The organism is Streptomyces sp. NPDC052023, from assembly GCF_044548465.1.
Taxonomy (GTDB): Bacteria; Actinomycetota; Actinomycetes; order Streptomycetales; family Streptomycetaceae; genus Streptomyces.
The window spans coordinates 1-89,880 of the sequence record NZ_JBIUBW010000027.1 but is presented as its reverse complement, the minus strand read 5'-3'; the positions used below and the strand labels follow the sequence as shown (position 1 = coordinate 89,880).

Genomic DNA, 89,880 nt, shown 5'->3' with positions numbered 1-89,880 from the left:
GGCGTAGACGGCCACGCTCGCGATCCCGGCATCCCGGCAGGCCCGGGCAACGCGGACAGCGATTTCGCCACGGTTGGCGATGAGCACCTTGCGCATGTCAGGACGCCCGTGCCGGTGCCGGCGGCTCGCCCGCCCGGCTGAACCGGCCGGCTCCGGCCTCCAGCGGACCCAGCGACCCGTCGAAGAAGATCAGCGGTTCCTGGCCGTGCTGCGGGACGCCCAGTTCCACCACTTCGCCGATGACGATGTCGTGGTCGCCGGCCGCGTGCACGTCGACGGTCGTACAGGCGAGGTAGGCGAGGGCCTCGCTGAGCGCCGGCAGCCCGTCGCCGGTGAAGTGGTGCGGGACTCCCGCGAACGCGTCGGGGCGCTTCTCGGCGAACCAGCGGGCCAGCGGCTGCTGCTGTCCGGACAGGAAGTTGACGGTGAAGCCGCCGCTCTCCTGGAGCAGGTCGTGCAGCCGGGACTGCTTGTGCAGGCAGAACAGTACGAGCGGCGGGTCCAGCGAGACCGAGGTGAAGGAGTTCACGGTGGTCCCCTCGGCCCGGCCGTTCGGGCCGGTGGAGACCACCGTGACGCCGGTCGTGAACAAGCCGCACACGCGGCGCAGGCTCAGCGGCTCGATGGGCTGTCGCTCAGGGGTGCGGGTCAGCGACCGCGCTGCTGCGGACATGCTCATCCCTTTCATGGGGGTGTCGTGGGTGTGCCGCGCGGGTCAGAGGAGCTTGCGGACCTTGGAGCCGGCCTTGACGATGCCGAGCAGGAACTCCCGGCCGACGGCGTTCATCTCCGAGGGCGCCTGCACCGACGCCCAGAACAGGAAGCGGGCCATCGTCGGCACCGACGGGTAGATGAAGCGCTGCTTCTCGTCCTTCCAGCCGAAGACCGGGTTGACGACCGGTGAGTCACGCAGGGTCCTGAAGATGATGTCGGCGGCCTCGTCGCCGGTGATCGCGCCCGCTTCGTACTTCTCGCAGGCCTCGGCGGTGGTGTCGAGGATCTGCTTGAAGGAGTCGGACTGCGGCCACCACAGACCCGGGTACCGGACCTGCTCCAGCTCCTCGAAGTGCTCCTTGCGGCCGTCGCGGGCGTGGTTCAGCCGGGCCCGGGTGAGCCGCATGGTGCCGGGGGTGATGAAGGAGCCCCACACCCGGAACACGGCGTTCCACAGGCGGAAGTGGGAGAAGGCGATGAAGGAGCTGTTGACCAGTTCGTCGTTGTACTGGAGCAGGCCCTGCTCCAGCCGCTCGACGTACTCGAAGCGCTCGGCGGAGAAGTCCCCGTCCTCGAGCGCGACCAGAAGCCGGGAGGTCAGCGCGTCGACGACCTCGAAGGTGTTGGACAGACCGCGGGAGTACAGCGCGTCGATGAAGCCGGCCGCGTGCGACATCAGGCACCAGCGGTCGCCGATGGTCTGCTTCGATGAGTACTGGAGCCGGTCCGTGGACACCCACTCGCGCACCCGGGTCGCGCCGTCGAACTGCCGCTTGACGGCCGGGTACTTGTCGAGCCAGAGCTGGAACTCCTGCTCCGGGGTGAGGTCCTTGGGCTTGGGGTAGGTGCGCTCGTCGACGGTCAGGCCGACGCTGCACAGCGGATTGCGGGACTTGTCGTGGTTGTCGAACGGGATGATCCAGAACCAGCCGCGCTCGATCATGTGGTGCAGGGTGCCGGTGTGCCAGTCGGCCGGCGGGCGGAGGTCCTTGGGGTGGCCGCTGACGTCGTCGAACCGCTTGATGCCGACGTAGTGCGTGAACATCGAGCGGCTGTGATGTTTGAAGCGGGCCGGCTTCTCCCGCAGGTCGAACTTGTCGGCGAGCGGCGAGCGGAAACCGGAGGCGTCCACCAGGTACTTGGCCCGGTACTGCTCGGGCTGGGCGCCCGGCGCGGCGCTCCTCCCGGTGACGGTCACACCGTCGTCGTCGAAGTCGACCTCGCTCGCCCGCCAGTTCTGCCGGGGCGTGCACCCGTACTTGATCGCCACGTGGAACATGAAGGAGTCGCTGTCCTGGCGGTGCATGTGGCTGTTCTGGTGGAAGATCTTGGGCAGCGCCAGCTGGGTGGCCGCACGCGGGTCGGGTTCCTGGCCCACCTCGTGCTTGATGAAGCCGAAGTGCGCCTTGGTGCCGAAGGTCGGTCCGATGTCGCGGGTGGACGCCTGGACGCTGGACAGGCTCTTCAGCTCGGGAATGTCGTGCCGCTCGGAGAGAATGTGGATCCACTCCACGAGCTGCGGGGTCATGGACTCGCCGACGGCGAAGCGCGGGTGGGCGGTCGCGTCGACCAGCAGGACCCGCGCACCGTGCTTGGCCAGGATCGCGCCGGTCACGGAGCCGGCCAGGCCCGATCCCAGGATGACGACGTCGAAGGTCATCTCCTTGGGTATGTGTGCCGATTCCGTCGCGCCTTCGGTCATCTTCGTGACCATGAACTGTCTCCTTCTCCAGGGTTCTTCGGGGCGGAACACAGCATGAAAAAAGGCCCTTCATTCGAGTGAATGAAGAGCCGTGGAAAAAGGCGTGAGGTAACCGCTGAATTAAGCGTGACAGGTTTTGGCCAGAGGGTCAACCCCTGGCCGGAACGGTGGACTTGGTGTTTTCGGAAAGATCGCTTCCGGAATTCCCACCGGAATGCCCGTCGGCCGGCTCGCCGGAACGCGAGCCGGTATTGTCCGCCGGTTCGAGCAGTTTCAGCAGCAGCGCCCGCAGTTCGTCCTCGCCGCCGGGCCCGAGCATGGCGGCCACGTCGTGCGCCAGCTCGTGGACGGCCGCGGTGACGACGGCGAGTTTCTCGCGGCCCTCCTCGGTCACTTCGAGGGCGTACCGGCGGCGGTCGTGCGGGTCGCGGCCCCGGCGGACGAGCCCCGGTTCGACGAGCTCGTCGACGAGTTGCGAGGCGGCCGGCCCGGTGATGGCGAGGAACTCCGCGAGCTGCTGCTGGGAACACGGGCCGGAGGCCACGAGCGCGGACAGGGGCCCGTAGTGGCGGACGCGCAGCCCGGTGCCCGTGAGCTTGTCGTCGCCGTGCCGGCGCAGCCGGAAGTGGGCCTGCGCGACCAGGTACTCGGTGCCCTGCACCAGCGGCTGCGCCGACTCGGGCAGCAGCCGGGCGAGCAGCTCGTCGAGCCGGGCGGTCTCCTCACGGGAGAGCGCGGCGGTCAGGTGGGCGTCCCGCTCGGCGACGGCGCGACGCATGGAACCCAGGGCGGTGCGGCCCCGGTCGGTCAGGGACAGCACGTACTGGCGCCGGTTGTCGGGGTTGCGGGTGCGCTGGACCTCGCCGCGGGCCTCCAGGCGGTCGATGACCTGCACCATGATGGTGCGGTTGATGCCGAGCCGCTCGGCGAGGTCGAGCTGGGACGCCCAGTCCTGGCCGGTGAGGGCGTCGAGGACGAGGAAGTCCCGGGAGTCGGTGCCGGTGCCGTCGGGGGTGGCGGAGAACTGGGCGTGGACCCGGCGCAGCAGGTAGCTGACATAGCCCGCGAGGGATTCCGGGAGCACTCCGGGGACCTCGGCGCTCTCCTCGGTCCTGGTGAGGGGAGTCGACGGGTTCACCGGGCTCACCGGCTCCTGGACCTTGTCGCGTGCACGCCGCAAAACAGCACCTCCTGCCCGAGTATAAGTGCGGTGCACCCACCGTCCCCTCCGGTGCGCCGCGGTCCGGAAATCCCGTAGGTGACGTCAGCTCGGCGGAGGTGTGCAGGGGGCCGGCGGCCCCGCCGCGGGGGAAGGGGCGGGGCCGCCGGGGTGTGTCACAGCGCGACGGAGGGCTGGGCCCCGTCCCGCTGCGGCTGAGGTGCCGCCTTCGGCGCGGTGAGCAGCGCCGTCAGCAGGGCCAGCAGGTAGAGACCGCCACCGAGCAGGAAGCCGTACGAGTAGCCGGTGGTCAGCGCGTCGGACGTGGTGGGCTCGGACTCGTTCTGCGTGATCACGGTCGCCGCCGCGGCCAGCGCGGCGAGGCCGATCGCGCCACCGATCTGCTGCGCGGTGTTGACCAGGCCGGACGCGGCCCCGGTCTCCTGCGGCGCCACCCCGCGGACGCTGATGATGGTGACGGCCACGAAGACCATGCCGAGGCCGAGTCCGGAGACCAGCTGCGCCGGCAGCAGCGCGACCCACGGGTTCTGGCCCGGCGCCAGCAGGCTGAACCAGACCATGCCGAGGATGCCCACCGTCAGACCGACGGAGATCACCGCGCGCTCGGACAGCCGGGCCAGCAGCTGTGGTCCGAGGGCACCGGCCGCCAGCAGCATGCCCACCGCGTACGGCAGGTAGGCGACGCCGGTGATCATCGGGTCGTAGCCCTTGACGAGCTGCATGTAGAGGGTCAGGAAGTAGAAGGTGGCGAGCATGCCCGCGCCGACCAGGAACATCACCAGGTTGGCGCCGAGGCGGCTCTTGTCGGCCAGGATGCCGCCGGGGATCATCGGCGCCCGGGCGGTGCGCTGGACGGCGACGAAGGCGATCAGCAGGACCAGCGCGACACCGAGGGAGACCAGCGTGGTGGTGTCGTCGAGGCCTTCCTCGCCGGCGCGGGTGATGCCGTAGACCAGGGCGCCGAAGCCGAAGGTGGCGGTGAAGGCACCCGGCACGTCGACCTTGCCGCGCTCACGGCCGCCCTCGACGAGGACACCGGTGCCGACCAGGACGGCCAGGGCGATCGGGATGTTGACGAACATCACCCAGCGCCAGTTCAGGTACTCGGTCAGCGCGCCGCCGAGCAGCAGGCCGACGACCGAGCCGAGGCCGCCCATCGCGCCGTACACACCGAGCGCCTTGTTGCGGGCCGGGCCCGCCGGGAACGTGGTGGCCAGCAGGGACAGCGCGGTGGGCGCGGCGATGGCGGCGCCCAGCCCCTGCAGCAGCCGGGCGGTGATCAGCAGTTCGCCGGTGGTGGCCAGACCGCCCAGCAGGGAGGCGGCGGTGAAGATGACCAGGCCGATCCGGAAGACCAGCCGGCGGCCGAACAGGTCACCGGCGCGGCCACCGGCCAGCAGCAGTCCGCCGAAGGCGAGGGCGTAAGCGGTGACGACCCAGCCGAGTCCGGCCTCGCTGAGGCCGAGGGCGCTCTGCATGCTCGGCAGGGCCACCGCCACGATCGTGTTGTCCAGGACGAGCATCAGCTGTGCTGCGGCGATGACCAGCAGCGCGAGGCCGAGCTTGCCGTCCTGCTGCGGCGGTGCCGCGGCCCTGGGGACGGCCTGGGTGCGGTCTTGCAGCGACATGAGCTCTCTCCGATGTCTCTGGGATGCGGGGGGTGTTGCGGCGGGAGCCCGGGGGCGGGAAGCGGAGGCGCCCCCGGGCGTGGGGGCCGGTGTCAGCGGGCGGCGGAGCCGGCCTTGGTGCCCCAGATGTCCAGCGCCTCGTAGGCGGCGCGCCACTCGGTCTCGTAGGCGTTCTTCAGCGGGTCGGGCATCTTGCCGAGGATTCCGGCGAGTTTGGCGGCGGACATGTCGTCGAGCAGCCAGGGCAGGTAGAACCGGGAGTCGTCGCCGACGCGGGTGCGCTGCTCGGCGCTGAACGCGGCCCACTGCTCCTGGGTCATGGTGATGTCCATGAGCTTCAGGGCCTCGCTCTCCTCGTGGTCGAGGTGGCCGCCGAGCTGGGTGTGGAGGGTGTCCGTCAGCCCGCCGAGGCGCTCCAGGCCCGAGTCGCGGTCGGCGAGGGCCGCGTCGATGCCGGCGAGCAGCGGGTCGATGACCGCGTGTTCGGCCTCCATCGCGTCCAGCAGTGCCAGCTCGTCGGGCCGGCCGGCAAGCGCCTGCTGCATCACCGGCCAGACGGTGACGTCCTCGGACGTGTGGTGGATCGTCAGGAACTTCTTGAACAGCTCCCAGCCGACCGCGGTGCTGAGCACATGACGGGGGTCCTCGTCGACCCGGGCGGTGATCCGCGCGATCCGCTCCAGCTCGCGCCGGAGGGCGTCGTGGATGGCGAACATCATCGTCATGTCGAGGTTCTTGAACTCCTGGCTCATCACTGTCTCCCTCAGTGCCTGACTGCTGGGTTGCCGTACCGCGAGACTATCGTCAACTTACTTATCTATCAATGCACCCAACTAGCAACCGTCCAACCATCCACTGCCCAAGCGATGACCGGAAGGGCAGGTGGAAGGCGGTTTCAGCGGGTGCCGGCGGACTCCAGGACCGGCTCTTCTTGGCCGGTTCCGGTGGGGTCCTCGGCCGGATCCGGATCCTTGGCGCCACGGCGGATCCAGCTCAGCGCCGGGGAGGTCGCGGCCGTGGTGACCAGGGCCATCAGCACGAGGATCGTGAACAGGTCCGGGCCGATGACGCCCAGGCCGAGGCCGATGTTCAGCACGACCAGCTCGGTCAGGCCACGGCAGTTCATCAGTGCGCCGATGGACATCGCGTCCCGCCAGCCCCGGCCCGCGAGCCGGGCCGCGACCGAGCCGCCGCCCCACTTGCCGAGCACGGCGACGGCGAGCACGGCGCCCGCCCACAGCCACAGCACGGGGTCGCCGCCCAGCAGCGACACATCGGTCCTCAGTCCGGTGACCACGAAGAACAGCGGCAGCAGGACCGGCACGGCGAACGCCCGCAGCCGGGCCGCCGCGGCCTCGATCTTCCGCCGGCCACGCGGGGTGACCACGCCGAACAGGAACGCGCCGAACAGCGCGTGCACACCGATCTCCTCGGTGGCGTAGGCGCTCAGGCACAACCCGCTGAACAGCACGACCAGCACCACACCCTCGGCGTACTTGCGCTCGGCCCGCCCCGCCCACCGGCGCAGCACCGGCCGGACGAGACAGAACATGGCCAGCGTGAAGGCCGAGGCGTACGCGGCGGTGGTGAGCGCCTCCAGCGGCGAGCCGCTCTTCGTCACCGCGACCACGGCCGCCAGCAGGCACCAGGCGGTCACGTCGTCCACCGCGGCGCACGCCATGGCCAGCGCGCCCACCCGGGTCCGGTACAGACCCCGGTCGGTGAGGATGCGGGCCAGGACGGGGAAGGCGGTGATGCTCATCGACACCGCGATGAACATCACGAACGCCGTCCTGTCGGTGCCGGCAGGGGCGAAGGTGCCGTACATGCCGAAGGCCAGCACGGTGCCCAGCAGCAACGGCAGCGCGATGCCCGCCTGCGACACGGCCACCGCGGTACGGCTGTGGCCGCGCAGCGCCTTGAGGTCCAGTTCCAGCCCGACGAGGAACATGAAGGCGAGCAGCCCGATGTTGCCCAGGACGCCGAGGTACGGCAGCACGGACTGCGGGAAGAGCCAGGCCTGCGCGCCGGGCCACAGCCAGCCCAGCAGCGAGGGACCGAACAGGATCCCCACGACGATCTCGCCCACCACGGGCGGCTGCCCGAGCCGCCGCACGAGCTGGGCGCCGGCCCGGCAGGCCAGGATCACCGCGGGCACGGCTGTCAGCAGATCGGGAAGGGGATCGGGAACAGCGGCCATCACACGTCTCCTGTGGAGGGTTCGGGAAGGAAAAGCGCGCGGTCGTCCGGTGTCACCGACGGAGCGTCAGGAGGCGTACGGGCGTGCCGCCTTCGCCTCGCGCAGGGCGCGGGCCCACCACAGCAGCTGGTCGAGCATGAGCTTGACCGCGGATTCCGCACCCTCGGGGTCGGCGGGGAAGCGGCCCTCGGCGTCGTAGTGTTCGAGGATCCTGGGGAAGGTGACGATGTCCTTCATCCCCACGCAGTGGAACTCGGCGAAGATCTGCCGCAGATGCTCGATCGCGCGCACCCCGCCGGCCGTGCCGAGCCCGTAGCCGACGAAGCCGACCGGCTTGGCCTGCCACTCGGACTGGAAGCTGTCGATCAGGGTCTTCAGCGGGCCCGGCACGCTGCGGTTGTACTCCGGTACGACCACGACGTACGCCTCCGCCCCGGTCAGCCGGGGCCGCAGGGCCGCCGCCGTCGGGTCGTCCGCGTCCAGGCTCGCGGGCAGCAGGTGCTCGGCCACGTCGAGGACGTCCAGCACCAGGTCGTCGCGGCGGGAGGCCACCCGCGCGAACCAGCCCGCCACGTCCGGCGCGAGCCGTCCGTCCCGTGCCGAGCCGACGAGCAGCGCGACCCGCAGTGGGCGCGTCACCAGGCCGGACGCGCTCATCGCCGTACCGCCGATCCCGGCACGGTCACCGGCGTCAGCGCCAGGAACTCCTTGGCGTCGACCCGGGAGAGGATGCGGCGGGTCAGGGCCGGCATCTTCGTGGTGCCGTCGTCGGCGAAGACCACCGGGTTCGTGACCTGCACGCGCCGGCCCCGGGTGGTGATCTCGCAACCTCCGGCCGCCAGCACGTTCTTGACCCAGTCGGATCCCGGCCCGTACGGCAGGGTGATGACGATGTCCTCGCCGCGCCGGAACAGCTTCACCGGCGTGGCGAACTCGCGCCCCGACCTGCGGCCGCGGTGGTGCACCTTGCCGAAGCCGGGCAGCCGGCTGAACAGCGGGCCCACCAGATGGTTGGCGAACCTCCGGTTGAAGCGGGCCACTTTCCTGTCGATCGGCACGGATCTTCCCTCCCTCTGAGCTGTCGGTTGCCCTGGAACGCCGGACGGGCGCCGCTGTCGTGCACCGACGGCGGGCGCCCGTCCGGACCGGGGCGTGGGTCAGGCGGCCGGCTTGCCCGCGCCGGGTCCGCCGTTCGCGCCGGCCGGGGTCAGCGGGCCGACCGGCTTGCCGCCGGACTTCAGGAAGCGCTCCAGGGCGAAGTTGTCGACGATGCCCCAGCGCTCGGCGATCCGGTCGCCCTCGAAGCGGAACCAGATGATCGCCTGGTGCTGCACCTGCAGCCCGGTCGCCGGGATGCCGATGAAGGGGCCGGTGTGCCTGCCGTGCATCACCCAGCGGATCGCGGCCTTGTCACCCATCGAGATGAAGTCGAGGATCTCGTAGCGGATGTCGCTGAACGCGGACTGCTGGATCTTGATGGTGTGCTTGAACGCCTCCGGGCCGCGCATGGAGTCGTCGTGGCTGCCGTTGTTGCGGAAGTCCGCGGTCAGATAACGGTCGGCGGCCGAGAGGTCACCGAGGTCCAGGCCCTCGTGGAAGACCTTCTCGATGACCTCGCGCTGCTGCTCGGCGGTGAGGGTGGTGGGCATGCGTCAGTTCTCCTTCGTCGCTGCTGTTGCTGATGCCGCTGATGCGGCCGCGGTGGCGTTCCCGCGGGTGTCGAGGGTCTTGACGTCGACCTGGGTCACGCCCTTGGGCACGGCTCCCGTGGTCCACGAGATGCGCAGCCGCAGCCGGCCGAAGCGCCAGCCGTCCGGCGTCCGCCGTGCCGTGCCGGTGAACCGCCCGCCGAGCTGGAAGTACTCGGAAGGGTCCGGCGGCAGGGGCGAGCCGTGGTGCACATGGGACGCGATCAGGCTCCAGCTGAGCTCGGCCCGATCGCCGTCGAGGTCCGCGGAGCTCTCGGATCCGTGGTGATGCGTACGGCCCCAGCGCGCCATGATCTCGGTGGTGAAACCGCCGACACCGGTGATGCCACGGTGGCTGCCCACCGGGAAGGTCATCTCGATGTCCTCGGTGAACAGGGACTTGGCCCAGGCCTCGTCGAAGCGGCCCTCGTCGAGGCTGGCCAGATAGCGGCCGGCGAGCCGCTGGAGCTCGGCGAGGTCGGCAAGCCGGGCGACCTCGGCGGCCAGTGCGGCGGGATCCGCCGCCTGCGGCCGGGTCATGACACCCGGCGCGCTTCGGTGGTGGCGTCCGTCCCGTAGATCACGGCGCCGTCCGGACCGTGCACGACGGCCTTGCCCTCGCCGGTGAGCGAGTCACCGTCACGGCGGGCGCTGATGTCGATCTGTATGTAGGCGGCGTGGTGGCCGTTGGGGCTGATCTGGGTGACGTCGAGGTTGAAGTCCTCGCGCAGGGAGAACTCCAGTCCGGTGTCACCGGTCACGGTCCATGAGCCGGTGCCGGTGCTCTTCTTGGTCGTGACCGAGAGCGAACCGTCCGGCTCGAAGGTGACCGTGTAGTCGTCCACCTCGCCGTCGTGCGTGACCGTACCCGTCCAGCGACCGACGGGCGTCCAGGGAGAAACAGGCATCGACCACACTTCCTCTAGTCGGGGAAACCCGGGAGGACCCGGGGAAACCCGGGGAAACCCGGGAAACAAAAAATCCGCGTCCAGGCCGGAGGACCGGCGTGGACACGGATTTCGAGTCAGGGCATGAAGGTGCCGGAAAAAGTGTGACACCTTGGCCCGAGCTTCGTCAACTCCGGTTTTCCGGCGGCCACTTGATGAAGGACCGGTAAACGGAAAAGAAGCAGCCCCCGCGGCCTGGGGGCCGGCCGCAGGGGCTGCTCAACGGGATCCCCGCACGGATCCGCGTTTTTCTTCGGAGTGGTTCTGACGATCCCGCTCATGACGGTGGGATGGATAATTGCAGGGCTTATTCCCCGGCGCCGTTGCCGAAGATCGGGAATTACCGGGAATCGTCCCGGCGGGTCAGCCGGAACAGTTCGTCCAGGTCGTACTCCGCGCGCTGCGGACCGCCGTACCGGGTGATCTTCCGGCGGCTCGCCCACTTGCGGATGGTGGCCTCCGAGACCCCCATCGCGAGGGCGGCCAGCTCCGTGGAGACCCTCCGCCGTCGCCGGTACTCCTCCTCGGTCACGCGGCCTCACCCTTCAGCCGGTCGGCCAGGCGCATCCACTGGTGCGGCGGCAGGGCGTGCCCGGCGTCGCACGTGACATGGCTGGGCACCTGGCCGCCGCCGGTGGAGGTGACCCCGTGCAGCGTCCCGTCGCACCCCGGCTCCAGACACGGGCCGAGCGGGAACCTGTGCACCTGGCCGGGACCGAACAGCTTGCCCAGACCGGCGAGCAGTTCGGCGACCTCCTCGTCGAAGTCGACGGCCGCGGGGTGAAGGGCCAGCCACGGCAACTGCTGCTGCAGAAAACGCACCAGGCTGTCCATCCGCGGCCCCCGTGGCCGCGGCGCGCGGTCCCGCCGCTCGTCCACCACGAGCCGTGCCCACTGCGCGAGGACGTCGGTGACCTGGGTCCGCAGGGCCACCGCGTCGTCGTCCAGCACGATGCCCACGGTGCTCCGGCTGCCGCTGACGCGCTCACGCAGCCGGGGTGTGGCCCGGGTGAGGGCCTGGTCGCTCTCTTCGTAGAGTTCGAGCAGCGCGCGTAACTCCCGGTGCAGCCGGCCCACGCACCTGGCGCAGATCCGACCGCACAGGGGCACACAGTCTCTGCTCCTGTGGTCGTCGGCGAGTTGCCGAACCTCGTGCATGCCAATCCCCCCGGATCTCTGGGTTCTCCTGAGACTTCCTCCATGCTCGCGCCCGCCCTGACGCGCTTCAACGCAGGCCCGTTCAGGGTTTGGGCAAGCATCTGCAGTTGTGTGAACGGACCGTCAGGGCAGTGTGAGACGGCCTGAATTCGCCGTGCAGGGGCCGGGGTACGGCGGCCGGCCCGGCCGCGTCCCCGGAGGAACTGGTTCCGCCGCCGGGCCGGTCCGATGACTCCCGGGCAAGGCTTGAAGACTGGCCGATCCGTTTGATAAACATAGCAGAAGATACCGTTCGACCAGTTTTTTTCGACCACCCTTCAGACCTGCGGCGGGGCTTCGGCGCAGGCGGGCCACGGCGCTGGGAGACACCGATGAGGACCGTTCTGATCGTCGATGACGATGACGGCGTGGCCGAATCGCTCGCGCAGGCCCTGACCGTCCACGGGTTCGCGGCGCTGCGCGCCGCGACCGGGGCCGACGCGCTGGACCTGCTGGACGACGTGTCGCTCGTCCTGCTCGAACTCAGCCTGCCGGACCTGGCGGGGCACGAGGTGTGCCGGCGCATCCGGGAGCGGTCCTGCGTGCCGATCCTCGCGATGAGCGACCGGGCCGAGGAGCTGGACCGGGTGATGGCGTTCCACATGGGCGCCGACGCGTTCGCGTACAAGCCGGTCGGCTCCTACGAGTTGAGCGCCCGCATCCAGGCCCTTTTCCGGCGCACCGGACACTGCCCCGGACACGAGAACCACGGCCGGCAGCCGCAGCCCGCGGACCGGCCCGCATCCACCGTGCCCTCGCCCCGGGACATGCTGAGCGCCGGCCCGCTGGAACTCGACCTGCGCACCCGCACGGTCGCCCTGCACGGCGAGGAGATCCCGGTCACCCGGCGGGAGTTCGACCTGCTGGCCCTGCTCATGGAGGAGCCGGGCACGGTACACCGGCGCCAGGACATCATGGCCCAGGTCTGGGACGAGAACTGGTTCGGCTCCACCCGTACCCTCGACGTCCATGTCGGCTCCCTGCGCGGCAAGCTGGGCAACCGCGAGTGGATCGAGACGGTCCGCGGGATCGGCTACCGCCTGGTGATACCGCCCAAGGCCCTCACCCCGGTACGGCAGACGGCGGAGCAGCAGGGCGGCTGAACGGCTCGACACTCATGCGTACGGGGGCGCGCCCACCTCAGGGCCCCCTCGCGTACGCGAAACGCAGGCTTTCCGTACGCCGGCGGACCACGCCCCGGTACGCGCCCTGTACGCCCCGCGTCGCCGCGCCCCGCCCCGCTCGCCCCCTTCAGGTACGACCGAGCCCCCTCCCCGCACGCACGCGGGAAGGGGGCACCCCCCATGACGTTCAGGCGTGTCGGGCCCTCAGGCGTGTGCGGCCGCGGTGTCCAGGATGGTGACCCTGCACACGCCGGCCACCGAGCCCCCCTGGTGGAAGTCCACTCTCAGGCTCCGCCGTCCGAGCTCGTCGACCGTCGGTACGGATGCCGTCACCACGCAGGGCGTGTCGAGCTCGACGTAGCGGTGGAACGAGGCCTCGCACCCGACCAGCAGGCCGTGCGGCAGCCCCAGGCGGGCCAGGGCCGCCTGCCGGGCGGCCTCCATGACGAGCATGCCCGGCACATGGTCCACCGGGTGGTCGAACAGGACCGGGTGGGTGTGGTCGACGCGCAGCAGGTGCACCGCACCCTGGTCGTTGCCGGCCTCCCCGCCCGGCACGCCCAGCACGACGTCGAACTCCCTTGACCGTCCCACGAGTTCCGGCTCCACCGCCGGGATGAGCGTGCACGCCGGACGGACCTCCGCCCGCTCGCCGCGCAGCCTGCGGTACACCGCCGGGGCCACGCAGTCGCTCGCGGCGTACCCGTGCCCGATGAGGGTGCCGTCCCGGTGCGCGAGCACGTCGCAGGAGAACGACACGACGTGTTCCCGGCGGCAGCGGATGTCCTTGAGCGTCACTTCCAGCACCACGTTCGCCGGCGCCCCGGCCAGGCGGGCCCCCTCCTCGGTGATCTCGAACGAGGTGCCCTTGGTCAGGAACCGGTGCCCCTGCGGGATGCCGAGCGCCTGGTGCGCGAGGAGCAGCCCGGCCTGGCGTATCGATTCTCCCAGCACCATGGGGTCGTGCCAGCGCCCCGCGACCGGGCCGTAGTAGCTGTGTCCGCGGGCCCACTGCGCACCCACGCGGTACACGTCGCGTCTGTGCGGCCGGACGCCCGTGATGAGGACTTCCGAGACCGCCGCGCGGTGCACGAGCCAGCGTGGCACCGTGCGCTCAAAGAGGTCGACCTCCCCGTTTTCGAGGGTTAAAAATTCCAGTCGGTCGGCTTGCACAAGTGCACTCATCGTGTGCCTCCTGAGGCGCGGAAGGAATGCGGCCTTCCGCGAGCGGAACAGGACAGGGCTTACATGGGCCGCCGTCGTGCATGGCAACGCCGCTGCCGTAAGCGTACTAGCTGACTGGTTTTTTTTCTCTCGGACATGGCAGTCTTTTACCAAGGGACAATCGACGGGAACGGCGGGGTTGGGCGACCCTCACCGGACCGTCGGCGGACAGGAGGCAGGCACGTGGCCAGGGCCAGGCAGGAACGGGCCGAGATCACCCGGCAGGCGATCCTCGACGGAGCCGCGACGGCCTTCGACGCGACCGGCTTCGGCGGCACGAGCCTGAGTGACGTCGCACAGGAGGCGGGTGTCACCAAGGGCGCGCTCTACTTCCACTTCGCCTCCAAGGAGGCCCTCGCCCGCGCGCTGGTCGACGAGCAATTCCAGTCCACCGACCTGATCGCCGGGGAGCTGATGCCGGGCGTGCAGACGGTGATCGACATGGGGCACCGACTGGCGCACGGACTGCGCACCGACGTCCGGCTGCGCGCGGGGATAAGGCTGGTGGTGGAGTTCGGTTCGTTCGTCGACCCCGACCCCACGCCGTACAACTCGTGGATCAGCATCGTGCGGGACTGCCTGGCGCCCGCTCAGGGCCGCGGCGACCTCTTCCCGGGGATCAACGTCACCGACCTGGCGACGTTCGTGTGCGGCTCGTTCACCGGCCTTCAGCTCGCGTCGTACGTCCGCACCGGCCGCGACGACCTGCACGAGCGGGTCGCGGACATGTTCCGCTACCTGCTGCCGGGCATCGTCCCCGCGGACCGGCTCGCCGCCTTCCAGCCGCCCGGCTCCCCCAAGTGCCGTGCCGAGCTGGGGCTTCCGCCGCTCGACGACGACCGGCCGGCGGAGCGGGAGCCGGAGCGGGGACAGGAACAGGGGCAGGGTCAGGGGCAGGGTCAGGGGCAGACCGACTGACCGGTAGGCGGGGGCGAGGGGCGTGCTCGTCGCCGCACGCCGCTGCCGGCGGCCCGGCCGAGGCCCCCTGGCGCGTCACGACATGGACGGCGCCGTGGTCCGTACCCCCCGCAGCCCGTCCTCCGACGCCAGCGCGGGCAGCGTCAGTTCCCACAGGTCGGCCAGCCAGGTCTCGCACTCGTCCGCCGGTACGCCCAGCCACGTCAGCGTCTCCAGCCCGGAGACGGCCGCCGCCACCGGTGTCCGCGCGGACGACTCCGGTACGGACTGCCCGAGTTCACCGGCCCGGCGGGCCTCGTCCAGCAGACCGCCCAGCCTCCCCAGCCACTGCCCGTAGAAGTCCCGGGTGCTCTCGCCGGCGGGCAGAGCACGGCCGACAACGATGCCGCCGGCGTCCCCCGGCTCCCGCTCACGCGCGATCCGCACCGACGCGCGCACGAACACGTCCTCGCGCAGCAACCGCCCCAGCACATACGTCAGATCGACCACGAGCTGGAGATACGTCCCACCGCTCGCCTCCAGCTGGAGCACCGCGCACTCCATGACCTCCCGGCCGCGGTCCTGCACGGCCAGGGCGACCTCGTCCTTGGTGGAGAAGTGGAAGAACAGCGCTCCCTTGGTCACCCCGGCATGGTGGCTGATGTCGGCCAGCGTGGCCCGCACGTAGCCGTTCCGCGCGAACTGCTCGGCGGCGGCGACCACCAGCCGTTCGACGGTCCGCTCGGAGCGTTTCTGTTTGCCTGCCATCCGACGGCTCCTCGAAGCAACCCGTTACACCTCCTGCATGGGTCCTTCATACGCCTCGGCACCGCAACGGAACGCAAGCCCAGTGTCAGATAAACAAAAAGATTCCAAATCCTCACACTTTCCCGCGCCGATCCGCACGGCGGGCCGGCCCGCCGGGGACGGGCCGGCCACGCCCGGGTGCGTCAGTTCTTCACGGCGACGGCGGCGAAACCGGCCGTGTCCTCACGGTTGGTCCGGTAGTCCGCGTCGGAGGCCCGCTCGTCCGCCGTCTCCCACTCGTTGACGGACACCACACCGGGTTCGAGCACGGTCCAGCCCTCGGTGGCCACGAACCGGGTGATCTCCGCGCGGGTGCGGGAGGCGAGGTCCACCCGGAGGTTCGTGTACAACTCGTCGACCGCGGCCCGCACCGGCGCGGAGACGTAGTCGGGGCTGGAGTGGGTGAGGATGACGAGACTGCCGGGGGCCAGCGCCTCCTTGTAGCGCTCGACGGTGCCGTACGGGTCCTCGGAGTCGACGACGAAGTGCAGCAGGGCGCCGAACAGCACGGCCACCGGCTGGGAGAGGTCCAGCAGTTCCTTGGTCGCGGGGGCGGACAGGACCGCCTCCGGGTCGCGGAAGTCCGCGTCGAGGTACGAGGTGCGGCCGCCGGACCGCTCGCCAAGGATCCGGCGGGCGATGTCCCCGACGACCGGGTCGTTGTCGACGTAGAGGACCTTGGCCTCGGGGGCGACCTCGTGCGTGGCGGCCGCGGCCGGAATGCCGCAGCCGATGTCCAGGAACTGGCTGATGCCACGCCGGGTGGCGGTGCGCACCGCCCGGTTGAGGAAGCGCCGGTTGGCGCGCGCCCCCAGCGGGCCGCCGGGCAGCAGCTTCACGATGCCGTCCGCCGCGGCGCGGTCCACCGGGAGGTTCTCGGAACCTCCCAGGAAGTAGTCCATGATGCGCGCGGCGTGCGGTATCTGGTCGGGGGTCATGGTCTCGGGCATGTCCACACATCCTTGGTGAGGGGCTGAAGCGCATGCGGGGAGCCCGCGCACGGCCGACCGGCCCGGCGAGGGGCCAACAGAAAAGGCGACATCCAGAACCGGTCGCTACCGGTGGATGTCGCCTGAGTCATGCCGTTTCAGGGCAAACGGGCTCCGCGAGGAAGCGTGACATGTGCACGCGTCCGGTGTCAACGGAGGCTGGGCGTCCGCTCGGCCGCACCCGTTGCCGCCTCCCTCCGGCGCGGGCGGCTGAGGTGCTTCATCGCCGGACGCTCGACCAGCGCGTACAGCAGATACGCCAGGACGGTGGTGACGGCCCAGGCGAGCAGGCAGAGCCCGACAGCCTCCGCGAAGCTGTAAGGAGTGTGCCCGGCAAGGTACTTGCTGCCGCCGATCAGCACGGCGGCCTGGAGCAGATAGAAGGCGAAGGACACCTCGCCGAGCCACGTCGTCACCCGCCCCCGGAACGGCGAGCGCCGCCCCCGCAGATCGGCGACCGCGGCGGCCGGGACGAGCAGCCCGAGCGGGATCACCCAGACCGCGGAAAGGGCGTACAGGTACGGCACTTCGAGCGCGACCGCGTACGCCGCGACACACAGCGCCACCGCCTGCCACAGCCGCACGCCCACCCAGCGGTCGGTCAGCACCAGCCGGGCGAGCAGCATGCCGAGCACGAACTCCAGCATCCGGACCGGCGGCAGCTGGTACACGAACCAGTTCTGCACCTCGCTGACCTGCCAGCCCGGGAGGCGGGCCTCGCCCGGCAGCACGGCGTAGGCGAAGGCCGGTACGGCGACGACGGCGGCCACGAGGCCGGCCGTCCACGCCCACAGCCGGGCCGGGGAGATCGCCTTCACCGCGCGGTGCAGCAGCGGGAAGCACAGGTAGAACAGCAGCTCGCAACCCAGCGACCAGCTCGGGGCGTTGACGCTGAAGGACACCGCCGGGTCCCAGGACCAGGTCTGCACCAGCAGCAGGCTGGGCAGCCAGTGCTGCCAGGCGGTGGTGGTCGCGCCGGCGAAGACCACCAGGGAGACCGCGAAGGTGACGAGGTGGTTGGGGTACAGCTTGACCAGGCGGCGGCGCATGAACCGGCCCGGGGTGTCCGTGGGGCGGGCGGACCAGGTCAGGATGAATCCGCTGAGGATGAAGAAGAACGACACCCCGAGCCCGCCCGCGATCCCGAACAGCCGGGCCGCGTCCTGTCCGGCCGGCCCGCTGAAGGGGCTGAGCTGTGGGCTGGTGACGTGGTACAGGAACACGGCCGTCGCCGCGTAGAAGCGGAGCCCCGTCAGTGACGGCAGCCCGGCGAGCGACGGTGCCCGCCCGGTCCGGGCGGGCACACTCTCCTGGGGTCGGTGGGTCGGGATGGTCACGGATCTCTCCTTCGCGCGGCATGAAAAACACCGCGCGGCAGGCCGGAGAGCCTGCCGCGCGGTGTCGACAGCATGAGGCGGAGCACAAGGAAAAGAGAACGGTCAGCCGGCGGGAAACCCCGGTCCGCACCAGGGGACGCTCGGGGGCACACATCAACCGCCGCCAAGAGCGTGACAGCCCCCCTTCGCGGAAGTCAACCCGCTCCGGGTGCCGTCACGCCCCTGGCGGCCGGGCCGCGCGAGGACGCGGGTCAGACGTGGATCGGGTGCGACGTGCGCCCCGACGCCGAGTCGATCTCGTCGTGCGCCTTGGTCAGCAGGCGCATGGCGAGTTCGTTCAGCGCCCGTGCTCCCGCGATCTCCTCGCCCACCCGTGGCTGATTGGGGTCGGTGTGGTGCCGGCTCGCCTGTCCGTGGGCCCGTACCTCGGTCCCGTCGGGCAGGCGTACCAGCGCCGCCGCCCTTGTGTGGGTGTCGTCCTCCTGGAATTCCAGCTCGACATGCCATCCCACAGTGGTGTGCATCATGACGATCACCTCCGGACCACCTGTCTCCAGGATCACCCGTTGCGCGGCGTCGCTTCCAGGGTGCTCACCCGTCGCCGGCGTTGCTCCCAGGTGCTCACCCGTTGCCGCCGTTGCTTCCAGGGTGCTCCCCAAGTGCCCGGCTTGTCGCGTTCCCGTCGCTCCTGTCGTGTTCCGGACCCGAGTACGCCGCCCCGGCCACGGCCGCCGTTCACTGCCACCGGGCACGAAGGCGGCATGCGCTGCTGCCTGACCGCTTCCCAAGCCGCCCGCTCAGCCTTCGGGGCCCTCTGCGCCCTCCCCGCTCCCCACCACGTCCTGCGCTCGGCGGCCCTGCTGGCCCCCGTCGTCCTGCACGGACTGCGCACCCGGCACTCGGGCCCCCTCGCCGCGGTCCAGCTGGAACTGGTCACCCTCGCCGAGGACCACGCCGTGATCACCTGGTTCACGGGTGTGCCCGGCACGGACGACGGGCTCGGCCAGATGATCCCGGCGCTCACCGAGGGCGAGGTGGTGTACGGCACCCATCCGGCCCGCCTGAACCGGGTCGCGGGGGAGGACCGTCCGGCCGCTCACCACCGGGTGGAGCTGACGGGTCTCGAACCCGGCCGGACGTACTACTACCAGGCCCGTTCCCGGGGCGTTGCCGCCGCGCCCACCCCGCTGCACCTGGCCGGCGGCAACGCGGTGGGCACCTCGCCGCACGGCCTGGACACACCGGCGGGCCCGTACGCCTTCACCACGCCGCAGCCCCCGCCGGGCCGCCACCTGCTGTCGATCGCCCTCTGCAACGATCTGCACCTGGGCGAGACGACGGCGGGCCTGGTGGCCGGGCTCCCGTTGCTGCGCGGTGTGTCCCAGACGCCGGGCCGTGCCCCGTACCCGGAGATCATGAGCCGGGCGGTGGTCGCGGAGGCCCGGCGGCGCGGGGCGGACCTGCTGCTGGCCGCCGGGGACATCTCCGCGGGCGGCGCGCCGCGCGACCTCGCGACGGCGCGGCGCATCCTGGACGGTTTCGGTGTCCACGGACGGGACTACTTCGTCGTACGGGGCAACCACGACCGGGCGGGCCCCGGCGGCGACCCGTTCCACCGGGCGTTCGGCTCCGGCACGGGAGAACCCACGTACTTCGCCCGCGAGGTCGGCGGCCTGCGGATCATCGGCCTGGACACCTACGAGAAGACCGGCACCGGCGGCGACGCCGGCGGGATGGGGGCGGAGCAACTGGCCTGGCTGCGGGCGCGGTTGCGGGAGGCGAGGGAGCAGCCGACGCTCGTCTTCGGCCACCATCCGCTGACGGTACGGCAGTCCCTGTTCCCGGTGAGCGCGGGTCAGCGCCTGGCCCGCGCCCAGGCGCGCGCGCTCCTCGCGGCCTACGCCGCCGCGCGGGGCGTCTTCCTGCACCACGCCGGCCACACCCACCGCAACAAGCGCACGGTCCTGAACGAGGCGCCGCACGTCACGTTCCAGGAGGTCAGCGCGGTGAAGGACTATCCGGGCGGGTTCAGCCTGCTGCGCCTGCACACGGCCGGTTACGCCCTGAACCACTACACGCCCCGGGACGCCGCGGCCCGTGCCTGGGTGGAGCGCAGCCGCCGGGTCGCGGGCGGCCTGTGGGCGCACCACGCGCTCGGCCACTCGGTGACGGACCGCAACAGCGTCGCGGCCCACGACCTGTCCGGCATCACCCGTCCGTCGCCGCGGGATCCGCTGCCGGGCCGGCTCACGGCGGCGTAGCCCGGCGCGGCGGACCGGCGCCGGAGATCACGCCAGCATCAGCCCCATCCCCACCACCAGCAGACCGGCGGCGGCGATCCGGGCCGCCCCGAACCGTTCCTTGAAGACCACGGCCCCGATGGCGGCGCCCACGATGACCGACGACTCACGCAGGGCGGCGATGGGCGCGAGCTCGGCGCGGGTCTGCGCCCACAGGATCAGGGCGTAGGCACCCACGGACAGCCCGGCGCCCAGCAGCCCCGGTCCGAGGAACGGCCGCAGGGTCGCGAGGGTCCGCGTGCGCCAGACCCACAGCGCGTACGCCGGGATGACCACCCCCTGCACGGCCATCAGCCACGCCACGTATCCGAACGCCGACCCGGAGGCCCGTACGCCCAGCCCGTCCACCACGGTGTAGACGGCGATCGACAGCCCCGTCGCCAGTGCCGCGCCGATCGCCGGCCAGTCGGGCGTCCGCCCGCGCAGCCCCCACAGCGCGGCGCCGGTCAGCCCGGCGCAGCTCAGCGCGACACCCGCCACTACCCAGCCGTCGGGCACCTCGTGCGCGAAGATCGCGGCCAGCACGGTGACGGCGAGGGGCGCGCTGCCGCGCGCGATCGGATAGGCCTGCCCGAAGTCGCCGAGCCGGAAGGACCTCATCAGCAGCGCGTAGTACGCGATGTGCAGCGCGGCCGACAGCAGCAGATACGGCCATGCCCCCGCCGCCGGAACCGCGACCAGGGGCAGCAGCGCGAGCCCGATGACCAGCCCGCCCCCCGAGATCAGCGTGAACCCGACGAGCTTGTCGGTGATGCGGTGGGCGATGGCGTTCCAGCCGGCGTGCGCGACGGCCGCGAGCAGGACGGCCGCGGTGACCAGCGGGGTCACGCAGCGCGCTCGCGGACGTCCACCAGGGTGCCGCCGGCGTGGGCGATCAGGGCCTTGGGTGCCATCGGGAAGACGGTGTACGGCGTCCCGGCCGCCGCCCACACCACGCCATGCCCGAGCAGCGACCGGTCGGCGAGCACCCGCGTCCTGGTCAGATGCCCGAACGGCGGGACTCCGCCGATGGCGTACCCGGTCGTCTCCCGTACGACGCCGGCGGCGGCCCTCGTGACCTTCGCGGCTCCGAGTTCCCGCCGCACCAGTTCCACGTCGACGCGGGAGGACCCGTCCATCAGCACGAGCACCGGCACGCCGTCGGCAGCGAAGACGAGCGACTTGCAGATCTGGCTGAGTTCACATCCCACAGCGGCGGCTGCCTCGGCAGCGGTCCGTGTCGCCTCGGGAAACCTCCGGACCCGCCCCCGCACATCCGCGAGCCCCAACTCGTCGAGCGCGGCACCGAACCGCGGGTGAACTCCTGATTCCGAAGTGGTCATGCCGGGCACGCTAGCGGCCCGCGCAGCGCACAGGCGAACGGGTTACGCCCGGGTGACGCGTCACGGCGTCCGGACTCCGGGCAGGAGAAGGACCGGTGAGGGCGGGCGCCGTCCGCACGGTGCCCTCACCGGTCCGCTCTCCGGGAGCCGTCAGACGTGGACCAGCTCGCGGTCCTCGTCGTGGTCCGTCTTCGTGCGCAGGCCCTCGCCCTCGACGTCGACGTCGGGCAGCACGCGGTCCAGCCACTTCGGCAGCCACCAGGCCTTCTTGCCGAGCAGCGCCAGGACCGCCGGGACGATCGCCATGCGGACGACGAAGGCGTCGAAGAAGACCGCGATCGCCAGGCCGAAGCCGATCATCTTGACCATGGACTCGCTGGAGCCGATGAAGCCCGCGAACACCGCCATCATGATCACCGCCGCCGCCGTGACCACCCGTGCGCCGTGCCGGAACCCGGTCACCACCGCCTGGCTGGGCTTCTCCCCGTGGACGTATGCCTCCCGCATCCGTGTCACGAGGAAGACCTCGTAGTCCATGGCCAGGCCGAAGACCACGCCGACCATGAAGATCGGCATCATCGACATGACCGGACCGGTCTCCTCGACGCCCATCAGACCGGCGAACCAGCCCCACTGGAAGACCGCCACCACGGCACCCAGCGCCGCCATCACGCTCAGCAGGAAGCCGAGCGCCGCCTTCAGCGGGACCAGGATCGAGCGGAAGACCACGATGAGGAGCAGGAAGGCCAGGCCCACGACCAGGATCAGGTACGGGACCAGCGCGTCGTTCAGCTTCTGGGACACGTCGATGTTCATCGCCGTCGCGCCGGTGACCAGCAGTTCCGCGTCGGTGTCGGCCTTGACCTGCGCGCCGGTGTCACGGATGGAGTGCACCAGCTCCTCGGTCGTCACCGACGACGGCTTGGAGTCGGGGATCACGGTGATGGTCGCCGTGTCGCCCGCCTTGTTGGGCGCCGGCGGGGTCACCGTCACCACGTTCTCCAGGCCCTTGATCTCGTCGGCCACGTCACCGAAGGCGGCCTTGGCGTCAGCGCTCGACTTCGCGTCGACCACGACCATCAGCGGGCCGTTGAAACCGGGGCCGAAGCCTTCCGAGAGCAGGTCGTAGGCCCGGCGCTGTGTCGTCGACGTCGGCTGGGAGCCGTCGTCGGGCAGACCGAGTTCGAGCGAGGTCGCCGGGACGGCGGCGGCGCCGAGTCCGAGCACGCCCAGCAGCAGGACGGCGACCGGACGACGTACGACGAAGCTCGCCCAGCGCGTGCCCATGTTGGGACGCCCCTGCTTCCGCGCGGCCGAGGCGCGCCCGCCGCCCAGCAGCTTGCTCTTCTCGCCCGCCGGACGCACCTTGCGGCCCGCGTAACCGAGCAGCGCCGGAATCATCGTCAGCGCGATCAGGACGGCGACGGCCACGGTGCCCGCCGCCGCGAGGCCCATCTTCGTCAGCATCGGGATGTTGACGACCGCCAGGCCGACCAGCGCGATCACGACCGTGAGGCCGGCGAAGACGACCGCCGAGCCCGCCGTGCCGACCGCCCGGCCGACCGCCTCCTCGCGCTCCCGGCCCTCGGCCAGTTCCGCCCGGTAGCGGGAGACGATGAACAGCGCGTAGTCGATGCCGACCGCGAGGCCGATCATGGTGGCCAGCGTCGAGGTCGTCGAGCCCAGGTCCAGCGTGCTCGCCAGCGCGGTGATCGTCGCGACGCCGATACCGACGCCGATGATCGCCGTCAGCAGCGGCAGCCCGGCCGCCAGCAGCGAGCCGAAGGTGATGACGAGGACGACCGCCGCGACCGCGATGCCGATGATCTCCGTGGACCCGGTCTCGGGCGTGGTCTGGAGCGCGTCACCGCCGACCTCCACGGTCAGCCCGGCGTCCCGCGCGTTCTGCGCGGCCTCCTCCAGGGCGTGGCGGGAGGAGTCCGCCAGTTCCATGCCGGAGACCTTGTAGGTGACCTGCGCGTAGGCGATCGTGCCGTCCCGGCTGACCGCCTTCGCGGCGTACGGGTCGGCGACGGCGGCGACCTCGGAGCCGTCGGACAGGTCCCGGAGGGTCTCCTTGACGGTCGCCTTGTTGCCGGCGGCGGTCATCTTCTCGCCGGGCGGCGCCTTGAAGACGACTCGTGCGGTCGCCCCGTCCGCGCTCATCCCGGGGAAGCGTTCCTCCAGCAGGTCGAAGGCCTTCTGGGCCTCGGTGCCGGGAATCGAGAAGGACGTGGTGCCGGGGGCGGGCGCGCTGGCCGCGCCGACTCCGGCGAGGGTCAGCAGCGCCACCCACATCAGGGCGACGAAGTGCCGTCGCCGGAAGGCGAGTCGGCCGAGTTTGTAGAGGAACGTGGCCACGAGGGCGAACTCCCGGTCAGGTCGTGGTGTTTCAGGGCAGGGGTGATCACCGGCGGGGAGGGGGTGATCGTCCCGACGACGTGAGCGGTCGCGTCAGGTACCGGTGCGGGGTCCGGCGGGGAGGTCAGGTGGTGGGAACGCCGAGGGCGGGGAGGACCACGGCGTCGATGTACGAGACGAGGAAGGCCTTCGTCGGCGGCCGGTCGTCGATCAGCGCACGGGTGGCGAAGGCGCCGAGCATCATGTGCAGGACGTAGTCCAGCGCGGGGTTGTCCGCCCGGACCTCGCCCCGGTCGATGGCCCGCTGGATCAGCTTGCGGAACTCCCGCGCCTCGGGCTCCACCAGCAGTTCCTTGAAGGCCTTCAGCAGATCCGGGTTGGTGTGCGCCGCCATGGCCAGACCCCGCATCAGCGCGGCGTTCTGCTCCATGGTGCAGTCGTCCTCACGGTCCATCAGTGCGTGGAAGTCGCCCCGCAGGCTCCCGGTGTCGGTGGCCGCGGTGATGCCCGGCTTGTTGTGCCGGATCGCCCTGGCCACCAGCTCGGCCTTGCCGCCCCACTGGCGGTAGAGCGTCGCCTTGCTGGACTTGGTGCGGGCGGCCACGGCGTCCATGGTGAGCGCGTCGTAGCCGACTTCCCGGAGCAGGTCGAGCACGGCCTCGTACAGCTCGGCCTCACGCTCGGGTGTGATCCGGCTGCGACGCGTCGTTGCGACATCGGCCATGCGACTCACCCTTCCTGCTCGCGGCAATCGTTCGTACGACACGGTCTCGGACATGACGAATGTAGCGCAGCTCTTTCAGAAACGAAACCGTTTCGTACGTGTCGCCGGTCACGTCCGGAGCGACACCCATCCGGCCGGTGGATTTTTCATGACTTGCTCTGGTCCGTCCCCCGGGCGAAGCATGGGGAGGTGACCTATCTGCGCCTGCCCCACCTCAGCGGTGACCTGCTGTGCTTCGTCGCCGAGGACGACCTCTGGCTCGCCCCGCTCGACGGACCCTGCCGTGCCTGGCGGCTCACCGTCGACCGCACCAAGGTCGGCCACCCCCGCCTCTCCCCCGACGGCCGGCTGATCGCGTACACGAGCTGGCGCAGCCTCGCCCCGGAGCTGTACCTGGTGCCGGCGGAGGGCGGCAGCGGCCGGCGGCTCAGCTACTGGGGCAGCCCGGACACCCAGGTGTGCGGCTGGACCCCGGACGGCGACATCCTGGCCGTCGCCTCGCACGGAGAGCCGTTCTCGCACTTCACCTGGGCCTACAAGGTCTCCACGGACGGCTGCCCGGGCCGCAAGCTGCCGTGGGGCCCGGTCTCCGACATCCAGGTCGCGGACATCGACGGCGAACGCCGCACCCTCCTGCTCACCGGCACCCCACCCCATGAACCGGCCTCCTGGAAGCGCTACCGCGGCGGCGCCATGGGCCGCCTCTGGCTGCACGGCACGCGTCTGCTGGCCGGCCTCGACGGTCATCTGCACTCCCCGATGTTCGTCGGCGGCCGGGTCGCCTTCCTCTCCGACCACGAGGGCGTCGGCAACCTCTACTCCTGTGCCTACGACGGCTCCGACCTGCGCCGGCACACCGACCACGACGCCTTCTACGCCCGGCACGCCTCCAGCGACGGCACACGCGTGGTGTACCAGTGCGCCGGGGACCTGTGGCTCGTCGACGACCTCGCCGCGGACTCGGCACCGCGCCGCCTCGACGTGCGCCTGAGCGGTCCGCGCGCCGGGCGCCGTACCTACCAGGTGCCGGCCGCGCACCACGTGGACGGCATCTCGGTCGACGAGACCGGGCGCGCGAGCGCGGTGGTCGTGCGCGGCAGCCTGTACTGGCTCACGCATCGCGACGGCCCCGCCCGCACCATCACCGACACCCCCGGCGTACGGGTACGGCTTCCGGAGATGCTCGGTCCGGGCGGCCAGGTCGCCTATGTGACGGACGCGGAGGGCGAGGACGCGGTCGAGATCGCCTATCTGCCCCGCGCCACCGGCGACCGCGAGCCCCGGCGACTGGCCCGGGGTCAGCTGGGCCGGGTGCTGGAGATGGTCTGCGACCCCGAGGGCGAGCGGCTCGCCGTCGCCGCCCACGACGGGCGGCTGCTGCTGCTCGACGCCACGGAGGAGTCGAACGGCGAGGTGACCGAGCTGATCCGGTCGATCAACGGGCCGGTGCGCGATCTCGCCTTCTCACCGGACGGTTCCTGGCTCACCTGGTCGCATCCGGGGATCGGCCGGTCGCTGCGCCAGATCAAGCTGGCCCGGATCAAGGACCGTCTCGTCGTCGACGTCACCAACGGCCGGTTCGAGGACGAGAACCCGGTCTTCACCCGGGACGGGCGCTATCTCGCCTTCCTCTCCTGGCGCGGCTTCGACCCGGTGTACGACGTCCACACCGGCGACCTCTCCTTCCCGCTGGGCTGCCGCCCGTATCTGGTCCCGCTCACCTCGGCCACCCCCTCCCCCTTCGCGCTCAGCCCGGACGGGCGCCCGGCCGCCGGGGGCATGGACCCGGTCGAGGACGAGGCCGGCGCCGAGGGCGGTGAGGGCGGCGCGGTGATGGTCGAGGTCGAGGGCCTGGAGAGCCGGGTGACGCCCTTCCCGGTGGCGGCGTCCAAGTACTCGGGGCTGTACCCGGTCGCGGGCGGCGGGCTGGTCTGGCTGCGCTGGCCGATCTCGGGCGCGCTCGGCGAGACGTTCGTCAACCCGGACGACACCAGCGGCCGTCCCACCCTGGAGTACTTCAACATCACCAAGGCGAAGAAGTCCGAACTCGTCGAGCATCTCGACTGGTTCACCGTCAGCGGCGACGGCACCCGGCTCGTCGTCGTCGACGAGGGCGACCTGCGCGCGGTGCCGTCCACCGAGTCCGGCGACAGCGACACGACGACATGGATCGACGTGCGCCGCATCATGCACGAGGTCGATCCCGGCGCCGAGTGGCGGCAGTCGTACGAGGAGGCGGGCCGGCTGATCCGCGCCTACTTCTGGGAGCCGGGGATGTGCGGGATCGACTGGGACGCGGTGCTGGACCAGTACCGGCCCCTGGTGGACCGGGTCGCCTCGCCGGACGAGTTCGCCGACCTGCTCCGCGAGGTGCTGGGCGAGCTGGGCACCTCCCACGCCTACGTCTCCGCCGCCCGCCGCAACGAGGGCCCGCCCCACTACCAGCGCCGGCAAGGCCTGCTCGGCGCCAACCTCGTGCAACGCGACGGCGGGTGGACCGTCGCCCGCATCCTGCCCGGTGACTCCTCCGACTCCAAGGCCCGCTCTCCGCTCGCCGGTTCGGGAATCCGCGAGGGCGCGATCCTGACCCACGTCGACGGCCGCCCGGTCGATCCGGTCACCGGCCCTTCCCCGTTGCTCGCGGGCGCGGGCGGTACGACGGTGGAGCTGACCTTCACCCCGGCCGAGGGCGAGGGACGCTCCCGGCGGGTCGCCGTCGTCCCGCTGCTCGACGAGCGTCCGCTGCGCTATCAGGACTGGGTGGCCAAACGCCGGGCGGTGGTACGGGAGTTGAGCGGAGGCCGCTGCGGCTATCTGCACATCCCCGACATGGGCGGTTCGGGCTGGGCCCAGTTCAACCGCGACCTGCGCATGGAGGTGTCGCGGCCCGCGCTGATCGTGGACGTGCGCGGCAACGCGGGCGGGCACATCAGCGAACTGGTCATCGAGAAGCTGGCCCGCACGATCCTGGGCTGGGACCTCACACGCGACGCCCAGCCGGTGTCGTACACCTCGAACGCGCCACGGGGGCCGGTGGTGGCGCTGGCGGACGAAGCGACGTCCTCCGACGGCGACATGATCACGGCCGCCTTCAAACTCCTCGACCTGGGGCCCGTGGTGGGCCAGCGCACCTGGGGCGGCGTGGTCGGGATGACCGGCCGTCATCGCCTGGGCGACGGCACGGTCATCACCGTCCCGATGAACGCGGCCTGGTTCGACGCCTACGGCTGGTCCGTCGAGAACCACGGCGTCGCCCCCGACGTGGAGGCCCTGCGCACCCCTCTCGACTGGGCGGAGGGCCGCTACGCCCAGCTCGACGACGCGGTACGACTCGCCCTGAACCTCCTGACGACCCGGCCCGCTGCGACGCCGCCCGACTACAGCCACGTCCCGGACCGGTCGAGGCCCAAGCTGCCGCCACGACCCTGACCTTGCCGGGGAACGCCCCGGCGACGCACGAACACAGGGTGCCCTCCGGAAGGAAGGGCACCCTGCGTCACTGGGCGAAGCCGACTACCCGCCTACTTAGGCGTCGTAGTCCTGCGCGAACCGGTCCTCGGCCTCCTGCCGCTCCCGGTCCCGCTCGGGCTCCTGGTCGCGGCGGCCACGCTCGCGCGTGGGGTCGGAGGGGCGCTCGCGCCGCTCACCCTTCTCCTGGCCCATGCGCTCAGCCTTCTGGCGCAGCTGCTCGGCCTTGTCCTGGAACTGGTCCTTCATGCCCATGAGATTCACTCCCGTAGTGGGTGGGGGATGGGGCCTCGACCAGATTTGCACGGCCGGACTACGCACGCATTTCGATCAACTACGCTGCGTAGCGCGGGCCTGTTCGTCGGCGGCGCCGCCCGCGCCCACAAGCCCCGTGCTCATCCCCTGTAACCGCGGAGCGAACCGCCGCATCTCGCGCTGCCCCACGGCCCCGATGAGCGCCGGCAGGTACCCGCGCACGCCCTGCATCCCGCGCAGCCACCACTGCCCGTACACATGGGCGGACCGCCGCTCGATCCCGGCCACGATCCGGTCCACGGCCGGCCCCAGCGGATAGGTCTTGCTGGACGGCCACGGCAGCCGCTGCCTCAACTCCCGCATGACGTCGTCCTGATCGGCCCCGCGCACCATGTCGGTGTCGGTCCAGGACAGATACGCGACGCCGACCTTCACGCCCTGGTGCCCGACCTCGGCGCGCAGACTGTGCGCGTACGCCTCCACACCCGACTTGGACGCGCAGTACGCGGTCATCATGGGCGCCGGGGTGATGGCGGCGAGGGAGGCGACCTGGAGCAGATAGCCCCGGCTCTCGGTGAGCACCGGCAGGAAGGCGCGGGCGGTCACCGCGGAACCGATCAGATTGACCTCGATGACCCGCCGCCAGGACTGCGGGTCGGATTCGGCGAAGGGTCCGCCGGTCGCGACGCCCGCGTTGGCGACGACGATGTCGACCTTGCCGAAACGCTCCTTGACCTCCTGGGCCACCCTCGCCATGGCCTCGTGGTCGGTGACATCGGCGTACCAGTGCTCGCTTTCGCTGTGCAGCCGCGCGGAGACCTGCTTCAGCTCGTCCGGCTCCAGGCCGACCAGCGCGACCTTGGCACCGCGCGCCGAGAGCTTGCGGGCGAGCAGTTCCCCGACGCCCCGCGCGGCCCCGGTGACGACCGCGACCTGACCCTCCAGGCTGACCCTGCTCATGCGCCCTCCTTGACCGGCTTCGCCGGCGCGTACGTGGTGACGAGTTCGCGTATCTTCCCGGTGACCAGCTCGGGAGCCTCCACCGGTGTCATGTGGCCGAGCCCGGGCAGCTCGGTGAGCCCGACGCACCGCGGCAGCGCCGCGACCAGCGCACGGGCGTGCACCGGGGGCGTGAGCCGGTCACGCGCGCCGACGACGACCTCGGTGGGCGCCTGCAACTGCCGTACGCCGTGGTCGAGATCGAGCAGGTGCAGCACCTGCGACCAGCTGTGCCGCACGGCGCGCGGACAGGCGTGCACGATCCGCGCGCACGCCTCCACCATGTCCGGAGCGGAACCGGCGCCCATGGTGGCGTACTTGAGGATCCTGCGCGCCAGGGGCGTGACCGGCCCGAGGGGGGCGCGGGAGCCGAGGACGTGGCCCGTCAGCCACGTCCGCAGCCGCCCCGCCCGCATCGGCAGGACGGTCGACTCGGCGACCAGCCGCGAACTGCCCGTGCTGCACAGCAGGACGGCGGCCGCGTGTGCCCGGAAGCGTTCCCGCCCGGCCGCCGCCAGCACCGTCATGCCGCCCATGGAGTGCCCGGCGATCACCGCCCGCTCCCCGGACGCGAGCGTCGCGGCGAGCACGGCTTCCAGATCGTCGGCGAGGGCCTCGGTGCTGCACAGGCGGCTCGCCGGGCTGCGTCCGTGCCCGCGCTGGTCGTAGGCGATGACGCGGTGGCCGGCGGCGAGGGCGCGGATCTGCGCGGCCCAGAACGCGGTGGAGCAGGTCCAGCCGTGCACGAGGACGACGGCGGGCGCGCCGTCGGGACCGTGCACCTCGACGTGCAGGGGTGCGCCGTCGGCGGAGGTGACGGTCAGTTCACGGGTGGGGACGGGCGGGGCGTAGGGGCCGGAGGCGACATGCAGCAGGCGGCTCACGCGACGGCCTCCCGCACGGCCTCGCCGCCGGCCCGCTCCGCGGAGGGACGCAGCACCTCGTACTCCCCGAGGTCCACCCGCCGCGTCGCGCGCCGGAACTCGCCCGTCGTGCCGGGCCAGATGGTGGTGTTGCGGCCGCCCGCATCCAGATACCAGCTGTTGCAGCCACCGGTGTTCCACACCGTGCGCTTCATCCGCTCCTGCACCCTGTGGTTCCAGGCGCTCACGGCGGCGGGGCGGGCGTCGAGGGCCACGCGCCCGCCGAGCACCTCCAACTGCCGTACGAAGTCGGCCATGTAGTTCAGCTGGGACTCGATCATCAGGATCATCGACGAGTTGCCGAGGCCGGTGTTGGGTCCGATGATCGTCATCCAGTTCGGGAACCCTGCGGCCGAGGCTCCGCGCAGCGCCTCCATGCCGCCCTTCCAGGCCTCGGCGAGCGTCCGGCCGTCCGCCCCGATGACCCGTTCGGCGATGGGCATGTCGGTGACGTGGAAGCCGGTGCCGAAGATGATCGCGTCCACCTCGGCCTCGGTGCCGTCGGAGGCGACGACCGTCGAGCCGCGGACCTCGCTGAGCCCGCTCGCGACGACGTCCACATTCGGCCGGGCGAGCGCCGGGTAGTACTCGCTCGACAGCAGGATCCGCTTGCAGCCGATGCGGTAGCCGGGGGTCAGCTTGGCGCGCAGGGCGGGGTCCTTGACGGCACGGGCCATGTTGCGCTTGGCCAGCCGCTCGATGATGCCGAGTTCGTCGGGGTGCTTGGTGAAGGCCTGGACCTGCAACTCCCGGATGCCCCACAGCAGTCCGCGGCGGAGCCGGGCCGTCAGCGGAAGGGCGCGGTGCAGCCGCCGCTCGGCGCCGCTGATCGCGCGGTCGACGCGGGGCATCACCCAGGGCGGGGTGCGCTGGAAGAGGGTCAGCCTGCCGACCTGGGGCTGGATGGCCGGCACGATCTGGATCGCGGAGGCGCCCGTGCCGACCATCGCGACCCGCTTGCCGCGCAGATCGAAGTCGTGGTCCCAGCGGGCGGAGTGGAACACCTTGCCCGGGAAGGTGTCGAGGCCCGCGATGCCGGGGACCTTCGGGTCGGACAGCGGTCCGGTCGCGGACACGACGAGGTCGGCGGTGAGGGTGCCGGTGGCGGTCTCGATCACCCAGTGCAGTTCGTCGCCGTCCCAGGCCATCCGCTTCACCTCCGAGTCGAGGCGGAGGTGCGGGCGCAGCCCGAAGACGTCGGTCACGCGCTCCAGATAGGCGCGGATGTGCTCCTGGCCGGAGAAGGTGCGCGGCCACTCGGGGTTGGGCGCGAAGGAGAAGGAGTAGAGATGGGACGGTACGTCACACGCGCACCCGGGGTAGCTGTTGTCCCGCCACGTGCCGCCGACGCTGCCGGCCCGTTCCAGGACGACGAAGTCGGTGATGCCCTCGCGGCGCAGCCGCACGGCGGCCCCGAGCCCGCCGAATCCCGACCCGACCACCGCCACCCGTACATGTTCGTGCTCGGCCATACCGACGCCCCTCCATGCCGTTCCGCGACTCCACGACCTTGCCAGTGAATACTGGCGCAATCGGAGACTAGAGGAGCGGCGTACTGATGGGTAGGGGTCGGCGCAAGGAAAGTTACCGGCGGTACGCCGTAGGGTGCGGAGGTGACCGAGAAGCGTGAGTACCGCATGGAGGAGCTGGCCCGGCTGGCCGGCATCACGGTGCGCACCCTGCGTTTCTACCGGGAACGCAAGCTGATCCCACCGCCCCGCCGCGAGGGCAGGATCGCCTGGTACGACGATCACCACCTGGCCCGGCTGCGCACGATCGGCGCGCTGCTGGACCGCGGCCACACCCTGAACGGCATCGCGGAACTGGCCGAGGCCTTCGACCACGGCCGCGATGTCGCCGACCTGCTCGGCGTCGGCGCCGGCGCCCCCACCGAGGAGGAGCCGGTCCACCTCACCCCCGAGGAGCTCGCCGCCCGCTTCGAGGGCGAGGTCACGCCGGAGAACCTGGCCGCCGCGATGGACCTCGGCTACCTCGCCACCGACGGCGACGAGATCGTCCACATCAGCCGCCGCCTGCTGGACGTCTCCTCGGCCCTGGTCCGCGAGGGCATCCCGCTCGCGGAGGTGCTCCGGGCCGGCAAGGAGGTCCGCACCCACGCCGACGCCCTGGCCGAACTCTTCGCCGGCCTGGTCCTCCGCCACGCCTCGGCCGAGGACCTGCCCCGCCTGCGCCCCCTGGCCCGCAGCGTGGTGGAGGCGGAACTGTCCCTGGCGCTGGACCGCAGGATGCGCAAGGAGCCGTAAGGGCCCCTAGCGCTGGACCCTAGCGGCCGTACACCACGGTCACCGGCGCGTGGTCCGACCACCGCTCACCATGGGTGGCGGCCCGCTCCACGTACGCCTTGAGCGCGCGATCCGCGAGCCCGGGGGTGGCCACCTGGTAGTCGATCCGCCATCCCGAGTCGTTGTCGAACGCCCGCCCCCGGTACGACCACCAGGTGTAGGGACCCTCGACGTCCGGATGCAGGGCGCGCACGACGTCGACGTAGCCGCCGGCCCGGGGGTCGAACACCGTGGTGAGCCACTCGCGTTCCTCCGGCAGGAAGCCCGAGTTCTTCGTGTTGCCGCGCCAGTTCCTCAGGTCGGCCTGCTGGTGGGCGATGTTCCAGTCGCCGCAGACCACCACCTCGCGCCCGTCCGCGGCGGCCCGCTCCCGCAGGCCCTTGAGGTAGGCGAGGAACTCGCCCATGAAACGGACCTTCTCGTCCTGCCGTCCGGTGCCCACCTCGCCGGACGGGAGATAGAGGGAGGCGACCGTCACACCGGGCAGGTCGGCCTCGACGTATCGCCCACTGCCGTCGAACTCCGTGGACCCGAAACCGACCCGCACGGCGTCCGGCTCACGCCGGGTGTACAGGGAGACGCCCGCGCGCCCCTTGGCGGCGGCGGGCGCGTGCACCACATGCCAGCCCTCGGGCGAGCGCACCTGCTCGGGCAGCTGCTGCGGCTCGGCGCGCACCTCCTGCAGGCAGAGCACATCGGCTTGCGTCCCGGCGAGCCATTCCACAAAGCCCTTCTTCGCGGCGGCCCGCAGCCCGTTCACATTCACAGAGGTCACAGTGAGCACCGGGGCACCCTACCGGCACACTGGACAAAGTCCAGATTCCGACTCTGTATAGGTGTACGATCCGCAGCATGGATATACGTCGCGTCCCCTTCGACCACCCCGACGCCGTGAAGCTCAACGACGAGGTCCAGGCCGAGTACCACGAGCGCTACGGCGACGGCGGCGACGCCACCGTCCTCGACCCCTCGGACTTCCAGCCGCCGGGCGGCGTGTATCTCATCGCCTACGACGAGACCGACCGCCCCGTCGCCACCGGCGGCTGGCGCCGGCAGGACAAGAACGCCGAGGGCAACGAGGACGGCGACGCCGAGCTGAAGCGGATGTATGTGATCAAGGACGTCCGCGGCCGTGGTCTCGCCCGGCGCATGCTCGCCGCCCTGGAGGAGGACGCCCGCGCCGCCGGCCGCGTCCGGATGGTCCTGGAGACCGGCACCGAGCAGCCGGAGGCCATCGCCCTGTACACCTCCAGCGGCTACGAGCCGTGCGCCAAGTTCGGCTACTACCGCTTCTACGAGTCGAGCCGCTGCTTCGCGAAGGCCCTGTGACACGCGCCACTTGAGGGCCCGTCACCGGGCCCTCAAGGACAACAGGGAACGTGACAGAGCCCCGTCGGAATCCCGACGGGGCTCTACACTGCGTGGACCTGTGGGGATTTGAACCCCAGACCCCCTCGATGCGAACGAGGTGCGCTACCAGACTGCGCCACAGGCCCTTGCAACGAGTGAAACTTTAGCACCCCGGTCGGGGTGCTTGGAAATCCGTTCCCGCTGGACCCGGGGCCGGAGCGGTGCGGGCTACTCGTTGGCCGCCCGCGGCCGCTCCCCGTCCTCGTACTGGTCGAACAGCGGCGTACGCCCACGCTCCCGTGCCCGCCGCGCCGAGGCCGCCCGGCGCCGCGCGTCCCCGCTCCCCTCGCCGTCCGCCTTGTCCGCCGCGCCGTCCGCCGTCCGCGCGTCCCCCGGGCCGCCCGCACCCGCGTCGGAGGGGTCGGCGGCGGGCGAGGGAGAGACAGCCGGCGAAGGGGAGGCGGCCGGCGTGCCGGAGGCGTGCTCGCGCGCGCCGTCCTCCGCCTCCTGATGCCGCGCCGCCGGGCTCGACCGTGCCGAGCTCCACGCGTCCAGCGCCCCGAGGTCCACCTCAGGAGTCGCGCGCGGCGCGACGGGCGCCGTCACGTACGTCGGCAACGGCACCGGCACGGGCTCCCAGCTCTCCCCGTGCCCGGGCCGCCGCTGCCGCTCCCGCTGCTGATCGACCCACTCGGCGTGATCGGTCTGCTCCACCAGCGCCCGCCGGTCCGCGGCCAGCGCGGACAGCCCGGGGTCGGCCTCCGGTTCGTGCCCCTCCTCGGGCTCGTCGGCCTCGGTCTCGGCCACCGCGTGCCGGCGCGGCTGCCGCGCCCGCTCACGGAGGCGCTGCGCCGCGGCCTCCGCCTGACGCCGGTCCATCTGGTAGGCGAAACGGCGGCGCTCCTGCGTCCGCAGGTACACGATGTACCCGCTGAGCAGGACGGCGGGAACGCCGGGTGCCCAGAGGAACGCGAGGCCACCGACGGCCGCGACGACCGCGCCGAGCGTGAAGGCCAGGAAGAGCACGATGGTGGTGCGTCTGCGGCGCGCGAGCACTTTGGTACGCCGGGCGCGCGCCGCGGCCGCCTCCGCGCCGGGCGCGCGGCGGGCCGGGGGAACCGGCTTGCGTGGGGGCGGGGGCGTGGGCGCCTCTTCCCGCACCGGTGCGGGACCTGCCGCGCGGGCGCCGGACGCCGGTCCGGTTTCCGCTCCGGCCTCCTTGACGGTGCCGGTCCGGGGGCGCGTCGGAGGCATGGCGAAGGCCCGGACGTCCACCGAGTCGGTGACCACGTCCGGGTCGTCGGAGCCGGGCTCCCCCTCGTCGGTGGAGCGCGCCCGCAGGTCCTTGGCGTACCGGCGCTCCATCCCTGCCCGTCCGGACAGCAACCGGATGGCTGTGCTGAAGCGTTCCGTCGGACGGGCCTCGTTCAGCTCGTCCTGCCTACGGAGCCACATCGGCACCAAGTAGGCGGCCCAGGCCCCGACAATGACTGCGTAGATGAGGCCGCTGCTGCTCACGCCTCACACGGTAGAGGGGTTTGCGTGAGGCCATCTGCCAATTGAGCCGGTGTGTCGCACGATCTGGCTGATATTTCGAGCTTTTTTTGTGACCGATGCGATCAGCAGGCTGGCGCACCCGCGAATTCAATGCCCTCGGACCGGTCACCAACCGATCATTTTCGAACACATATTCAATTTCGGCGTCAGGCGGGATTCCCCGGGGCGTTCTGCGGATTCCAGGGCAGGTCCCGCGCCTTCCGAGGGGGGTTCCCGGGCCGGGCGCGGCGCCAGCGCGGCAGCAGTCCCTCGGGGACTTCCTCCGCCGTCAGCGCGAAGACGAGATGGTCGCGCCAGCCCCCGTCGATGTGGAGATATCGGGGTCTGAGGCCCTCCTCGCGGAATCCGAGTTTCTCCACCACACGGCGGCTGGGCCCGTTCTCGGGGCGAATGCAGACCTCGATGCGGTGGAGGCCGACGGTCCGGAAACAGTGGTCGACGGCGAGCGCCACGGCCGTCGGCATCACGCCGCGCCCGGCCACCGCCTCGTCCACCCAGTAACCGACGTGGCCGGAGCACATGGAGCCCCAGGTGATCCCGGCGACCGTCAACTGCCCGACGAGCCGCCCCTGGTACTCGATGACGAACGGCAGCATCCGGCCCGCGTTCGCCTCCGACCGCAGGTGACGGACCATCTGGCGGTAGGTCGGCCGGTGCGTGATCGGCCCGCCCGGTGTCGGCGGCGGGATGGTGGCCTCCCAGGGCCGCAGCCAGTCGCGGTTGCGCCGGTTGACCTCACGCCAGGCCCGCTGGTCGCGCAGCTTTATCGGGCGGAGGACGACATCGCCCTCCACCAGTTCGACGGGCCAGGACGGGCTGTTCAGCTCGCACCCCCACCGGAAGGTCCGGGGTGGTCACCGCCGCGGATCTGGTCGACGGCGTGCATCAGCAGCGGTTCCAGCACGGCCAGTCCGTCGCGCACGCCGCCGGACGAACCTGGCAGGTTGACCACCAGTGTCCCGCCCGCCACCCCCGCCAGCCCACGGGAGAGCGCGGCGGTGGGCACCTTGTCCCGGCCGTACGCGCGGATGGCCTCCGCGATGCCCGGCACCTCACGGTCCAGCACGGCGCGGGTGGCCTCCGGGGTGCGGTCGGTGGGCGAGATGCCGGTGCCGCCCGTGGTGACGATCACGTCGTACCCGGCGTCCACGCCCGCCCGCAGCGCGGCCTGCACCGGGTCCCCGTCGGGGACGACCTGCGGACCGTCGACGGCGAACCCGAAGCCCCGGAGGCCGTCGGCGATCAGCGGGCCGCCCTTGTCCTCGTAGATCCCGGCGGCGGCCCGGTTCGAGGCCGTGATCACCAGCGCGCTGTACGGCGCGGCCAGCGCGCCGCCGAGCGCCGCGTCGTGCGTCATGCCCGGCTCCAGTCGCCCGACTTGCCGCCCGTCTTCTCCTCCACCCGTACGTCCGTGATGACCGCTCCCTTGTCGACCGCCTTGACCATGTCGATCACGGTGAGCGCGGCGACGGAGACCGCGGTCAGGGCCTCCATCTCGACGCCCGTACGGTCCGTCGTGCGCACCGTGGCGGTGATCTCCACGGCGTCGTCCGCGACCGACAGGTCCAGTGTCACACCCGACACCGACAACGGGTGGCACAGCGGGATCAGGTCCGGCGTCCGCTTGGCGCCCATGATCCCCGCGATCCGCGCGGTGGCGAGGGCATCACCCTTGGGAACCCCCTCGCCGCGCAGCAGCTCGATCACGCGCGGCGAGACGAGGACCCGTCCGCTCGCGCGCGCGGTGCGCGCGGTGACGTCCTTGTCCGAGACGTCGACCATGCGGGCGGCGCCCGCGTCGTCGATGTGCGTCAGGCGGTCCTGCGCAGGGGCTCCGGGGGTCTCCCCCCGGGAAGGCACGGTCATGGTGTGGCGCTCCCGGTCCGGGCCCGTCGCGGTGCGGCGCACGGACCTGTTGTGCGCGACACGGTACCGCCAAGCCGGGGCGGTCAGCCGAGCAGGACCACCTCGACCTCGGCACCCGGCTCGACGGACTCCGTCTCCTCCGGTACGACGATCAGCGCGTCGGCGTGCGCGAGGGCCGCGACCAGGTGGGATCCGGCACCGCCGACCGGTGTCACCCGGCCGTCGGCGTAGCCGCCGCGCAGGAACTGCCGGCGTCCCCGCGGGGAGGTCAGCGCCTTGTCGGCGGCCAGGGTCGCCCGGGCCCGCGGGCGGTGCACGTCGGGGAGTCCCATGAGGGTGCGGATCGCGGGGCGGACGAACAGCTCGAAGGAGACGTACGACGACACCGGGTTGCCGGGCAGGGCCAGCAGCGGGGTGTGGTCGGGGCCGATGGAGCCGAAGCCCTGGGGCTTGCCGGGCTGCATGGCGATCTTGCGGAACTCGATGCCGCTGCCGGGTTCGTCCTCGTCACCGACGTGCGACAGGGCCTCCTTGACGACGTCGTACGCCCCGACGCTCACGCCGCCCGTGGTGACCATCAGGTCGGCGCGGACGAGTTGGTCCTCGATGGTGATGCGCAGGGTCTCGGCGTCGTCGGCGACCGCGCCCACCCGGTAGGCGATGGCGCCGGCGTCGCGGGCGGCCGCGGTGAGGGCGAAGCTGTTGGAGTCGAAGATCTGGCCGCTGCCCAGTTCCTCGCCGGGCTGGACGAGTTCGCTGCCGGTGGAGAGCACCACCACGCGCGGGCGCGGGCGCACACGTACGGTGCCGCGGCCGATCGCGGCGAGCAGCGCGATCTGCGGCGGGCCGAGGACGGTGCCCGCCTCCAGGGCGCGGTCACCGGCCCTGACGTCGCTGCCCTTGGGGCGCACGTGCGCGCGCGGCTCGGCGGGCCGGTGCACGCGCACCTGCCCGGAGGCGCCCTCGGGGCCGAGGCTGCGCGCCCGCATCCCGGTGACGGGGCCCTCGCCGAGGCCGCCGTCGGTCCACTCCACGGGCACCACCGTCTCCGCGCCGGGCGGCAGCGGGGCGCCGGTCATGATGCGGGCGGCCTGGCCCGGTCCCACGGTCAGGAGCTCCGCCTGGCCCGCGGCGACGTCCCCGACGACCTCCAGGACCGCCGGGAACTCCTCGCCGGCGCCCGCGACATCCGCGACCCGTACCGCGTACCCGTCCATGGAGCTGTTGTCGAACGGCGGCAGGGAGACCGGCACCGTGACGTCGTCGACCAGGACACAGCCCTGGGCGTCGAGCAGTTGCAGCTCGATGGGTTCGAGAGGGCGGACGGTCTCGAGGATGTCCTCCAGGTGTTCGTCCACCGACCACAGATGGTCCTGTCCGGTGGCGCGGGGCGCGGCGGTGCTCAAGTGGCTACATCTCCTCGGTGACGTAACTGCGAAGCCAGGTCCGGAAGTCCGGGCCCAGGTCTTCACGTTCGCACGCGAGTCGGACAATGGCACGCAGGTAGTCGCCGCGGTCGCCGGTGTCATAGCGGCGGCCCTGGAAGACGACGCCGTGCACCGGGCCGCCCAGCTTCTCGTCGGCCGCGAGCTGCTGGAGGGCGTCCGTGATCTGGATCTCACCGCCGCGGCCGGGCTCGGTCTTGCGCAGGACGTCGAAGATGCGCGGGTCGAGGACGTAGCGGCCGATGATGGCGTAGTTCGAGGGGGCGTCGGCGGCGTCCGGCTTCTCGACCAGGTCGCTCACCTTGACCACGTCGCCGTCCTCGGTGGCCTCTACGGCCGCGCAGCCGTAGAGGTGGATCTGCTCGGGGGCCACCTCCATGAGCGCGATCACGCTGCCGCCGTGCCGTTCCTGGACCTCGATCATCCGCCTCAGCAGGGGATCGCGCGGGTCGATGAGGTCGTCGCCGAGGAGCACCGCGAAGGGCTCGTCGCCGACATGGGGGGCCGCGCACAGCACGGCGTGACCGAGGCCCCGGGGGTCGCCCTGGCGCACGTAGTGCATGGTCGCGAGGTCGCTCGACTCCTGGACCTTGGCGAGCCGCTCGGCGTCGCCCTTCTTCTCCAGGGCCGACTCGAGCTCGTAGTTGCGGTCGAAGTGGTCCTCAAGAGGGCGCTTGTTGCGGCCGGTGATCATGAGGACATCGTCGAGACCGGCCGAGACGGCCTCCTCGACCACGTACTGGATCGCCGGCTTGTCGACCACCGGCAGCATCTCCTTGGGAGTGGCCTTGGTGGCCGGCAGGAACCGGGTGCCGAGGCCTGCTGCGGGAATGACAGCCTTGCTGATCCGTGGTTGCGCCTGAGTCATGCTCGCAACCATATCCGGTGACATTGTGGGGAATCCGCGGCTCCGGTCAGTACGCACTCATATGAGCACTTTGATCACGGTACGGGAGCGACGCATGAGTCACCTCGGACACATGGGCGAGCCTGACAAGCGCACATTGCGGCGAGAGCTCCTCGCGGTGAGGAACAGGTTGCCCGCAGGTGACGTGCGGGAGGCCGCGGCCGCGCTGGCGGCGCACGCACTCGAACTGGATGAGCTGGCGCACGCGCGCACGGTGGCGGCGTACGTTTCTGTGGGCGCCGAGCCCGGCACCCTCGCGCTGCTCGACGCGCTGCACGCGCGGGGCGTGCGCGTCCTGCTTCCGGTGCTGCTGCCCGACAACGACCTCGACTGGGGTGTCTACGCCGGGGAGGGCTCCCTCGCGCGCGTGCGCCACGGTGGCCGGATGGCGCTCCTGGAGCCCGCCGGCGAGCGGCTCGGGCCGGACGCGGTGACCGGCGCCGACGCGGTGCTGCTGCCGGGGCTCGCGGTGGACGCGCGCGGGATGCGGCTGGGGCGCGGCGGAGGTTCCTACGACCGCGTCCTGGCGCGGCTGGAGCGCGCGGGCGGCCAACCGGCGCTGGTGGTGCTGCTGTACGACACCGAGGTCCGCGCGCGTGTGCCCGCCGAGCCGCACGACCGGCCGGTGCACGCGGTGGTGACGCCCTCGGGAGTGCGCCGCTTCCGGCCCGCCGCACGCTGAGGCCCCGGAAGGCGAAAGGGCCCTCCACGCGCGTGTGGAGGGCCCTTTCGGTCGCCGTCAGCGGGTCACGGCTTGAGCACGAGGGTGTCGTTCGTCCTCTTGTCGACCGCCTGCTTGGTGAAGGACCAGTCCAGCAGCTCGCCCTTGGCCCACTTTTCCGTCTGGTCGGTGTAGTGGTCGCTGTAGGCGTGCCCGGAGGCGCCGCTGAGGTTGATCCACTTCGACTTGTCGAGGTCGTCGAGGTTGACCACCATCCGCATCGAGGGCACCCAGACGACGCCGTAGCCGCCGGCGGCGTTCCAGCCGGTCGCGTTGACCGTCGCCTCGCCGCCGCCGAGCTCCCAGGGGCCGCGGTTGAGCACGTACTGAAGGAAGCCGGGGCCGCTCGTGCCGAGGGTCTGGTTCTTCAGGAACAGCCGGTGCAGCCGGCCCCAGCTCCAGGAGTCGATGTCCTTGCCGAGCTTGGCGGTCAGCTCCCAGCGGGCGTCGATCATGGCGCGCTCGAACAGCTCGTCACGGTTGTCGGCGCCGGGGCGGGTGCCCGACTGGGGCGTCGTCCACCAGTCGCTGTCCTCGTCGTCCATGAGGGTGCGCACGACCTCGAACCAGCGGTCGCCGCCGTCCGGCTGGGCCTGGTCCGCGTCGCGCTGCCCGCACTCGCGCACCCGCCGGTCGTCGTCCACCGGGCCGGTGGTGTCGACCGGCTCGACCCACAGGCACTGGCCCTTGACGCGCAGCTCCTTGGGCAGCTTGTTGCCGAACGCGAGCTTGAGGACGTTGCGCCAGACCGAGTTGAAGTAGGCGGCGGCCGCCGAGTCCGCGTCCTGGGTGTAGTCCCAGCCCTCCAGGAGCTTCTGCGCGTCGCGTACGTCCTTGCCGCCGACGTCGATCTTCAGCAGCTGCGGGACGAGCAGCTTGGCGATCTCGCTGCTGCCGTCCATCTGCATCTGCCGCATGTCCTCGGTGGAGACCTTGCCGCCGCCCTTGATCTTCGACTCGATCAGGTCGGTGATCCGCTGGCTGCGGGTGCCGTAGCCCCAGTCCGTGGTCAGCGTGTACGGGTAGTCCTCGCCGACGACGGCCTGGTTGGCGGTGACGACGTAGCCGCGCTCCGGGTCGTACTCGTAGGGCAGCTCGTCCTGCTCGACGTAGCCCTTCCAGCCGTACTTGGAGTCCCAGCCGGGCGCCGGGACCGAACCGTCGTGGCCCTTGGCGCGCGTGGGGATGCGTCCTGGCAGCGTGTAGCCGATGTGGTTCTCGGTGTCGGCGTAGACGAGGTTCTGCGAGGGCACCTCGAACAGGGCCGCCGCGGCCCGGAAGTCGTCCCAGTCGGCCGCCTTGTTCATCGCGAAGAGGGCGTCCATCGTCCTGCCCGGCTCCAGCGCGGTCCAGCGCAGCGCGATGCCGTAGCCGTCGCCGCGGTCGGGGGCGGCGGTGTCGACGGTGGCCTTCCTGCCCACCTTGACGAGTTCGTCGTCGCGGTCGGACAGCAGCGGGCCGTTGTTGGTCTCCCGGACCACGATCTTCTTCGGTGAGCCGCCGGCGACCTCGATTGTCTCCTCGTAGGTGGTGAACGGCTTCACCTTGCCGTCGTAGAGGTAACCGTCGCCGGTGAGCTTCTCCAGGTAGAGGTCGGTGACGTCGGCGCCGGAGTTGGTCATACCCCATGAAATGTTCTGGTTGTGACCGATTATCACGCCCGGCATGCCCGCGAAGGTGTAACCGGAGACGTCGTACTGGCACTTGCCGGAGACCGTGCGGCAATGCAGGCCCATCTGGTACCAGACGGACGGCAGCGAGGCCGACAGGTGCGGGTCGTTGGCGAGCAGGGGCTTGCCCGTGATGGTGTGCTCGCCACCGATCACCCACGAGTTGGAGCCGATGCCGTTGCCGTTCACGCCGACGGCCTCGGGCAGGTCCTCGAGCTCGTCGTAGAGGCCCGTGAGCTGGCTCTGGAGCGCCGAGGACCCGGCGGACGAGGAGGAGCCCGGCGGCGCGTCCGTGGACGCCCCTGTCCCGTCCGTGGGCCCTGCGGACGTGCCGTCCGTGGAGCCGCCGTCCGCGCCCTCCGTGGAGCCGCCGCTCGCGCCGCCGTCGAACGTCTGGGTGAGTTCGTCGTACTGGCCCTGCCGGACGACGACCTGGTTGCGGTCGTACGGGTACTGCGGGTACAGGTCGGCGACCTGCTTCGGGCCGAGGCGGCTGGTCATGAGGGAGCGGTCGATCTCGTCCTGCATGTTGCCGCGCAGGTCCCAGGCCATCGCCTTCAGCCATGCCACCGAGTCGACCGGGGTCCACTCCTGCGGCTTGTAGTCGTTGCTGAGGCCGAGCGCCGCGTACTCCAGGGAGATGTCCTCGGCGTCCTTGCCCGCCAGATACGCGTTGACTCCCTTGGCGTACGCCTGGAGGTACTTCTTGGTGGCGGGCGACAGCTCGGTGTCGTACTCCTTCTGCGCGGTCCGCTGCCAGCCCAACGTGCGCAGGAACTCGTCGTTCTCGACCTGGCTCTTGCCGAACATCTCCGACAGGCGGCCGGAGGTCATGTGCCGGCGGACGTCCATCTCGTAGAACCGGTCCTGCGCCTGCACGTAGCCCTGCGCCATGAACAGGTCGTCGTCGGAGGATGCGTAGATCTGCGGGATGCCGTTCCCGTCGCGTTTGACGTCGACGGGTGCGGTCAGGCCCTCGAGCGTGATCGAGCCCTTGGTCTGCGGGAAGGAGGCACGCACGGTGCTGATGGACCAGTACGCGCCGTAGGCGACGCCGCCGATGACGGCCAGCACCAGCACGAGCACGAACAGTCGGGCTTTGCGCCCCTTCTTCCTGCCGGACTTGCCGGGCTGCTGACCCGTGGAGGCGGTGGTGTTGGGGGGCATCGCTGTCCTTGCTGTCCTAACGCGAGCGGCAGGCGGTACTGGAGTGCTGGAGCAACCATAGGCGCAGGGCCCGGTGGCACTTGACGCGGAGTGGGGAACCAGCACGGACTGACGTTCGATCTTGCCCGGGCGAGCGTCAAGAAATCGTCAAGAGTTAGGTAAGGTAACGAAGTACCCGCATCAGGGGAAGGAAACGGCCGCTGAACATCCACGACCTCAACGAACTCCTGCTCGTCTGCTCGCTCGTCCTGCTCGTCGCCGTGGCCGCGGTACGGATCTCCTCGCGCAGCGGGCTCCCCAGCCTGCTCGTCTACCTGGGCATCGGCGTCCTCATGGGCCAGGACGGGATCGGCGGCATCCACTTCGACAACGCCGAACTGACGCAGGTCATCGGGTACGCGGCCCTGGTCGTGATCCTGGCCGAGGGCGGTCTCGGCACGAAGTGGAAGGAGATCAAGCCCGCCCTGCCCGCCGCCTCCGCGCTGGCGCTCGTCGGGGTCGCGGTGAGCGTCGGGGTCACCGCGACGGCGGCGCACTTCCTGGTCGGGCTGGACTGGCGGCAGGCGCTCATCATCGGAGCGGTCGTCTCCTCCACCGACGCCGCGGCGGTCTTCTCCGTGCTGCGGAAGATCCCCCTGCCCGCGCGCGTGACCGGCACTCTGGAGGCCGAGTCCGGCTTCAACGACGCGCCCGTGGTCATCCTGGTCGTCTCGTTCTCCACGGCCGGCCCGTTCGAGCACTGGTACGTGCTGGTCGGCAAGATACTGCTGGAACTCGCCATCGGCGCCGCCATCGGCATCGCGGTGGGCTGGCTGGGCGCCTGGGGGCTGCGGCACGTGGCCCTGCCCGCGTCCGGTCTGTATCCGATCGCCGTGATGGCCATCGCCGTCGCCTCCTACGCGGCGGGGGCCCTCGCGCACGGCAGCGGCTTCCTCGCCGTCTATCTCGCCTCGATGGTGCTGGGCAACGCGCGCCTGCCGCACTGGCCCGCCACCCGCGGGTTCGCCGAGGGGCTCGGCTGGATCGCCCAGATCGGCATGTTCGTCCTGCTCGGCCTGCTGGTCACACCCCACGAACTGGGCGACGACATCCTGCCCGCGCTGCTCATCGGGCTGGTGCTCACCATGGTGGCGCGGCCGCTGAGCGTCGTGCTCTGCCTGGCGCCGTTCCGGGTGCCGTGGCAGGAGCAGGCCCTGATGTCGTGGGCCGGGCTGCGCGGCGCCGTGCCCATCATCCTGGCGACCATCCCCATGGTGAACGGCGTGGACGGCAGCCGTCGCATCTTCAACATCGTCTTCGTACTGGTCGTCGTCTACACCCTGGTGCAGGGGCCGACGCTGCCCTGGCTGGCCCGCACCCTGCACCTGCGCGACGGCTCCCAGGCCGCCGCCGACCTCGGCATCGAGTCGGCACCCCTGGAACAGCTGCGCGGGCATCTGCTGTCGGTCAGCATCCCGCGCGGGTCGAAGATGCACGGCGTCGAGATCAACGAACTGCGGCTGCCCGCCGGAGCCGCGGTCACCCTCGTCGTGCGGGAGGGCACGTCGTTCGTGCCGCTGCCGACGACGGTGCTGCGCCGGGGCGACGAGCTGCTCGTGGTGGCCACGGACCCGGTCCGGGACGCGGCCGAGGGGCGGCTGCGCGCGGTGGGCCGCGGGGGCAAGCTGGCCGGCTGGCTGGGCACGAACGGATCGACCTGATCGCAGGCGGGTGCGGCCGGTGGTGCGCACTTTCACAGGCGCACCTGTCCTTCACCCCTGTACGATGCAGGTGTCACCCAGATCGAACCAACTCTGCCTGACGCAGAGCTGGCGCGACCGTATGGCGGCCGGAAACGCTCTTCGACGCAGTGGGCGCCGGTATCTACCGCAGTCAGCGCAAGAGGACAGCTCTCGGCGCCCCGGCCCACCACAAGAGGGCCGCGCTACCAGGCGGCAGAAAGGCAAGGGCCGTGGCGTCCACGGTCACCTCGTCGAAGTCCTCCCGCCCGGGCTACGGGCAACTGCTGCGCACCCGCGGCGCCTGGACGTTCCTGCTTCCCGGCTTCGCCGCACGCCAGCCGTTCGCGATGCTGACGATCTCCATCGTGCTGCTGGTGCAGCACACCACCGGCTCGTACGGCGCGGCCGGCGCCGCCGCGGCCGTCACCGGCGTCTCCATGGCGTTGTTCGCGCCCTGGACCGGGCGGCTGGCCGACCGTTTCGGGCAGCGCGCCGTGCTGCTCCCCGGCGTGCTGGTGCACGCCCTCGCGGGTCTCACCCTGACCGCGCTCGCGCTGGCGGACGCTCCCCTGTGGGCGCTGTTCGCGGCGGCCGTCCCCACGGGCGCCTCCGTCCCGCAGATCGGGCCCATGGTGCGCGCCCGCTGGGGCGTGAAGCTCCAGGGCTCGCCCCTGATGACCACCGCCGCCGCCTTCGAGTCCGTCACGGACGAACTGACCTTCGTCGTCGGCCCGCTGCTCGCCACTGCCCTGTGCACCACCGTCGACCCGGCGGCGGGCCTGGTGACCGAGGCCGCGCTCACCCTCGTCGGCGGTCTGCTGTTCGCCGCGCAGAAGAGCACGCAGCCGACGGTGGCGTCCGGCGGGCACGCGCGCGTGCAGCACGCCTCCGCGCTGCGTATCCCCGGGGTGCGGGTCCTGGCCGTGGCGTTCCTCGGCATCGGTTCCGTCTTCGGCGGCATGCAGGTGTCGCTGGCCGCGTTCACCGAGTCGATCGGCGAGCCCGGCCTGAACGGCGTCCTGTACGGAACCTTCGCAGCGGGCAACATGCTCTCCGGCATCGCGTGCGGGGCCATCGCGTGGAAGGCGGCCCCGCAGCGCCGCCTGATCGTCGGCTACGGCGCCCTCGCGCTGGCCGCCGCGGGGCTGTGGGCGGCCCACTCGGTGCTGCTGCTCGCCGGGCTCGGCCTGCTCGTCGGCATGTGCATCGCGCCCGCCCTGATCACCGGCTACACGCTGGTCGAGAACCTGGTCCCGGCCGGGGCCCGCACCGAGGCGTTCACGTGGCTCACCGGCGCGGTGGCGCTCGGTCAGGCGGGTGCCGTCACGGTCGCCGGGCAGCTGGAGGACCGCTTCTGGGGTGGCGCCGGGTTCCTGGTCCCGCTCGGCGGTACGGCGCTCGCGCTGGCGACCCTGGTCGCGCTCCGCTCGCGGCTGGACGTACGGGCCCGAAGCCGTACGGTCGCACGTGGCGTCGGTCACCGCGCGCCGGTCACAGTGGACTGATCCCGAGGAATACGTCACTATGGACCGTCGTTAGCACTCATTGAGTGAGAGTGCCAGGAGGAAGACAGTGCCGACCTACCAGTACCAGTGCACCGAGTGCGGCGAGGGCCTCGAGGCGGTGCAGAAGTTCACCGACGACGCCCTGACCGAGTGCCCCAGCTGCCAGGGACGCCTGAAGAAGGTGTTCTCCGCCGTCGGCATTGTCTTCAAGGGCTCCGGTTTCTACCGCAACGACAGCCGCGGCTCCTCGTCGAGCAGCTCGCCGGCGTCGAGCGGGTCGTCCTCGACGTCCTCCTCGTCCTCCACGTCCTCGTCCTCGGACTCGAAGACGTCGAGCGCGGGAAGCTCCTCCAGCACCACCGCCGCCTGAGGCCCACGCGCACTTTCGTGACCCCGCCTTCGTACCGACGGCGGGGTCGTCGGTCTTTCCGGCACCACCTCCTGCCGCCGCCGCGACGGCGGCTACTGTGCTGGTCATGGCGAACGCGGAGATCGGTGTAATCGGCGGCTCAGGCTTCTACTCGTTCCTCGACGACGTGACCGAGCTCCAGGTGGACACGCCGTACGGGGCCCCCAGCGACTCCGTCTTCCTCGGCGAGGTCGCAGGCCGGCGGGTCGCCTTCCTGCCCCGGCACGGACGCGGGCACCATCTCCCGCCGCACCGGATCAACTACCGGGCCAACCTGTGGGCGTTGCGGTCGGTCGGCGTGCGCCAGGTCCTCGGGCCCTGCGCGGTGGGTGGCCTGCGCCCCGAGTACGGACCGGGCACGCTCCTCGTCCCGGACCAGCTCGTCGACCGTACGAAGTCCCGGGTGTCGACGTACTTCGACGGGTTGCCGCTGCCCGACGGCACCGTGCCGAACGTGGTGCACGTGTCCCTGGCGGACCCCTACTGCCCCACGGGACGGTCGGCCGCGCTGAAGGCGGCACGCGGGCGGGACTGGGAGCCGGTGGACGGCGGGGCGCTCGTGGTGGTCGAGGGGCCGCGGTTCTCCACCCGCGCCGAGTCGCTGTGGCACCGCTCGCAGGGCTGGTCGGTGGTGGGCATGACCGGCCACCCCGAGGCGGCGCTCGCCCGTGAACTGGAACTCTGCTACTCCTCACTGACCCTGGTCACCGACCTCGACGCGGGCGCCGAGACCGGGGAGGGCGTCTCGCACGACGAGGTGCTGCGGGTGTTCGCGGCGAACGTGGACCGGCTGCGGGGGGTGCTGTTCGACGCGGTGGCGGCGCTGCCCGCGAACGAGGAGCGGGACTGTCTGTGTGCGAACGCGCTGGGCGGCATGGATCCGGGGTTCGTGCTGCCGTGACGCACGTTCCGGGCGCGAGGACGACGGAGCTTCACGTTCGGGTGAGGGACTTTTCCACAACTGGCCGGTAGCGCACGGGCCGCGGCGGGCGGCGGAGCGAAGCCTCATCGTGGGCGGAAAGCGCTCCGTCGTCACAGGTGGTGGTCCTCGTGTCCTTCGCTGATTCCTCCCAACCGTCCTCCGCGCCGTCCTCCGGCCCGCTCCCGCCCCGCCCGCTGGGGACGGACGCGCCGCCGACCTGCGAGGTGGCGCACTTCACTCCCGTCCGCGTGCGCGGCGGGCGGTACCGGCCGCGCGGGTTCGTACGTCGTCGGCGGCAGGCCCTGGCCGCCGGGCTCGTGCTCACCGCCGCCGCGCTCGTGGCCGTCGGCCCGCGGGCCCCGGCCGGCGCCGAGCAGGGTGACCGGGCCCGCGGGCACCCCGTTGCGGACCGGACGCCGGAGCGCCGGGCGGTGGAGCGGGTGTCCGCGCCCGTGCGGATCGCCGACGCGGCGACGGTGCGGCTGCTGCGCCCCGGCGACCGCGTCGACGTCGTCGCCGCCGGGGAGACGGCGGCGGGCGGCGCGGCCGAGGTCGTCGCACGCGGCGCACTCGTGACCGGGGTGCCCGAGCCGCTGGACGGCGAGACGGTGAGCGGGGCCCTGGTCGTGCTCTCGGTGCCGCGCGGCACCGCGGCACGGCTGGCGGGCGCGAGCGCCACGGCCCGGCTGGCGGTGACGCTGTGCTGAACGGCGCCTTGCGCCCGGTGCGCGAACTGCTGTCACGTCATGCCCCGGAGCCACCGGATTGGACACGGCCGCCCAGCCCTGCCGTAGGTTGCGGAACTGTTTGTTCCACAAGCTGCCCATGTGATGAGGAGAGGCCACGAGGTGAGCGAGCAGAAGGAACCGGGCGTCTGGCAGGGCTTCAAGGCCTTCCTGATGCGCGGGAACGTCGTCGATCTGGCGGTCGCGGTGGTCATCGGCACCGCTTTCACCAACATCGTCAACTCGGTGGTGAAGGGCGTCATCAACCCGCTGGTCGGAGCGATCGGCACCAAGAGCCTCGACAGCTACAGCTCCTGCCTCAAGGGACCGTGCCGGATCGCGGACGACGGAACGGTCTCCAGTGGGGTCATGATCCTTTGGGGCTCCGTCCTCGGGGCGACGCTGAGCTTCGTGACCACCGCGGCGGTGGTCTACTTCCTGATGGTGCTGCCGATGGCGAAGTACCTGGCCCGGCAGGAGGCCCGCAGGAAGGCCAGGGAGGGCACGCACGAGATCATCGAGGTGTCCGAGCTGGAGGTGCTCAAGGAGATCCGCGACACCCTCGTCGCGCAGGGCGGCCGGCCCGGCTCGGGCCGTACCGAGGGGTAGCGAAGGCGCTTCGCAGGGCTCTTCGGGCCCTGCGGTCGGCTCACAGGTGGTGGGGCGGCTTCTCGTCGAGGAAACGCCTCAGGTCGTCGGCCGCGTCGCCCCCGCCGCGCGGCCGGTCGCCCCACCCGCGATCCGTGTCGTCCGAGGACTGCTCGTCCAGCGGATCGCCGAAGTTCAGCGCCGCCTGGGGCGCCCGCGGCTCGGGGGCGGGGGAGGTACTCATGCCCCCAGGGTACGGGGCGGCTGCCGGCGGAGGCCGGGATGCCGGGACGGTCCTGACTCGCGGAGAATTTCCGGCCGACGTCTGCTGTGCTAGGAATCATGACGTCCAGTCCGACTCCGTCGCCTGCCGCGTCCGGCGCACCGCGCCCTCGGAGGCCGCTGCGGCGGCTCACCGCCCGCGGTCGCGACGAGGTACATCGCGTCGCCACGCCGCTGGAGCTCTTCTTCGACCTGTGTTTCGTGGTGGCGGTCGCGCAGGCCGGAATCGAGTTGGTGCACTCCGTCGCCGAGGGTCATGCCGGCGAGGGCATCCTGAGCTACGCGATGGTGTTCTTCGCCATCTGGTGGGCCTGGATGAACTTCACCTGGTTCGCCTCGGCGTACGACAACGACGACGCCCTCTACCGCGTGGTCACCCTGGTGCAGATCGCCGGTGTCCTCGTGCTCGCCGCCGGGATCTCGCGGGCCTTCGAGACACACGACTTCCTGCTGGTGCTGCTCGGCTACGTGGTGATGCGGCTCGCCATGGCCACGCAGTGGCTGCGGGCCGCCCGGTCCGCCGAGGGGGCGGAGCGCACCACGGCGCTGCGGTACGCGGGGGGCGTGCTGCTCTGCCAGATCGGCTGGTGCGGGCTCGTGCTCCTGCCGGAGCCCGCCCGCGCCTGGCTCTTCCTGGTGATGGTGATCCTGGAGCTGTGCGTGCCGCTCTACGCGGAGCAGAGCCGGCCCACCACATGGCATCCGCACCACATCGCCGAGCGGTACGGGCTGTTCACGATCATCGTGCTCGGCGAGAGCATCGCCGCGGCCACCATCGCCGTCAAGACGGGCGCGGACGAGAACGACGCCCTGGGCGAGCTGCTGCCGATCGCGGCCGGCGGCCTGCTCATCGTCTTCTCCGCCTGGTGGATCTACTTCGTGGCACCCGTCCACGGCCGCCTGCGATCAAACCGCCAGTCGTTCGTGTGGGGTTACGGCCACTACCTGATCTTCGCCGCGGCTGCGGCCATCGGCGCGGGCCTGGAGGTGGCGGTCGAGCAGGCGGTCGGCAAGGCGCACATCTCCACGCTGTCCGCGTCGGCCGCGGTGACCCTGCCGACGGCCCTGTATCTGCTCACGGTATGGGCTCTGCACTCGGGCCACTTCAAGGTGGGCATCGCCCAGCAGCTCGTGCTGCCGACGACCGCCCTGCTGGTGATCTGCTGCACCTTCCTGGGCGAGTGGGCGGTCTTCGCGACCGGTGTGGTGTCGGCACTGTCCGTGGCGGTCGGGGAGACGCTGACGACCCGCCGGGCCGCACGCTCGCGCGAGGCCCGGACAGGCACGCCGGCCGCCTGACTCCCTGGTTGCCCCGGCCTGGCGAGGCGGGCGCCGGGGAGGGTCCCGCCGGGGGCAGGAGACTGGTCGCCATGACAGTTGATGCTCTGACGGATGTGACCGGCCTGCGGGTGGGGCACGCGACGCGCACCGGCGACGGCTGGCTCACCGGCACCACGGTCGTCCTCGCACCCGAGGGCGGGGCGACCGCCGCGGTGGACGTGCGGGGCGGTGGCCCCGGCACCAAGGAGACCGACGCGCTCGATCCGCGCAACGTGGTGCAGAAGGCCGAGGCGGTCGTACTGACCGGCGGCAGCGCCTACGGGCTCGACTCGGCGTCCGGCGTGATGGCCTGGCTGGAGGAGCGGGGCCGGGGGGTGCGCGTGGGGCCGGACCCGGCGCACGTCGTGCCGGTGGTGCCCGCGGCGTGCGTCTTCGATCTGGGCCGGGGCGGCGACTTCCGGGCCAGGCCGGACGCCGCACTGGGCCGGGAGGCCGTCGAGGCGGCCGCGGCGAGTGGGATCGGCGCGCCGGTGCGGGAGGGCTGCGTCGGCGCCGGTACGGGTGCCGCGGTAGGGGTGATGAAGGGCGGGGTCGGCACCGCGAGCGTCGTCCTCGACTCGGGGATCACGGTGGCCGCGCTGGTGGTGGCCAACGCGGCGGGATCGGTCATGGACCCGGAGACGGGGGTTCTGTACGGGGAGTTGTTCCAGGGGCGGGTGCTCTATCCCCAGGCGCGGGTGCACGAGGAGGCACTGACACGGCTCGCCGAGAGCGCGGCGCGAAACGCGCCGCCACCGCTGAACACCACGCTCGCGGTCGTCGCCACGGACGCGGACCTGTCGAAGGCGCAGGCGCAGAAGCTGGCGGGGACGGCCCACGACGGCATCGCGCGGGCGGTGCGGCCGGTGCATCTGCTGCACGACGGTGACACGGTCTTCGCGCTGGCGACCGGCGTGCGCGGGCTCGACTCCGCGCAGCCGCTCGCGCTGAACGAGATCCTGGCGGCGGGCGCCGACATGGTGACCCGCGCCATCGTGCGGGCGGTGCGGGCGGCCGAACCGGTCGAGACGGAAGGCGGCGGCTGGCCCGCGTACTCGGAGCTGTACGGGGGGAGTTGAGGAGCTCGCGCCGCCCGGAGCAGGCGCGCGGCCCGCGTCGAGTCCGGCGATTGTCCCGGTTCTGTCACGTGATGACCCTTCCTTCAGACGGAGGGAACCCCACCGGTCACCGGTCCCCTCTCTCTCCACGGAACGGAGCGGATCACCCACATCACACAAACCTGGAGCAGCCCGTGACAACGCCGGACACAGCACAGCGGCGCACGCTGGTGGCCAGTGCCGCCCTGATGGTCGGCGCGCTCGCCCTCACCGCCTGCACGGGCAGCGCCAGGGCCGGTGACGACAGCAAGGACGGCGACGGTGGCGAGGCGAGGAACTCGGCAGCGCGCATCGTCATCTCGGCCGAGGACGGCTCCACCGGCGCGTCCATCAACACGACCGGCGTGAAGGTCAGCGACGGCAAGCTGACCGAGGTGACGATGACGGTGGCCGGCACGGACCAGGCCGTGCCGGGGACGATCTCGGCGGACGGAGGCAGCTGGAAGCCGAAGGAGCAGCTGGAGCGGGGCACGAAGTACGAGATAGCGGCGACCGCGAAGGACAGCGACGGCAGGAATGTCGCCGCGGACTCCACGTTCACCACCGTGACGGCGGCCGACAGCTTCATCGGGACGTACACGCCGGACAACGGGACGACCGTCGGGGTCGGGATGCCGGTCTCGTTCAGGTTCGACAAGGCGATCACCGACCGGAAGGCCGTGCAGTCGCGCATCACGGTCACATCCAGCAGCGGGCAGGAGGTGGCCGGGCACTGGTTCGGGGGGCAGCGGCTGGACTTCCGGCCCCAGGAGTACTGGAAGGCCGGCTCCAAGGTCACCATGAAGATCGACCTGGACGGGGTGGAGGGCGCGAACGGCGTCTACGGAGTGCAGAAGAAGACGGTCACCTTCACCGTCGGGCGCTCGCAGGTGTCCACGGTGGACGCCGCCACGCAGACCATGACGGTCGTGCGCGACGGAAGGACCGTGCGGACGATCCCGATCTCGGCGGGCAGCCCGGAGTTCACCACGTACAACGGGCAGATGGTGATCTCCGAGAAGCTGGCAGAGACGCGGATGGACAGCCGTACGGTCGACCTCGCCGACGCGTACGACATCCCGGACGTGCCGCACGCGATGCGGCTGACCACGTCCGGCACGTTCATCCACGGCAACTACTGGTACAAGCCGTCCGATCCGCCCTTCGGCCGCTTCGGCTCCAGCCACGGCTGTGTCGGGCTCCAGGACGTCCAGGGCGGGCAGGGGGACACTCCGGCCAAGTGGTTCTACGACAACTCCCTCCTCGGGGACGTCGTGGTGGTGAAGAACTCCGCCGACTCCACGGTGGCGCCGGACAACGGGCTCAACGGCTGGAACATGGCGTGGAGCGAGTGGACCGCAGGGAGTGCCGGCTGACCGGCGCGAGCACCGGATCCGCCGCCCGGCCAGGACGCCGGGAGCCGGGCGACGGCCGCCTCACCAGCGGTCTTTGACGGAACGTCGGATCGCGTGGGAACTTCTCGCGCGGACCGGCCGTTTTCCCGGCGTACGTTTTCTCGGTTCCCGGACATGATGTCCGACCGAGGGGCTACGGTATGCACCCACAAGGTGACATGCAGCAACGCCGGGAGAAGCCTTGAGCGTTCCGTACGAGACGGCAGCGTACGAACCACCCGACTCGCCCGAGTCTCCGGAGGAGCACCTCGCGCGACTGCTCGGACGCGCTCTGAACTCGTTCGAGCTGCCCGACGAGACGATAGGGCGGCTCGACAGCGCGCTGGCACACGACAGTTCGCTGCACTCCGCGCACCACAGCGCGGGCCTGCACCAGGAGACGTACCGGCACACCTGGCTGCTCGCCGACGGCTCGGCGCTCACCCTCTGGGAGCTCGTCCACAACACCACGCCGGGCGGCGCCCCGCAGCACGAGGTGTACGTCGACTCGGAGGAGTTGCGTGCCGCGGGCTCCCGGCTCCCGCTCCCGCCTCAGACTCCGGACTTCGAACTGCCGGTGCCGGTGGACCTCTCCTCGATCCCCACGCCGCGGCACGCATACGTGCCGGACGACTCGGCGGACCACGCACGCCGGCTGCTGCGCCGGGCGGAGAACCCGGACCGGCCCGGGAGGGAGACCGCCGCGCTGCTCGCCACGGCGTGCGCCCACCAGATCACGCAGGCCTTCGGACGGCCCTGCCGTGCGGGACGCGCCGGGCTCGGCTTCTCGCTCTACGAGCACGCGTTCCTGCTCGGCGACGGGCAGGAGGTCTCCCTGTGGGAGGTGGAGCACACCGCCACACCGGACGGCCGGCACATGTGCGAGGTGTACGCGACGGAGGAGGCGGCCCGGCAGGCGATGGAGCGCAGGGCCGCGCAGCTGTCCTGAGGGCGCTACGGACGCGGGGGCGCCGTCCGAGGTGGGCGCGGCGTCCGGGGCGGGGTGCCGTCCGGGGGCGGGGGTGCCGTCCGGGGCGGGGCGGGGTGCCGTCCGAACACCTGACGTGCTGGTCGCGTAGTCGCCCTGGTCGCGTAGTCGGGTCGCCACATGCGGCGGCACGGTCCGGGCCTGACCGGGTCCCGGGCCGTGCCTCCGTCTCCGTGTCCGCCGCGCGGCGGACGCGTCGGCGGTTACGCCGCCGCCACCGGCTGCTTCGCCTCCGCCGGCACCGTGACCGGCTCGGGTCCCGGCGTGCCGGGGGCCGGCTTGCGCAGGCCCTTGAGGAGGATGACCAGTCCGGCCGTGACCGCCGTACCGGCCGCGATGGCCAGCAGGTACAGCAGCGGCTTGCCGATCAGGAAGGTGACCCAGATGCCGCCGTGCGGGGCGCGCAGGGTCGAGCCGAACGACATGGTCAGGGCGCCGGTGACCGCGCCGCCCGCCATGGCTGAGGGGATGACGCGCAGCGGGTCGGCGGCCGCGAACGGGATCGCGCCCTCGGAGATGAAGGAGGCGCCGAGCACCCAGGCGGCCTTGCCGTTCTCGCGCTCGGCGCCGGTGAACAGCTTCTTGCGGACGGTGGTGGCCAGGGCCATGCCCAGCGGCGGCACCATTCCGGCGGCCATCACCGCGGCCATGATCTTCATCGCGGAGTCGCTGGGGGCCGCGACCGAGATACCGGCCGTCGCGAAGGTGTAGGCCACCTTGTTCACCGGGCCGCCGAGGTCGAAGCACATCATCAGGCCGAGGAGCACGCCGAGGAGGACGGCGTTGGCGCCGGACAGGCCGTTCAGCCAGTCGGTGAGGGCCTTCTGGGCCTCGGCGATGGGCTTGCCGATGACCACGAGCATCAGGAACCCGACGATCGCCGAGGAGAGCAGCGGGATCACCACCACGGGCATGATGCCGCGCAGGGGCGCGGGGATGCTGATGCGCTGGATGGCGAGGACCACCCCGCCGGCGATGAGACCGGCGACCAGACCGCCTAGGAAGCCCGCGCCGATGGTCACGGAGATCGCGCCGCCGACGAAGCCGGGGACGAGGCCGGGGCGGTCGGCCATGCCGTAGGCGATGTATCCGGCGAGGACCGGGACGAGGAAGCCGAAGGCCGCGGCGCCGATCTGGAAGAACAGCGCGCCCCAGCTGTCGGCCTGGCCCCAGTCGAAGTGGTCGATGACGGACTTGGCCTCGTTGATCTGGTAGCCGCCGATCGCGAAGCCCAGGGCGATGAGCAGACCGCCCGCGGCGACGAACGGGACCATGTAGCTCACGCCGGACATCAGCCACTTGCGGAGCCTGGTGCCGTAGCCCTCGCCGGGCTCACCGGCGCGCTCGACAGGCGTTCCGCCGGTGCGGGCGGCCGCGGTGACCTCGCCGCGCTCCGCCTTGCCACGCACCTCCGTGATCAGTTCGGCGGCACGGTTGATGCCGGCCTTGACGCCGACGTCGACGGTGGGTTTCCCGGCGAACCGGTCCTTCTCCCGTACGGGCAGGTCGTGGGCGAAGATCACGCCGTCCGCCGCCGCGATGACCTCCGGGTCGAGCCGGGTGAAGCCGGCCGAGCCCTGTGTCTCGACGACGACCTCGACCCCGGCCTCCCGGCCCGCGTTCTCCAGCGACTCGGCCGCCATGTAGGTGTGGGCGATGCCGGTGGGGCAGGAGGTGACGGCAACGACACGGAAGGGGCGCCGGCGCCCGCCTTCGCGGTCGGAGTCGCCGTCACGTGCGCGGTCGGGGTCGCCGGCTGGGTCGGCGGGGCCGTCGTAGTGGGCTGCGGGGTCCGCGGCCTCACTCGCGGCGGCGGGGTCACCCGTGGCGGCGCCGGGAGAGGCCGCTCCCGGCGCCGCCACGGAGTCTGCGGGGCCGGCCTCGGATGCCGTGCCGGCTGCCGCGGCCGGCCCTCGCGCACCGGCGGTGGCGGCCGCCGGCGTCTCGTCCCCGCGGATGAGCGCCGCCGCTGCCGCGGGGTCCCCCACCTCGCGCAGGGCGTCGGTGAACTCGGCGTTCATCAGCTGCCGGGCCAGCGAGGACAGGATCGTGAGATGGGCGTCGTCGGCGCCGGCGGGCGCGGCGATCAGGAAGATCAGGTCGGCGGGGCCGTCCGCGGCACCGAAGTCGATCCCGGCCGCGCTGCGACCGAAGGCCAGCGTCGGCTCGGTGACGTGCTCGCTGCGGCAGTGCGGGATCCCTATGCCCCCGTCGAGACCGGTCGGCATCTGCGCCTCGCGGGCTGCCACGTCGGCGAGGAAACCGTCCAGGTCGGTCACCCGGCCCAGGGCCACCATGCGCTCGGCGAGGGCGCGTGCCGCCGCTTCCTTGGTGTCGGCGGACAGGTCGAGGTCGACCAGGTCCGCGGTGATCATGTCGCTCATCGCGGGCTCCTTCGCACGCGTATCGCCCGAGGGTGTGGTGGGCGGGGGCGGGAGTGGGGGTGGGGATGGGAGTGGGAGTGGCGGGAATCGGGGCAGGCGGTCGGCAGGGAGGGGACCGGCCGCGCACCGGACGATGCCGGGGACGCCGTGCGGCACGTCGTACGCACGCTCATGACACCGGCTCCTTCAGCTCGCGGTCGACCGGTACGTCGGCGGTGACCGTCACCGCCGTCGGGTCCAGGTCGCCCGGCGCGGGCATCACGCTGCCGGGCAGCTGAACGGCTGCCGCGCCGTGCGCGACGGCGGAGGCGAGGGCATCCGGACCGCTGCCCCCGGCGATCAGAAAGCCGGCGAGCGAGGCGTCTCCGGCGCCCACGTTGGAGCGCACGGCCTCCACACGCGCGGTGCCGAACCAGACACCCGCGTCGTCCACCAGAAGCTGCCCGTCGGCACCCAGGCTCGCCAGCACGGCACGCGCGCCCCGCTCGCGCAACTCCTCGGCCGCCTTCACCGCGTCGCCCACCGTCGCCAGGGGCCGTCCGACGGCCTCCGAAAGTTCCTCGGCGTTCGGCTTCACCACGTCGGGCCGCTCCCGGAGCGCCTCCTGCAGCGCACGCCCCGAGGTGTCCAGGGCGATCCGGGCGCCCCCGGCGTGTGCCCGGGCGACCAGCTCGGCGTACCAGGAAGGCGCGAGCCCGCGGGGCAGGCTGCCGCAGCAGGCGATCCAGCCGGCGCCCCGCGACCACGCGCGCACCGTGTCGAAGAGCAGCTCCCGCTCCTGCGCCGACAGCTCCGGACCCGGCGCGTTGATCTTCGTGAGGACGCCGTCCGCCTCCGCGAGCGCGATGTTCGAACGGGTCGCGCCCGCGACCGGGACCGGCGCGACCTCGATGCCCTGAGCGTCGAGCAGCTCGGCGACCAGTGCCCCCGGTGCCCCGCCCAGCGGCAGGACCGCGACCGTGCGGCGTCCGGAGGCCGCGACGGCGCGCGAGACGTTCACGCCCTTGCCGCCGGGATCCATGCGCTCGCCGGTGGCGCGGACGACCTCGCCGCGCTCCAGGGCGGGAACCTCGTAGGTGCGGTCGAGGGACGGGTTGGGGGTGACGGTGAGGATCATGCGCGCACCACTTCCGTGCCGCCGCTCTCGATGGCGGCGGCGTCGTCGGGGCTCAGCTCGTCGTCGGTGACCAGCAGGTCGACGTCAGCCAGGTCGCCGAAGCGGGCGAAGTGCTCCTGGCCGTGCTTGGAGGAGTCGGCGAGCAGCACCACGCGGCGGGCGGCCGCGAGGGCCGCGCGCTTGACCGCGGCTTCGGCGAGGTCGGGGGTGGTCAGGCCGTGTTCGGCGGAGAAGCCGTTGGCCGCCACGAACAGGGCGTCGGCCCGGATCTCGCTGTACGCGCGCAGTGCCCAGGCGTCCACGGCGGCGCGGGTCCGGTGCCGCACCCGTCCGCCGACGAGGTGGAGCTGGATGCCCGGGTGGTCCGCGAGGCGGGCCGCGATCGGCAGGCTGTGGGTGACGACGGTGAGCGAGGCCTCCAGCGGGATGGCTGCGGCCAGCCGGGCCACCGTCGTACCGGCGTCGAGGATCACCGTCCCCTCGTTGGGCAGTTCGGCGAGGGCCGCCTTGGCGATGCGGTCCTTCTCGTCGGCGGCCGTGGACTCGCGCTCGGCGAGGTCCGGCTCGAAGTCCAGGCGGCCCGCCGGGATGGCTCCGCCGTGCACCCGGCGGACGAGGCCGGCGCGGTCGAGTGCCTTCAGGTCGCGACGGATCGTCTCGGCGGTGACCTGGAACTCCTCGGCCAGCGACAGGACGTCCACCCGGCCGGCGTCACGGGCGAGCCGGAGGATCTCCTGCTGCCGCTCCGGTGCGTACATGCCCGTTCGCCTCCGCCTGTGCCCGAACGTGTGGTTTCACGAGGAACGGTACGCCCGGAATTCCGGGAAGTAAACAGGCTCGGACTTCAATCGGGCATGAACGGACGTCCGTGGTCGCGGGGATCCACGAAGTTGAGATGCGCGGGCGCACGGCCAGGGCCCGGCACCGAGGTGCCGGGCCCTGCCCCGAATGCAGCCGCCGCAGTGCGCGCAGCCGCCACCGTGCTCGCCGCCGTCTCAGTGCACCAGCTCCGGCTGCTTCTCCACCGCCGCGACCGGCTCCTGCCCAGCACCCTCCGCGTGCTGGGCGGGCCGCCTCGGCAGCGCGAACATCAGCAGGAAGATCACCAGCATCACGGCGGCGACCCAGCCCACGGCGTTCTGGAAGCCGTCCACGAACGCCGGCCCCGGCTGCCCGGTCTCCGCCACCCGGTCGTCGACCACGCCGAAGAAGACCACGGACACGAGGCCCAGCCCCAGCGCGTTGCCCATCTGCTGCACCGTACTGATCAGCCCGGACGCCGAGCCGGCGTGCTCTCGTGGCACCTCGGACAGGATCGCGTCCGTCACCGGGGCGACGATCAGGCCCATGCCCGCACCCATCACGACCAGCGGCAGAGCCATCTGCCAGGAGGCGATACCGAGGCCGTACCGCTCGGACTCCCAGATGTACAGGCCCAGCCCGGCCGCCATCACCAGGGCGCCCGCCTGGAGGACGCCTCGCCCGAAGCGCGGCACCAACTGCTGCACCGACAGTCCGGCCGCCACGGCCACGGCGATCGAGAACGGCACCCCGGTCAGCCCGGCCCGCAGCGCGCTCCAGCCGAGCCCGATCTGCATGTACAGCGTCCAGACCAGGAAGAAGACCCCGAGCGCGATCCCGAAGACTGCCTGCACGGCGATACCCGCGGCGAAGCTCTTGACCCGGAACAGCGACAGCTCGATCAGCGGGGAGCCGTCCCGCGCCGCCTTGCGCCGCTCGTACGCCACCAGCGCCCCGAACACAGCCAGCGAGCCGCCCATCGAGACGTATCCCCACAGCGGCCAGCCCAGCTCACGGCCTCGGGTGAGCGGGTAGAGCAGCATGAGCAGGCCCAGCGTGACCAGGACGACGCCGACAAGGTCCAGCTTCAGCGCGTACGGCGCCCTGGACTCGGTGATGAAGCGGCGGCCCAGGGTCAGGCCCGCGATGCCGACCGGGAGGTTGATCAGGAAGATCGGGCGCCATTCGAGGCCGAAGAGGTTCCACTCGGTCAGCAGGGCGCCGAGCAGCGGGCCGGAGACCGCGCCGAGCCCGACGACCGCGCCGAACAGGCCGAAGACCTTGCCGCGCTCGTGCGCCGGGAAGGTCGCGTGCACGATCGCCAGGACCTGCGGCACCATGAGCGCCGCCATCGCGCCCTGCAGGATGCGGGAGGCGACCAGCATCTCCGGGTTCGCGGCCAGTCCACACAGCGCGGACGCGAGGGTGAAGCCGCCGATACCGATGAGGAAGACCCGTTTGCGGCCGTGGATGTCGCCGAGGCGGCCGCCGGTGATCAGGCCCGCGGCGAAGGCGAGCGCGTAGCCGGCGGTGATCCACTGGATCTGGCTGAAGGTGGCGCCCTCGTCGCGCTGGATCGACGGGATCGCGATGTTCACGATGGTCACGTCGACGAGGTCCATGAAGGCGGCGGTCATCACGATCGCGAGCGCGAACCAGCGACGGCGATCCGGTATCGGAGCCATGGACGTGGCTGATGTGGCGGACGTGGCGGACGTGGCAGACGATGCGGGCTGGTCGGACGGCGCGGACGGGCCGGACGACACGGAAGGGTCGGAGAGGCCGGAAGGGCCGGAGAGGCCGGAAGGGCCGGACGGCACGGCAGGCCGGGGCGGAGGGGTCTCGGTGGAGGTCATGACCGCAAACTAGGTCCGCAATAGGTCAGATCGTGTCCTACTTCTGCGGCATGCTCGGACTCATGACGACGGACACCCCGGCTCGGCTCCTTCAGTTGCTCTCCCTCCTCCAGACGCCCCGCGAATGGCCCGGCGGGGAGCTCGCCGACCGGCTCGGCGTCTCCCGGCGCACGGTGCGGCGGGACGTGGACCGGCTGCGGGAGCTGGGCTATCCCGTGCAGGCGTCCAAGGGCGCGGACGGCGGCTACCGGCTCGTCGCGGGCAAGGCCATGCCGCCCCTCGTCCTCGACGACGAGGAGGCGGTCGCGATCGCGGTGGGCCTGCGGGCCGGGGCGGGGCACGCGCTGGAAGGCGTGGACGAGGCGTCCGTGAGGGCGCTGGCCAAGCTGGAACAGGTGCTGCCGAGCCGGCTACGGCACCGGGTGGCGACGCTGCAAACCGCGACCACCGCTCTGACCAGCGGCGACGGGGCGTCGATCGCACCGGAGACACTGACTGTCATGGCGTCGACGGTGGCCGGCCACGAGCGGCTGCGGTTCGCGTACCGCACCGGGGACGGCAGCGAGTCGCGGCGCCTGACCGAGCCGTACCGGCTGGTGTCCACCGGGCGCCGCTGGTACCTCGTCGCCTACGACCTCGGCCGCGAAGACTGGCGCACGTTCCGCGTCGACAGGGTGAGCGAGCCGTTCGCGACCGGCGCGCGGTTCACCCCACGGGAGCTGCCGACGGGGAGTGCGGCGGAGTACCTGCGGCAGTCGATCCGGCGTCAGCAGGAGACGTACGAGGTCGAGGTCACGTTCGAGGCACCCGCCGACGTCGTGGCGCCCCGCCTGCGGGGGTGGCTGGGGGCGCCCGAGCCGCTCGGCGAGGCCAGGTGCGGGCTGCGGGGCAGCACGGCCGACCCGCTGGAGTGGGTGGCGGTGCGGCTGGCGATGCTGGGATGCGAGTTCACGGTGCGTGAGCCGGGAGCCCTCGTGGCGTACGTGCGGGAACTGGGGGGCCGGCTCAGCCGGGCGGCGGGGTGAGGCGGGGAGTAGGGCAGCTCACGCCCCTTCAGTCCCGCCCTTCGGCCCCGCCCCGGCCCTCTCCCCACCGAAAGTCCCGCAACGCCCCCAGATTCCGGAGCGCCAGCTCCGCCGGTCCCTCCGGTCCCGTCGGCGGAGCGGATCCGGCAGCCCAGGCCTCCACGGCGACCCGCACCGCCGCGCTCGCGACGGCCGCCGTGAAGCGCAGCTCCGGCGTGACGCTTCCGGCAACGTTGTCGTCACCCTGAGTGATCACCGATGTCCTCCCCACCAGCGCCGCCACCAGCGTGTCCTCCGAGGCCCGGCACACCTCCGCCCAGACCCTTCGCAGCGCCGGGCTCGCGTCGGCCATGCGGATCAGCGTCCGCACCCACTCCCACGACGCCGCCGAGACCCCCGCCCCCGGCGTCAGCGTGTGCCGTACCGCGTGTTCGAGAGCCTGCGGGACGGACAGTCCGGCGGGAGCCGCGCCGACCGCCTCCACCCAGCGCCGCCCTCCGGCCGCGTAGAGGGGGGCGACGGCCTCCTCCTTGGAGGCGAAATAGCGGTAGAACGTGCGCGGCGCGATGCCCGCCGCCTGGGCGATGTCCTCGGCGCGGGTGGCCCGCAGCCCTTGCCGAACGAAGAGGCCCGCCGCCGCGCGGGCGATCTCCATCCGGGTCTCCGCCTTGCGGCGCTCCGTCAGGGAGGCGGACGGCGACGAGGACCGGGGGTGCTCTGCTGGGGTGGTGCTGCTCACGTCGGCAGGCTATGCCCATGTGGCACAATCTGCCATTCCGGCGGGCCACCCCGGTGTTCAGGTACGGGGTGCCCCGCCGCCCTGACATGCCCACCGACGGGCCCAGCTATGCGCGCCGCCATCGACCACGGCGTACACGCCACAAACAAGCGGAAGCACGCCCACCACAGGCAGGAGCCGGGCCCCGGCGCCCGGGGGAAGGCGCCGAAGCCCGGCTCGGGGCAGTCCCGGCGCCGGGGGGAGTGCGTCGGGACGTGGCTTGCGGTGTGTCGTGCGGCAGGTGCTGGTCACGGGCGGTGCCGTGGGTGGGACCGTGGGGGCCGCCGGTGCCCGGGGGTGTCTCCCTCGGGCCCGAACTCCCGTGCCCTGAAGTCTTGTTCCCGGGACGGGCCTTTTGAAGCGGCGTTACACAGCCATGTTCGCGCGGGCCTTCGCCCCCCGGCGTACGCCCCCGGAACGATCTCCGTGCGGCACCTGGGGCGAGCCTCATGCCGCGGCGTCGAAGCCGGTCTGACGTGCCAGCTTCTTCAGCTCCAGCAGGGCGTGCTTCTCGATCTGGCGGATGCGCTCACGCGTCAGGCCGTGCTCCTTGCCGACCTCGGTCAGGGTCCGCTCCCGGCCGTCCTCGATGCCGTACCGCATCTTGATGATGGAGGCCGTGCGCTGGTCGAGACGGCCGATCAGGTCGTCCAGCTCCTCGCTGCGCAGCAGGGTCATCACGGACTGCTCGGGGCTGACCGCCGAAGTGTCCTCCAGCAGGTCGCCGAACTGCGTCTCGCCCTCGTCGTCCACCGACATGTTCAGCGAGACGGGGTCGCGCGCCCAGTCCAGGACGTCGGTGACACGCTCCGGCGTCGAACCGAGCTCGGTGGCGATCTCCGCGGGCTCCGGGTCACGCCCGTGCTCGCGGTTGAACTCGCGCTGCACGCGCCGGATCCGGCCCAGCTCCTCGACCAGGTGGACGGGCAGCCGGATGGTGCGCGACTGGTCGGCTATGGAGCGCGTGATCGCCTGGCGGATCCACCAGGTGGCGTACGTCGAGAACTTGAAGCCCTTGCGGTAGTCGAACTTCTCGACCGCGCGCACCAGGCCGGCGTTGCCCTCCTGGATCAGGTCCAGCAGCGGCAGGCCACTGCGCGGGTAGCGCCGGGCGACCGCTACGACCAGGCGGAGGTTGGAGCGGATGAAGACATCCTTGGCCCGCTCGCCCGCGGCGACCAGGGCCTCCAGCTCCTCACGGGTGGCGTCCGCCTTCGACTCCTCGTACCCGTCGAGGACCTGCCGCGCGAACACACCCGCTTCGATGGTCTGGGACAGCTCGACCTCCTTGGCGGCGTCGAGCAGCGGTGTGCGCGCGATCTCGTCCAGATACATGCCGACCAGATCGCGGTCCGCGATCTCGCCGCCATGGGCGCGAACACTGCTGGCCGCGTCGACGGTCTCGCCGGCGGCGGACGTACGACGGGCGACGGCACGGGTTGCCATGCGTGCTCCCTTGCGATGTGAGGTCAGCGGGTGGTCCTTAGGACGCTCAGCACCCTGTCCGGTCACTGCTCGGGTGCCCTGCATCCGATGGAAACAACGACTGGAATCCGGACAGAATTCCCAACCCACCCCTCGATTTTTCTGATCATGCAGTACCCTGTCCGGCCACACGAGGAGGCCCGATGCCGACGGGGCACACAGAGGTGCAGGTCAGACCGGGAGTCGAGGGTGATCTCGCGGCCCTCACCGACCTCTACAACCACTATGTAGGTGAGACGCCCATCACATTCGACACGGCCGTCTTCACTCCGGAGGAGCGCCGCCCTTGGCTGCTCTCCCATCCGGTAGACGGGCCGCACCGCCTGATGGTTGCCACGGACGCGCACTCCCAGGAAATCCTGGGGTACGCCACATCCGGCCCGTACCGCGCCAAGCCCGCGTACTCCACCTCCGTGGAGGTCACGGTCTACGTCGCGCCGCACGCCGGCCGCCGCGGCATCGGCACACTTCTGTACCGGGCCCTGTTCGACGCCCTGTCCGGCGAAGACCTGCACCGCGCCTACGCCGGCATCGCCCAGCCGAACGAGGCGTCCACCCGGCTGCACGAGCGCTTCGGCTTCCGCTACGTCGGCACGTACCGCGAGGTCGGCCGCAAGTTCGGCCGCTACTGGGACGTGGCCTGGTACGAGAAGGCCCTGTGACGGACGCGCAAGCCCTCCAGCCGTACGGAGAGCTTGCGGTTCAGGCCAGTACCTCGAAAACGCCGCCTCAATCCCCGCAGCTCATCCGAACTGCACCGACCTCTTCGCCAGCCCCATCCAGAACCCGTCGATCACGGACTTCTGTTCCCTCAGCTCTCCCGTCGCGTCCGCCGCGCCCATGGTCACGAAGAGTGGTGCGAAGTGTTCGGTGCGCGGATGGGCGAGCCGTCCGGCCGGGGACGTGTGGGTGAAGTCGAGCAGCGCGTCCACGTCTGCGGACGCCAGCGCCTGCCGGCCCCAGTCGTCGAACTCGGCCGACCAGCCGGGCACTCCCCCGCCGGGGTGCCGCAGCGCGGCGAGGTTGTGCGTGAAGAAGCCGGAGCCGACGATGAGCACCCCTTCGTCGCGCAGCGGGGCCAGCCGGCGGCCGATCTCCATCAGCCGCACCGGGTCGAGAGTCGGCATGGAGACCTGGAGGACGGGGATGTCGGCCTCGGGATACATCTCGGCCAGCGGGACGTACGCGCCATGGTCCAGGCCCCGGTCCGGCACGTCCTGCACCGGCGTGCCGGGCGCGCGCAGCAACTTGCGTACGGACTCGGCGAGCTCGGGGGCGCCGGGAGCCTCGTACCGGACCTGGTAGTAGTGCTCGGGGAAGCCCCAGAAGTCGTATTCGAGGGGGACGGTCCGGGTGGCACCGAGGGCCAGCGGGGCCTCCTCCCAGTGGGCGGAGACGATGAGGACCGCGCGCGGGCGGGGCAGCCCGGTGGACCAGGCGGCGAGCTCACCGGGCCAGATCGGGTCGTCGGCCAGCGGTGGGGCGCCGTGACTGAGGTACAGGGCAGGCATGCGCTCCTGAGCGGCGGCGAACATGACGGCGGCTCCCTCCGGCTGACCTGACGACCGGCCAACGAACGCCCGAAGAGCTGACGAGCTCCCGAGTGCTTTAACTCTCAATCTTTATGCGGGATCTTACGCTGCATTTGTTTAAGTTTCAAGAAGAGCCTCGTAGAGTGACTCCCATGAAGCCGGCACCCGCACCCGCACCCGCATCCACACCCGCGTCCGCGCCCGTCGACGAACCGAACTGGCTCACCGACGAGGAACAGTGCGTCTGGCGTTCGTACCTCGAGGCGGCCACGCTGCTGGAGGACCATCTCGACCGCCAGCTGCAGCGTGACGCGGGCATGCCGCACGTCTACTACGGCCTGCTCGTCAAGCTCGCCGAGTCCCCGCGCCGCCGGCTGCGGATGACCGAGCTGGCGATGCACGCGAAGATCACCCGCTCCCGCCTCTCGCACGCCGTCGCCCGCCTGGAGAAGAACGGCTGGGTACGCCGCGAGGACTGCCCTTCCGACAAGCGGGGCCAGTTCGCTGTCCTGACCGAGCAGGGCCTGGAGGTGCTGAAGCGCTCGGCACCGGGCCATGTGGCGGCGGTCCGGCAGGCACTGTTCGAGCGGCTCACCCCGGAACAGCAGAAGTCCCTCGGCGAGATCATGCGGATCGTCGCCGAGGGACTTCAGCCCAGCGAGGCCGGGGCGGATCTGCCCTGGCTTCGCTGAGGTCGTACTCATCGCCCGAAGAAAGTACGCCCGGAGGGGTACGTCGGGGCGAGGCCCGTCAGGGGGTCAGTGCGCGACCACCGGAACCGGCACCTCGTCCTCGGCACCCTTGCCCGCTCCGGTCACCGCGCTCATGTCCGGGCGGCCGGCGTTGACGAGGGTCAGGGCGATCGCCGCGGCGACCACCAGGATGCCGACGGCGAACCAGATGGCACTGGTGTAGCCCTGCACCTGGCCCTCCAGCTGGACGAGCTGCTGCTGCGAGCGGGAGGTCGCCGACCCGATGTGGTCGGCGATGTACGAGGTGGTCGCCGAGGCGGCGATGGTGTTCAGCAGGGCCGTGCCGATCGCGCCGCCCACCTGCTGCGAGGTGTTGACCATCGCGGAGGCGACACCGGCGTCGCGCGGCTCGACGCCCTGCGTGGACAGGGACATCGCGGGCATGAACGCCGTACCCATGCCGAGGCCGAGCAGCAGCATCGCCGGCAGCAGCAGGGCGGCGTACGAGGAACCGATCTCCAGCTGGGTCAGCAGCAGCATGCCCACCGCGGCGACCAGGAAGCCGGGGCCCATCAGCAGGCGCGGGGCGACCCGCGTCATCAGACGTGTGCCGATCTGGGTGGAGCCGGTGATCATGCCCACGATCATCGGGAGGAACGCGAAGCCCGTCTTGACCGGCGAGTAGCCCTTCACGACCTGGAGGTAGTAGGTCAGGAAGAGGAAGAGGCCGAACATCGCGATGATCGCGAGGCCGAGCGAGAGGTAGACGCCACCGCGGTTGCGCTCGGTGATCACGCGCAGCGGCAGCAGCGGGGCCTTCACCCGCGACTCGACGAACACGAAGGTGGCGAGCAGGACGGCCGACGCGACGAACATCGTGATGGTCACGGAGTCGCTCCAGCCCTCGGACTCGGCGCGGGTGAAGCCGTAGACCAGCGCGACCAGGCCGAGGGTGGACAGAACGACGCCGGGAATGTCGAGCGGGGAGCGGTTGCGGCCGCCCTCGGGCTCACGGATGACGAACCAGGCACCGGCCGCGGCGACCACCGCGAACGGGATGTTGACGTAGAACGTCCACCGCCAGTCCAGGTACTCGGTGAGGAACCCGCCGAGGATCAGGCCGACGGCGCCGCCACCACCGGCGATGGCTCCGTAGATGCCGAAGGCCTTGGCGCGCTCCTTGGCGTCGGTGAACATCACGGCGAGCAGCGAGAGCGCGGCGGGAGCCAGCAGGGCGCCGAAGACGCCCTGGAGGGCGCGGGCGCCGAACATCATCGCCTCGTTGGTGGCGGCACCGCCCAGCGCGGAGGCCAGGGCGAAGCCGGCCAGCCCGACCACGAAGGCGCGCTTGCGGCCCCACAGGTCGGCTATCCGGCCGCCGAACAGCAGCAGACCGCCGAAGGCGAGGGCGTAGGCCGTGACGACCCACTGCCGGTTGCCGTCGGAGATGCCGAGGTCCTGCTGAGCGGAGGGCAGGGCGATGTTCACGATGGTGGCGTCGAGGACGACCATCAGCTGGGCGAGCGCGATGAAGACGAGCGCTTTCCAGCGGTTGGCGTCGGGGACGCCGGGAGCCTTGACGGCTGTTTCAGACATGGGTGTACCCACTTCGGGACTTCGGGACGGAAAAGGGGCGGGAAGGAAGACGGAAGAACGAAAGAAGAAGGGCGAGAGAAGGAGGGCGAGAGAAGAAGGGCGAGAGAAGGGAGAGAGAAGAAGGCGAACGAACGACCGGAGCCACGAGCTACGGCACGACCGGAGCCACCAGCTGACGGAACGCCCGGAGCCACCAGCCACCAGCTACCAGCTACCAGCTACCAGCTACCAGCTATGAGCCACCGGCTATGAGCCACCGGCTACGGAACAGAACGGAAGTAAACGGAAGGGGTCGGCTGTCAGGCCTGGCGCAGGTCCTCCAAGGTCACGGCCGTGCCCGGCAGGTCCGAGCGCGCCGGTGCGCGCAGACCGTCCAGGAACATCTGCAGATGCCGGTGCACGAAGCGGTCCACGCTGAGGCACGCGGCGCCGGCCGGAGGCCGGCTGAGCTGGGCGACGACGACCATCAGATCGCCGACCCCCACGTCGGTGCGGAGCTGCCCGGCCGCCTTGGCACGCGCCATCACCTCGCCGACGAGTTGCTCGACACGGCCGCGCGCGGCCAGCAGGTCGGGGTGGTGCTCGTCGAAGGTGCTGGCGATCATGGGGCACAGCGCGCTGACCCGCTCGTCGGCGGAGGCGTGCACGAAGCGCTCCAGGGCGGCGAAGGCGTCGCCGGTCTCGGCGAGTGCCAGCTCGGCGGCCTGGGCCGTACGGTCCATGACCGAGCAGACGACCTCGCGGACCAGGGCGTCGCGGTCCGGGAAGTTGCGGTACACCGTGGCGTTGCCGACGCCGGCCCGGCGGGCGATCTCGTCGAGCGGCACGTCGGGGCCGTGCTCGACGAACATCTCGCGGGCGGCGGTGACGATCCGCTCCCGGTTGCGCAGTGCGTCGGCGCGCGGCCGGGTCGCCTTGCGTCGCTCGGGGGTGGCGGTCTGCACGGCGTACTCCTCGATGAGTGGCTGACTAGGGGTGAGGGTGGTCGGGGTGAGGCCGGTCGGTGGCGCGATCCGGGGAGTGATCCCCCGTTTCGCTCGGACGTGAGGTTAAACGGGGAAACGATCCCCGGTTATTTCCCACCCGCCGAAAGAAGTCTTGTGACCCGCGTCACATAGCCCCATCGGTGCGATCACACCCCGCCTGACCTGCGCTTACTCACCGCAAACCCACGATCGGTCGGCTCCAGCGCGCGCCCGCGGCACACCCGGCACAGGGTGAATCGCAAGGGTGCAGCCGGAGACGGGTGGCTGCCTGGAGCGAAAGGTCCATGCATGCAGCCCTCCCGCCGTCGGATACGCCCGCGCCGCGCGGCCGCGCTCGGCGCCGTGACCGCAGTGACCCTGGCGGTGAGCACCTCGGCCGGCACAGGCCACCACACGGTGGGCTCGGCGACGGCGGGTGCGCGGCCGATCACCGACCTCGTCCGTTCCTCCACCCACGGGCCCTGCATGATCAGAGGCAAGGCCGACGTGCAGATGTCGGAGGGCATACCGACCCCGGGCGGCTACTCCCGCTCCACCGGCACCGTCCACGCGCTCACGGTGATGGTCGACTTCACGGACGCCCCCGGCAAGGGCGACGCACTGGACCGGTTCGACGAGTTCTTCCCCCAGACCCAGGAATGGTTTCGCACCAGCTCCTACGGCCGCCTGGACTACCGCCCGGAGACACCGATAGCCGACTGGCTGCGGATGCCGAAGTCCTTCCAGGAGTACGGCATAGAACGCGGCGCCCCCTTCGACCCCGGCTACCGGCAGCTGGTGCGGGACATAGTGGCCGCGGCCGACCCCAAGGTCGACTTCCGCGAGTACGACCTGCTGAACGTGCTGGTGACCCCGAACGCGGGCCCTTCGGCGCTGGACACGGTCCTGTCGGTGACCTTCGCCGGCAACGACGAGGCGCCCACGGCGGACGGGGTGCCCGTCGCCAACGCCTCGTTCGTCTACTCCCGCCAGGACGACGGCTCCGGCACCTACGCCGACACCGGCTACCGCGTCCTGCCCCACGAGAACGGCCATGTCTTCGGCCTCCCCGACCTCTACACCCAGGAAGGCGGGGGCGCGGTCGGGCACTGGGACATCATGAGCGAGGACTGGGGCGCCAACAACGACCTTCTCGGCTGGCACAAGTGGAAGCTGGGCTGGCTGGACGCGGCCCAGGTGCACTGCCTGTCCTCCCCCGGCACCACCGAACACACGCTGACCCCCCTGGCCCTCACGGGCGGAGCCAAGCTGATCTTCATACCCATCGACCGCCGCACCGGGTACGCCGTCGAGCTGCGCACCCGCGGCGGCAACGACGAGACCGTCTGCCGGCCGGGCCTGCTGATCTACAAGGTCGACGCGGAGGTGGACACCGGTCATGGCCCGGTGCGGGTGTACGACTCCCGCCGCGACAGCGGCGGCTGCACCCGCAGCCCGAACGTCCACGCGGAACTGTCGGACGCCACCTTCACCCCCGGGGAGACCTTCGAGGACCGGGAGCGGGGCATACGGATCGTGGTCGCGGGAGCGGACATGGAGGGGAACCACACTGTGCGGGTGACACGACGGTAGGGCGACGGCAGCGGGCAGGCCGGCTGCGGGGGCGTGACCTGACGCGAGGCGAACCCGGTTGCGGAGCGAGACCTGACGCGAGGCAAACCCGGCTGCGGGGCGAGACCTGACGCGAGGCAAACCCGGCTGCGGGCCGGGCCGCACGCGAGGCAAGCCGGAAAGCCGGAAAGCCGGAAAGCCGGGAAGCCGGGAAGCCGGGAAGCCGGGAAGCCGGGAAGCTGGGAAGCTGGGCAGGACCGCGCGCGGGGCGAGGGGGGACGCGAGGCGGGGCCGGACACGGGGCGGGAAACCGCAGTTACCGTAGGCCTGCCGCGATCGCCGCATCGGAGACGCGATCGCCGTACGTGCCGTACCGGAGAGAAGATGCCCGCCAACCCCACCCTGACGGAGGCCACCGCCCCGGCCGTGCCGGACGAGGCGGTCACTCCGCTGATCCGCGGGATCGCCGTACTGCGGCAGCTGACGGAGGCGGGCGGCACCCTGAGCCTGAGCGCGCTGGAACGCGCCACCGGCCTCGCCCGCTCCACGGTCGACCGCATCACCTCGACCCTCGCGCACATGGGTTACGTCCGCCTGGACGGCCGCGACGCGGTCCTCGCCCCCCGCCTGATGGAGCTCGGCAACGCCTATCTGGCCGCCCTCCGCCTGCCCGCCCTGCTCGGCGCCCGCGCGGACGCCCTCGCCGACGAACTGGACGAGTCGGTGTCCCTCGCGGTCGCCGACGGAGACGGCATCCGCTTCATCCACCAGGCCACCCGCCGCCGCGCGATGTCCCTGAGCTTCCGCATCGGCGACCTGCTGCCCGCCGAACGCACCGCGCCGGGGCCGCTGTTCGCGACGGAATGGACGGCCGAGGACTGGAAGCGCTGGCGGGCACGCCGGGCGGCGGAGCCGCAGAACCACGACTTCCCGGCCGTACCCGCAGCCGAACACCCGCTGCCCGCAGAGGAGTTCACGCGCCGCTCGGCCGAGGCCCGGCGGAACGGATGGACGCTGGACGACCAGTTGATCGAGCCGGGCCTTGTGGCGGTGGCGGTCCCGGTACGCGACCCCCGTACCGGCCGGATCGTGTGCGCGGCGAGCGTCGTCAGCCACACCAGCCGGCACACCGCGGCCGGCCTGCGCGACACCCTGCTGCCCCGGCTGCGCGCGGCGGTGGCGGCGATGGAGGAGGAACTGCGCACGGCGCCCCGCCCGGAGCCCGCCCCGGCCCCCTCGGGGCTCGCGACCTGGACGGGCGCGTCGAAGCAGGAACTGGGCCGGGAGTTCGTGGAGTCGCTGGCGCGCGGCCTGACCGTACTCACCGCGTTCGGCGAGGGCCGGGCGGAGCTCACCCTGACAGAGGTGGCGAAGGCGACCGGCCTGGCCCGGGCCACCGCACGCCGGGCGCTGATCACCTACGAGCACCTGGGCCTGGTCGCCCAGTCCCGCCCCGGCTCCTTCACCCTCACCCCCCGGGTCCTCGGCCTCGGCTACCCCGCCCTGTCCCGCACCTCCCTCCCCCACATCGCCGCCCCGCACCTCGCGGCACTCTCCGAGCGCATCCACGAGTCGACGTCACTCGCCGTGCTGACGGCCGCCGGCGACGAGATCCAGTACACGGCGCGGGTGGCGACGGCGCGGGTGATGAGCGTGAACATCACCGTGGGCACCCGGCTGCCCGCGTACGCCACCTCCATGGGCCGCGTCCTGCTGGCGGACCTCCCGCCCACCGCCCGCACCCCCGGCCCCCTGCACCCGCTCACCTCCCGCACACTCACCGACCCACGGGCCCTGTCCCGCACCCTGCAAGAGGTCCAGGACCAGGACTACGCCCTGGTCGACGAGGAACTCGAGGAGGGCCTGCGCTCCCTGGCGGTACCGGTCCGCGACCGCACGGGCCACGCGGTGGCGGCCCTCAACACAGCGATGCACACATCCCGGCACACCCTCGAGGAATGCATCACCACCCTCGTCCCGGCTCTGCGGGAGACAGCGGACGCGATCGAGGCGGATCTGCATGTGGTGGGGCGGTTCGGAATCGTGGGGGTCAGTTAGCGGGGCGGGGGTACTTCGCGCGGTGCCGGGGGACTGCTCGGGCGCCAACGCTCGAGGCGCTGGGCCACGGGCTGATCGCCGGCCTTCGGGGCACGATGCTGCGCACTGATCGCGGGGACTTCGGCACCCGGGGCACGATGCTGCGGGCTGATCGCGGGGACTTCGGCACCCGGGGCGCGATGCTGCGGGCTAATCGGGGGGACTTCGGCACCCGGGGCGCGGGGCCATGAGCCGGCCGCGGGGCCCTGCGGTGCCCGGCGGGGCGGGGCCGCGGGCGAGTCGCGGGCTGCGTCGCCCCTGCGCGGGCGGCCGTCCGCTGCGGTATTCCGTTACCGGTGCACGGCGGCTGAGCTGCGGGCTTCGCAGGTGACCGTGGCAGATACCGCACGGTCACCCGGCCCACCCGCCTGGCCAACCCCTGATCCGGTACTCTGTGGACCGAGCACCCTGATCCAGGTCAGGGACAGCTGCGCCTTCGTAGCTCAGGGGATAGAGCACCGCTCTCCTAAAGCGGGTGTCGCAGGTTCGAATCCTGCCGGGGGCACCAGCCAAAAGGCCCCGGACCGATCATGGTCCGGGGCCTTTGACATCCAGCTTTGACATCAACGAGCACGGTCACTGACGACCGGGGCGCTTCCTGAGCAGCCGGTCCATGTGGCTCATCGCCTCGCGCTGGGTGTCCTGGACGACGTGCGTGTAGACGTCCATGGTGATGCTGATCTGGGAGTGCCCCAGGATCTCCATCACCACCCGGGGCGCGACCCCAGCCGCCGTCAGGAGCGTCGCTGTGCCGTGCCGGGCATCGTGCAACCGGATCACCCGGAGGCCGGCGGACCGGGCGACGCGGGTGAAGGAGCGGTAGACGTTCCGCGGCTCGACCGGGCGGCCAGTGCGGGTGGTGAAGACGTAATCCGACTCACGCCAGGTCTCCCCCGCTTTCGCCCGAGCCGCAGCCTGCCGCATCCGGTGCCAGCGCAGGGGTGCGATGCACAGCGCGGGCAGCGGGACGGCCCGACGACGACGGCTCTTGGGATCGTCGTCGTAGAGGACGCCCCGACGGCGCTGCGTCTGCTGGCGGACGTAGAGGACGCGGTTCTCCAGGTCGAGGTCCGACCAGCGGAGACCGACGATTTCACCCCGGCGGAGGCCCATGGCGATGGCGAGCACGAAGGCCGCATACAGCGGGTCTTTGCGGGAGGCCGTCAAGAAGTTGAGCGTCTCGTCGAGGGTCCATGGCTTCAACTCACGGTTGTCGGTGCGCGGCGGCTCGACGAGCTTGGCGACGTTGCGCGTGATCAGTTCCTCACGGCATGCGGAGGACAGCGCCGACCGCAGAACGCGGTGCGACTCCTTGGCGGTTGCCGCAGTGGTCTCCTTCTCCAGGCGGACGAGAAAGCGACGCACGTCGGCGACGCCGAGGGATTCGAGCCGCTTGGCCCCGAGCAGCGGCACCATGTAGAGCCGAACATGCGCTTCGTACTTGTCGTAGGTGCTGAGCTTCCGGCGGGGCTTGATGACGTTGTCCAGCCAGTACGGCAACCACTCAGCGAGCCTGGCCGACCGGGTGGGGACAGGCACGCCCTGGTCGACCTTGTCGAGCAGCTCCCGGCGCTTGGCGTCGCACTCGGCCCAGGTCTTGCCGTAGGCGAACTTGCGGGCACGGGTGCCGTCCGGCTGGAGGACGTAGACCGCGCACTGGAAACGGCCGTCCTTGCGCTTGGTGATGGTGCCGGCCCCGTTGGGGTTCCGCTTGCGTTGCTGCGCCATCAGGCAGCCGCCTCCAATTCGTGGGTGATGTACTCGCGGACAGCCCGAGCCGGAATGCGACGGCAGCGGCCGATGGTGATCGAGGGCAGACGACGGGAGCGGATGAGCTCGTAGACCGTGGAGCGGCCGAGCTTGAGCCGCGCCATCACGTCGGGCACCGTCAGCAGTTCGTCGTCATGCATGGGTGGGCTCTCCTTCCGTTCCGGGGGCGGGTTCGAGGGATGCGGCGAGCCAGGCCTCACCAGCGCTCAGGCCGGTCCCGGCGAAGACCCAGTGAGCGAGGACGAGGGTGGTTTCGCCGTCCTGCGGTGCGGGTGGGGTTGCTTGGGCGCGGCGCCATTCGGCGCGGGCGTCGCGGAGGGCGCCGAGGGTGGTGGAGTAGCGGCGGGACTTGGTGGAGAAGTGGCCGCGGAAGCCGAGCATGTGGGCCCAGGCCCGCAGGCGGAGGTCTGCCAGCTCGGGGCGCGCGCCGAGGGTCCAGGCGGTGCGGATCAGGCGTCGGGCGTGGTCGGTGATTCGGGCTCCGGCCAGCTCGGCGAGGAAGCGGATCGGCCGGTCAAGGGTGCCGGTCGCCGTCTCGGCGCCTTTGGTGGCGTACTTGGCGATGTACGCCGCTACGGCCCGTTCGGTCAGCTCCTGGCCGTCGTCGAAGTCGGCGGAGCGGATCGGGCGGACGTCGAGCTGACGGCCGAACGTGAAGCTGTGAGCCCGGCCGTCGACGTTCGGTCCGCTGACGCGTGCGGCGGATGCGGCTGCGCGAATGGCATCGGTCAGCAGCTCGGCCGTTGCCCAGGCCGGAGGAGCGGTGTCGCCGCCCTCGGGGCCGTCGAGGCGGATGACTGCGTGGAAGTGGACGGCGCCGCGCTTCTGGTACTCGGCCACCTTGGCGAAGGAGATCCGGGCGTGGTCGCGGAAGGCGCGCTGGGTGAGTCCGGCGCGCTTGGCGACTTCCCGGCGGAGGTAGATGAAGAAGCGCCGCCACAGGGCCCCGGCCTGAGCGTTCCAGAGCACGGCCGCTTCGTAGTCGTAGGTGTCCGGGTCGAGGGGCGTGCCGAGGTCCTGGTCTGTGTCGTCGTGCCGGGCACCACAGCGGCAGGGCCGTCCGCTGGAAGGTCGGTTGTGGACCGGGCCGAAGCTCGGGGCGGTGAATGTGGCGAACACGCGAGGGTGGACGGCGACCTGTTCGGGCGTGCCCTTGCCGCCGCGCAGTCCGGCGGTGATCAGGTGGTAGGTGTCGCGACGGTAGGTCTCGGCGCAGGCCGCGCAGCGCGTGGCTCGGCGGTTGTTGCAGCGGACGAGGAGCTGACCGGCGGGTAGGGCGGCGGAGTCGAGGTAGTGCAGGACGCTGCCGATCTCGCCGGTCGTGGTGTCGACCGCGTATTCGGTGCGGTGGCCGTCGAGGCGGACGGGGCGGGTGCAGCCGCCCAGCGTGGAGAGTTGGCGGGCCAGCTCGGGCATGGTGCCGAGGGAGGCCAGCATGGAGAGTTCCGCCAGCGGGGGCGGAGTCTGCCGGGTGATGATGGGTCTTCCTTTCGGCTGTTTCGGCGGTTGGGAGGGTCGGCCCCGGGGCGGCGGGATGCTTGGCGGCTTGTTGCCGCCCCGGCGGCCGGTCAGCGCTTGTTCGCGCCGTTGACGAGGGAGCGCAGGACGACGGCGGCGATGGCCACGGACACGGCCGAGACGGCGACGGCCGCCAAAAGCGCCGTGAGGACGACGCCGACGACGACCACGGCGGCGACCGCGCCGACGCCGACCCCGACGAACGGGGCGATCGGGCGGCCGGCGGAGGGGGCCGGGGCGTGGTCCTGCGGGATGTGGGGGGTGATGCTCGGGACGTGCGGGGTGTTGGGCAGCTTGGGGCGGAACATGGCTGGACTCCTTGTCGGTCGGGGTGTCATTCGCGGGTGCCGTTGACGACGTCGACCCCGGAGCGGGTGCCGGACTCGATGGCGGGGGCGAGGAAGGTGTGCGAGAGCCAGAAGCCGAACAGGGCGATCACGACGGCGACCCAGAGGCGGATGCCGAGGAACTTGATGGCGGCCCAGGCGATGACGCCCAGGACGAAGACGAGCGGCAGAGAGACAGTCACAGGGGTCTCCTCAGCGGACGCGGCAGCGGTGGGTGCGGGCGGCCAGCTCGGCGGCGGCGCGGGTGTCGTAGTCGGTGGAGAAGCCGCAGCGCGGTGCCGTGCAGGCGGCGGTGTGCTTCTCGCGGCCTCGGCCGTCGTAGTAGGTGGCGACCTGCACGGGGCCGATGCGGACGACGCGGCGGAAGCGGCGGTTGGCGGGCATCAGAGGGTCTCCTTGTCGGTTTCGCCGGTGAAGTCGGTGACGTGGTCGGCGAGCCAGCGCAAGATCTCGTCGCCCTCGTAGGTGTCGGCGGCAAGGATCACTGGCTCGGCGATCAGCACGGCTTCGGTGAGGCGGTTCTGTCGGGTCAGTTCGGCAGCGCGCTTGAGCGCGCGGAGCGTGGACGGGCGCACGGTGGAAGGTCCTCCGGGGTCAGGTGAGTTGGGCGGCGATCGCTTCGGCGAGCGGCATCGGGACGCCGAGCCGGGCGCGCAGTGTCGAGGTGTCGATGGGTGTTCCGGTCCGGGCGCGGTGTTCGTCGGCGACCTTGCGGGCCATGGCGACGAGGGCGGGCGGCACCGGGAAAGGTGAGGACGGAGCCGACGCGGAGGAGGCGGCAGGGAGTTCGGTCGCTGTGGAGGGCGGTTCGACTTCTGCGGCGGTAGGTTCCGGCACTGCTGCTGCCGAGGGCGGTTCGGATGCCGTTACCGCAGCCTTGGTCGGCTTCGGTGCTCCGTGGGCGAGCAGGGTGCCGCCGAGGAAGGCGACCGCGGGCCAGCCCGCGACGAGGATCCGCAGCCAGGCCGGTACGTCGTCCAGATCGAGCAGTCCGGCGGTGGCGACGTTGGCGCCGAGGGAGGCGGCCAGTGCTACGAGGAACCAGCACCACCCGGCCGCTTTCGCCTCGCCGGAGCGGAGTCGCCGCCAGGCAGCCACCATCAGCAGGTCGACGGAGACCGGGTAGGCCCACGCCTTCCAGCCGTCCTGTCCGGCGGCCAGCGCCAGGTCATGCAGGTGAGCGAAGGACAGCGCGGCGGCGATCAGCGCTTGGACGAGTACGGCGTCCACGCGGATGGGCAGGGCGCGCACGGCTACTCCTTCCAGTTCCAGGCATGGGTGGGGTAGGGACTTGGCGCGGGACGGCCGCGCCGACCGTTGGAGCGGGGTGGGCTACTCGGTGACCGGCTGAGGAGTGGCCACGGGACCGGACTCCTTCACCGGCACGGGGGGTGCGTACGGCCGGAACGCTGCGAGCGCTGGAACGTCCGGAGCGAGGTGCGCCGTGTCGCGGCAGGTGGCCGCAGCGTCGGCGAGGGACACGTACGGAGTACGGATGCGAGACCAGCCGCCGGACGTGTCACCGACGACGGCGAGGCCAGGCAGCTCGGCAGCGATGGCACAGGCGGCCGTAACCGCCTCGGGGGCGATGTCGCCGAGCGCCATCTTGGCGGAGGCTTCGTCGTTCACGCGGTGGCAGACCCGGCCGGTCAGCTGGGCTCGGAGCATGGTGGCGCCCTTGCCCAACTCGGCGCCGAACCGCTGCCCGCAGACCTCAAGGTAGATGCCGGCCGCGCGGCCGAGCTGGGCGAGCCGGATGAGCTGGGTGACCATCTCGTCCCGCCGCTCTTCCTCCTTCTTCGTGGCGACGAGGAAGAGTTCGGCCACTTCGTCGATGAACAGCACAATGGGTGCCGGGCGTTCGTCCTCCGGCAGGCCCCAGACGTCGGAGGTGATCTCCTCGGCCGGAGTGCCGGGCGCGATGCCCTGCCGGGCCTTGATCAGGTCGTATCGGCCCTCCATTTCCTTGACGAGTACGGGCAGCAGTTCGGCCGCCTGCTCCGGGTCGGTGGCCAGGGCGGAGAGCCGGGGGGCGAACGGCGACAGCTCCACACCGCGCTTGCAGTCGATCCCCACGAGCACCACCGGCTGAGCGGCCAGCCCTGCGAGCAGGTTCCGCAGGTACATGGACTTGCCGGACAGCGTGGCGCCGAGCACGAGTTCGTGAGGTACGGCCCGGTAGTCCCGGACGAAGGCGGTTGCGTCCTCCCGCAGGGCCACCGGCACCCGGAGCGGACCGGCGTCGGTCCGGCGGGGCATCCGTACCTTGCGCAGGACGTCGTAGCCGACGAGCCGCAGTTCCACGACTCCGGGCTTGACGTCCCGGACGTACACGGCGTGCACGCCCCACGCGTGCCGCAGCCGTTCGGCCGAGGCTGCCACGTCCGCCGGTTCCTGCCCCGGAGCCAGGCGCAGCCGGAGCCTCAGGCCGGTCGAGGTGGGCCGGATCATGCCCCGACGCGGAGGCACCGGCCGGACCTCACGGCGAGTGGTCGCCTTGACGGCCAGGGCCCGTAACCGGGACGGCTCGACCGTCAGACCGCACGCGTCCATGGTCGAGGAGTACGAGGCCAACAACCGGGCCACCGAGACGGGCAGCCCGACCGTGGACCAGTACGCCGCCGGGTGAGCGTGCCGGGCGTAGGCCGCGCCGCCTATCGCAGCGAGCGACCCGCCCAGCTCGGCCCACGTCACCAGGTCAGCCACGACGATCAGCCCGCCTGGTCCATCGAGAAGGCGCCCGGAGCAACGGCGGTGGCCCGATAGGCGATGCCGTGCCGCTGCTGGCCGTTGAACACGCTCTGCCAGGGTCGGGCGACGAGGCCGGGCAGCGAGACCGGGGCGCCGACGGTCAGGCCGTCCGTCACACCGCTCTCGGGGATGGTGACCTGGATCAGCGACGACTCGCCCTCGTCGATGTAAACGACGCCGACGGTCATCAGTGCCTCACCGCTCACGGCGTCCTTGGCGATCTCGCCGGTCTGCCGGTCGCGCACCTTCGGCGCCGGGGCTTCGGTGAGCAGGATCGTTGCGGTCGAGGCGTCAACGCGGATCACGCGCACAGATTTCTCCTTCTGAGTCGATCAACCTGCCACCTGACAAGTTGACTTAGCAAGTCCGAAGCTAGGGATACCAGGTTGACTTGTCAAGTGCGAACCGAGCGGCAGTTGAGAGGAACTGTCCGCGGATTAGGGTCAGTTCAGGCGGTAGGTGTCTTCGAGCTCCTGCCGGTCGGCAGGCAGCAGCACGTCAGAGACTTGCAGCGCCTGACCGGAAGCGTCGCATGCCACGACCAGCACACTCAGGACGGGAACGCCGTCCGGAAGGTCCAGAAGCTCGGCTTCGGCACGCTCGGGCAGCCGGGCCGAGACCCGTTCCGTCACGTGGTCGAAGCGGACCTTCTTCCGAGCCTCCAGATGCGCACGGGTGCCGCCGCTCAGCGCTTCGGCACTCTCCAGCTCGGTCCCTTCGACCAGGCCGGCCGGGAAGTACGACGAGACCAGCTCAACCGGTTCGCCGTCGTCCGCGACAAGGAAACGGCGCATGAGGATCTTGGCCCGCTTGGGCAGCCCGAGCACGGAGGCGACTCGCGCCGGCACGGGGACGTAGCCAACCTCGACCAGCCGCCCTGGAGCCTGCGACTCGTCGCGCGCGAGCGCTTCACCCCCCCTGCGGTCCTTCTGCTCGACCACGGCCGGGCGGCCACGCACGATGGTTCCGTACCCCTGCCGGGACTCAAGCCAGCCGTCGCGCTTCAGCAGCTCCAGCGCCCGGACGACGGTGGGACGGGACATCCCGAAAGCTTGCACGAGTTGGTTCTCGCTGGGCACGCGGGTGCCGGGCGGGTACGTGCCGTCCTCGATGCGGCGCTGAATGGTCTGAGCGAGGCGAACGTACTTCGGTGCCTCCACGTCATACGCCATGTGTGCCGCCGCCTGTCGAGATTGGCCAAGTCAACTGGTCAACCAGACTAGCGACGATTCCGCCGGCGCAGTACCAGCGGAGGGTATTGCGTTCATGACGGCCAGGCATCGGCCATCTCGAAGGAGACCACTGTTCCGCCGAAGCGACTGGGCCCGTGATGCCAGGAGTCGGCGATGGAGTCGACCAGGAGCAGCCCGCGTCCGTGCGCGTCATTGGCGTCGGGGCGCCGCAGCCGCACGCTCGCCGGAAATCCCGGGTTGTGCACCTCGACGCGGAGTGCAGCACCCTCCCGGAACCACTCCACCCGGACGACCCAGGGGTCGTCGGCGCGACCGTAGGAGATGGCGTTGGTGACCAGTTCCGAGATCATCAGCACGCAGTCGTCGACCGAGCAGCTCGGGTTGTAGGGAGCGATGAACTTCCGGAACCAGCGCCGGGCCCGAGGCACGGACTCCGCGACAGGGTGCAAGGTCATCGCCCCGAGTCGCGGTGAGTCCTCAGAGGGATAGCGGTCGATCTCGTAGTTGGCCATCCGTGCTCACTCCTTGCCGCTGCCGTCGCAGTCGGGGCAGCGCCGCTTCGATGCGGCACGGGTGCGGTCGGCGGCGGTGGCAAGCGCCAGGGTCGTACGCGAGCCGACGCGCTTCCATCCGCGCCCTCGGCAACCCCGGCAAGGTAAGTGCGTGCCCTGATCCGGCCGCCGACTCGTCACACCGTGCCCCCTTCCGATGAAGTGGCCTTAGCCACTTTTTGGATAGTGGCATTAGCCACTTCGCGACGCAAGCGGTTCGCCTCAACTGGCTGGCTGTCCGTCAGGAGAGCGGGTAGCCCTGCTCGAACGCCCAACGCAGCGGCGGATAGGTGGCTTCGGCGAACTCCAGCGGCCGGTCCTGGAGGTCGTAGACGACGTGATGCACGACCAAAACGGCAGACCCGGCGCCGAGTTGTAGGTCAGCCGCCTCCTCGTCCGTCGCCGTCCGGGCACACATGCGATCCTCGGCGTAACTGCCCTGTCGCCCAGTCATGTTCTCGACGTACATCAGGGTGCCCTCCTGGATCCTCTCGGGTTCCAGCAGCTTGGGCGCGCGCTGACCGACATCCGGCGAGAACCACGAGGTGGACAAGGTGATGGGCCCGTCCTGGTTGTTGGTCACCCGCCGACGGTGAACAGCCCGACGGTCCTTCACCAGGCCCAGTGCCTCAGCCACGTAATCCGGCGCCTCCAGCCAGCCGGCCGACGTGATGACCGCGTACTCGCCGGGCGTGTAGATCTTCCCCGTCTGCCGAGCGCGGCCGTACAACTCACGAGCACGCCGGTTCACTTCGAGGCTCCGCACGTACGTGCCCGAACCCTGCCGCTTCTCGACAAGCCCCTGATGACTCAGCGCCTCCAGCGAACGAGCCGCCGTCGGCCTGGACACTCCCCAATCCGCCGCCAGTTGGCGCTCCGAGGGAACCTCATCCCCTGGCCGCAAGTCGCCCCGAAGAATCTGATCGCGGATGTAGTGCGCGATCTGGAGATACTTCGGCTGAGCCTCCTCGATCTTGGGCATGCGCCCTCCTCGTCCAGCGCCGCACCGGCGGCAAAGTGGCTATGGCCTCTAGCCACTATAGGGTGAGTGGTCAATACCGGACCCCGTAGTCTTGGCCCCATGACGCGGTTGATCGTCGCAGCAGGAGGAGGTGGCGACGCAGTCGCCGCCGCAATGCTTGACGCCGCCCTCTACGGCGACGACAACGGCCGGGCGGTGATCCTCACGTACGCCTGGGACCGCCTGCTGATCGACCCGGTACCGGGCCCCCGAGGACCCGAGAACTTCACCGGCCTTGAGCCCATCACCCCAGCCGTATGGAAAGTGCCGGCGCAGGCCCGCCCGATCGCCCCGGCAGGCTCCACGCTCCCCCGGCTCGCGGCAGAGCTCCCGCCCACTTTCGCACTGCTCGATCCAGGACACGGCGCCGAAGGTGTCACACGCCAACTTGAAGAGCTAGTCGGCCACTTGCAGCCTGAGTCGATCGACCTCCTGGACGTGGGCGGCGATGCACTGGCGCAGGGTGACGAGCCGACGCTGAAGAGCCCACTCGCGGACGCCGTCACACTGGCGGCGTGCGCCCAGGTGAACGCGCCCATCCGGCTGCTGATCGCAGGCCCGGGACTGGACGGGGAACTCCCACTCGACGACATGCGCGGCCTGCTCGGCCCGGTTGTCCACACCCTCACAGCCAGGGATGTGGAGCCGGTCAGCTCGGTCCTGGAGTGGCACCCGTCCGAGGCGACCGGGATGCTCGCGGCAACGGCCCGAGGAGTACGGGGCACATGCGAAGTCCGGGATGCAGGACTTCCCATCCCCCTGACCGACGAGGGCCCGACGATCCACGAAGTCGACCTGGACGAGGCCCTGAGCCGCAACCAGCTGGCCCGCACGATCATGACGACGGCCGCCTTGGACGAGGTCGAGGCACTCAGCCGCGAAGTGTGCGGCTTCTCGGAGATCGACTACGAACGCAACAAGGCCCTATGGCTGAAGGAGCAGCGGCCGACGCAGCTCGCCGCCGAATCGCTGCTGCCCCAACTCGACCAGTTCGAGGCGGAGGCACGAAGCCGCGGAGTCACCCACACGACGTTCCGCCGACTCACAGAAGCGCTGAACCTCGACGGCACCCAGCGCGAGGCCCTACGCCAGCTGCTCATCAACAGCAGACCGGAGCAGTACGCCGCCCCGCTGTGGCGCATCACAGCTGCCAGCACCGACCACACAAGCCCGGCACCATGAGTGCGTTCAGCAGCGATCCGGACCTGCACGTGCAGGACGCCACTGGCAACGGCACGGAAGTCGACGTTGCCACCAACCTGCTCAACGGCGACATCCGTCTCTCGATCCTCTGGACGCAAGAGATCCTGTTGACCGCCGACGCAGCCGAGCAAGTGGCCACCGCTCTTCAACGAGCCGCAGCACAGTCCCGCGGCATCACAGCCGCCACAGCAAACCGGTGCGAGACACAGCCGCCGATTGAGTAACAACCTTCCTTACGGGTTCAAGGCCCGCGCACGGCGCGGGCGCGCGCCGCCTCTGCGGCGCGGCCTGCCTCCTGTCTGCGCCCCGGCTGGCCGCGCCCGGCGGCGCGCTCGGCGGCTGCGGGCATGAAGGGGGGAGACACCCTCTGTGGCTGGGGCGGCCGGCTCCGCGGCTTTAGGCAGCCACTTTGGGGCGAGCCTCTAAGATCATGGCCCCAACGTCGTGCTTTACCGGGCAGGTCCACAGACTGCCCGACTCGCCATCAGCTTACGGGGCCATGATCACTCGCCCCAAAGCAGCTCCAGCCCAAAGCCACTCCACCGACCTCGATCCTGGCTATTGGCTGACAGCGGCATCGATTCAGGGCAAGATCCTTGCATGACACCGGCGCAGTAAGCGGCTACCAACGTGCCAGCGAAGCGCTGACCAAGACAAGAATAGAAGGCGAGAATTGCAGTGGCGGATCCCGCACAGTTTGGACACGATCGGCTGGCACACCTGCTTTCAGATCGCCTGTTGAGCGTGCCACGATTTCAGCGAGGGTACTCCTGGGAACCGTCCAATGTAACTGAATTTTTGGATGACCTGAAAATCGCTAGAAGTGAGTCCCAGCCGTACTTTATGGGCACGGTTGTCCTTGCTGATGACGCTGCAGACCCTAGTCGACAGAGCATTGTGGATGGCCAACAACGCCTTACGACCACGGCAATCTTGGTGACAGCGGTACGCGACAGGCTTCGACAGCTAAATAAGCTCGAACCAGCCAACGTGATCGACAAGAATTTTCTTCGCACTTTCGACCTGGAAGAAGAAGACAACGTAACACGGTTGAAGCTTAACGCGGAAGATGTCCGCGTTTATGAGGGAATTCTAGCTGGTGAAGTACCGGCAGACGGCAAACATCCGATCGTTACTTGTTACAGTATATGCCTCTCTCATCTGATGGAAATTGCACCATCCGAGGCTCACTATAGGGACCTAGTCAATGTAGTGACGCACCTGGATAAGAGCGTGCAAGTGCTGCTCGCTGTGGCTTCCGGACTCCCCGAAGCGTATGTGATTTTCGAGACGCTCAACGACAGGGGTGCCGATCTTACCACCGCAGACCTTCTGAAGAATTACTTGTTTAGTCAGTCCAGGGCTTACTTGGACCATGTCGAGCAGCAGTGGTCAGTAATCGCGAGCGCGTTTGACAAACCCGAGGACCTAGTCAAGTTCATCAGGCATGAGCACTCGTCACGCGAAGGGAAAGTGACGACACGCAAGCTCTACAAGGTACTGCAGTCGAGTATCGGAAGGGGGCAGAAGAGGGTTCGTGACTACGTCGGGCGCCTTGAAGACGGACTGCAGCCGTTTACTGCAATCCGAGAACCCGATAGCGAATTCTGGGGCCGAACCGATGTTGACGTAAGGGATTCACTTCTGGCTTTCCGTAGGTTTGGATTCGAATCCAGCATGCCTCTCCTTTTGGCCATTCTTAATAGCTGGGAGATCACACCAGCGGCCAAGATGGTAAATAAAATCGCTGGCTGGTCTGTTCGGGCGTGGTTCGCTGGACGACTCGGTGGCGGAACTGCAGAAGAGGCATTCAGCGACGCTGCCGTGGCAGTTTCTTCCGGACAGTCGAAGACTCAGGATCATGTTTTCGAGTCTTTGGCCAAACTAATCCCCACAGATCAGGAATTTCGTCAAGCTGTAATTTCATCAGGTGCTGTGAGTACAGGGAGGGCTAAATACCTACTCGCACAACTGGAACGTCAGCGCTTGGCTCAACTTGGCGTGAGTGTTGAAGCACAGCCGGACTGGAGTGGTAAGTCGGTATCTGTTGAGCATGTTCTAGCAAGAAGCTCAGCACCAGCCGACTTCTCTTCGTCGGCGGACTATGAGCGCTTCCAGGCTGGCAAGGATAGCTTGAAGAATTACACCCTGCTTGAGCGCACTCTGAATCGAAAGTTGGCAGACAAGTCTTTTACGGAGAAGGCGCTCCAGTATCGACAGTCGAAATTCCTTCTCACGCGTGAGCTTGGGGAGAACACCACCTGGACACTTGCCGATTCCGACGCCCGAGCAGTGGAGCTGTCCAAGCTTGCTGTCGCAGCATGGCCCTACAGATAGGAGGTCATGAGCGTGGCAGGGCTGCTCCATCGGTCGCCGGAGAAGGACTTTCTATAGAGGTCACTCCGTTGGAGTCGCTGCATAACTCATGACACTCAGAGCTGCCCTGGGCGCAAGCCGCGCGCGCAGTCCGCTGTCGGGTAGGGAGGACAGTGGCCGGCGGATTGCCGCTCACGATAGCGGTACGCCGGTCGACAGGTCTGGTGGAGACGGGCCGACCGGCCGGATACGTCGCACACGAGAGACCCTGTGCCCGAACTGTTCCGCTGACACCACCCTGAGTCAAAGGACGGGCCGTCTCTGGGCCGTGCGACGCCACGCGAACCACAACCAACAACGACAGAAGCCGACCCTAGGTTAGCAATAGTCCTCGCCGACCGGTTGTCGATCGCAGCAAAAGCGTGCCTACGCCCGCGCACCACACCTCAACGAAACTGTAGGCAAGAGACAGTAGTCACCATTGCATATACCATCACAGCCATAGAATCAGGGCAGCGATAAGTAGAAGCAGCAAGAATGGGACGGCTATCGCCTTCCGTAGCTCTCGCTCCCCCTTGCCGGGAAACATCGGGTCGTCACCTTCGTCGGTGAACCTTGTGGGTCCGCTGGCCGTGCTTGTCAGGATGTCACCGGCTTCCCTAACGATCGCAGCCGCAGACTTCACGTCGCCGGAGTCCTTCAACATCGCATCCAACTTAGAAAGCATATCAGGCGAAGCGACTGCAAGGCGCCGCACTTGCCGTTTGGTCTCCTCGTCGATTGCCTCGTTCTTGATGATCGTCTGATAGACGCTTCCATTATTCGTTTGGATATACTGGTCAATTGCGGGAATCTCCGTCACTGCCACCCCCTGCGCACTCCGTATTGCTTACAATCGACGGCGCGCTATCCCAGGTGAAGCTAAATGAGGACTCACAGCCACCCTTAGATCGTGACTGGCCGAGGGGGCCCGCAAGAATAAGCGCCACCAGAACGGCCGCAACGGCTGAAACGGTGGCCACACCGATTCTCGCGAACGGGTTAAGCGCCTGACCTACCGTCTTGATAAGAGTAGGCCACTTGTGCGTGACCCACAGGACAAAAACGACGCCAACAATAGCGAAGACGAGTAAGCGATCGCGTACGAACTCAGCAACGTACTCATCCGATGAGAGTTGCACTGTGTACTCGACAAGCTCAACGGCTTCGGGGAGCGCATTAGGGAAATAATACCGAATCAGCTGGACACCGAATAGGACCAGCAATATCGCCAGGATGACGCGAAGAACCGCGTAGATCGTGTCAAGCAATCCCGACGGTATGCCTGTCGGAAGTCTCACCGCTTACCGTCTCGGTAGTTCGTCTGCGAAACCGTTCCATTGTTAGTCTGAATATATTGCCCAGCATTGATGGACGCGTCCCGGTGGGGAATTTCGTTCGCTAGGGGCGTCGTCGGCGTCGGGCTGCCCGATCCGTCATTACTGGTCGAGTCTGGCCGGGTCGTCGCGGGGTCACCGGCCGAGCGCGATCGCGTCCACCGCACAGTGATGACAGCAGCTCCGAGCGCGAACACTCCACCAACGATGGCTGCAATGATCTCGGTCATGATGCCTTCCCCCTGAAAGTGCTCGAACTGATCAGCAAAGACCGCTGAGGAGCAGCAGCTGTCGAACGCCACCGATGGTCAACGACCGACGCGACCCCCGGAGGCATCCATGAGATGTCTGCGGTAGCAGTCCCGACACCCCCTGGGTCAACAACCGCCCTCCCCGCTCTGAGTTTGACACATTGCAAGCGAGCCAGTTATAGGATCCCGTCGAGTACGTGTCGAAGTGGCCGGATCTTGTGTCACGGCCTCCGAAAACGAGCAGGTCAGCGGCGGTCCTCGGCGCCCTGCCCCAGCGCCTACTAAAGGTTGTCCCGCAACTCGGGCCCGGTCTTGGCGCGGGCAAAGTGTCCGCTTCTGCGCCCTTCGCCCTCGTGTGACAAGTCGACTCGAATCATCCCGAGTCGGCGCCGTGGATGGCCGTGCGGTCGCCCTCAATGGGATTGCGGGACAACCTTTAAGCACTTCGGCGTTCGGAACGTGCCACATCGTGCGGTCAACCACGGTCAACTACGGCTCGCCGTAGCTGAGACGCGCTGTTCACCTGGACTGCCGCTACCGCCGCAGTGACCCGGGCACCCCCGGTGCTGATCACGTCCGCCCTTACAAGGTTGCGGTATCCGATCCGCAACCGCGGCCCATGAAGTCAGCCAGTAGCCTGCGGCCATCACTCCGCCGACCTTGGAGGCTCTGTGGCCCATGCTGCTCTCACCGAACCGGATCGGCTGTGGTCGGCGCAGGAGGTCATGGCGCGTCCCAGCCCAGTGCCGGCGGCGGCCGGGGTCTACGGGTGGCACTTCGACAAGGCTCCCTGCGCAGACCTTGCTGACGGGCGCCTGCTCTACGTTGGTATAGCCCCGAGACACATGGCGAACCGGACGAGCACACAGAACCTGCGCAAGCGCGTGCGGTATCACTACCGAGGCAATGCAGCCGGATCAACGCTTCGCCTCACCCTTGGTTGCCTGCTCGGGCTTGAGTTGCGCCGCGTAGGCAGCGGGAAGCGCATGACCTTCGGCAAGGCAGGGGAAGCCGCCCTCAGTCAGTGGATGGCGGAGAGCGCCCGAGTGTGCTGGATCGAGCATGACGAACCGTGGACCATGGAGTCGGAGCTCATCTCTCAACTCGACCTGCCTCTGAACCTCGACCAGAACCGTCACAACCCGTTCCACGGCCGCCTCAAGGAATTGAGATCCCAAGCCCGCCAGCGAGCAAGGGAGTTGGAAATCAGCGCATAGCCCGTGGGGCTGACATCACCAACTGACATCAACGGCGGCGAACGACGGTGCACCGAAGCGGCTACAACCGGATCGGCGAGCGGCCAGCAGGCCCCGTTCCGGCACGCCGCGCCGCGCTGCGATCGAACTCCTAAAGCGGGTGTCGAGGACCGACGTCATTCCTCGCGGTACTGAGCGAACACCTGCTGTTGCTCGTCCCGCCAGCTCCAGTTAGCCGGCCGGGAGAAGGGCAAGCTTCGGGCAAGGCCGGAGAACTGGTCGGATGGCTCCCGGCTGGCCTTGTTCACCACGATCGCCGAGAGCATCGCTGCTCGTCCGTCTTCGTTGCGGTGGAGGCAGACATCCTTGAGCAGGTAGGTCATGACTCCGCGGTGAGGCGGGATGGAGTCGAAGCCCTGCGCCGCCAACTCGGCGCTCAGCTCCCCGTACGTGATGGTCTGTCCCTGCCGGGCCCGCTTCCGCAGGATCTCCACGGCCGCTTCGACCGCTGCCGGGTACTCCGGATCCTTGATCCTCACTGTCCCTCCCCCACCGCGTGGACGCTGCTCAGCCTGCGCATCGTACCGGCCAGGCACCGCCCCGTACTCCTAGAAGCGGGCGAAGAGGTCGTGCCAGAACCGTGCCAGATCGTGCAGGGAACCACGGGGAATGACGGGGACCAGGGCGCCAGCCAGTCAGGCCCCAGGGGCAGTCCGCCGCAGGCCGACGCAGCAACTGCCGACAGAAGACCCAAGCTTCCCAAGCTGAGAGCGCGAGTTCGATTCTCGTCACCCGCTCCACGCGAAACCCCCAGGTCATCGACCCGGGGGTTCTTTGTTGTCTAGACCGGTGGGCGGCTGGCGCACCACAACCGCACCATTAGCTCCCGGCTAGCTTCCGGTGGACTCCTCGTCGCGGTGCGCTGGGTTGTCCTTAACGCCATGCCTAAGCCCGGAGATCGAACGTGCAGACCGGCACGCTCAGGTGCGACGGTGCGCGGCCCTCAGCCGGTCAAGCAACGGTTCCGTCCGGCTGGCGACCCCGGGTCGGCCTGAACCAGACGTACAGGGTGCGGGCGAAGCACAGGATGGCGAGGGGGAAAGCGATGCTGTAGATGCGGATTCTGTTGTCGTGAGACTCCTTTTCCTTCTCCTGCATCTCCTCGTAGGTGCCGCCGCCGTCGTTTCCGCTGTAGTCGGCACACCTCTGGCCAGGGGTCATCGTCTCGCCGCCGCAGTCCGGCGCCGCGTTCGGGTCGAATCCCAGATTCAAGACGAGGGATACGATTGCGAATATCAGAGCCCCGATCCCTATCAGCGCCGGAAGGCAACCGGGTACGTACTGACCACCCGACTCACCTCGCTCTGGCTGTCTCCCCGGTACACCGTTCTGTGGTGCCGTCATGTCGCTCCCCCATCATTGCGCGCGGACTTGTCCGTCTCATCCGCAGTCGGCACGCGTCCTCAACGACCGGCGTCTCTCGGCCTGAAGCACGTTTTTTACCATGGGGGACGACGGCGCATGATGTGTTCTCGTCACGTCGGCCCCTCGGCTTGAGATCCTGGTCCGCAACCGAGGCCGCTTGTTTCGGAGGTGGAGTGATGGCGGGGACCTGGGCCGGAGTGCGGGAGCGCGTGCTCGCCCTGCGGAAGGCTCCGCGCTGGAGGGCAGTGTTCGGTGCCGACTTCCAGGGCCACGGCCACAACTTCGAGCTGCTGCCCGTCCTGACCGAGGAGCAGCTGCGGGCGGTGGAGCGGCGGCTCGGAACCGAACTCCCCGAGGAATACCGCACGTTCCTCCTGGAGGTGGGGGCCGGCGGTACGGGCCCCGACTACGGGCTCTTCCCGATGAAGCCGGTCGGGCCCGGCGCCCGGCCGGCCACCGGCCGCTGCGCGCTGCCCTTCCGCCCCGAGCTCACGGCCCAGCTCGACGAGCACGAGTGCGCAGAGCCCCAGCGGGCCGACCACCCGGACGACGGTGCCTTCGCCGCCGTGTACGCGCCCTGGGAGGCTCGCCACGAGGAGCTGTACGACGCGCTCACCGAGGGCACACTCTGCATCAGCTCCCAGGGCTGCGCGTACTACTCGCTCCTCGTGGTCACGGGCCCCCAGCGCGGCACCATGTGGGACGACGTACGAGCCGTCGGCGAAGGCGTGGTGCCGGTCGAACGGGGCGGCAAAACGCGGCACGTGTCGTTCGCGGAGTGGTATCTGGACTGGCTCGACGACGCGGAGTGCCGCGCCTGGGACAAGACGGTCGACCCCCCGTCCCGCCCGCAGTTCATCTCCGACCAGTGACTGTCCGGCGAGTCATGGCCACACGACCCCCGAGACGGCTCGACCATCCGCCGGGCCGTCTCAGTTCCCGTCTCGTTCAGGCCCGTTCACCTCGTTCAGATGAGACCCGGAGCCGTCCCCGCGGCGGTGGCCAACCGCCCATGAACGCAGGTGAACGGCCCCGTACAACGCTCTGAGGGGCCTCGTGTTCTTCGGACAGGGATCTGACTGTCTATTTCACGCGACGGCTCGCAACTTCACATGTTCGGCGTGGACTTCTCGGGGAGG

General features: G+C 70.5%; 88 protein-coding genes and 2 tRNA genes. 28 read left to right on the top strand and 62 right to left on the bottom strand.

Features of this window, described 5'->3' with window-relative positions; genetic code table 11:
- From ACIHCM_RS34395 to ACIHCM_RS34330, 14 genes are all read right to left on the bottom strand, one after another.
- On the bottom strand, positions 1-96 hold a 96-nt coding region (locus ACIHCM_RS34395), incomplete at its 3' end, for a biotin carboxylase N-terminal domain-containing protein (protein ID WP_279617129.1).
- A gap of 1 nt (position 97) precedes the next feature.
- Complete coding sequence (locus tag ACIHCM_RS34390) at positions 98-673, bottom strand: flavin reductase family protein (protein WP_399904901.1); 576 nt, start codon at positions 671-673, stop codon at positions 98-100.
- Positions 674-715: 42 nt separating this feature from the next.
- Complete coding sequence (locus tag ACIHCM_RS34385; RefSeq protein WP_399904898.1) at positions 716-2,428, bottom strand: NAD(P)/FAD-dependent oxidoreductase; 1,713 nt, start codon at positions 2,426-2,428, stop codon at positions 716-718.
- A gap of 136 nt (positions 2,429-2,564) precedes the next feature.
- Positions 2,565-3,596 carry a MarR family winged helix-turn-helix transcriptional regulator gene (locus ACIHCM_RS34380; protein ID WP_399904895.1) on the bottom strand — a complete coding sequence of 344 codons (1,032 nt, stop codon included), beginning with the start codon at positions 3,594-3,596 and terminating at the stop codon, positions 2,565-2,567.
- Positions 3,597-3,751: 155 nt separating this feature from the next.
- Positions 3,752-5,224: an MFS transporter gene (locus ACIHCM_RS34375; protein WP_399904892.1), complete on the bottom strand. Its 1,473-nt coding sequence runs from the start codon at positions 5,222-5,224 to the stop codon at positions 3,752-3,754.
- Between the two features lie 92 nt (positions 5,225-5,316).
- Entirely contained in the window at positions 5,317-5,976 is a 660-nt protein-coding gene (locus ACIHCM_RS34370) for a hemerythrin domain-containing protein (protein WP_399904889.1), read from the bottom strand.
- A gap of 143 nt (positions 5,977-6,119) precedes the next feature.
- Complete coding sequence (locus ACIHCM_RS34365; protein ID WP_399904886.1) at positions 6,120-7,424, bottom strand: cation:proton antiporter; 1,305 nt, start codon at positions 7,422-7,424, stop codon at positions 6,120-6,122.
- A gap of 66 nt (positions 7,425-7,490) precedes the next feature.
- Positions 7,491-8,081, bottom strand: coding sequence for an NADPH-dependent FMN reductase (locus ACIHCM_RS34360; RefSeq protein WP_399904883.1), 591 nt, complete (start codon positions 8,079-8,081; stop codon positions 7,491-7,493).
- Positions 8,078-8,482 carry a nitroreductase family deazaflavin-dependent oxidoreductase gene (locus ACIHCM_RS34355; protein WP_399904880.1) on the bottom strand — a complete coding sequence of 135 codons (405 nt, stop codon included), beginning with the start codon at positions 8,480-8,482 and terminating at the stop codon, positions 8,078-8,080. Before ACIHCM_RS34355 ends, ACIHCM_RS34360 begins: the two co-directional genes overlap by 4 nt.
- 99 nt (positions 8,483-8,581) lie before the next feature.
- The gene (locus ACIHCM_RS34350) at positions 8,582-9,073 is read right to left on the bottom strand and encodes an ester cyclase (RefSeq protein ID WP_399904877.1); all 492 of its coding nucleotides are present in this window, start codon (positions 9,071-9,073) and stop codon (positions 8,582-8,584) included.
- A gap of 3 nt (positions 9,074-9,076) precedes the next feature.
- Positions 9,077-9,652: a nuclear transport factor 2 family protein gene (locus ACIHCM_RS34345; RefSeq protein WP_399904874.1), complete on the bottom strand. Its 576-nt coding sequence runs from the start codon at positions 9,650-9,652 to the stop codon at positions 9,077-9,079.
- Positions 9,649-10,020: a dehydrogenase gene (locus tag ACIHCM_RS34340; RefSeq protein ID WP_399904872.1), complete on the bottom strand. Its 372-nt coding sequence runs from the start codon at positions 10,018-10,020 to the stop codon at positions 9,649-9,651. The genes ACIHCM_RS34345 and ACIHCM_RS34340 overlap by 4 nt, the downstream gene beginning before the upstream one ends.
- A gap of 379 nt (positions 10,021-10,399) precedes the next feature.
- Positions 10,400-10,591: a hypothetical protein gene (locus tag ACIHCM_RS34335; RefSeq protein ID WP_399904869.1), complete on the bottom strand. Its 192-nt coding sequence runs from the start codon at positions 10,589-10,591 to the stop codon at positions 10,400-10,402.
- Positions 10,588-11,169: a hypothetical protein gene (locus tag ACIHCM_RS34330; RefSeq protein WP_399904866.1), complete on the bottom strand. Its 582-nt coding sequence runs from the start codon at positions 11,167-11,169 to the stop codon at positions 10,588-10,590. The genes ACIHCM_RS34335 and ACIHCM_RS34330 overlap by 4 nt, the downstream gene beginning before the upstream one ends.
- Positions 11,170-11,588: 419 nt before the next feature.
- On the opposite strand from ACIHCM_RS34330, the gene ACIHCM_RS34325 reads away from it, so the two are divergent.
- Positions 11,589-12,359, top strand: a complete 771-nt coding sequence (locus ACIHCM_RS34325; protein WP_399904863.1) for a response regulator transcription factor — start codon at positions 11,589-11,591, stop codon at positions 12,357-12,359.
- Between the two features lie 225 nt (positions 12,360-12,584).
- Here the strand turns inward: ACIHCM_RS34325 and ACIHCM_RS34320 are convergent, their stop codons facing one another.
- On the bottom strand, positions 12,585-13,565 hold the full coding sequence (locus ACIHCM_RS34320) for a ScbA/BarX family gamma-butyrolactone biosynthesis protein (RefSeq protein ID WP_399904860.1): 981 nt from the start codon (positions 13,563-13,565) through the stop codon (positions 12,585-12,587).
- Between the two features lie 222 nt (positions 13,566-13,787).
- On the opposite strand from ACIHCM_RS34320, the gene ACIHCM_RS34315 reads away from it, so the two are divergent.
- Positions 13,788-14,522, top strand: coding sequence for a ScbR family autoregulator-binding transcription factor (locus ACIHCM_RS34315; RefSeq protein WP_399904856.1), 735 nt, complete (start codon positions 13,788-13,790; stop codon positions 14,520-14,522).
- 75 nt (positions 14,523-14,597) lie between these two features.
- Here the strand turns inward: ACIHCM_RS34315 and ACIHCM_RS34310 are convergent, their stop codons facing one another.
- From ACIHCM_RS34310 to ACIHCM_RS34295, 4 genes are all read right to left on the bottom strand, one after another.
- Positions 14,598-15,269 carry a ScbR family autoregulator-binding transcription factor gene (locus ACIHCM_RS34310; protein WP_399904853.1) on the bottom strand — a complete coding sequence of 224 codons (672 nt, stop codon included), beginning with the start codon at positions 15,267-15,269 and terminating at the stop codon, positions 14,598-14,600.
- Between the two features lie 182 nt (positions 15,270-15,451).
- A complete protein-coding gene (locus ACIHCM_RS34305) occupies positions 15,452-16,258 on the bottom strand; it encodes an SAM-dependent methyltransferase (protein ID WP_399904850.1) in 807 nt (268 codons plus the stop codon).
- Positions 16,259-16,446: 188 nt separating this feature from the next.
- Positions 16,447-17,634, bottom strand: coding sequence for an acyltransferase family protein (locus ACIHCM_RS34300; protein ID WP_399904847.1), 1,188 nt, complete (start codon positions 17,632-17,634; stop codon positions 16,447-16,449).
- A gap of 251 nt (positions 17,635-17,885) precedes the next feature.
- Positions 17,886-18,161, bottom strand: coding sequence for a DUF1876 domain-containing protein (locus ACIHCM_RS34295; RefSeq protein ID WP_393110437.1), 276 nt, complete (start codon positions 18,159-18,161; stop codon positions 17,886-17,888).
- A gap of 234 nt (positions 18,162-18,395) precedes the next feature.
- Between ACIHCM_RS34295 and ACIHCM_RS34290 the strand changes: the two genes are divergently transcribed.
- Positions 18,396-19,895 carry a metallophosphoesterase gene (locus ACIHCM_RS34290; RefSeq protein WP_399904844.1) on the top strand — a complete coding sequence of 500 codons (1,500 nt, stop codon included), beginning with the start codon at positions 18,396-18,398 and terminating at the stop codon, positions 19,893-19,895.
- 27 nt (positions 19,896-19,922) lie between these two features.
- On the opposite strand, the gene ACIHCM_RS34285 is transcribed toward ACIHCM_RS34290, so the two are convergent.
- From ACIHCM_RS34285 to ACIHCM_RS34270, 4 genes are all read right to left on the bottom strand, one after another.
- Complete coding sequence (locus tag ACIHCM_RS34285; RefSeq protein WP_399904841.1) at positions 19,923-20,762, bottom strand: EamA family transporter; 840 nt, start codon at positions 20,760-20,762, stop codon at positions 19,923-19,925.
- On the bottom strand, positions 20,759-21,256 hold the full coding sequence (locus ACIHCM_RS34280) for a YbaK/EbsC family protein (RefSeq protein ID WP_399904838.1): 498 nt from the start codon (positions 21,254-21,256) through the stop codon (positions 20,759-20,761). Before ACIHCM_RS34280 ends, ACIHCM_RS34285 begins: the two co-directional genes overlap by 4 nt.
- 150 nt (positions 21,257-21,406) lie before the next feature.
- A complete protein-coding gene (locus ACIHCM_RS34275; protein ID WP_399904835.1) occupies positions 21,407-23,617 on the bottom strand; it encodes an MMPL family transporter in 2,211 nt (736 codons plus the stop codon).
- A gap of 124 nt (positions 23,618-23,741) precedes the next feature.
- Complete coding sequence (locus ACIHCM_RS34270; RefSeq protein WP_399904832.1) at positions 23,742-24,341, bottom strand: TetR/AcrR family transcriptional regulator; 600 nt, start codon at positions 24,339-24,341, stop codon at positions 23,742-23,744.
- A gap of 189 nt (positions 24,342-24,530) precedes the next feature.
- Between ACIHCM_RS34270 and ACIHCM_RS34265 the strand changes: the two genes are divergently transcribed.
- Positions 24,531-27,770 (top strand): S41 family peptidase, encoded by a 3,240-nt coding sequence (locus tag ACIHCM_RS34265; protein ID WP_399904829.1) that lies wholly within the window; start codon positions 24,531-24,533, stop codon positions 27,768-27,770.
- A gap of 96 nt (positions 27,771-27,866) precedes the next feature.
- Here the strand turns inward: ACIHCM_RS34265 and ACIHCM_RS34260 are convergent, their stop codons facing one another.
- The 4 genes from ACIHCM_RS34260 to ACIHCM_RS34245 all read right to left on the bottom strand — a co-directional run bounded on the left by ACIHCM_RS34260 (position 27,867) and on the right by ACIHCM_RS34245 (position 31,458).
- Positions 27,867-28,064, bottom strand: a complete 198-nt coding sequence (locus ACIHCM_RS34260; protein ID WP_399904826.1) for a hypothetical protein — start codon at positions 28,062-28,064, stop codon at positions 27,867-27,869.
- Positions 28,065-28,139: 75 nt separating this feature from the next.
- Complete coding sequence (locus ACIHCM_RS34255) at positions 28,140-29,024, bottom strand: SDR family oxidoreductase (RefSeq protein WP_399904823.1); 885 nt, start codon at positions 29,022-29,024, stop codon at positions 28,140-28,142.
- On the bottom strand, positions 29,021-29,947 hold the full coding sequence (locus ACIHCM_RS34250; protein ID WP_399904820.1) for an alpha/beta fold hydrolase: 927 nt from the start codon (positions 29,945-29,947) through the stop codon (positions 29,021-29,023). The genes ACIHCM_RS34255 and ACIHCM_RS34250 overlap by 4 nt, the downstream gene beginning before the upstream one ends.
- Entirely contained in the window at positions 29,944-31,458 is a 1,515-nt protein-coding gene (locus tag ACIHCM_RS34245; RefSeq protein ID WP_399904817.1) for a flavin-containing monooxygenase, read from the bottom strand. The genes ACIHCM_RS34250 and ACIHCM_RS34245 overlap by 4 nt, the downstream gene beginning before the upstream one ends.
- A 141-nt stretch (positions 31,459-31,599) precedes the next feature.
- On the opposite strand from ACIHCM_RS34245, the gene ACIHCM_RS34240 reads away from it, so the two are divergent.
- Entirely contained in the window at positions 31,600-32,250 is a 651-nt protein-coding gene (locus ACIHCM_RS34240) for a MerR family transcriptional regulator (RefSeq protein WP_399904814.1), read from the top strand.
- A 19-nt stretch (positions 32,251-32,269) separates the two neighbouring features.
- Here ACIHCM_RS34240 and ACIHCM_RS34235 read toward each other — a convergent pair whose 3' ends face one another.
- Positions 32,270-33,073 (bottom strand): exodeoxyribonuclease III, encoded by an 804-nt coding sequence (locus tag ACIHCM_RS34235; protein WP_399904811.1) that lies wholly within the window; start codon positions 33,071-33,073, stop codon positions 32,270-32,272.
- Between the two features lie 68 nt (positions 33,074-33,141).
- Here ACIHCM_RS34235 and ACIHCM_RS34230 point away from each other — a divergent pair, with 68 nt between their 5' ends.
- Entirely contained in the window at positions 33,142-33,618 is a 477-nt protein-coding gene (locus ACIHCM_RS34230) for a GNAT family N-acetyltransferase (protein ID WP_399904808.1), read from the top strand.
- A 93-nt stretch (positions 33,619-33,711) separates the two neighbouring features.
- Here the strand turns inward: ACIHCM_RS34230 and ACIHCM_RS34225 are convergent.
- The 7 genes from ACIHCM_RS34225 to galU form a co-directional block, all read right to left on the bottom strand.
- Positions 33,712-33,785 (bottom strand) — tRNA-Ala (locus ACIHCM_RS34225).
- Between the two features lie 82 nt (positions 33,786-33,867).
- Positions 33,868-35,157, bottom strand: coding sequence for a gephyrin-like molybdotransferase receptor GlpR (gene glpR, locus ACIHCM_RS34220; protein ID WP_399904805.1), 1,290 nt, complete (start codon positions 35,155-35,157; stop codon positions 33,868-33,870).
- A gap of 185 nt (positions 35,158-35,342) precedes the next feature.
- On the bottom strand, positions 35,343-35,993 hold the full coding sequence (locus ACIHCM_RS34215) for a GNAT family N-acetyltransferase (RefSeq protein ID WP_399904911.1): 651 nt from the start codon (positions 35,991-35,993) through the stop codon (positions 35,343-35,345).
- Positions 35,994-36,016: 23 nt separating this feature from the next.
- Positions 36,017-36,553: a molybdenum cofactor biosynthesis protein B gene (locus tag ACIHCM_RS34210; protein WP_399904802.1), complete on the bottom strand. Its 537-nt coding sequence runs from the start codon at positions 36,551-36,553 to the stop codon at positions 36,017-36,019.
- Positions 36,550-37,062, bottom strand: a complete 513-nt coding sequence (gene moaC, locus ACIHCM_RS34205; RefSeq protein ID WP_399904799.1) for a cyclic pyranopterin monophosphate synthase MoaC — start codon at positions 37,060-37,062, stop codon at positions 36,550-36,552. Before moaC ends, ACIHCM_RS34210 begins: the two co-directional genes overlap by 4 nt.
- 83 nt (positions 37,063-37,145) lie before the next feature.
- On the bottom strand, positions 37,146-38,468 hold the full coding sequence (gene glp / locus ACIHCM_RS34200) for a gephyrin-like molybdotransferase Glp (protein WP_399904796.1): 1,323 nt from the start codon (positions 38,466-38,468) through the stop codon (positions 37,146-37,148).
- Positions 38,469-38,472: 4 nt separating this feature from the next.
- Complete coding sequence (gene galU / locus ACIHCM_RS34195; RefSeq protein ID WP_399904793.1) at positions 38,473-39,375, bottom strand: UTP--glucose-1-phosphate uridylyltransferase GalU; 903 nt, start codon at positions 39,373-39,375, stop codon at positions 38,473-38,475.
- A 94-nt stretch (positions 39,376-39,469) separates the two neighbouring features.
- Here galU and ACIHCM_RS34190 point away from each other — a divergent pair, with 94 nt between their 5' ends.
- Positions 39,470-40,096 carry a 5-formyltetrahydrofolate cyclo-ligase gene (locus ACIHCM_RS34190; protein WP_399904790.1) on the top strand — a complete coding sequence of 209 codons (627 nt, stop codon included), beginning with the start codon at positions 39,470-39,472 and terminating at the stop codon, positions 40,094-40,096.
- Between the two features lie 65 nt (positions 40,097-40,161).
- Here the strand turns inward: ACIHCM_RS34190 and ACIHCM_RS34185 are convergent, their stop codons facing one another.
- Positions 40,162-42,972 carry a penicillin acylase family protein gene (locus ACIHCM_RS34185; protein WP_399904787.1) on the bottom strand — a complete coding sequence of 937 codons (2,811 nt, stop codon included), beginning with the start codon at positions 42,970-42,972 and terminating at the stop codon, positions 40,162-40,164.
- A 179-nt stretch (positions 42,973-43,151) separates the two neighbouring features.
- On the opposite strand from ACIHCM_RS34185, the gene ACIHCM_RS34180 reads away from it, so the two are divergent.
- The 6 genes from ACIHCM_RS34180 to ACIHCM_RS34155 all read left to right on the top strand — a co-directional run bounded on the left by ACIHCM_RS34180 (position 43,152) and on the right by ACIHCM_RS34155 (position 48,863).
- Positions 43,152-44,672, top strand: coding sequence for a potassium/proton antiporter (locus ACIHCM_RS34180; RefSeq protein WP_399904908.1), 1,521 nt, complete (start codon positions 43,152-43,154; stop codon positions 44,670-44,672).
- Positions 44,673-44,923: 251 nt separating this feature from the next.
- Positions 44,924-46,198 carry an MFS transporter gene (locus ACIHCM_RS34175; protein ID WP_399904784.1) on the top strand — a complete coding sequence of 425 codons (1,275 nt, stop codon included), beginning with the start codon at positions 44,924-44,926 and terminating at the stop codon, positions 46,196-46,198.
- Between the two features lie 67 nt (positions 46,199-46,265).
- Positions 46,266-46,568 (top strand): FmdB family zinc ribbon protein, encoded by a 303-nt coding sequence (locus ACIHCM_RS34170; protein ID WP_399904781.1) that lies wholly within the window; start codon positions 46,266-46,268, stop codon positions 46,566-46,568.
- A gap of 106 nt (positions 46,569-46,674) precedes the next feature.
- Entirely contained in the window at positions 46,675-47,508 is an 834-nt protein-coding gene (locus ACIHCM_RS34165; protein WP_399904778.1) for an S-methyl-5'-thioadenosine phosphorylase, read from the top strand.
- A 149-nt stretch (positions 47,509-47,657) separates the two neighbouring features.
- The gene (locus ACIHCM_RS34160) at positions 47,658-48,236 is read left to right on the top strand and encodes a hypothetical protein (protein ID WP_399904775.1); all 579 of its coding nucleotides are present in this window, start codon (positions 47,658-47,660) and stop codon (positions 48,234-48,236) included.
- 141 nt (positions 48,237-48,377) lie between these two features.
- Positions 48,378-48,863 (top strand): MscL family protein, encoded by a 486-nt coding sequence (locus tag ACIHCM_RS34155; RefSeq protein ID WP_399904773.1) that lies wholly within the window; start codon positions 48,378-48,380, stop codon positions 48,861-48,863.
- Positions 48,864-48,903: 40 nt separating this feature from the next.
- Here ACIHCM_RS34155 and ACIHCM_RS34150 read toward each other — a convergent pair whose 3' ends face one another.
- Positions 48,904-49,086 (bottom strand): hypothetical protein, encoded by a 183-nt coding sequence (locus tag ACIHCM_RS34150; protein WP_399904770.1) that lies wholly within the window; start codon positions 49,084-49,086, stop codon positions 48,904-48,906.
- Positions 49,087-49,184: 98 nt separating this feature from the next.
- On the opposite strand from ACIHCM_RS34150, the gene ACIHCM_RS34145 reads away from it, so the two are divergent.
- From ACIHCM_RS34145 to ACIHCM_RS34130, 4 genes are all read left to right on the top strand, one after another.
- Complete coding sequence (locus tag ACIHCM_RS34145) at positions 49,185-50,423, top strand: low temperature requirement protein A (protein WP_399904767.1); 1,239 nt, start codon at positions 49,185-49,187, stop codon at positions 50,421-50,423.
- Between the two features lie 71 nt (positions 50,424-50,494).
- Positions 50,495-51,523: a P1 family peptidase gene (locus ACIHCM_RS34140; RefSeq protein WP_399904765.1), complete on the top strand. Its 1,029-nt coding sequence runs from the start codon at positions 50,495-50,497 to the stop codon at positions 51,521-51,523.
- A gap of 173 nt (positions 51,524-51,696) precedes the next feature.
- Positions 51,697-52,917 carry an Ig-like domain-containing protein gene (locus tag ACIHCM_RS34135; protein ID WP_399904762.1) on the top strand — a complete coding sequence of 407 codons (1,221 nt, stop codon included), beginning with the start codon at positions 51,697-51,699 and terminating at the stop codon, positions 52,915-52,917.
- Between the two features lie 220 nt (positions 52,918-53,137).
- Positions 53,138-53,884 carry a DUF6227 family protein gene (locus tag ACIHCM_RS34130; protein ID WP_399904759.1) on the top strand — a complete coding sequence of 249 codons (747 nt, stop codon included), beginning with the start codon at positions 53,138-53,140 and terminating at the stop codon, positions 53,882-53,884.
- A 242-nt stretch (positions 53,885-54,126) separates the two neighbouring features.
- On the opposite strand, the gene ACIHCM_RS34125 is transcribed toward ACIHCM_RS34130, so the two are convergent.
- The 4 genes from ACIHCM_RS34125 to ACIHCM_RS34110 all read right to left on the bottom strand — a co-directional run bounded on the left by ACIHCM_RS34125 (position 54,127) and on the right by ACIHCM_RS34110 (position 59,910).
- The gene (locus ACIHCM_RS34125; protein WP_399904756.1) at positions 54,127-56,307 is read right to left on the bottom strand and encodes a fructose-specific PTS transporter subunit EIIC; all 2,181 of its coding nucleotides are present in this window, start codon (positions 56,305-56,307) and stop codon (positions 54,127-54,129) included.
- A gap of 169 nt (positions 56,308-56,476) precedes the next feature.
- A complete protein-coding gene (gene pfkB, locus ACIHCM_RS34120) occupies positions 56,477-57,424 on the bottom strand; it encodes a 1-phosphofructokinase (RefSeq protein ID WP_399904753.1) in 948 nt (315 codons plus the stop codon).
- Complete coding sequence (locus tag ACIHCM_RS34115) at positions 57,421-58,182, bottom strand: DeoR/GlpR family DNA-binding transcription regulator (protein WP_399904750.1); 762 nt, start codon at positions 58,180-58,182, stop codon at positions 57,421-57,423. The genes pfkB and ACIHCM_RS34115 overlap by 4 nt, the downstream gene beginning before the upstream one ends.
- 237 nt (positions 58,183-58,419) lie before the next feature.
- A complete protein-coding gene (locus ACIHCM_RS34110; protein ID WP_399904747.1) occupies positions 58,420-59,910 on the bottom strand; it encodes an MFS transporter in 1,491 nt (496 codons plus the stop codon).
- A 233-nt stretch (positions 59,911-60,143) separates the two neighbouring features.
- Between ACIHCM_RS34110 and ACIHCM_RS34105 the strand changes: the two genes are divergently transcribed.
- Positions 60,144-61,106, top strand: coding sequence for a helix-turn-helix transcriptional regulator (locus ACIHCM_RS34105; RefSeq protein ID WP_399904745.1), 963 nt, complete (start codon positions 60,144-60,146; stop codon positions 61,104-61,106).
- Between the two features lie 28 nt (positions 61,107-61,134).
- Here ACIHCM_RS34105 and ACIHCM_RS34100 read toward each other — a convergent pair whose 3' ends face one another.
- Both ACIHCM_RS34100 and ACIHCM_RS34095 read right to left on the bottom strand, forming a co-directional pair.
- Positions 61,135-61,761 carry a TetR/AcrR family transcriptional regulator gene (locus tag ACIHCM_RS34100; RefSeq protein ID WP_399904904.1) on the bottom strand — a complete coding sequence of 209 codons (627 nt, stop codon included), beginning with the start codon at positions 61,759-61,761 and terminating at the stop codon, positions 61,135-61,137.
- Positions 61,762-62,331: 570 nt separating this feature from the next.
- Complete coding sequence (locus tag ACIHCM_RS34095) at positions 62,332-63,330, bottom strand: RNA polymerase sigma factor RpoD/SigA (protein WP_399904742.1); 999 nt, start codon at positions 63,328-63,330, stop codon at positions 62,332-62,334.
- Between the two features lie 182 nt (positions 63,331-63,512).
- Here ACIHCM_RS34095 and ACIHCM_RS34090 point away from each other — a divergent pair, with 182 nt between their 5' ends.
- Positions 63,513-64,031, top strand: a complete 519-nt coding sequence (locus ACIHCM_RS34090; protein WP_399904738.1) for a GNAT family N-acetyltransferase — start codon at positions 63,513-63,515, stop codon at positions 64,029-64,031.
- An 81-nt stretch (positions 64,032-64,112) separates the two neighbouring features.
- Here the strand turns inward: ACIHCM_RS34090 and ACIHCM_RS34085 are convergent, their stop codons facing one another.
- The gene (locus ACIHCM_RS34085; protein WP_399904735.1) at positions 64,113-64,904 is read right to left on the bottom strand and encodes a dioxygenase; all 792 of its coding nucleotides are present in this window, start codon (positions 64,902-64,904) and stop codon (positions 64,113-64,115) included.
- A gap of 149 nt (positions 64,905-65,053) precedes the next feature.
- Between ACIHCM_RS34085 and ACIHCM_RS34080 the strand changes: the two genes are divergently transcribed.
- Positions 65,054-65,593, top strand: coding sequence for a MarR family winged helix-turn-helix transcriptional regulator (locus ACIHCM_RS34080; protein ID WP_399904731.1), 540 nt, complete (start codon positions 65,054-65,056; stop codon positions 65,591-65,593).
- A 66-nt stretch (positions 65,594-65,659) separates the two neighbouring features.
- On the opposite strand, the gene ACIHCM_RS34075 is transcribed toward ACIHCM_RS34080, so the two are convergent.
- Together ACIHCM_RS34075 and ACIHCM_RS34070 are read right to left on the bottom strand one after the other, a co-directional pair.
- Positions 65,660-67,189 carry an MFS transporter gene (locus ACIHCM_RS34075; protein ID WP_399904728.1) on the bottom strand — a complete coding sequence of 510 codons (1,530 nt, stop codon included), beginning with the start codon at positions 67,187-67,189 and terminating at the stop codon, positions 65,660-65,662.
- 299 nt (positions 67,190-67,488) lie between these two features.
- On the bottom strand, positions 67,489-68,133 hold the full coding sequence (locus ACIHCM_RS34070) for a TetR/AcrR family transcriptional regulator (RefSeq protein ID WP_399904725.1): 645 nt from the start codon (positions 68,131-68,133) through the stop codon (positions 67,489-67,491).
- Positions 68,134-68,463: 330 nt separating this feature from the next.
- On the opposite strand from ACIHCM_RS34070, the gene ACIHCM_RS34065 reads away from it, so the two are divergent.
- The 3 genes from ACIHCM_RS34065 (at position 68,464) to ACIHCM_RS34055 (ending at position 72,331) form a co-directional block, all read left to right on the top strand.
- Positions 68,464-69,747, top strand: coding sequence for a M6 family metalloprotease domain-containing protein (locus ACIHCM_RS34065; RefSeq protein WP_399904722.1), 1,284 nt, complete (start codon positions 68,464-68,466; stop codon positions 69,745-69,747).
- A gap of 363 nt (positions 69,748-70,110) precedes the next feature.
- Positions 70,111-71,784: an IclR family transcriptional regulator C-terminal domain-containing protein gene (locus ACIHCM_RS34060; protein WP_399904719.1), complete on the top strand. Its 1,674-nt coding sequence runs from the start codon at positions 70,111-70,113 to the stop codon at positions 71,782-71,784.
- A 471-nt stretch (positions 71,785-72,255) separates the two neighbouring features.
- Positions 72,256-72,331: transfer RNA gene (locus tag ACIHCM_RS34055), tRNA-Arg, on the top strand.
- Between the two features lie 68 nt (positions 72,332-72,399).
- Here ACIHCM_RS34055 and ACIHCM_RS34050 read toward each other — a convergent pair.
- From ACIHCM_RS34050 to ACIHCM_RS33990, 13 genes are all read right to left on the bottom strand, one after another.
- Entirely contained in the window at positions 72,400-73,551 is a 1,152-nt protein-coding gene (locus ACIHCM_RS34050; RefSeq protein ID WP_399904716.1) for a tyrosine-type recombinase/integrase, read from the bottom strand.
- Positions 73,551-73,733, bottom strand: a complete 183-nt coding sequence (locus tag ACIHCM_RS34045; protein WP_399904713.1) for a helix-turn-helix domain-containing protein — start codon at positions 73,731-73,733, stop codon at positions 73,551-73,553. Before ACIHCM_RS34045 ends, ACIHCM_RS34050 begins: the two co-directional genes overlap by 1 nt.
- Complete coding sequence (locus ACIHCM_RS34040) at positions 73,726-75,030, bottom strand: replication initiator (RefSeq protein WP_399904710.1); 1,305 nt, start codon at positions 75,028-75,030, stop codon at positions 73,726-73,728. Before ACIHCM_RS34040 ends, ACIHCM_RS34045 begins: the two co-directional genes overlap by 8 nt.
- 131 nt (positions 75,031-75,161) lie before the next feature.
- Positions 75,162-75,419, bottom strand: a complete 258-nt coding sequence (locus tag ACIHCM_RS34035; protein ID WP_399904707.1) for a SpdD protein — start codon at positions 75,417-75,419, stop codon at positions 75,162-75,164.
- A 26-nt stretch (positions 75,420-75,445) separates the two neighbouring features.
- On the bottom strand, positions 75,446-75,640 hold the full coding sequence (locus tag ACIHCM_RS34030) for a hypothetical protein (RefSeq protein WP_351223068.1): 195 nt from the start codon (positions 75,638-75,640) through the stop codon (positions 75,446-75,448).
- A gap of 10 nt (positions 75,641-75,650) precedes the next feature.
- Positions 75,651-75,842, bottom strand: coding sequence for a mobile element transfer protein (locus ACIHCM_RS34025; RefSeq protein WP_196461279.1), 192 nt, complete (start codon positions 75,840-75,842; stop codon positions 75,651-75,653).
- The gene (locus ACIHCM_RS34020) at positions 75,842-76,033 is read right to left on the bottom strand and encodes a hypothetical protein (protein WP_399904702.1); all 192 of its coding nucleotides are present in this window, start codon (positions 76,031-76,033) and stop codon (positions 75,842-75,844) included. The genes ACIHCM_RS34025 and ACIHCM_RS34020 overlap by 1 nt, the downstream gene beginning before the upstream one ends.
- 19 nt (positions 76,034-76,052) lie before the next feature.
- Positions 76,053-76,709 carry a DUF2637 domain-containing protein gene (locus ACIHCM_RS34015; RefSeq protein WP_399904699.1) on the bottom strand — a complete coding sequence of 219 codons (657 nt, stop codon included), beginning with the start codon at positions 76,707-76,709 and terminating at the stop codon, positions 76,053-76,055.
- A gap of 81 nt (positions 76,710-76,790) precedes the next feature.
- The gene (locus tag ACIHCM_RS34010; RefSeq protein ID WP_399904696.1) at positions 76,791-78,164 is read right to left on the bottom strand and encodes an FtsK/SpoIIIE domain-containing protein; all 1,374 of its coding nucleotides are present in this window, start codon (positions 78,162-78,164) and stop codon (positions 76,791-76,793) included.
- Between the two features lie 5 nt (positions 78,165-78,169).
- Positions 78,170-78,520, bottom strand: coding sequence for a hypothetical protein (locus tag ACIHCM_RS34005; protein ID WP_218516142.1), 351 nt, complete (start codon positions 78,518-78,520; stop codon positions 78,170-78,172).
- 132 nt (positions 78,521-78,652) lie between these two features.
- Complete coding sequence (locus ACIHCM_RS34000) at positions 78,653-79,381, bottom strand: GntR family transcriptional regulator (RefSeq protein WP_399904692.1); 729 nt, start codon at positions 79,379-79,381, stop codon at positions 78,653-78,655.
- A 92-nt stretch (positions 79,382-79,473) separates the two neighbouring features.
- Positions 79,474-79,914 carry an ATP-binding protein gene (locus tag ACIHCM_RS33995; protein ID WP_399904689.1) on the bottom strand — a complete coding sequence of 147 codons (441 nt, stop codon included), beginning with the start codon at positions 79,912-79,914 and terminating at the stop codon, positions 79,474-79,476.
- A gap of 280 nt (positions 79,915-80,194) precedes the next feature.
- On the bottom strand, positions 80,195-80,935 hold the full coding sequence (locus ACIHCM_RS33990) for a GntR family transcriptional regulator (protein ID WP_399904686.1): 741 nt from the start codon (positions 80,933-80,935) through the stop codon (positions 80,195-80,197).
- A 99-nt stretch (positions 80,936-81,034) separates the two neighbouring features.
- Here ACIHCM_RS33990 and ACIHCM_RS33985 point away from each other — a divergent pair, with 99 nt between their 5' ends.
- From ACIHCM_RS33985 to ACIHCM_RS33975, 3 genes are all read left to right on the top strand, one after another.
- Positions 81,035-82,156, top strand: coding sequence for a DUF1152 domain-containing protein (locus tag ACIHCM_RS33985; protein WP_399904683.1), 1,122 nt, complete (start codon positions 81,035-81,037; stop codon positions 82,154-82,156).
- On the top strand, positions 82,153-82,401 hold the full coding sequence (locus ACIHCM_RS33980) for a hypothetical protein (protein WP_399904680.1): 249 nt from the start codon (positions 82,153-82,155) through the stop codon (positions 82,399-82,401). Before ACIHCM_RS33985 ends, ACIHCM_RS33980 begins: the two co-directional genes overlap by 4 nt.
- Positions 82,402-82,855: 454 nt before the next feature.
- Positions 82,856-84,514, top strand: coding sequence for a DUF262 domain-containing protein (locus ACIHCM_RS33975; RefSeq protein ID WP_399904677.1), 1,659 nt, complete (start codon positions 82,856-82,858; stop codon positions 84,512-84,514).
- 472 nt (positions 84,515-84,986) lie between these two features.
- On the opposite strand, the gene ACIHCM_RS33970 is transcribed toward ACIHCM_RS33975, so the two are convergent.
- Positions 84,987-85,361: a hypothetical protein gene (locus ACIHCM_RS33970; RefSeq protein WP_399904674.1), complete on the bottom strand. Its 375-nt coding sequence runs from the start codon at positions 85,359-85,361 to the stop codon at positions 84,987-84,989.
- Between the two features lie 1,604 nt (positions 85,362-86,965).
- Here ACIHCM_RS33970 and ACIHCM_RS33965 point away from each other — a divergent pair.
- Positions 86,966-87,337 (top strand): GIY-YIG nuclease family protein, encoded by a 372-nt coding sequence (locus ACIHCM_RS33965; RefSeq protein WP_399904671.1) that lies wholly within the window; start codon positions 86,966-86,968, stop codon positions 87,335-87,337.
- A 155-nt stretch (positions 87,338-87,492) separates the two neighbouring features.
- Here the strand turns inward: ACIHCM_RS33965 and ACIHCM_RS33960 are convergent, their stop codons facing one another.
- Together ACIHCM_RS33960 and ACIHCM_RS33955 are read right to left on the bottom strand one after the other, a co-directional pair.
- Positions 87,493-87,855, bottom strand: a complete 363-nt coding sequence (locus ACIHCM_RS33960) for a hypothetical protein (protein WP_399904668.1) — start codon at positions 87,853-87,855, stop codon at positions 87,493-87,495.
- A 472-nt stretch (positions 87,856-88,327) separates the two neighbouring features.
- Positions 88,328-88,720, bottom strand: a complete 393-nt coding sequence (locus ACIHCM_RS33955) for a hypothetical protein (protein ID WP_399904665.1) — start codon at positions 88,718-88,720, stop codon at positions 88,328-88,330.
- 197 nt (positions 88,721-88,917) lie between these two features.
- On the opposite strand from ACIHCM_RS33955, the gene ACIHCM_RS33950 reads away from it, so the two are divergent.
- On the top strand, positions 88,918-89,613 hold the full coding sequence (locus ACIHCM_RS33950) for an SMI1/KNR4 family protein (protein WP_399904662.1): 696 nt from the start codon (positions 88,918-88,920) through the stop codon (positions 89,611-89,613).
- Positions 89,614-89,880 lie beyond the last annotated feature (267 nt).

Coding starts and splice junctions, on each gene's coding strand:
- ACIHCM_RS34360 (WP_399904883.1), bottom strand. CDS start 8,081: ATGAGCGCGTCCGGCCTGGTGACGCGCCCACTGCGGGTCGCGCTGCTC.
- ACIHCM_RS34385 (WP_399904898.1), bottom strand. CDS start 2,428: ATGGTCACGAAGATGACCGAAGGCGCGACGGAATCGGCACACATACCC.
- ACIHCM_RS34310 (WP_399904853.1), bottom strand. CDS start 15,269: ATGGCAGGCAAACAGAAACGCTCCGAGCGGACCGTCGAACGGCTGGTG.
- ACIHCM_RS34350 (WP_399904877.1), bottom strand. CDS start 9,073: ATGCCCACCACCCTCACCGCCGAGCAGCAGCGCGAGGTCATCGAGAAG.
- ACIHCM_RS34290 (WP_399904844.1), top strand. CDS start 18,396: ATGCGCTGCTGCCTGACCGCTTCCCAAGCCGCCCGCTCAGCCTTCGGG.
- ACIHCM_RS33980 (WP_399904680.1), top strand. CDS start 82,153: ATGAGTGCGTTCAGCAGCGATCCGGACCTGCACGTGCAGGACGCCACT.
- ACIHCM_RS33965 (WP_399904671.1), top strand. CDS start 86,966: ATGGCGAACCGGACGAGCACACAGAACCTGCGCAAGCGCGTGCGGTAT.
- ACIHCM_RS34025 (WP_196461279.1), bottom strand. CDS start 75,842: ATGCCCGCCAACCGCCGCTTCCGCCGCGTCGTCCGCATCGGCCCCGTG.
- ACIHCM_RS34305 (WP_399904850.1), bottom strand. CDS start 16,258: ATGCCCGAGACCATGACCCCCGACCAGATACCGCACGCCGCGCGCATC.
- ACIHCM_RS34345 (WP_399904874.1), bottom strand. CDS start 9,652: ATGACCCGGCCGCAGGCGGCGGATCCCGCCGCACTGGCCGCCGAGGTC.
- ACIHCM_RS34150 (WP_399904770.1), bottom strand. CDS start 49,086: ATGAGTACCTCCCCCGCCCCCGAGCCGCGGGCGCCCCAGGCGGCGCTG.
- ACIHCM_RS34140 (WP_399904765.1), top strand. CDS start 50,495: ATGACAGTTGATGCTCTGACGGATGTGACCGGCCTGCGGGTGGGGCAC.
- moaC (WP_399904799.1), bottom strand. CDS start 37,062: ATGACCGTGCCTTCCCGGGGGGAGACCCCCGGAGCCCCTGCGCAGGAC.
- ACIHCM_RS34185 (WP_399904787.1), bottom strand. CDS start 42,972: ATGCCCCCCAACACCACCGCCTCCACGGGTCAGCAGCCCGGCAAGTCC.
- ACIHCM_RS34040 (WP_399904710.1), bottom strand. CDS start 75,030: ATGCTGGCCTCCCTCGGCACCATGCCCGAGCTGGCCCGCCAACTCTCC.
- ACIHCM_RS33950 (WP_399904662.1), top strand. CDS start 88,918: ATGGCGGGGACCTGGGCCGGAGTGCGGGAGCGCGTGCTCGCCCTGCGG.
- ACIHCM_RS34295 (WP_393110437.1), bottom strand. CDS start 18,161: ATGATGCACACCACTGTGGGATGGCATGTCGAGCTGGAATTCCAGGAG.
- ACIHCM_RS34000 (WP_399904692.1), bottom strand. CDS start 79,381: ATGGCGTATGACGTGGAGGCACCGAAGTACGTTCGCCTCGCTCAGACC.
- ACIHCM_RS34370 (WP_399904889.1), bottom strand. CDS start 5,976: ATGAGCCAGGAGTTCAAGAACCTCGACATGACGATGATGTTCGCCATC.
- ACIHCM_RS34270 (WP_399904832.1), bottom strand. CDS start 24,341: ATGGCCGATGTCGCAACGACGCGTCGCAGCCGGATCACACCCGAGCGT.
- ACIHCM_RS34165 (WP_399904778.1), top strand. CDS start 46,675: ATGGCGAACGCGGAGATCGGTGTAATCGGCGGCTCAGGCTTCTACTCG.
- ACIHCM_RS34325 (WP_399904863.1), top strand. CDS start 11,589: ATGAGGACCGTTCTGATCGTCGATGACGATGACGGCGTGGCCGAATCG.
- ACIHCM_RS33990 (WP_399904686.1), bottom strand. CDS start 80,935: ATGCCCAAGATCGAGGAGGCTCAGCCGAAGTATCTCCAGATCGCGCAC.
- ACIHCM_RS34255 (WP_399904823.1), bottom strand. CDS start 29,024: ATGAGCAGGGTCAGCCTGGAGGGTCAGGTCGCGGTCGTCACCGGGGCC.
- ACIHCM_RS34100 (WP_399904904.1), bottom strand. CDS start 61,761: ATGGAGATCGCCCGCGCGGCGGCGGGCCTCTTCGTTCGGCAAGGGCTG.
- ACIHCM_RS34110 (WP_399904747.1), bottom strand. CDS start 59,910: ATGGCTCCGATACCGGATCGCCGTCGCTGGTTCGCGCTCGCGATCGTG.
- ACIHCM_RS34365 (WP_399904886.1), bottom strand. CDS start 7,424: ATGGCCGCTGTTCCCGATCCCCTTCCCGATCTGCTGACAGCCGTGCCC.
- ACIHCM_RS34085 (WP_399904735.1), bottom strand. CDS start 64,904: ATGTTCGCCGCCGCTCAGGAGCGCATGCCTGCCCTGTACCTCAGTCAC.
- ACIHCM_RS34375 (WP_399904892.1), bottom strand. CDS start 5,224: ATGTCGCTGCAAGACCGCACCCAGGCCGTCCCCAGGGCCGCGGCACCG.
- galU (WP_399904793.1), bottom strand. CDS start 39,375: ATGACTCAGGCGCAACCACGGATCAGCAAGGCTGTCATTCCCGCAGCA.
- ACIHCM_RS34080 (WP_399904731.1), top strand. CDS start 65,054: ATGAAGCCGGCACCCGCACCCGCACCCGCATCCACACCCGCGTCCGCG.
- ACIHCM_RS34280 (WP_399904838.1), bottom strand. CDS start 21,256: ATGACCACTTCGGAATCAGGAGTTCACCCGCGGTTCGGTGCCGCGCTC.
- ACIHCM_RS34390 (WP_399904901.1), bottom strand. CDS start 673: ATGTCCGCAGCAGCGCGGTCGCTGACCCGCACCCCTGAGCGACAGCCC.
- ACIHCM_RS34115 (WP_399904750.1), bottom strand. CDS start 58,182: ATGTACGCACCGGAGCGGCAGCAGGAGATCCTCCGGCTCGCCCGTGAC.
- ACIHCM_RS34245 (WP_399904817.1), bottom strand. CDS start 31,458: ATGGCCGAGCACGAACATGTACGGGTGGCGGTGGTCGGGTCGGGATTC.
- ACIHCM_RS34105 (WP_399904745.1), top strand. CDS start 60,144: ATGACGACGGACACCCCGGCTCGGCTCCTTCAGTTGCTCTCCCTCCTC.
- ACIHCM_RS33985 (WP_399904683.1), top strand. CDS start 81,035: ATGACGCGGTTGATCGTCGCAGCAGGAGGAGGTGGCGACGCAGTCGCC.
- ACIHCM_RS34075 (WP_399904728.1), bottom strand. CDS start 67,189: ATGTCTGAAACAGCCGTCAAGGCTCCCGGCGTCCCCGACGCCAACCGC.
- ACIHCM_RS34060 (WP_399904719.1), top strand. CDS start 70,111: ATGCCCGCCAACCCCACCCTGACGGAGGCCACCGCCCCGGCCGTGCCG.
- ACIHCM_RS34190 (WP_399904790.1), top strand. CDS start 39,470: ATGAGTCACCTCGGACACATGGGCGAGCCTGACAAGCGCACATTGCGG.
- ACIHCM_RS34045 (WP_399904713.1), bottom strand. CDS start 73,733: ATGCATGACGACGAACTGCTGACGGTGCCCGACGTGATGGCGCGGCTC.
- ACIHCM_RS34065 (WP_399904722.1), top strand. CDS start 68,464: ATGCAGCCCTCCCGCCGTCGGATACGCCCGCGCCGCGCGGCCGCGCTC.
- ACIHCM_RS34340 (WP_399904872.1), bottom strand. CDS start 10,020: ATGCCTGTTTCTCCCTGGACGCCCGTCGGTCGCTGGACGGGTACGGTC.
- ACIHCM_RS34095 (WP_399904742.1), bottom strand. CDS start 63,330: ATGGCAACCCGTGCCGTCGCCCGTCGTACGTCCGCCGCCGGCGAGACC.
- ACIHCM_RS34125 (WP_399904756.1), bottom strand. CDS start 56,307: ATGAGCGACATGATCACCGCGGACCTGGTCGACCTCGACCTGTCCGCC.
- ACIHCM_RS34145 (WP_399904767.1), top strand. CDS start 49,185: ATGACGTCCAGTCCGACTCCGTCGCCTGCCGCGTCCGGCGCACCGCGC.
- ACIHCM_RS34210 (WP_399904802.1), bottom strand. CDS start 36,553: ATGACGCACGACGCGGCGCTCGGCGGCGCGCTGGCCGCGCCGTACAGC.
- ACIHCM_RS34050 (WP_399904716.1), bottom strand. CDS start 73,551: ATGGCGCAGCAACGCAAGCGGAACCCCAACGGGGCCGGCACCATCACC.
- pfkB (WP_399904753.1), bottom strand. CDS start 57,424: ATGATCCTCACCGTCACCCCCAACCCGTCCCTCGACCGCACCTACGAG.
- ACIHCM_RS34260 (WP_399904826.1), bottom strand. CDS start 28,064: ATGGGCATGAAGGACCAGTTCCAGGACAAGGCCGAGCAGCTGCGCCAG.
- ACIHCM_RS33955 (WP_399904665.1), bottom strand. CDS start 88,720: ATGACGGCACCACAGAACGGTGTACCGGGGAGACAGCCAGAGCGAGGT.
- ACIHCM_RS33995 (WP_399904689.1), bottom strand. CDS start 79,914: ATGGCCAACTACGAGATCGACCGCTATCCCTCTGAGGACTCACCGCGA.
- ACIHCM_RS34035 (WP_399904707.1), bottom strand. CDS start 75,419: ATGTTCCGCCCCAAGCTGCCCAACACCCCGCACGTCCCGAGCATCACC.
- ACIHCM_RS34230 (WP_399904808.1), top strand. CDS start 33,142: ATGGATATACGTCGCGTCCCCTTCGACCACCCCGACGCCGTGAAGCTC.
- ACIHCM_RS34320 (WP_399904860.1), bottom strand. CDS start 13,565: ATGAGTGCACTTGTGCAAGCCGACCGACTGGAATTTTTAACCCTCGAA.
- ACIHCM_RS34090 (WP_399904738.1), top strand. CDS start 63,513: ATGCCGACGGGGCACACAGAGGTGCAGGTCAGACCGGGAGTCGAGGGT.